General features: G+C 67.9%; 111 protein-coding genes and 1 pseudogene (2 of these 112 only partly in view). 58 read left to right on the plus strand and 54 right to left on the minus strand.

The genetic code is table 11. From position 1 onward, the window contains the following. On the minus strand, positions 1-346 hold the beginning of the coding sequence (locus tag ACWEQQ_RS07475; protein ID WP_452347616.1) for a TY-Chap domain-containing protein. It extends 659 nt beyond the left edge of the window; only the first 346 of its 1,005 coding nucleotides appear in the window; the start codon lies at positions 344-346; the stop codon falls past the left edge of the window. A gap of 124 nt (positions 347-470) precedes the next feature. Here ACWEQQ_RS07475 and ACWEQQ_RS07480 point away from each other — a divergent pair, with 124 nt between their 5' ends. Then, a complete protein-coding gene (locus tag ACWEQQ_RS07480) occupies positions 471-1,262 on the plus strand; it encodes a phosphatidylethanolamine N-methyltransferase family domain-containing protein (protein ID WP_364616770.1) in 792 nt (263 codons plus the stop codon). Here ACWEQQ_RS07480 and ACWEQQ_RS07485 read toward each other — a convergent pair. The 5 genes from ACWEQQ_RS07485 to ACWEQQ_RS07505 form a co-directional block, all read right to left on the minus strand. Beyond that, positions 1,255-2,541, minus strand: a complete 1,287-nt coding sequence (locus tag ACWEQQ_RS07485; RefSeq protein WP_452347617.1) for a diguanylate cyclase domain-containing protein — start codon at positions 2,539-2,541, stop codon at positions 1,255-1,257. The genes ACWEQQ_RS07480 and ACWEQQ_RS07485 overlap by 8 nt on opposite strands. Before the next feature lie 34 nt (positions 2,542-2,575). After that, positions 2,576-3,385 carry an SAM-dependent methyltransferase gene (locus ACWEQQ_RS07490; RefSeq protein ID WP_379428005.1) on the minus strand — a complete coding sequence of 270 codons (810 nt, stop codon included), beginning with the start codon at positions 3,383-3,385 and terminating at the stop codon, positions 2,576-2,578. Between the two features lie 171 nt (positions 3,386-3,556). Beyond that, on the minus strand, positions 3,557-4,336 hold the full coding sequence (locus tag ACWEQQ_RS07495; RefSeq protein ID WP_354846495.1) for a M50 family metallopeptidase: 780 nt from the start codon (positions 4,334-4,336) through the stop codon (positions 3,557-3,559). 356 nt (positions 4,337-4,692) lie between these two features. After that, positions 4,693-5,190 carry a response regulator transcription factor gene (locus tag ACWEQQ_RS07500; protein ID WP_452347618.1) on the minus strand — a complete coding sequence of 166 codons (498 nt, stop codon included), beginning with the start codon at positions 5,188-5,190 and terminating at the stop codon, positions 4,693-4,695. After that, complete coding sequence (locus ACWEQQ_RS07505; protein WP_452347619.1) at positions 5,187-5,999, minus strand: SDR family NAD(P)-dependent oxidoreductase; 813 nt, start codon at positions 5,997-5,999, stop codon at positions 5,187-5,189. The genes ACWEQQ_RS07500 and ACWEQQ_RS07505 overlap by 4 nt, the downstream gene beginning before the upstream one ends. A 104-nt stretch (positions 6,000-6,103) precedes the next feature. Between ACWEQQ_RS07505 and ACWEQQ_RS07510 the strand changes: the two genes are divergently transcribed. Further along, a complete protein-coding gene (locus tag ACWEQQ_RS07510; RefSeq protein ID WP_452347696.1) occupies positions 6,104-7,006 on the plus strand; it encodes a LysR family transcriptional regulator in 903 nt (300 codons plus the stop codon). 86 nt (positions 7,007-7,092) lie between these two features. Here the strand turns inward: ACWEQQ_RS07510 and ACWEQQ_RS07515 are convergent, their stop codons facing one another. Then, the gene (locus ACWEQQ_RS07515; protein WP_452347620.1) at positions 7,093-7,701 is read right to left on the minus strand and encodes an Rv1733c family protein; all 609 of its coding nucleotides are present in this window, start codon (positions 7,699-7,701) and stop codon (positions 7,093-7,095) included. A 358-nt stretch (positions 7,702-8,059) separates the two neighbouring features. Here ACWEQQ_RS07515 and ACWEQQ_RS07520 point away from each other — a divergent pair, with 358 nt between their 5' ends. The 3 genes from ACWEQQ_RS07520 (at position 8,060) to ACWEQQ_RS07530 (ending at position 9,324) form a co-directional block, all read left to right on the plus strand. Further along, positions 8,060-8,464 (plus strand): STAS domain-containing protein, encoded by a 405-nt coding sequence (locus tag ACWEQQ_RS07520; protein ID WP_452347621.1) that lies wholly within the window; start codon positions 8,060-8,062, stop codon positions 8,462-8,464. A 152-nt stretch (positions 8,465-8,616) separates the two neighbouring features. Then, entirely contained in the window at positions 8,617-9,144 is a 528-nt protein-coding gene (locus tag ACWEQQ_RS07525) for an ATP-binding protein (RefSeq protein WP_452347622.1), read from the plus strand. A 30-nt stretch (positions 9,145-9,174) separates the two neighbouring features. Further along, on the plus strand, positions 9,175-9,324 hold the full coding sequence (locus ACWEQQ_RS07530; protein WP_452347623.1) for a hypothetical protein: 150 nt from the start codon (positions 9,175-9,177) through the stop codon (positions 9,322-9,324). Positions 9,325-9,333: 9 nt separating this feature from the next. On the opposite strand, the gene ACWEQQ_RS07535 is transcribed toward ACWEQQ_RS07530, so the two are convergent. The 4 genes from ACWEQQ_RS07535 to ACWEQQ_RS07550 all read right to left on the minus strand — a co-directional run bounded on the left by ACWEQQ_RS07535 (position 9,334) and on the right by ACWEQQ_RS07550 (position 12,334). Further along, positions 9,334-10,083 carry a metallophosphoesterase family protein gene (locus ACWEQQ_RS07535; RefSeq protein WP_452338879.1) on the minus strand — a complete coding sequence of 250 codons (750 nt, stop codon included), beginning with the start codon at positions 10,081-10,083 and terminating at the stop codon, positions 9,334-9,336. Positions 10,084-10,104: 21 nt separating this feature from the next. Next, complete coding sequence (locus ACWEQQ_RS07540) at positions 10,105-10,359, minus strand: BON domain-containing protein (protein ID WP_452347624.1); 255 nt, start codon at positions 10,357-10,359, stop codon at positions 10,105-10,107. Further along, positions 10,356-10,913, minus strand: a complete 558-nt coding sequence (locus tag ACWEQQ_RS07545) for a hypothetical protein (protein WP_452338877.1) — start codon at positions 10,911-10,913, stop codon at positions 10,356-10,358. The genes ACWEQQ_RS07540 and ACWEQQ_RS07545 overlap by 4 nt, the downstream gene beginning before the upstream one ends. Positions 10,914-11,206: 293 nt before the next feature. Next, a complete protein-coding gene (locus ACWEQQ_RS07550) occupies positions 11,207-12,334 on the minus strand; it encodes a glutamate--cysteine ligase 2 (RefSeq protein WP_452347625.1) in 1,128 nt (375 codons plus the stop codon). Positions 12,335-12,413: 79 nt separating this feature from the next. Here ACWEQQ_RS07550 and ACWEQQ_RS07555 point away from each other — a divergent pair, with 79 nt between their 5' ends. Then, positions 12,414-13,142 carry a PAS and ANTAR domain-containing protein gene (locus tag ACWEQQ_RS07555; RefSeq protein ID WP_452347626.1) on the plus strand — a complete coding sequence of 243 codons (729 nt, stop codon included), beginning with the start codon at positions 12,414-12,416 and terminating at the stop codon, positions 13,140-13,142. 175 nt (positions 13,143-13,317) lie between these two features. Here ACWEQQ_RS07555 and ACWEQQ_RS07560 read toward each other — a convergent pair whose 3' ends face one another. Beyond that, complete coding sequence (locus tag ACWEQQ_RS07560) at positions 13,318-13,473, minus strand: hypothetical protein (protein ID WP_452347627.1); 156 nt, start codon at positions 13,471-13,473, stop codon at positions 13,318-13,320. A 260-nt stretch (positions 13,474-13,733) separates the two neighbouring features. On the opposite strand from ACWEQQ_RS07560, the gene ACWEQQ_RS07565 reads away from it, so the two are divergent. Then, positions 13,734-14,504: an RNA polymerase sigma factor SigF gene (locus ACWEQQ_RS07565; RefSeq protein WP_452347628.1), complete on the plus strand. Its 771-nt coding sequence runs from the start codon at positions 13,734-13,736 to the stop codon at positions 14,502-14,504. 68 nt (positions 14,505-14,572) lie between these two features. Here ACWEQQ_RS07565 and ACWEQQ_RS07570 read toward each other — a convergent pair whose 3' ends face one another. From ACWEQQ_RS07570 to ACWEQQ_RS07585, 4 genes are all read right to left on the minus strand, one after another. After that, on the minus strand, positions 14,573-15,004 hold the full coding sequence (locus ACWEQQ_RS07570; protein WP_452347629.1) for a hypothetical protein: 432 nt from the start codon (positions 15,002-15,004) through the stop codon (positions 14,573-14,575). 14 nt (positions 15,005-15,018) lie between these two features. Continuing rightward, positions 15,019-15,978, minus strand: coding sequence for a DoxX family membrane protein (locus ACWEQQ_RS07575; RefSeq protein ID WP_452347630.1), 960 nt, complete (start codon positions 15,976-15,978; stop codon positions 15,019-15,021). A gap of 80 nt (positions 15,979-16,058) precedes the next feature. After that, a complete protein-coding gene (locus tag ACWEQQ_RS07580) occupies positions 16,059-18,008 on the minus strand; it encodes an aconitate hydratase (protein ID WP_452347631.1) in 1,950 nt (649 codons plus the stop codon). Positions 18,009-18,022: 14 nt separating this feature from the next. Further along, complete coding sequence (locus ACWEQQ_RS07585) at positions 18,023-18,313, minus strand: hypothetical protein (protein WP_452338869.1); 291 nt, start codon at positions 18,311-18,313, stop codon at positions 18,023-18,025. Between the two features lie 135 nt (positions 18,314-18,448). Here ACWEQQ_RS07585 and ACWEQQ_RS07590 point away from each other — a divergent pair, with 135 nt between their 5' ends. The 3 genes from ACWEQQ_RS07590 to ACWEQQ_RS07600 all read left to right on the plus strand — a co-directional run bounded on the left by ACWEQQ_RS07590 (position 18,449) and on the right by ACWEQQ_RS07600 (position 22,464). After that, positions 18,449-19,219 (plus strand): beta-phosphoglucomutase family hydrolase, encoded by a 771-nt coding sequence (locus tag ACWEQQ_RS07590; protein ID WP_452338868.1) that lies wholly within the window; start codon positions 18,449-18,451, stop codon positions 19,217-19,219. Further along, the gene (locus ACWEQQ_RS07595) at positions 19,216-21,522 is read left to right on the plus strand and encodes a glycoside hydrolase family 65 protein (protein ID WP_452347632.1); all 2,307 of its coding nucleotides are present in this window, start codon (positions 19,216-19,218) and stop codon (positions 21,520-21,522) included. Before ACWEQQ_RS07590 ends, ACWEQQ_RS07595 begins: the two co-directional genes overlap by 4 nt. A gap of 435 nt (positions 21,523-21,957) precedes the next feature. Further along, positions 21,958-22,464, plus strand: coding sequence for a nitroreductase family protein (locus tag ACWEQQ_RS07600; protein ID WP_452347633.1), 507 nt, complete (start codon positions 21,958-21,960; stop codon positions 22,462-22,464). Positions 22,465-22,525: 61 nt separating this feature from the next. On the opposite strand, the gene ACWEQQ_RS07605 is transcribed toward ACWEQQ_RS07600, so the two are convergent. After that, positions 22,526-23,827, minus strand: coding sequence for an MFS transporter (locus ACWEQQ_RS07605; protein ID WP_452347634.1), 1,302 nt, complete (start codon positions 23,825-23,827; stop codon positions 22,526-22,528). A 224-nt stretch (positions 23,828-24,051) separates the two neighbouring features. On the opposite strand from ACWEQQ_RS07605, the gene ACWEQQ_RS07610 reads away from it, so the two are divergent. The 4 genes from ACWEQQ_RS07610 to ACWEQQ_RS07625 all read left to right on the plus strand — a co-directional run bounded on the left by ACWEQQ_RS07610 (position 24,052) and on the right by ACWEQQ_RS07625 (position 27,867). Further along, positions 24,052-24,462: a DUF6153 family protein gene (locus tag ACWEQQ_RS07610; RefSeq protein WP_452347635.1), complete on the plus strand. Its 411-nt coding sequence runs from the start codon at positions 24,052-24,054 to the stop codon at positions 24,460-24,462. 99 nt (positions 24,463-24,561) lie between these two features. Next, the gene (locus tag ACWEQQ_RS07615; protein WP_452347636.1) at positions 24,562-26,121 is read left to right on the plus strand and encodes a multicopper oxidase family protein; all 1,560 of its coding nucleotides are present in this window, start codon (positions 24,562-24,564) and stop codon (positions 26,119-26,121) included. Between the two features lie 33 nt (positions 26,122-26,154). Then, positions 26,155-26,811, plus strand: a complete 657-nt coding sequence (locus tag ACWEQQ_RS07620; protein WP_452338862.1) for a TetR/AcrR family transcriptional regulator — start codon at positions 26,155-26,157, stop codon at positions 26,809-26,811. 105 nt (positions 26,812-26,916) lie between these two features. After that, positions 26,917-27,867 (plus strand): alpha/beta hydrolase, encoded by a 951-nt coding sequence (locus ACWEQQ_RS07625; RefSeq protein WP_452338861.1) that lies wholly within the window; start codon positions 26,917-26,919, stop codon positions 27,865-27,867. Positions 27,868-28,002: 135 nt separating this feature from the next. Here ACWEQQ_RS07625 and ACWEQQ_RS07630 read toward each other — a convergent pair whose 3' ends face one another. Further along, positions 28,003-29,013: a sigma-70 family RNA polymerase sigma factor gene (locus ACWEQQ_RS07630; protein WP_452347697.1), complete on the minus strand. Its 1,011-nt coding sequence runs from the start codon at positions 29,011-29,013 to the stop codon at positions 28,003-28,005. A 152-nt stretch (positions 29,014-29,165) separates the two neighbouring features. On the opposite strand from ACWEQQ_RS07630, the gene ACWEQQ_RS07635 reads away from it, so the two are divergent. Next, a complete protein-coding gene (locus ACWEQQ_RS07635) occupies positions 29,166-29,768 on the plus strand; it encodes a dihydrofolate reductase family protein (RefSeq protein ID WP_452338860.1) in 603 nt (200 codons plus the stop codon). Between the two features lie 462 nt (positions 29,769-30,230). Further along, on the plus strand, positions 30,231-30,824 hold the full coding sequence (locus ACWEQQ_RS07640; protein WP_354850670.1) for an Rv1733c family protein: 594 nt from the start codon (positions 30,231-30,233) through the stop codon (positions 30,822-30,824). Positions 30,825-30,848: 24 nt separating this feature from the next. Here the strand turns inward: ACWEQQ_RS07640 and ACWEQQ_RS07645 are convergent, their stop codons facing one another. From ACWEQQ_RS07645 to qcrB, 4 genes are read right to left on the minus strand one after another with little or no spacing between them, the layout of a single operon-like run. After that, a complete protein-coding gene (locus ACWEQQ_RS07645; protein WP_452338858.1) occupies positions 30,849-31,766 on the minus strand; it encodes a 2-hydroxyacid dehydrogenase in 918 nt (305 codons plus the stop codon). Between the two features lie 52 nt (positions 31,767-31,818). Continuing rightward, positions 31,819-31,971 (minus strand): hypothetical protein, encoded by a 153-nt coding sequence (locus tag ACWEQQ_RS07650; protein WP_354850676.1) that lies wholly within the window; start codon positions 31,969-31,971, stop codon positions 31,819-31,821. A 26-nt stretch (positions 31,972-31,997) separates the two neighbouring features. Further along, complete coding sequence (locus ACWEQQ_RS07655; RefSeq protein ID WP_452338857.1) at positions 31,998-32,468, minus strand: hypothetical protein; 471 nt, start codon at positions 32,466-32,468, stop codon at positions 31,998-32,000. A 28-nt stretch (positions 32,469-32,496) separates the two neighbouring features. After that, the gene (qcrB, locus tag ACWEQQ_RS07660; RefSeq protein ID WP_452338856.1) at positions 32,497-34,209 is read right to left on the minus strand and encodes a cytochrome bc1 complex cytochrome b subunit; all 1,713 of its coding nucleotides are present in this window, start codon (positions 34,207-34,209) and stop codon (positions 32,497-32,499) included. A 219-nt stretch (positions 34,210-34,428) separates the two neighbouring features. On the opposite strand from qcrB, the gene ACWEQQ_RS07665 reads away from it, so the two are divergent. Continuing rightward, positions 34,429-35,127 carry a response regulator transcription factor gene (locus ACWEQQ_RS07665; protein WP_452338855.1) on the plus strand — a complete coding sequence of 233 codons (699 nt, stop codon included), beginning with the start codon at positions 34,429-34,431 and terminating at the stop codon, positions 35,125-35,127. A gap of 105 nt (positions 35,128-35,232) precedes the next feature. Here the strand turns inward: ACWEQQ_RS07665 and ACWEQQ_RS07670 are convergent, their stop codons facing one another. Together ACWEQQ_RS07670 and ACWEQQ_RS07675 are read right to left on the minus strand one after the other, a co-directional pair. Beyond that, the gene (locus tag ACWEQQ_RS07670) at positions 35,233-35,898 is read right to left on the minus strand and encodes a peroxiredoxin-like family protein (RefSeq protein WP_452338854.1); all 666 of its coding nucleotides are present in this window, start codon (positions 35,896-35,898) and stop codon (positions 35,233-35,235) included. Between the two features lie 91 nt (positions 35,899-35,989). Then, complete coding sequence (locus tag ACWEQQ_RS07675) at positions 35,990-36,658, minus strand: TetR/AcrR family transcriptional regulator (protein WP_452338853.1); 669 nt, start codon at positions 36,656-36,658, stop codon at positions 35,990-35,992. Between the two features lie 98 nt (positions 36,659-36,756). On the opposite strand from ACWEQQ_RS07675, the gene ligD reads away from it, so the two are divergent. Beyond that, complete coding sequence (gene ligD, locus ACWEQQ_RS07680; protein WP_452347637.1) at positions 36,757-37,980, plus strand: non-homologous end-joining DNA ligase; 1,224 nt, start codon at positions 36,757-36,759, stop codon at positions 37,978-37,980. 178 nt (positions 37,981-38,158) lie between these two features. On the opposite strand, the gene ACWEQQ_RS07685 is transcribed toward ligD, so the two are convergent. Then, complete coding sequence (locus ACWEQQ_RS07685; RefSeq protein WP_452347638.1) at positions 38,159-38,812, minus strand: hypothetical protein; 654 nt, start codon at positions 38,810-38,812, stop codon at positions 38,159-38,161. A gap of 27 nt (positions 38,813-38,839) precedes the next feature. Here ACWEQQ_RS07685 and ACWEQQ_RS07690 point away from each other — a divergent pair, with 27 nt between their 5' ends. Beyond that, on the plus strand, positions 38,840-39,391 hold the full coding sequence (locus ACWEQQ_RS07690; protein WP_452347639.1) for a PadR family transcriptional regulator: 552 nt from the start codon (positions 38,840-38,842) through the stop codon (positions 39,389-39,391). 132 nt (positions 39,392-39,523) lie between these two features. Here ACWEQQ_RS07690 and ACWEQQ_RS07695 read toward each other — a convergent pair whose 3' ends face one another. Genes ACWEQQ_RS07695 through ACWEQQ_RS07710 form a run of 4 tightly spaced genes read right to left on the minus strand, consistent with a single transcriptional unit; the run spans position 39,524 to position 44,094 of the window. Beyond that, positions 39,524-40,969 carry a hypothetical protein gene (locus ACWEQQ_RS07695; protein WP_452347640.1) on the minus strand — a complete coding sequence of 482 codons (1,446 nt, stop codon included), beginning with the start codon at positions 40,967-40,969 and terminating at the stop codon, positions 39,524-39,526. A 1-nt stretch (position 40,970) separates the two neighbouring features. Next, a complete protein-coding gene (locus ACWEQQ_RS07700) occupies positions 40,971-42,059 on the minus strand; it encodes a phosphotransferase family protein (RefSeq protein ID WP_452338848.1) in 1,089 nt (362 codons plus the stop codon). Next, positions 42,056-42,805: an SDR family oxidoreductase gene (locus tag ACWEQQ_RS07705; protein ID WP_452347641.1), complete on the minus strand. Its 750-nt coding sequence runs from the start codon at positions 42,803-42,805 to the stop codon at positions 42,056-42,058. Before ACWEQQ_RS07705 ends, ACWEQQ_RS07700 begins: the two co-directional genes overlap by 4 nt. Positions 42,806-42,834: 29 nt before the next feature. Continuing rightward, positions 42,835-44,094, minus strand: a complete 1,260-nt coding sequence (locus tag ACWEQQ_RS07710; RefSeq protein ID WP_452347642.1) for an acyl-CoA dehydrogenase family protein — start codon at positions 44,092-44,094, stop codon at positions 42,835-42,837. Positions 44,095-44,221: 127 nt separating this feature from the next. Between ACWEQQ_RS07710 and ACWEQQ_RS07715 the strand changes: the two genes are divergently transcribed. Next, positions 44,222-45,406, plus strand: coding sequence for a PucR family transcriptional regulator (locus ACWEQQ_RS07715; protein WP_452347643.1), 1,185 nt, complete (start codon positions 44,222-44,224; stop codon positions 45,404-45,406). Between the two features lie 12 nt (positions 45,407-45,418). Here ACWEQQ_RS07715 and ACWEQQ_RS07720 read toward each other — a convergent pair whose 3' ends face one another. Then, positions 45,419-46,117, minus strand: a complete 699-nt coding sequence (locus ACWEQQ_RS07720) for a TetR family transcriptional regulator (RefSeq protein WP_452338844.1) — start codon at positions 46,115-46,117, stop codon at positions 45,419-45,421. Between the two features lie 119 nt (positions 46,118-46,236). On the opposite strand from ACWEQQ_RS07720, the gene ACWEQQ_RS07725 reads away from it, so the two are divergent. Next, entirely contained in the window at positions 46,237-47,154 is a 918-nt protein-coding gene (locus ACWEQQ_RS07725; protein ID WP_452347644.1) for an SDR family NAD(P)-dependent oxidoreductase, read from the plus strand. A gap of 195 nt (positions 47,155-47,349) precedes the next feature. Continuing rightward, entirely contained in the window at positions 47,350-47,943 is a 594-nt protein-coding gene (locus tag ACWEQQ_RS07730; RefSeq protein ID WP_452338842.1) for a TetR/AcrR family transcriptional regulator, read from the plus strand. Between the two features lie 54 nt (positions 47,944-47,997). Here the strand turns inward: ACWEQQ_RS07730 and ACWEQQ_RS07735 are convergent, their stop codons facing one another. The 5 genes and pseudogenes from ACWEQQ_RS07735 to ACWEQQ_RS07755 form a co-directional block, all read right to left on the minus strand. Beyond that, a complete protein-coding gene (locus ACWEQQ_RS07735; protein ID WP_452347645.1) occupies positions 47,998-48,990 on the minus strand; it encodes an NAD(P)H-quinone oxidoreductase in 993 nt (330 codons plus the stop codon). A 241-nt stretch (positions 48,991-49,231) separates the two neighbouring features. Further along, a pseudogene (locus tag ACWEQQ_RS07740) lies at positions 49,232-50,359 on the minus strand (succinic semialdehyde dehydrogenase); the annotation flags it as partial. Between the two features lie 36 nt (positions 50,360-50,395). Continuing rightward, on the minus strand, positions 50,396-51,349 hold the full coding sequence (locus ACWEQQ_RS07745; protein ID WP_452347646.1) for an alpha/beta hydrolase: 954 nt from the start codon (positions 51,347-51,349) through the stop codon (positions 50,396-50,398). Between the two features lie 58 nt (positions 51,350-51,407). Then, positions 51,408-52,325 carry an acetoacetate decarboxylase family protein gene (locus ACWEQQ_RS07750; RefSeq protein WP_452347647.1) on the minus strand — a complete coding sequence of 306 codons (918 nt, stop codon included), beginning with the start codon at positions 52,323-52,325 and terminating at the stop codon, positions 51,408-51,410. A gap of 216 nt (positions 52,326-52,541) precedes the next feature. Further along, entirely contained in the window at positions 52,542-53,258 is a 717-nt protein-coding gene (locus ACWEQQ_RS07755; protein ID WP_452347648.1) for a type 1 glutamine amidotransferase domain-containing protein, read from the minus strand. A 620-nt stretch (positions 53,259-53,878) separates the two neighbouring features. Here ACWEQQ_RS07755 and ACWEQQ_RS07760 point away from each other — a divergent pair. Beyond that, positions 53,879-55,228 (plus strand): hypothetical protein, encoded by a 1,350-nt coding sequence (locus ACWEQQ_RS07760; protein ID WP_452347649.1) that lies wholly within the window; start codon positions 53,879-53,881, stop codon positions 55,226-55,228. 2 nt (positions 55,229-55,230) lie between these two features. Here ACWEQQ_RS07760 and ACWEQQ_RS07765 read toward each other — a convergent pair whose 3' ends face one another. Beyond that, entirely contained in the window at positions 55,231-55,998 is a 768-nt protein-coding gene (locus ACWEQQ_RS07765) for a hypothetical protein (protein ID WP_452338837.1), read from the minus strand. A 409-nt stretch (positions 55,999-56,407) separates the two neighbouring features. Between ACWEQQ_RS07765 and ACWEQQ_RS07770 the strand changes: the two genes are divergently transcribed. The 4 genes from ACWEQQ_RS07770 to ACWEQQ_RS07785 all read left to right on the plus strand — a co-directional run bounded on the left by ACWEQQ_RS07770 (position 56,408) and on the right by ACWEQQ_RS07785 (position 61,578). Further along, positions 56,408-56,821: a pyridoxamine 5'-phosphate oxidase family protein gene (locus ACWEQQ_RS07770; protein WP_354849802.1), complete on the plus strand. Its 414-nt coding sequence runs from the start codon at positions 56,408-56,410 to the stop codon at positions 56,819-56,821. A gap of 162 nt (positions 56,822-56,983) precedes the next feature. Continuing rightward, positions 56,984-58,387: an amino acid permease gene (locus tag ACWEQQ_RS07775; RefSeq protein ID WP_452347650.1), complete on the plus strand. Its 1,404-nt coding sequence runs from the start codon at positions 56,984-56,986 to the stop codon at positions 58,385-58,387. A 207-nt stretch (positions 58,388-58,594) separates the two neighbouring features. Next, entirely contained in the window at positions 58,595-60,127 is a 1,533-nt protein-coding gene (locus ACWEQQ_RS07780) for an LCP family protein (protein WP_452347651.1), read from the plus strand. A 71-nt stretch (positions 60,128-60,198) separates the two neighbouring features. Then, a complete protein-coding gene (locus ACWEQQ_RS07785; RefSeq protein ID WP_452347652.1) occupies positions 60,199-61,578 on the plus strand; it encodes a hydroxysqualene dehydroxylase in 1,380 nt (459 codons plus the stop codon). On the opposite strand, the gene ACWEQQ_RS07790 is transcribed toward ACWEQQ_RS07785, so the two are convergent. Continuing rightward, the gene (locus ACWEQQ_RS07790) at positions 61,579-62,205 is read right to left on the minus strand and encodes a TetR/AcrR family transcriptional regulator (RefSeq protein ID WP_452347653.1); all 627 of its coding nucleotides are present in this window, start codon (positions 62,203-62,205) and stop codon (positions 61,579-61,581) included. It abuts the gene before it with no gap. A gap of 98 nt (positions 62,206-62,303) precedes the next feature. Between ACWEQQ_RS07790 and ACWEQQ_RS07795 the strand changes: the two genes are divergently transcribed. Both ACWEQQ_RS07795 and ACWEQQ_RS07800 read left to right on the plus strand, forming a co-directional pair. After that, entirely contained in the window at positions 62,304-63,344 is a 1,041-nt protein-coding gene (locus tag ACWEQQ_RS07795) for an oxygenase MpaB family protein (protein WP_452347654.1), read from the plus strand. Positions 63,345-63,348: 4 nt separating this feature from the next. Beyond that, positions 63,349-64,689 carry an oxygenase MpaB family protein gene (locus ACWEQQ_RS07800; protein WP_452347655.1) on the plus strand — a complete coding sequence of 447 codons (1,341 nt, stop codon included), beginning with the start codon at positions 63,349-63,351 and terminating at the stop codon, positions 64,687-64,689. 4 nt (positions 64,690-64,693) lie between these two features. Here ACWEQQ_RS07800 and ACWEQQ_RS07805 read toward each other — a convergent pair whose 3' ends face one another. From ACWEQQ_RS07805 to ACWEQQ_RS07815, 3 genes are all read right to left on the minus strand, one after another. After that, positions 64,694-65,044: a hypothetical protein gene (locus ACWEQQ_RS07805; RefSeq protein ID WP_452338830.1), complete on the minus strand. Its 351-nt coding sequence runs from the start codon at positions 65,042-65,044 to the stop codon at positions 64,694-64,696. A gap of 410 nt (positions 65,045-65,454) precedes the next feature. Beyond that, positions 65,455-66,096, minus strand: a complete 642-nt coding sequence (locus ACWEQQ_RS07810) for a LysE family translocator (RefSeq protein ID WP_452347656.1) — start codon at positions 66,094-66,096, stop codon at positions 65,455-65,457. 276 nt (positions 66,097-66,372) lie between these two features. Continuing rightward, entirely contained in the window at positions 66,373-67,149 is a 777-nt protein-coding gene (locus ACWEQQ_RS07815; RefSeq protein ID WP_452347657.1) for an SDR family oxidoreductase, read from the minus strand. Between the two features lie 59 nt (positions 67,150-67,208). Here ACWEQQ_RS07815 and ACWEQQ_RS07820 point away from each other — a divergent pair, with 59 nt between their 5' ends. Continuing rightward, positions 67,209-67,568 carry a winged helix-turn-helix transcriptional regulator gene (locus ACWEQQ_RS07820; RefSeq protein ID WP_452347658.1) on the plus strand — a complete coding sequence of 120 codons (360 nt, stop codon included), beginning with the start codon at positions 67,209-67,211 and terminating at the stop codon, positions 67,566-67,568. Positions 67,569-67,575: 7 nt separating this feature from the next. After that, complete coding sequence (locus ACWEQQ_RS07825) at positions 67,576-68,280, plus strand: polysaccharide deacetylase family protein (protein ID WP_452347659.1); 705 nt, start codon at positions 67,576-67,578, stop codon at positions 68,278-68,280. 3 nt (positions 68,281-68,283) lie between these two features. Here ACWEQQ_RS07825 and ACWEQQ_RS07830 read toward each other — a convergent pair whose 3' ends face one another. Further along, complete coding sequence (locus ACWEQQ_RS07830; RefSeq protein WP_452338825.1) at positions 68,284-70,290, minus strand: APC family permease; 2,007 nt, start codon at positions 70,288-70,290, stop codon at positions 68,284-68,286. A gap of 174 nt (positions 70,291-70,464) precedes the next feature. Between ACWEQQ_RS07830 and ACWEQQ_RS07835 the strand changes: the two genes are divergently transcribed. Next, complete coding sequence (locus tag ACWEQQ_RS07835) at positions 70,465-71,241, plus strand: GntR family transcriptional regulator (RefSeq protein ID WP_452347660.1); 777 nt, start codon at positions 70,465-70,467, stop codon at positions 71,239-71,241. Positions 71,242-71,320: 79 nt separating this feature from the next. On the opposite strand, the gene ACWEQQ_RS07840 is transcribed toward ACWEQQ_RS07835, so the two are convergent. Beyond that, positions 71,321-71,614: a hypothetical protein gene (locus ACWEQQ_RS07840; protein WP_379384865.1), complete on the minus strand. Its 294-nt coding sequence runs from the start codon at positions 71,612-71,614 to the stop codon at positions 71,321-71,323. A gap of 135 nt (positions 71,615-71,749) precedes the next feature. Beyond that, positions 71,750-71,941, minus strand: a complete 192-nt coding sequence (locus tag ACWEQQ_RS07845; RefSeq protein WP_452338823.1) for a hypothetical protein — start codon at positions 71,939-71,941, stop codon at positions 71,750-71,752. Between the two features lie 495 nt (positions 71,942-72,436). Here ACWEQQ_RS07845 and ACWEQQ_RS07850 point away from each other — a divergent pair, with 495 nt between their 5' ends. Further along, positions 72,437-72,667, plus strand: coding sequence for a DUF397 domain-containing protein (locus ACWEQQ_RS07850; RefSeq protein ID WP_357002634.1), 231 nt, complete (start codon positions 72,437-72,439; stop codon positions 72,665-72,667). Between the two features lie 86 nt (positions 72,668-72,753). Next, positions 72,754-73,641, plus strand: coding sequence for a helix-turn-helix domain-containing protein (locus ACWEQQ_RS07855; protein ID WP_452338822.1), 888 nt, complete (start codon positions 72,754-72,756; stop codon positions 73,639-73,641). Between the two features lie 123 nt (positions 73,642-73,764). On the opposite strand, the gene ACWEQQ_RS07860 is transcribed toward ACWEQQ_RS07855, so the two are convergent. The 3 genes from ACWEQQ_RS07860 to ACWEQQ_RS07870 form a co-directional block, all read right to left on the minus strand. Then, a complete protein-coding gene (locus ACWEQQ_RS07860) occupies positions 73,765-74,013 on the minus strand; it encodes a hypothetical protein (protein ID WP_354849849.1) in 249 nt (82 codons plus the stop codon). Positions 74,014-74,346: 333 nt separating this feature from the next. Further along, on the minus strand, positions 74,347-74,592 hold the full coding sequence (locus ACWEQQ_RS07865; RefSeq protein WP_452338821.1) for a hypothetical protein: 246 nt from the start codon (positions 74,590-74,592) through the stop codon (positions 74,347-74,349). A gap of 70 nt (positions 74,593-74,662) precedes the next feature. Beyond that, positions 74,663-75,250: a hypothetical protein gene (locus ACWEQQ_RS07870; protein WP_452347661.1), complete on the minus strand. Its 588-nt coding sequence runs from the start codon at positions 75,248-75,250 to the stop codon at positions 74,663-74,665. Positions 75,251-75,395: 145 nt separating this feature from the next. Here ACWEQQ_RS07870 and ACWEQQ_RS07875 point away from each other — a divergent pair, with 145 nt between their 5' ends. Continuing rightward, the gene (locus tag ACWEQQ_RS07875) at positions 75,396-76,229 is read left to right on the plus strand and encodes an acyl-CoA thioesterase domain-containing protein (RefSeq protein ID WP_452347662.1); all 834 of its coding nucleotides are present in this window, start codon (positions 75,396-75,398) and stop codon (positions 76,227-76,229) included. A gap of 182 nt (positions 76,230-76,411) precedes the next feature. Next, the gene (locus tag ACWEQQ_RS07880; RefSeq protein WP_452339031.1) at positions 76,412-77,791 is read left to right on the plus strand and encodes a lipase family protein; all 1,380 of its coding nucleotides are present in this window, start codon (positions 76,412-76,414) and stop codon (positions 77,789-77,791) included. A gap of 16 nt (positions 77,792-77,807) precedes the next feature. On the opposite strand, the gene ACWEQQ_RS07885 is transcribed toward ACWEQQ_RS07880, so the two are convergent. Continuing rightward, positions 77,808-79,358: an acyl-CoA carboxylase subunit beta gene (locus tag ACWEQQ_RS07885; RefSeq protein WP_452338819.1), complete on the minus strand. Its 1,551-nt coding sequence runs from the start codon at positions 79,356-79,358 to the stop codon at positions 77,808-77,810. A gap of 182 nt (positions 79,359-79,540) precedes the next feature. Between ACWEQQ_RS07885 and ACWEQQ_RS07890 the strand changes: the two genes are divergently transcribed. The 4 genes from ACWEQQ_RS07890 to ACWEQQ_RS07905 all read left to right on the plus strand — a co-directional run bounded on the left by ACWEQQ_RS07890 (position 79,541) and on the right by ACWEQQ_RS07905 (position 82,808). Continuing rightward, positions 79,541-80,908 carry an ABC1 kinase family protein gene (locus ACWEQQ_RS07890; RefSeq protein WP_452347698.1) on the plus strand — a complete coding sequence of 456 codons (1,368 nt, stop codon included), beginning with the start codon at positions 79,541-79,543 and terminating at the stop codon, positions 80,906-80,908. Between the two features lie 114 nt (positions 80,909-81,022). After that, positions 81,023-81,280: a hypothetical protein gene (locus ACWEQQ_RS07895; protein WP_452347663.1), complete on the plus strand. Its 258-nt coding sequence runs from the start codon at positions 81,023-81,025 to the stop codon at positions 81,278-81,280. A gap of 91 nt (positions 81,281-81,371) precedes the next feature. Beyond that, a complete protein-coding gene (locus ACWEQQ_RS07900; RefSeq protein ID WP_379384847.1) occupies positions 81,372-81,722 on the plus strand; it encodes a hypothetical protein in 351 nt (116 codons plus the stop codon). A 654-nt stretch (positions 81,723-82,376) separates the two neighbouring features. Further along, on the plus strand, positions 82,377-82,808 hold the full coding sequence (locus ACWEQQ_RS07905) for a hypothetical protein (RefSeq protein WP_452347664.1): 432 nt from the start codon (positions 82,377-82,379) through the stop codon (positions 82,806-82,808). Positions 82,809-82,862: 54 nt separating this feature from the next. Here ACWEQQ_RS07905 and ACWEQQ_RS07910 read toward each other — a convergent pair whose 3' ends face one another. The 5 genes from ACWEQQ_RS07910 to ACWEQQ_RS07930 all read right to left on the minus strand — a co-directional run bounded on the left by ACWEQQ_RS07910 (position 82,863) and on the right by ACWEQQ_RS07930 (position 92,512). Then, positions 82,863-85,874: an alpha-mannosidase gene (locus ACWEQQ_RS07910; RefSeq protein WP_452347665.1), complete on the minus strand. Its 3,012-nt coding sequence runs from the start codon at positions 85,872-85,874 to the stop codon at positions 82,863-82,865. Between the two features lie 109 nt (positions 85,875-85,983). Beyond that, on the minus strand, positions 85,984-86,865 hold the full coding sequence (locus tag ACWEQQ_RS07915) for a DUF4231 domain-containing protein (protein ID WP_452347666.1): 882 nt from the start codon (positions 86,863-86,865) through the stop codon (positions 85,984-85,986). Then, the gene (locus ACWEQQ_RS07920; RefSeq protein ID WP_452347667.1) at positions 86,862-91,151 is read right to left on the minus strand and encodes an nSTAND1 domain-containing NTPase; all 4,290 of its coding nucleotides are present in this window, start codon (positions 91,149-91,151) and stop codon (positions 86,862-86,864) included. The genes ACWEQQ_RS07915 and ACWEQQ_RS07920 overlap by 4 nt, the downstream gene beginning before the upstream one ends. 103 nt (positions 91,152-91,254) lie before the next feature. Continuing rightward, a complete protein-coding gene (locus ACWEQQ_RS07925) occupies positions 91,255-91,920 on the minus strand; it encodes a respiratory nitrate reductase subunit gamma (protein WP_452338813.1) in 666 nt (221 codons plus the stop codon). Between the two features lie 112 nt (positions 91,921-92,032). Next, a complete protein-coding gene (locus tag ACWEQQ_RS07930; RefSeq protein WP_452347668.1) occupies positions 92,033-92,512 on the minus strand; it encodes a pyridoxamine 5'-phosphate oxidase family protein in 480 nt (159 codons plus the stop codon). 124 nt (positions 92,513-92,636) lie between these two features. On the opposite strand from ACWEQQ_RS07930, the gene ACWEQQ_RS07935 reads away from it, so the two are divergent. Then, positions 92,637-94,586, plus strand: a complete 1,950-nt coding sequence (locus ACWEQQ_RS07935) for a GMC family oxidoreductase N-terminal domain-containing protein (protein WP_452347669.1) — start codon at positions 92,637-92,639, stop codon at positions 94,584-94,586. Positions 94,587-94,632: 46 nt separating this feature from the next. Here ACWEQQ_RS07935 and ACWEQQ_RS07940 read toward each other — a convergent pair whose 3' ends face one another. Further along, positions 94,633-95,241, minus strand: a complete 609-nt coding sequence (locus ACWEQQ_RS07940) for a TetR family transcriptional regulator (protein ID WP_452338810.1) — start codon at positions 95,239-95,241, stop codon at positions 94,633-94,635. Positions 95,242-95,349: 108 nt separating this feature from the next. Between ACWEQQ_RS07940 and ACWEQQ_RS07945 the strand changes: the two genes are divergently transcribed. From ACWEQQ_RS07945 to ACWEQQ_RS08025, 17 genes are all read left to right on the plus strand, one after another. Further along, positions 95,350-96,588, plus strand: a complete 1,239-nt coding sequence (locus ACWEQQ_RS07945; protein WP_452338809.1) for an alkane 1-monooxygenase — start codon at positions 95,350-95,352, stop codon at positions 96,586-96,588. After that, on the plus strand, positions 96,588-96,773 hold the full coding sequence (locus ACWEQQ_RS07950) for a rubredoxin (RefSeq protein ID WP_452347670.1): 186 nt from the start codon (positions 96,588-96,590) through the stop codon (positions 96,771-96,773). The genes ACWEQQ_RS07945 and ACWEQQ_RS07950 overlap by 1 nt, the downstream gene beginning before the upstream one ends. Continuing rightward, complete coding sequence (locus tag ACWEQQ_RS07955) at positions 96,770-96,952, plus strand: rubredoxin (RefSeq protein WP_452347671.1); 183 nt, start codon at positions 96,770-96,772, stop codon at positions 96,950-96,952. The genes ACWEQQ_RS07950 and ACWEQQ_RS07955 overlap by 4 nt, the downstream gene beginning before the upstream one ends. Then, entirely contained in the window at positions 96,949-98,238 is a 1,290-nt protein-coding gene (locus ACWEQQ_RS07960) for an NAD(P)/FAD-dependent oxidoreductase (protein WP_452338806.1), read from the plus strand. The genes ACWEQQ_RS07955 and ACWEQQ_RS07960 overlap by 4 nt, the downstream gene beginning before the upstream one ends. Positions 98,239-98,537: 299 nt before the next feature. Continuing rightward, complete coding sequence (locus tag ACWEQQ_RS07965; RefSeq protein WP_452338805.1) at positions 98,538-99,368, plus strand: MlaE family ABC transporter permease; 831 nt, start codon at positions 98,538-98,540, stop codon at positions 99,366-99,368. Beyond that, positions 99,368-100,237 (plus strand): MlaE family ABC transporter permease, encoded by an 870-nt coding sequence (locus ACWEQQ_RS07970; RefSeq protein ID WP_379384822.1) that lies wholly within the window; start codon positions 99,368-99,370, stop codon positions 100,235-100,237. The genes ACWEQQ_RS07965 and ACWEQQ_RS07970 overlap by 1 nt, the downstream gene beginning before the upstream one ends. Positions 100,238-100,240: 3 nt before the next feature. Then, a complete protein-coding gene (locus tag ACWEQQ_RS07975) occupies positions 100,241-101,269 on the plus strand; it encodes an MlaD family protein (RefSeq protein ID WP_452347672.1) in 1,029 nt (342 codons plus the stop codon). Beyond that, positions 101,266-102,273: an MCE family protein gene (locus ACWEQQ_RS07980; RefSeq protein ID WP_452347673.1), complete on the plus strand. Its 1,008-nt coding sequence runs from the start codon at positions 101,266-101,268 to the stop codon at positions 102,271-102,273. Before ACWEQQ_RS07975 ends, ACWEQQ_RS07980 begins: the two co-directional genes overlap by 4 nt. Next, entirely contained in the window at positions 102,273-103,286 is a 1,014-nt protein-coding gene (locus tag ACWEQQ_RS07985; protein WP_452347674.1) for an MlaD family protein, read from the plus strand. Before ACWEQQ_RS07980 ends, ACWEQQ_RS07985 begins: the two co-directional genes overlap by 1 nt. Further along, on the plus strand, positions 103,287-104,216 hold the full coding sequence (locus ACWEQQ_RS07990; protein ID WP_452347675.1) for an MCE family protein: 930 nt from the start codon (positions 103,287-103,289) through the stop codon (positions 104,214-104,216). Beyond that, positions 104,213-105,238, plus strand: coding sequence for an MlaD family protein (locus ACWEQQ_RS07995; protein ID WP_452338800.1), 1,026 nt, complete (start codon positions 104,213-104,215; stop codon positions 105,236-105,238). Before ACWEQQ_RS07990 ends, ACWEQQ_RS07995 begins: the two co-directional genes overlap by 4 nt. Continuing rightward, a complete protein-coding gene (locus ACWEQQ_RS08000) occupies positions 105,239-106,189 on the plus strand; it encodes an MlaD family protein (RefSeq protein ID WP_452347676.1) in 951 nt (316 codons plus the stop codon). A 14-nt stretch (positions 106,190-106,203) separates the two neighbouring features. Then, entirely contained in the window at positions 106,204-106,893 is a 690-nt protein-coding gene (locus tag ACWEQQ_RS08005; RefSeq protein ID WP_452347677.1) for a hypothetical protein, read from the plus strand. Positions 106,894-106,955: 62 nt separating this feature from the next. After that, complete coding sequence (locus tag ACWEQQ_RS08010) at positions 106,956-107,537, plus strand: TetR/AcrR family transcriptional regulator (protein ID WP_452347699.1); 582 nt, start codon at positions 106,956-106,958, stop codon at positions 107,535-107,537. Then, on the plus strand, positions 107,534-108,172 hold the full coding sequence (locus ACWEQQ_RS08015) for a TetR/AcrR family transcriptional regulator (RefSeq protein WP_452338797.1): 639 nt from the start codon (positions 107,534-107,536) through the stop codon (positions 108,170-108,172). The genes ACWEQQ_RS08010 and ACWEQQ_RS08015 overlap by 4 nt, the downstream gene beginning before the upstream one ends. A 118-nt stretch (positions 108,173-108,290) precedes the next feature. Continuing rightward, a complete protein-coding gene (locus ACWEQQ_RS08020) occupies positions 108,291-108,905 on the plus strand; it encodes a class I SAM-dependent methyltransferase (protein WP_452347678.1) in 615 nt (204 codons plus the stop codon). Between the two features lie 110 nt (positions 108,906-109,015). Continuing rightward, a complete protein-coding gene (locus tag ACWEQQ_RS08025) occupies positions 109,016-109,768 on the plus strand; it encodes an SDR family NAD(P)-dependent oxidoreductase (protein ID WP_452347679.1) in 753 nt (250 codons plus the stop codon). 102 nt (positions 109,769-109,870) lie between these two features. On the opposite strand, the gene ACWEQQ_RS08030 is transcribed toward ACWEQQ_RS08025, so the two are convergent. Then, positions 109,871-111,017, minus strand: partial view of an ArnT family glycosyltransferase gene (locus tag ACWEQQ_RS08030; protein ID WP_452347680.1) — the 3' portion only. It continues 440 nt past the right edge of the window; only the last 1,147 of its 1,587 coding nucleotides appear in the window; its start codon lies beyond the right edge, outside the window; its stop codon occupies positions 109,871-109,873.

The raw sequence follows: 111,017 nt of genomic DNA on the forward strand, positions 1-111,017 counted from the left end.
CGCGCGCCAGCCGCGGCTGCTGGTGCACCCGCTGCATGGCCCGCCACTGCGGATCCGGTGCGGTGGCATCGGATTCCGAGGGCAGCGGCACCGGATCCCAGGTGCCGTCGGGTTGCGCGCGCAGCACGGTGAGCAGCGCTTCGGCCTCGGCGGTGTCGTCGGGGACGGCGATCAGCACCTCGATCTCGGTGCCCTGCTGCGCGAAATGCACACGGCGGCCGGTGAGTTCGTCACGAACCTGAACGAAGCGCGGGTTCCATCCGAGTCCGGACTCGTCGGCGTCCTCGTCCTCCTCGAGAAAAAAAGGCATACATTCGATCAGCACATCCCATCCCTGCGAACCCACCTTGCCTCCCTCCGGGTTCTCGCCAAACTACCCCCCGGCCACCTTTCGCGCCCCCCGGTGGGTACCGGCCAGGCTGTGCACTGTGGTAGAACCTGTTCTAGTTTTTCCACCTGAAGGACCGCGAATGAACTGGTACACCGGCAATACCGTCTACGACACCGTGCTCACGATCGCTTTCGCGTTCGCAGCTTTCGTGCTGATCGGCGGCCTCTTCGGGCAGAGTCCCTACGGCCGCTTCGCCACCGCCAAACTCGGACTCAATCTCAATCCGAAGCTCGGCTGGTGGTTGATGGAGATTCCGGCCACCGTGGTCTTCGCTGTCGCGTACCTCAGCGGTCCGCGCCGCTTCGAGCCGACTTCCCTGGTGCTGGCGGCCATCTGGATTCTGCACTACGGCAACCGCGGCTGGTTCTTCCCCCTCTCCATTCGCCAAGTGCCCGGCAAGACCAGCAGTTTCAATGTTTCCGTGCTCGGCATGGGCATGTTCGTGACCGCGCTGCACGGCTATCTCAATGGTGCGCTCTTCAGCCACGATTATCTCGGGCAGTACGGTACGGATTGGCTGACCGACCCGCGCTTCATCATCGGGCTGATCGTCTACCTCTGCGGTTTCGCGCTGCTGGTGAGCTCGGAGGGGATCGTCCGGAATCTTCGCGACAAGAACAACCCGGGGGCAACGGAATACAAGATCCCGTACGGTCTGGGATTCCGATTCGTCACCAGCCCCACCTATCTCGGCGAACTGGTCGCCTGGGCCGGATTCGCCATTCTCACCTGGGCGCTGCCCGGCGTGGTCATCTTCCTGATCACCTTCGGCAATCTGGTGCCGCGCGCCTTCGCCACCCACACCTGGTACCGGGAGAAGTTCGAGGACTACCCGGCGGAGCGAAAAGCGCTGGTGCCGTTCGTCATCTAGGGTCGCCGAGCGCGCCGTGGCGCAGCGCCTTGTCGCGGTACATGGCGACGTCCACGGCGTGCATGAGCTCGTCGATGGCGGTGGAATCGGTGTCCACCAGCGCGGTGCCGATGCTCGCGCCCACCTGCACCAGCAGCCCCGCCACGTCGAACGGATCGCGCAGCGCGGCCAGCAGGCCGTCCGCGACGGTGTCCAATTCGTCCTGACCTGAGCAGTTCTCGACCAGGACGATGAACTCGTCACCGCCCAGCCGCGCCGCCACCCCGTTCGGCGGCAGGGCCCGGCGCAGCCGCTGGCCCACCTCGCACAGCACCCGGTCGCCGGCGGTGTGGCCGCGGCGGTCGTTGATCTCCTTGAAGCCGTCCAGATCCAGGTAGCAGACCCCGACCTGGCCCGTGGCCGCGGCGAGACGGTCGAAGAACAGCAGTCGGTTGGGCAGGCCGGTGAGCGAATCGTGGTGGGCGTCGTACCAGAGCTGATCGGCCAGCTGCTTGCGGTCGGTGACATCGACGGTGACGCCGATCAGGAAGCGCGGCTTACCCTCACTGTCGCGGACCACCGTCATGGACAGGTCGATGATGGTGTGCGTGCCGTCCGGCTTGGTGTGCCGGGTCTCGAAGCGGAAGCGGTCGATCTCACCGGAGAGCAGGCGCTGGAACAGGGAGAACGCTTCACCGATGTTCTCGGGGCCGAGAATGTCGGCCACGGTACGGCCGGGCATGGACTCGGCGGCGACGCCCAGGGTCTCGGCGAAGGCGTTGTTGACGTCGACCACCTTGCCGGTGGCGGCGTCGACGGTGCCGATGCCCACCGACGCCCCTTCGAAGATGGCCTGGAACCGCGCCTCCGACAGCTGGCGGCGCGCCTCGGCCTCCTGGACCGCGGTGAGGGCGGCGCCGAGCGTCGTCTCCTGTTCGGCCAGCGCCACATTGCGCAGCCCGGCGGTGAACTCGGCGGCGAATTCCGCGGCCAGTTCGATGGCGCGATCGCGGACCGGCCCGTAGTCCGCGCAGCCGGGGTCGGGGCAGGCGTCGGTCACCAGGTCCTTGCACAGCACCAGCACCGAGCGGTGCACGGCCAGCGGGTCACGGTAGTTGGCGGCCACCAGGGCGACCGCGGCCTCCCGCGCCACCGACATGTCCCCGGTGCCGCGCACGGCCGCGATCAGGCGGTCACCGAAACCGTCGAGCAGATCCTCCACCTGGGCCCGGGTGAGCGTCGGCGCGACCGCGCCATCGAGAGCGTCGGCCCATCGGACCGCCAACTCGTGTGCTGCCACCGGTGACCCCCTGCCCCTGACTCGTCCGAACCACTCAGGCCTTGCGGCCCACACCCGCCAGTCCCAGCGAACGGCCCGGCGCCTCATGCTGGTCACGGTCGGATTCCGGCCGCCACAGCGGCAATTCCACCACACCGGGCTCGATCGGCTCCCACTTGCCGAACAGCGCGGCGATCTCGTCGCGGCTGCGGAACTGCAGTCCTATCTTGCTGACATTGTGCGAGTTCTCCACCAGCTTCGCCGCGTCGTCGGGGCGCGTGGCCGAGGTGAGATGCGAAATCGCGACGTAGCTGCCGACGGGCACTGCGTCGTGGAGTGCGTTGACCTTGTCGATGGGGGCGTAGTCGTCGCTCATCAGGTGCAGGACCGCAATGAGAAGGATGCCGACAGGTTGGTCGAAGTCGATGATGCCGGTGCCCCGCGCCTGCTCCAGCAGCGCCGCGGGCTCGCGTAGGTCGGCCTCGATGGCGGCCGCCCGGTCATTGCCCCGCAGGATGGCGCGGGAGTGGGCCACGGCCACCGGATCGATATCGACGTAGAGCACCCGGCACTCCGGATCGATGGCATGCGCCACCTCGTGCACATTGCCCGCGGTCGGAATGCCGGAACCGATGTCGAGGAACTGCCGCACACCCGAATCCACCAGGAAGCGCACCGCGCGCCGCAGGAAGGCCCGATTGCTCAGCGCCAGCCGCGGCAGGTCGGGGACCAGCGACTTGCCCGCCGCGGCGGCCTGCCGGTCGACCTCGAAGTTGTGCGAGCCGCCCAGTAGCGCGTCGTACATGCGCGCGGGGCTGGGCCGGGTCATGTCCACGCCCTCCGGGGCCCATGCCGGTCGTTCCATCCCGAATCCCTCCTTGCCGCAACGATGGAGTGCCCGCCTGCGGTGCGGGCGGGCCAAAGATCCGGGCAAATCCGGTGTTCGGGATCACCCGGACGGTGTAGGGCGAATGTTAGTCCCCGTTCACCAGAAACCTTGCAGCGATACCACTCTCGCCCTGAGGTGGGAGAATGCTCACCCGGCGGTTGACGCCGCGCAGGTGCTGTGCGTGAGCGGGGGCACGCAGACCCCGGTCACATCCGCGAGCAGCAGCCGCGCGCCGAAGGCCAGTGAGCACAGCGCAATCGCGCCGAAGGCCAGCACCCACAGCAGGCCCGGGATCCGGGTCAGGTGGGCCAGCTGGTCGGCGTCGGAGTTCGGCTCGTGTGCGCGATTGCGCTGCAGCTCGATCACCGGCCGCACCGCCGCCAGCAGCAGGAACCAGGCCGCCAGATACGCCAGCGCCGCCTGGGTGGTGTCGCTGCCGAACCAGGACACCGCGAACACCACGCCGCCGGTCACCAGGATCGACAGCAGGCCGTACCAGTTGCGCACCTTCACCAGCAGCACCAGCAGCAGCGCGATGGTCAGCCACAGCATGAGCGTGAGGCGATGCGCGCCCAGCAGCGCCGCGTAGGCCAGTCCCAGCAGCGCGGGCGCGGGGTAGCCGGCCGCGGTGGTCAGGATCATGCCGAGTCCATAGGGTTTCCCGCTCGACACCGTGAGTCCGGAAGTGTCCGAATGCAATCGGATGCCGTTGAGCCGCCGCCCGGTGAGCAGCGCCGTGAACGCGTGCCCGCCCTCGTGGGCGATGGTCACCGCATTGCGCAGAATCCGCCACGTCGGCCGGAACGCCACCAGCAGCAGCGCCACCACACCGGTCCCGACCACCAGTTGCCACGGCGGCGGTGACTGTGTGGTGGACAGCCGATCCACGACCGTGCTACCCCGCTGAACGAATTCCGCTGTATTCACCGCCGCACCCTATCGACTCCGGCCGAGAGCGACCACAGCTCGCGGCCCGGCGGCCGGCCGGCCCGGCGGCGCACCGGTGCGGATCCGCCGGGTCGCGGCGGAGCGGAGCGGAAGGGGCACAGGCGGATTCAGTTCACGAAGATGTCAGGTCCCGGACGGCGGATATCAACGCGCACAGCCGTTTTGGGGACTACTCTGCAGATCGGCAGTGACACCGGGTGCCCGTCCGGTACTGCCCGGGTGGGTCTCGTCGGTATCCCGAGGCATGGTCCCCGAATAGTTGATGCCGCCGGAATCCCATCCCCTGCTCCGGCGGCATCGCCGGGCAGGGGTCTGTCGGTTTCGGCGGCCGCGGTTCAGGCCGCGGCGTAGGGCCTCGGATCCGGCGTGGTTTCGTGCTTGGCGTCGGCGCTCGCGCCCGGCGCCCGGTGGGCGCGCAGCCGGAAGGCGATGCATTCCAGCAGTTCGCGGGTGTGCACCGGCAGGAGCAGGCATTCCGAAGCACCCGCGGTCAGGATCGTTTCCAGGGATTCGGGATTGTGGTCGGTGCTGAGCGCGATGATGGGCGCGGTGGTCCGCGCGCGCAGCTCGCGGCACAGCTCGGCCGCCGCGACATCGGGCACCGCCCGGTCCAGCAGGATGACATCGGGTTTCAGGCGGTCCTGGGTGCGCAGGGCCTGCCGTCCGCTGGCGGTCTGGAAGGTGTGGTAGCCCGCCGCGGCGAGCACCAGCACCGTGATCTCGGCGACGGCCGGATTGCTCTCGACCACCAGGATCTTCGCCGGCGCGGTGGCCCGCTCACCCTGTGGTGAACGTGCGTATGCCGTTGTTGTCGATTTCTGGACTCTGTTCATGATTGCGGTCCTCCGCTCGGCGGGATCCCCCGACCCATGCCGTCAACCGTCGAGCGAAACATCACCCACGTGGGCAATTCGTTCCGACTTTGCCCTTGGTGCAATCGACGGAACCCGACGCTATCTCGTTGCCCGTCCGTTATGCCAGGAAAATGCAGGAATTTGCCGAATGATCGCTGAAGTCTTCTCGGCTCGGCCACTGGTCGTTCACCTACCGTACACTTCGAATTCACTGCCTGGTTGGCTTTGGACCAGGTGCAATGGTGAAGGCCCGAAGCGGATCGCCCGCTCGGGACCGCTATCGGCGGGATTATCCGCTCTCGCCGGGCGACCACGGCACGACGCTGCCATAGCGGATCAATTGCCCGTAGTGCTGCGGCCCGGCCGGATTCAACACGAGCTCGAGTAGCTGCGCGGCGGCCTGCGCCGGAGTGGGTGCGCGGGTGACGTCCCACCACGGTGCCGAAGTTGTTGACCTCCGCGTAGTCGGCGACGATCCGGCGCGGGTCGTCGTCGGGTCCGACCCGCATGACGGCATTGCCGAACACGATGTCGATGCCGCCGTGGCGGTTTCGCAGTTCGGCGGCGAGGCGGTCGGCCGCGTGCGGGTCGGCCACGTCGAGGAGTTCGCCCCGGACCTGGGCGCCGCCGGCGGGCAGGCTCTCCACGGCGTGCATCACCCGGTCCGGGTTCCGGCCCGTGAGATAGACGGTGTCCGCCGGGCTGAGCCGCTCAGCGAGCCCTTCGGTCAGCGCCAGCCCGAGGCCCTGGGTGGCGCCCGTGACGAGAGCGATTGCGGGGCTTGTCATTCGGATCCTCCGATCGTGCGTATCCGGCTCATGCCAACCAACGCTGGAAAGGGCCAGGGCATGTGGCCAACGAGAATCTCTCAGAAGTGGTATGCGTGAATGTCATGGTCTTCGGTGATGCGTCCCTGACCGCGCTGCGTGTCTTCCGGGAGGTGGCCGAACGTGGAACGCTCACCGCCGCGGCGACCGCGCTCGGGTACACCCAGTCGGCGGTGTCGCGGCAGATCGCCGCGCTGGAGCGGGCGGCGGGCACCGCGCTGCTGCAGCGGCGCCACGACGGGGTGCGGCTGACGGCCGCCGGGCAGGTGGTGGCGCGGCGCGCGGCCGCGGTGATCGACCAGATGGATGCCACCGCAAGGGAATTGGCCGGACTGCCGGAGGATCGGGCCAGCGTGCGGTTGGGCTGGTTCCCGACGGCCGGGGCCTGGCTGGTGCCGCACGCGCTGGCCGAGTTGCGGCGTACTCATCCGGGGATCACCGTGATCACCCGCGAGGGCCGCACGCCCGCGCTGGTCCGGGCGCTGCGCGCGGGCACGACCGATCTCGCGCTGGTGTCCTCGGCGCCGCCGTTCCGCCCGCTGGACGGCGAGACTCCCGCCCTGCTGACGCAGGTCCTCGCGGAACGCCCACTGCTGGTGGCGGTTCCGGCGGACCACCCGCTCGCGCGGGGCGACTACATCGACGTGCGCGACCTGCACGGCCGGCACTGGATCGCGGGCTCGCACGGTGAGCACGCCATGGGCGTCTGGCCCGGGCTCGGCGAACGCCCCGAGATCGTCCACACCGCCCACGACTGGCTCGCCAAACTCCAGCTCGTCGCCTCCGGCGCCGGGATCACCACCATCCCCGCCTCCGCACGCCCGGCCCTGCCCGCCGGCGTCCGGGCCCTCCCGGTCCGGGGCGGCCCCACCGAAACCCGCCGACTCCTGCTGGCCCGCCTGCCCACACCCATGCCCGACCCCGCTGCCCGCCTTGCAAGCGCACTCCGCACTGCCGCTCTGGGCTGACTGTGATGCCCGGAGCTGTGATGCCCGGAGCACGGGCACTGGTGCGGGGGCTTCATTTCCGTGTCGGCTCGCGGGGAGTGCCGGAGTCAGGACGGTTTGTTGTGTCCGATCCCCGGGGCGAAGTCTCGCCATTCGCGCGCCCAGGCGGCGTGGTGGCGGTGCAGGAGGATGCGGTCGGCACAGCAGACCAGAACGGTTGCGCCGCAGCAGGTTGCGATCACTGTCAGGATGGCGGTGTCGATGCCCTGGACCACCGCGTCGGACGTGGGCCGCGGCGCGGTGGTGGCCCGCCCCGAGGAGTCCAGCCACTGGGTCACGGTGCTGCCCCGCTTCGCCGAGTTCGGGACGACGACCACGGCGATATCGTTGCGGCCGTGGACATTCCACGCCACGGTGGCCTGCGGCGGTCCGGACGCCACCACCCCCTGGCCGACCGGAACCGCGATGCCGAGGGGATCGGAGACGACCGTGGCCGTCACAGCGGTCTTGGCGGCGTTCTCGGCGCGGATGTGCGCGCCGGTGGTGGTGGCGGCCGAGATTGCCATGACGACCGCCAGCGGAACGGATGCCACGGCCACGAGCACCGCGACCATCCGCCAGGCCGCCTGCAGACGGTCCGAGGAACGCATCAGCCGATTGCGGCTCCACGGAGCGGTCCGGTGGATCCGAATGGGTAGCGCCGCCGAGCGCGGCATCGGCGTTCGCCTCCTGCCTCGATGGATCAGTCGCGGCCGAGAGCATGCGCGAGCTGAGCCTTGGACATGCTGGAGCGGCCCTTGATATTACGCTGCTCGGCCTCGTTGTAGAGCTGGTCCCGGGTGAGGCCCCGGGGACCCCGGTGTCCATTCGATGCCGCGATACCCGGACAGGGCATGGTGAAACGGGCCGGGAGTAGCCACCCCGGTGGTCCGGTGGCAGACTGAATCCAGGTTGAGACTCCAGCCGATCCCGATCCCGCATGCCTTCTCACCGTTCGAGCGTGTCGTCGATACGACCCGCGCCCGAACGCTCTGTCGTCGAGCGGATCGGCCACTCCCTGCTGGGAGGTATGTCATGTCAACGGTGTCCCTCGCACATAGCCTTGTTGCGAATGAGATAACCGGCCGCCGCTCGCGCCGCACGCCCAATGGGAACGGACGGCCGACCGCTGGGACCGGAATCACCGATTGCCTCATCATCGCGGTCACGGGCGAGCTCGACATGAACGGGTTGCCCGCGTTCCGGACCGCGCTGTCCGTCGCCGTCGATGCCGCGCCGCCCGTGGTGATCGTGGATCTGCGTCGTACGCGATTCCTGAGCGTGCGCAATGCGGTCGTGCTGCTCGATGCCGTTCAGCGTGCCACCCGGTGTGGTGTCGGCATTCTCGTACCGAACGCGCCGCGCGCGGTCGAACGAGTACTCGACGTGACCGGGGTCAGGACCCTGGTCCATCGCGAGCAGGACCTGTCGAGCAACTGATCGGCAGATCCGGCCCGGGCCCGCTGTCGACCGTGCACGAGCAATAACCGATCGATGAGTTCCGCCGGTTTCCCGACCGCTTCGCGGGGTACGCGATGAACGAAAACGGGGACCGATCGCAAAACGGGATTGATTCGATGGGGTGGTGACCGATGAGTGAATCGCCACAGGGTGACAGGATCGGCGACGGCCGAGCGCCGAGCCCGCTATTCACCGACCGGCAGAACAACGGTAAGGCGCACCGGTTCACCGACTCCGCAGCGCTGGAGTCGCCCGCTCTGACCGGTCGGGTGGCACTGCGCATCCCGGCGGTCGCCGGGCAACTGGCGATGCTGCGCGCGCTCGCCGAAACCATCATGCTCACAGCCGATTTCACGATCGACGTGGTGACCGATGTGCGGGTCGCACTGGACGAGGTGGCGACGACATTGATCGCGGCTGCTGTGCCGAACGCCTCGATCGAGTGTGATTTCCGGTTCGACGAACAGCGGGTCCGGGTGCGCGTGGGCGCGGTGACCGGGAGCGATGCCGGATTGATCGAGCACAGTTTCGGCTGGCATTTCGTGGAAACGCTGACCGATTCGATCGCGGTGAGCAGTGCGGAATTCGACGTGGTGCAGTGCGGGTACCCGGTCGTCGTGGAGCTCACCCGGCTGCGTGGGGAAACTCGCCCGGGATGACAAGGGCAGGAATCGTCCGTCCGGCGCCCGGTGGCCGTCCTGGCGGCGCTCGGAATCCTCGGCGCGGCACTGTTCTTCGGCGACAGCATGATCGACCCCTATGTCTCGGCCGACGTCGCCGACTACTTCCGGCTGCCCCGCCACCGCACGGTGGTTCTGGGCGAGCGGATCGAGGTGTGACGCCGCGGGTCAGCTGGACGCGCGGGAACGGGTGGCGGGCACGGGCGGGGCCGGGTGGAGCTCGTAGACCGCGTATGCGGTGCCGAGCACGGGCTGGGCCACATTGCGGACCGGTATCCCACCGGGCGTCTCGCCGTGCTCGGTGCCCGCATGGGCGTGGCCGTGCAGGGCGAGGTCGGCGCCGGCCGTGTCCATGGCCTCACCGAGCAGGTAGGAACCGAGGAAGGGATAGATCTCGCGGGGCTCGCCGGCGAGGGTGGCCTCGATGGGCGAGTAGTGGGTCAGGGCGATACGGATATCGGTGTCGAGCGCACTCAGCGCCGTGTGCAGTGCGTTGGCGAGATCAACGGTGTGCGAGGCGAATTCCCGCATCAGGGGTTCGCCGAAGACGCTCGCGCACCGGCCCGCGAAGCCGCCGCCGAAGCCTTTCGTGCCGGCGATGCCGAGCATCGTCCCGTCGATGCTGAAAGCGACGCCCGTGCCCTCGAGCACCACGATTCCAGCATCCGCGAGGACGGCGGCGACCTCCTCCGCCGCATCCCCGTGATAGTCGTGGTTGCCGAGTACCGCCGCAACCGGGATGCCGAGCCCGGAGAACTCACGCGCGGCGACCTGGGCCTCGGCCACGGTGCCGCACTTCGTCAGATCCCCGGCGAGGAGCAGGACGTCCGCGTGCCGGTGCAGGTCCTCGAGCGCGGGACGGTACAGGCCCTGGGAATCGGTGCCCACGTGTACATCGCCAACGGCCGCTATCCGCATGTGCCACTGTCCTTTCCCGGGTCACGTCCCGAGCGTTTCGATGGTCCCGGGTGTCCTCGGCGGGGTCACGCGGACCTCGTTGCGGATTCTGGATTCGGGAAGTTGTTCGCGTACAACGAGTTCCACCTGCCGCCGGCGCTCCTCGGTGGTCACCGCGCCGGTCAGCACCACGACGCCGGCCCGCAGCCGCACCTGGACGCCGAGTTCGGAGGTCCGGGGATCCTCGGCCAGCGCTCGATGGACGTGCGCCGTGTCGTATTGCGGGAATTCGCTCATGACGGCACTCCGATCACCTCGAGGTCGGCCAGCAGGCCGAGGAACGCGCGGGCGTAGGGCGAGTGCCGGGTCTGTGCGCGCACCTCGGTCCAGTCGACCTGCTCACGCAGGTCCCGGGCGATTCGGAGCAGCGGCGCCAGGTCCAGTCGGTGCGCGTCGAACACCAGCATCTTGTCGATCATCAGATCGGTTCCGCTGATGACCGGCGCCACCGCGGACCCGATGCGCATGACCTCGGCGCGATCCAGCATCTCGTCGGTGACCTCGCGATCGCTGGGGCGGTAGATCAGGTCGATCAGGACGTCCCCGTCGTATGCCTTGGTGAGCCAGTCCTCCGGGGCGTCGGCGATGCGCAAACCGCCCGCGACCAGGGCGCTGCGGGCCCGGGAGACATCGGCGGGCTTGATGAACAGGTCCACATCGTGTTCGGATGCCGGACCGCCGCGGGCGTACACCGCGCACCCACCGGCCACCGCGAATCGGATATCGGTCTGCGCGAGCGTGTTCACCGCCCTGGTCAGCGCGTGCAGCAGTTTGTCGACGGAGGTCGCCATAGTGGCGCGATACCCACTTCGGCCTCGATGAATCACTCGGGCGTGGCCGCATCCCGCGCGGTCGGTCGGACCGAAGCCGTTGCACCGTTCGCCGTAGAGGCCTTCGGTGATCAGGTGCGGCTACCGGCCGCGCACGAGTGCGCCGAGAAACAGGCCGTGCATCCGGGCGCGTCGGCAGAGCAGCAACGCCCAGCCCGCCGCGTCTCGCGGAATCCGGACCGAAATCCCCTGGCCTGCAACCGAACAGGCCGGGGACTTCGTGGTGACAGCGACCTCCGGCGATGTGATCGTTCTCAGGTAGGCAGGTTGACGGGGTGCCGGTGGCAGCCCTCCAGGGTGGCATGCGCCAGCTCGGTGATGACATCGCCGACGTCTCGACGTATCCGGAAGGCCCCGAGTTGGCGACGCGCGCCATTGCCGCGGGCGAGTACGGTCCGGAGGGTGCTGGTGACGAAGTCGCGGTCACCCAACTCCTCGAGTGCCGGCCCGACGTGATCGACGAGTTCGGCGAGTAGCGCGCGAACCGGCATGACACTGCCGTTCATGGGGTAGACACCGTTGCCGTCGATGCCCGTACGAGCAGCCTTCCAATACGCCGCGCGCAGCAATTCATGCTGGACCGCAGGTGCGATGATCCCTTGCTCCAATGAATTTCGCGCGGTCATTACCGTGGCTCGCACCAGGGTGGCGAGCAGGGCGGTCTCCTCGACCGTGGCGGGGATGTCGCTGACCCGGATCTCGACGGTCGGATAGTTCAAGGACGGTCGGACGTCCCAATACACCATCGTCTCGTCGAGAATGGAACCGCTCGAAATCATCATGGCGACCAGGGCGTCGTAATCCTCGGTCGACGTGAAATAGGGTGGAGGTCCGGCGCTGGGCCAGCGTTGCCACAGAATGTTTCGCCAACTGGCGAACCCGCTGTCGACGCTGCGGTAGATCGCGGAATTCGCCGTCAGTGCCAGGAACAGCGGCAACCAGGGGCGCACGAAATTGCTGACCTGGAGGGCTGTTTCTCGATCCGGAACCGCGACGTGGACATGGCAACCGCAGAGCCCCTGCTCATGGGCGAGCAGGCCGAAATGTTGCTCGATGCGCCGGTAGCGCGGTGTGTCGGTGAACGGGAACTGGTGCGGAACGGTCGGCGGAATGGCCACCGCGAGCAGACGAGCGCCGTTCTGCTCGGCGCAGGATGTCACACCGAGGCGTAACTTGCGCAATTCCTGAATCAACTCGGCAGTGCTGGAGTGCACGCGGGTATTGGTCTCCACCTGGCATCGGGTGAGTTCCAGCTTCAGGTCGATCCCGCTCTCGGCGGCGGTCCGGGCCACCGCTGCGTTGTTCGCGGCGGGCGCACCCGTCACAGGGTCCGCAAGCAGGAATTCTTCCTCAACGCCGACGGTCGACTGTGCCGGGTCCATTGCCATGAGGTTACTCGCGAGTCCCGTCTCGCTCGTCCGGAACACCATGGAAAGGCCCTGTTGGGCCTGTTTCCCGGGAATGACCGGGTGGGCGGATAATCGCGGTGTGACAGAGGGTGGCGATATCTCACCCGAGGGCACCCGGGCGTTCGAATCGGTGATGGGTGTGGAAGGCCCGTGCCTCGTCGGTGGCTTCCGCTTCTGGTTCGATGATCAGCGGTGGGAGTGGTCCGCCGAGGTGGCGAAGATGCACGGCTATGCACCCGGAAGCGTGCAGCCGACCACGGAACTGCTTCTCGCGCACAAGCATTCGGAAGACCGTGAACAGGTCGCCGGCACCATCGCCCGTTCGGTCGAGAACGCGGAGCCGTTCTGCAGTCGTCACCGCATCGTCGACACTGCCGGAGAAGTGCACGACGTACTGGTCGTGGGTGATCAAATGCTCGACGAAGCAGGCCAGGTGGTCGGAACTGCCGGGTGCTACATGGACATGACCGAGACGCTCGCCGAGCACAGCCGGGAGACTCTCGACGACCGGCTGCCGGAGTTGTACGCCGCGCGAGCGGTGGTCGAGCAGGCCAAGGGCGCGCTCATGCTCGTCTACGGCGTCAGCCCGGATCAGGCGTTTCGCATTCTGATCTGGCGGTCTCAGGAAACCAATATGAAATTGCGCCTGCTCGCGACCCAGCTGGTCGCGGACCTGCCTTCGATCGCCGATTCGAGTGCCGGACTGCGGACGAGGTTCGACCATCTGCTGCTGACGCTCCACGAACGTGCTCGATCCACGCCATGCGTCGAAGGCTGTTGATTCCACGGTGTTTGGTGTCTTCTGCCTCGCAGAACGGGTGTGCGGGGTAGCAGTATCCCCTGGCCTGCAATCGAAATCGATGAGGTCAGGGGATGTCGGGTGTTGCGCTGATGTGTGCGATCGCCGGCTGCATGTGTTCGTCCGGTTTACGAAATGTTCTGCGGCGAACGGTGCGTCACCAATAATGGGAGCGACCGCCGATCGGGCGGCCGGCCATACCGAGCAGCCAGGCGGCTGCGCCGACGAGCATCAGGATAACGCCGACGGTCGTCAGGATCGAGAGGCCGAAAACAATTCCCACGATCAGCAGAATTAGGCCCAGGATGATCATGATTATTCCTTTCTACGCGATTGAGGCATCCTGGCTGTTCCCGGTGTACGAGGGCTCAAACTTGGATTACCAACATTTTGCTGAACAGCGAAATACCTGCTGTCGCAGCGCTTTGATCAACTGATGCGGGAGTTGCGCGTGATGCCGACGGGTATACGCCTGACCTGGTAATTTGCAGCCAATTGCAAAGAAGGCGTTCAATGGTGCGAGAACTGGGTACCCCATCTTCATGCAGTTCAGCCGAATACGGGGTGATTCCGATGACGGGTGACAGCTACGACGATATCGAGCCGCTGCTCAAACAACTGGCTGTAGCCGTCGAAACCGATGCTCCCGAGCGAAGCGCCTTGCGAGAGGAAGCGATAGATCGCTGCCTGCCGCTGGCCGATCACATCGCACGCAAGTTTTCCGGTCGCGGCGAAGCATTCGAAGACCTGCTCCAGGTCGCACGGCTCGGGCTGATCCAATCCATCGACCGTTTCGATGTGTATCACGGCTCCCGCTTCCTGTCCTTCGCGGTCCCGACCATCATGGGTGAGGTCCGCCGCTACTTCCGGGACAGCACCTGGGCCGTGCGGGTGCCGCGGCGAATCAAGGAGACCCAGGTCCGGCTGGGCACCGCCATCGAGACCTTGGCCCAGCGCCTGGGCCGGATGCCGAAGGCCCGCGAACTGGCCGCCGAGCTGGAGGTCGATCCGGAAGAGCTGACCCAGGCGATGCTGGCGTCCAACGCCTACCAGAGCGCCTCATTGGAAGCGGCCTGCCCGGATGACGGGGAGAACACTCCGCTGGCGATGCTGGACGCGCTGGGGGACGAAGAGGCCGGCTACGAACACGTGGACCAGCTGCTCGCGGTCCGGCCGCTCATCGCCCAGCTGCCGGATCGGGAGCGCCGGGTCCTGGTGATGCGATTCTTCGAGTCGATGACCCAGAATCAGATAGCCGCACGCCTCGGCGTCTCGCAGATGCAGGTATCGCGCATTCTGGCCAAGACCCTCGGGCAGCTCCGCGCCGAATCCCTCGCGAATTGAGCGGGTGACCGATCTCGCCGGGGCGGTGACCAATCTCGCCGGGGCGGCACGGCTCGCCCCGGCGGATGTCAGAAGCCGACCAATCCCGAAGCCAGGTCCGGGAATTGGATCGCCTGCACGGCCGCGTCGCGGACGTCCGGGCAGGTGGCCGTGGTGGTCTGGTCGATGACCGAGCGATTGCGCATCACCGCGAAATTCACGCCGTTGTTGCGCAACGCCCAATCCTGAACGGTGGCATTGAATTTCAGTCGTGCCTCAGTGGGGCCGTCGGCGCGCCACTTGTCGACCTCGGACCGGATCATGTCGCAAAGCTGCTGCGCGGCATCCGCGGTGATGGTGGGCCCGCCGGACGACTGCCCGGAGGGCTGCGGCGCACCGGTTCCCGGAACGCCCGGCGCGGTGCTGTTCGCGCAGCCGGCGGCGACGGCGACCGCCGTCGCCGCCGCGCACAACCACAAACCCGTTCGGGCCGTTCGGGATACGACGTGCTGAGACGTCATGGTGTCGGCTCCCGTCATCGTGTCCGGCCGGCGGCGTCGCGAGCCGCGTCCGCCGCCCGCTCACCGCGTTCCCGCGCGGCCCGTGCGAGCCGGCCGCCGCGCTCGCGCGCGGTGGTGGCCAGCTGTGCGCCCTGCTCCCGCGCGGTTCCGGCGAGCTGTGCCCCGTGCTCCCGTACGGTGTCCGCGAGCGGCCCGCCGTGTTCCCGTGCGCTCTCGGCGAGGTGGCCGCCGTGCTCGCGCGCCGCATCGAGGAGATGGCCGCCGCGTTCGGAGGCGGTCCTGCCCCACTGGGCGCCGACATCACGGGTGGTCTCCGCGAGCTGTTCGCCGCGGAGCTGTGCGGCCTCGGCGAGGCGTTCACCCCGATCACGCACTGCCGCAACGAGTTCGGGACCATGCTCGCGGGCGGACTCGGCGAGGCGTTCGCCCTGCTCCCGTATCGTCGCGGCCAGTTCCGGTCCGTGTTCCTTCGCGGCATCGGCGAGCTGGGCGACGCGATCGTGAGCCGGGCCGGTTTCCGAGTGGAGCTTGTCGAGGGCGCGACGGCCGCGCCAGCCGAGCGAGGGCTTGCCCTGCCGATCGGTGGAGGCGATCAGCAGGCCGCCCAGCAGGCTCATATCCTTCAGCAGCGCAGTGCGTTTCGCCGCGCGCCGCTCCGGGTCCCCCTCGGTCCAGTATCCCGGTTCGGACAGCGCCGCGGGGACCACGGTCGCGGCGAGCACCGCGGTGGACAGCCGCGGCAGCTTTCCGAGCGCCAGCAGCACACCGCCGCCGATGCGGACCGCCGCATTGATCCGGACCACGCGCCCCGGATCGTCGGGCAGGTACTTCGCCAGCTGCGGTGGGAGCTTCTGCTCGCCCTTCTGCACTGCGGAGGTCGCGGTCTTGACCCGGGGATCCGGATTGGTGAGAGTGTCGATTCCGTCGACGACGAAGACGGTCGCGAGCATGGGGTGGGCAATTCGCCGCAGCATGGTGGGCTCCTTTCCGGAAGACTTGCCTTACGTGGGCTCGACGTTGTCGCTGTTCCCGGCACACCTCTCTTCCATGTTGGTTACGCGCGTTGCGCCAGGCGGGGTATCAGGCCGCCGGCCAGGACGTCCTGTACCTGTCGTGGCGAAAGACGATGCCGGACGGTGAAAGTCGTTTCCTTGCTCATGTTGAGCACCTGCAATGTCGTCCGGTGCGCGATCTCGCCCGGATCGTCGATGCGCAGGAAGTCGTCACGGTCGATGCCGTCGTAGTCGGCGGGATCGGCGAATTCGAGTGCCAGGACACCGAAGTTGGCCAGGTTCTGCCAGTGGATGCGGGCGAAGGATTTGGCGATGACCGCTCGCAGCCCGAGGTAGCGGGGGGTGATCGCGGCGTGCTCGCGGGAGGAGCCCTGACCGTAGTTCTCGCCGCCGACGATCAGATGGCCGGATTCGGAAACCCGTTGTGCCCGTTCCGGATAGGTCTCGTCGATCTGGGTGAAGGTGAACATTGCCAGCTTGGGGATGTTGGACCGGAAGGGCAGGGCCCGTGCTCCGGCGGGAGAGATCTCGTCCGTCGAGATATTGTCGCCGACCTTCAGCAGCACCGGCCCCTCGATCCGTTCGGGCAGCGGGGCCAGGGGCGGCAGGCTGGAGATATTGGGCCCTTTCACCGGCCGCACCTGCCGGGCCTGTTCCGGATCCAGGGGGGCGACCAGCATCATGGTGTTGATCGCGGCGCGTGCGGGCAGATCGAGCTTCGGGTAGTCCATGCGCACGGTGCGCGCCCACTCCCGCGGATCGGTGATCACGCCGGTGAGCGCCGACGCCGCGGCGGTTTCCGGCGAGCACAGCCAGACCGAGTCCTCCTTCGTGCCCGAGCGGCCGGGGAAGTTGCGCGGCATGGTGCGCAGTGAGTTGCGACCCACGGCCGGCGCCTGGCCCATGCCGATGCAGCCCAGGCATCCGGCCTGATGGATGCGAGCCCCGGCGGCCACCAGGTCGGTGACGGCCCCCATCGCGGTCAGATCGGTGAGGATCTCCCGCGAGGTGGGGTTCACGTCGAAACTGACCTGTGGCACGGTCTGACGCCCGGCCACCATGGCCGCCGCGATCGCGAAATCGCGCAGGCCGGGATTGGCGCTGGAGCCGATCACCGCCTGCGCGATATCGATGCCCGCGACCTCGCGTACCGGCACCACGTTGCCGGGTGAGGACGGCTTCGCGATGAGTGGCTCGACGGTGGACAGGTCGATCGAGTCCTCGAGGTCGTAACCGGCGTCGGCATCCGCGGCCAGCTCGACCCAATCGTTCTCGCGTCCCTCCTCACGGAGGAAGGCCTGTACGGCCGCGTCGCTCGGGAATACCGTTGTGGTGGCCCCGAGTTCGGCGCCCATGTTCGCGATCACATGGCGATCCATCGCCGACAGACTCGACAGGCCCGGGCCGTGATACTCGATGATGCGGTTGATCCCGCCGCTCACGCCGTGGCGGCGCAGCATCTCGAGAATGACATCCTTGGCCGAACACCACTGCGGCAGTTCGCCTTCCAGCCGGACACCCCACACCTCGGGCATCCTCAGGTGCAGCGGCCGACCCGAAATCGCCAGCGCCACTTCCAATCCGCCCACTCCGATGGCCAGCATGCCCAGCGCACCGGCCGCCGGAGTGTGCGAATCCGAACCCGCGAGAGTCTTGCCCGGTATCCCGAACCGCTGCATGTGCGTCGGGTGCGATACACCGTTGCCCGCCTTGGAGAACCACAGGCCGAAGTGCTGGGCGGCCGTGCGGAGATATTCGTGGTCCTCGGCGTTCTTCTCATCGGTCTGCAGCAGATTGTGGTCGACGTACTGAACGCTGACCTCGGTGCGCGCCCGCTCGAGGTTCAAGGCCTCGAGTTCCTGCATCACCAAGGTGCCGGTGGCGTCCTGGGTCAGTGTCTGGTCGATCCTGATCGCGATCTCCGCACCCGGCGTCATCGCACCGGACACCAGGTGCGACTCGATCAGTTTCCGAGCCAGATTCGCCGACATGGTCGCGGGCGGGTCTAGGAGGTGGCGGCCTGCGGTCCGACCACGAAGGTGGCATTACCCTTCGCGTCGAGGCCGGCGTCGAGAATCTTGTCGTCGAAGAATTCGGCGGCCTTGCGGTCCATGAAGACGCGGGCTCCCTCGGCGGTCAGCACCTCGTCGTCCTGCGACGGCTCGGCGGCGACGGCCAGGTGGAAGCTCTGGGCGTCATCGGGGGTGGAGATCCGCAGTCCGGCGTCCTGCGGCGCGCCTTCTCCGGAGGTGATATCGCGAACTGCCTCGACGGCAGTGGGGGTGAGCATCAGCATGTTTTTCGCCTTTCCGCTGTCGTGAGCGCCGGCCGGACTGCCGGCAGTCGGTCGAGTAACCGGGAGAATCACCGCGAAACATCTCGCGCCAGGGGAATCGTGTTTGTTCGAGGTTGCCGCGGGTACGGCACCGGTATGGACCACGACGACCGGGACACCGGGACCCGCCTGGGGCTGCCGGGTGCGATCAGCGCGGTGTTGTTCGACATGGACGGCGTGCTGACCGACTCCGCCGGGGTGCACGAGCAGGCGTGGAAGAGCGCTTTCGACGACTTTCTGCACCAGCGCTGCGGCGCTGGATTCCAGCCCTTCTCGGAGCGGGACTACGAACTGTACGTGGATGGGAGACCTCGGTTGGACGGAGTGCGCGAATTCCTGAAGTCTCGGGACATCGAGCTGCCCGAGGGCTCCGACGAAGACGGTCCCGACGCGCAGACCGTGCATGGCATCGGTGAGAAGAAGAACGAGCTCGTGCACACGCTGATCGAGCGAGAAGGCGTGCGCGCCTTCCCCGGGTCGGTGCACTATCTTACCGCTGTGCAGCGGGCCGGTCTGCGGATCGGCATCGTATCCTCGTCGGCGAACGCCGCGGCGGTGCTGGCCGCCACCGGTCTGGATCGCTACGCCGAGATCCGCATCGACGGGAACACGTTCGAGGAGCGTGGGCTGCCCGGCAAGCCCGCACCCGATGGGTTCCTGGCGGGCGCGGACGCCCTGGGCGTCGATCCCCGGGCCGCGGCGGTGTTCGAAGACGCGGTCGCCGGAGTGGAGGCCGGCCGCGCGGGCGCGTTCGGATTCGTCGTCGGCGTCGACCGCACCGGCGACCCGGACCATACCGATCAGCTGTACCGGGCCGGAGCCGACGTCGTCGTCCACGACCTGGCCGACTTGCAGGAATCCTCATGAGTGATGCGAGATTCGAAGTAGCGCCCTGGGAGTTGCGTTGGCGCGGGCTCGATCTCGATGCGCTGCAGCGCACCGAATCGATCTTCGCGCTGTCCAACGGGCACATCGGCCTGCGCGGCACCCTCGACGAGGGCGAACCGGTCGGCAAACCGGGCACCTATCTCAACGGCTTATACGAATCCCGGAAGATGCCGTACGCCGAAGCCGGATACGGCTATCCGGCGGAGGGCCAGACGGTCGTCAATGTGACCGACGGCAAGATCATCCGATTGCTCGTCGAGGACGAGCCGATGGATCTGCGCTACGGCAATACGGTCGAGCACGACCGCGTCCTGGATTTCCGGTCCGGCACCCTGCGCCGCTCCACCGTGTGGACCTCGCCGACCGGCCGCCGCGTGCGGATTCGTTCGGAGCGCCTGGTGTCGTTCACCGAGCGGGCGCTGGCGGCGATCCGCTACGAGGTCGAGCCGCTCGATGGCGATCTCGAGGTGGTCGTGCAGTCGGATCTGCTCGCCAATGAACCGGATCCGGTGAAACCGGACGATCCCCGCTTGGCCGCGGCGCTCGATCACCCGCTCGTGGGGGAGTGCGCCGTGGCGCGCGACCTCTTCGCGGTGCTGGTCCATCACACCCGGCGGTCGCAGCTGCGCATGGCGGCCGCGATGGACCACGAGTTCGATGTCAGGGTGGCCACCCGCTGCGATGTGCGCGCCGAGGACGACCTCGCCCGGATGACGATCGCCGCGGGCGTACCCGCGGGGGATCGCCTGTGCCTCACCAAGTTTCTGGCTTACGGGTGGTCGGCGCGGCGCTCGGCGTCCGCGCTGCGGGCCCAGGTGGAGGCCGCGCTCGCGGCCGGGCTGGAGATCGGCTGGCAACAACTGCTCGACCGTCAGCGCGCCTATCTCGACGACTTCTGGGCGCAGGCCGACATCGAACTGGACGGCCCTCCCGAGCTGCAGCAGGCGGTGCGATTCGCGCTGTTCCATGTGCTGCAGGCGGGCGCGCGCGGTGAGGCGCGGGCGATTCCCGCGAAGGGCCTCACCGGTCCCGGATACGACGGCCACGCATTCTGGGACACCGAAACCTATGTGTTGCCGGTGCTCACGTACACCATGCCGATGGCGGCGGGTGACGCGCTGCGCTGGCGGCACTCGACCCTCGGGCAGGCGCGGCAGCGGGCCCGGGAGTTGGGGCAGGCCGGGGCGATGTTCCCGTGGCGGTCGATCAACGGTGAGGAGGCGTCCGGGTACTGGCCGACCGCCACCGCGGCCGTCCACGTGAATGCCGATATCGCCGACGCGACCGCCCGCTACCTGGACGCGACCGGCGACGAGCAGTTCGAGACCGACTGCGGTGTCGAGCTGCTGGTCGAGACGGCGCGGCTGTGGGTGAGCCTGGGCCACGACGACTCGGCCGGGCACTTCCGCATCGACGGCGTGACCGGTCCCGACGAGTACTCCGCCCTGGCCGACAACAACATCTACACCAATCTGATGGCGGCTCGGAACCTGCGCGAGGCCGCCGAATCCTGTACGCGGCGGCCCGATCTGGCCGAACGGCTCGGTGTGGAGCTTGCGGAACTCACCCGCTGGCGTCACTGTGCCGACTCCATGTATCTGCCCTACAACGACGAACTCGGGGTACACGAGCAGTCCGAAGGGTTCACCCGGTACGCCCCATGGGATTTCGCCGCCACCCCGCCGGAGAACTATCCACTGCTGCTGCACTACCCGTATTTCGATCTGTATCGCCAGCAGGTGGTCAAACAGGCCGACCTCGTGCTGGCAATGTACCTGTGCCCCAACGCCTTCGGTCGCGATCAGAAGATCCGCAACTTCGAGTACTACGACCCGCTGACCGTCCGCGATTCCTCACTGTCGGCGTGCACCCAGGCCGTCCTCGCCGCCGAGATCGGTCACCTCGCGCTCGCCTACGACTATTTCCGTGAGGCCGCGTTCACCGACCTGCACGACCTGCACCACGATGTCGCCGCAGGCATCCACATCGCCTCGGTCGCAGGTACCTGGATCACCTGCGTCGGCGGCTTCGGCGGCATGCGCGACCACGACGGCGACCTCGGCTTCGCCCCGCGCCTCCCGGAGCAGCTGAATCGGCTGTGCTTCCGAATCCTGTGGCACGGCAGCCGGATATCCGTCCACATCACCGCTGAGTCGACCACCTACCGGCTCGAATCCGGCGACAGCGTCACCCTGACCCACCACGGCCGCCGCATCACCCTGACCGACAGCCCGGTGGAGCTACCCAACCCGACGGCAGCCGCGGGCGCAGCTGCGGAATAGGTTCCGATGGCCCGGGCTCCGGAAGCGGATCCGGCGGCGCCGGAATCGGTGGTCCGGGTGCGGGGAAGGGCACGGGCGGCGCGGGTTCCGGAATGGGCTGCCCCGGCTCCACCGGCGGGATCGGTTCCGACGGCCGGATCGGCGGAACCGGAACAGCGTACGGTCCGGCACGGAGATCGAGATGTACAAGTTCCATACCGCCCGCTTACCCGGCACGGGCGAGGGTAAGCGGCAAGCGGGGAGAAGAAACGAACATTCGGCGGAAGGGAACCACTTCCGCCGCGCCCGGACCGAGAGCCGCATGAGCGGCGCACCGCCGGTTCACCGGCTATCGGGCATGATGCGTCCCCTTCGGTGCAGGTGCCGATGTTCGGCGGGTACCCGGACATCGGGTCGGCAATCTCCGCGCACCGCTCGAGCCGATAGGGTTGCCGAGTGGATGAAGCGATCCGGGGACTGCGGGCGGTGCGACATTTCCGGGCGGATCCCGTATCGATCCCCGTGGTCGAGCGCATCATCGACACGGCCCGCTGGACCGGCTCCGCGCGCAATCGGCAGCCCTGGCGCTTCGTCGCCGTCACCGATTCGGCGGCGCGGGGGGAGCTGGCCCGGCTCGGCGGCTATGCCGTCCATCTGGCCGCCGCGCCCCTGGTGCTGGTCCTGGCCTCGCAGGACAACGGCTTCGCCGACACCGAGTTCGACATGGGCCGGCTGACCCAGTCGCTGTGTCTGGCCGCCGCCGGACAGGGGCTCGGCAGTTGCCCGACCACGTTGTATCCCGCCGAGAATGTTTCTCGCGCAGCCGAATTGCTCGAGCTCGCGTCGGGATGGCTGCCGCGGCATGCCATCGCCCTCGGGTACCCGGATCCGCTGCCGGCGGGTGCGCCGAATGCGATTCCGAACGGCAGGCTCTCGGTCGGTGAGCTGCTGACCTGGAAGTAGCGGTCGATGGATGCACGCCGCCGCGCCGCCCGGAAGCTGGGCGGCGCGGCGATCGGGATGGTCAGGCTGCGGTGGCGAGTTCGGGTCGCTGGTCCGCGGTGGCCTGCGGGCGAGGCTCGATGTGCGGGGGAATTACCTGCTCCGGGTCGTGGCGAGGCCACATCCGGTGGGCGACCGCGATTCCCACGGTGGCGAACACCGCCAGCGTCACCCAGGTGGTGGTGAATCCGGTTGTGGTGGTGAGCCATCCGGTGACCGGGTAGGTGAGTAGCCAGGCCAGGTGCGAGAGCGAGAACTGGGCGGCGAAGACGGCGGGGCGGTCGGCGGGTTGCGAGGAGCTGCGCAGCACCTGGCCGGTCGGGGTCAGGATCGCGGCAGTGCCCGCGCCGACGGTCGCCCACACCGCGATGGCCGCGCCCCACCGCCAGTCACCCGAGCCGGCGAGCGACAGTGCGATGGCCGCGCCGAGACCGGCCAGCAGGATGGCCGCGCCCGTGAGCATGACCGGTCGAGCGCCGATGCGATCGAGCACCCGGGGGAGCGACAGGGCCACGAGCATGGTGCCGAATCCATTGGCCGCCAGCAGCATTACCACTCCGGTCTGAGTGCCGCCGAGGGTGTCGCGGACGTAGTTGACCGTGTTGACCATGATGATCGAGTCCGCGGCGGCCACCACCAGGTTCAGGCCGAGCAGCCCGCGCAGGCGCGGCGTCGCGGCGAAGATCCGCAGGCCCACCGTGATCCGCTCCCGGAACGAGTCTCCGCTGGTGGCGGTCGCGTTCGGGATCCTGGTCGCGATGACCAGTGCGGTCGAGACGGCGAATCCGATGGCGGTGCCGGCGAACAGCCAGTGGAAGCTCATGATCGTCAGCGCGGCGGCCGCGAGCATCGGGCTGAGCAGGGTCTCCATGGTGGCGGCCAGCTGCGCGGCCGAAAGCGCCCGGGTGTATTCCCGCTCAGCGGGCAGGATGTCGGGGATGACTGCCTGATAGGTCGGTGTGTATGCGGCGGAAGCGGTTTGGAGGACCGCGATGAGCACGTAGATCTGCCAGATCTGGTCGATGAACGGCAGCGCCAGGACGACGGCGGCGCGCGTGAGGTGCAGGGCCGTCAGGAAGGCCCGGCGGGGAAAGCGATCGGCGTACGCGGCCACGATCGGCGCGACCGTGACGTAGACGAGCATCTTGATGGTGAGCGCGGTGCCGAGGACCGCGGCGGCACCACCGCCGGCGAGGTCGTAGGCGAGCAATCCCAGTGCGACGGTGGTCAATCCGGTACCGAAGAGCCCGGAGACCTGGGCGGTGAACAGTCGCAGGTAGTCGCGGTTGCGGAGGAGCGAGGTGAGCATGGGCGCGGAACGCATCGGAATCACTTCCTGGAGACGGGCTGGGGCGGGTCGCGGGGGCGGGGACAGTCGCATTCGCACATCTCGTGGCTCCTCAGTGGGTGGATGGTTCGACATGGGAGAAGTTAATACCCCACTGGGGTATGTTCAAGTCTGTGTGCTGTGATGCGGGCGACCGTGCGTCAGGCTCCTTGCCGATACCCCCGGGGGGTGGCATGTCAAGTCGGGCTATGCTGGCTGACGTGGCTGATCAGCGCGTTGCGCCGCGAGTGACCGGATACGTCCGGCTGCTCGGAGTGCTGGCGCTCCTGGTCGGGATCGCCGCCATGCACGCGGGTGTGTTCTCGGCGCACCACAGCACGCCGGGTTCCGAGATGTCCTCGGCGACGATGGCGATGCCCCCCGTCCCGCAGCCGGGACCCGACGCGGGAATGCACGGCGACAAGCCCGGCGGGCACGGGCTCACCCACGCCTGCGAATTCTTCGTCCTCTCCGCCGTGACGGTCGCGATCGGCCTCGTACTGCTGCACTGGGCCGGAGACCGGCCCCGTGACGCCCGCCCACCGAACTTCCCGGCCCGGCGAATCCATCGAGCCCGTCCACCGCCGTGGACGGTCCCCACCCTGGCCGAACTGTCGATTCTGCGGATCTGACAGGTCCGCCGCGCCCACCGGTCGCGGCCGACTTCTTGATCCCGGCCGCCGCCGACCACCGCGTGGCGTGCCCCACATTCGACCAACCAGGGAGAAGCCATGTCCTCCAATCGATTTCCACTCGCGTCGCCACTGAGTCGGCGCGGATTCCTAGCGCTCGGAGCGGGTGCCGCGGCCGCCGCGACGCTGGCCGCGTGCACGAAGAACACGACAGCCGCGCCCAGCCTCGTGCAGCCCGATTCCGAGGCTGTCCGGGCCGCCGAGGCCGCGCGTCGCGCGGCCGGCGCCACCGTCCGCGACGTGACATTGCGTGCCGAGCCGACCACCGTCGACCTCGGTGGCGTCCAGGTGCCGACCTGGGCCTTCGGAGGCACGGTGCCCGGCCCGGAAATCCGCATCGCCAAAGGTGAGGTGGTGCGCGCCAACGTCATCAACGCGCTTCCGGCGCCGACCACGGTGCACTGGCACGGCATCGCCCTGCGCAACGATATGGACGGCGTCCCCGATGTCACCCAGGCGCCGATCGCGGCCGGAGGCAGTTTCGGTTACGAGTTCACCGCGCCGGACTCCGGCACGTACTTCTTCCACCCGCACGTCGGGGTGCAACTCGATCGAGGCATGTACGCGCCGCTCATCATCGAGGATCCGGCCGACGGCCGCGACTACGACACCGAAGCCGTTGTGGTGCTCGACGATTGGCTCGACGGCGTGAACGGGCGTGACCCGGACAAGGAGTTGCAGGCGCTGCGGGACAAGGGCATGGCGGGCATGGCCATGGGCGCGATGCCGGGCATGAACCACGACGGCATGACCATGGGCTCGGGCGGAATGTCCATGCCCGCCGACCCGAACGCGCCGCTCGGCTCCGACGCCGGCGACGTCACCTACCCGTACTTCCTGATCAACGGCCGCCTGAGCAGCGACCCCGCCGTCGTCACCGCGCGACCGGGGCAGCGCATCCGGCTGCGGATCATCAATGCCGCCGCGGACACGGCGTTCCGGGTCGCCGTCGGCGGACATCAGCTGCGGGTCACCCACACCGACGGTTTCCCGGTGCAGCCGATCACCACCTCCAGCCTGCTCATCAGCATGGGCGAACGCTTCGACGTCATCGTCGAACTGGCGGACGGCGTCTTCCCGCTGGTCGCCGCGGCGGAAGGCAAGACGGGCCGCGGATTCGCGCTGATCCGCACCGGCGGCGGCACCCCACCCCCGGCCGACGTGCAATCGGCCGAACTCGCGGTGGCGCCGCTGACGGCCGATCGCCTCACCGCCGCGGAACCGGTTCGCCTGCAGGCGAAGCAGCCCGACCAGACCCTCGACGTCACCCTCGGCTCCGACACGAAGAAATATATCTGGACCATCAACGGCAAGGCCTACCCCGACCACACCGCCCTGAATGTCTCCCAGGGGCAACGGATCCGCCTGCGCTTCCGCAACCAGACCATGATGTACCACCCCATGCACCTGCACGGCCACACCTTCCAGTTCGTCAACCGGGCCGGATCCGGGCCGCGCAAGGACACCTCCATCGTGCTGCCCATGCAGACGGTCGAAGTCGACCTCGACGCCGACAACCCCGGTCAATGGATGCTGCACTGCCACAACGCCTACCACGGAGAAGCGGGCATGATGAGCATCCTGTCCTACGTGCGCTGAGCTCGCCGCCCCGCCGCGGGTAGGTTCATCCGCATGGCCCGTACGACACCGTCCCAGTCCGAGGAAGCGGACACCGAGCCCGGCACTCCGGGGCCCGCGGGCTACCGGCGATCCACGGGTTCGGCCCGCGGTACCGCCCGGCGCGACGACCTGCTCGACCGGGTCACCGACGATCTCGCGGCCAACGGCCTGGTGGATTTCTCGCTGCGGCGGGCGGCGCGGGCGGCCGGCACCACCCACAAGGTGCTGCTCTACCACTTCGACGGCGTCGACGATCTGCTCGCGCAGGCGATCGTGCGGTTGCGGGACCGGCGGATCGGCGCCGCCTTCGCGATACTCGACCGGCAGCAACCGACGCTGTCGGCGCGGGTGCGGGCGCTGTGGCCGGTGCTGGTCGACGCGGAAACCGGGCTGCGAGTTCTCGATCAGGCCATCGGACTGGCGATGTACGACCCGCAGCGGCATGCCGCACTGGGCCGGGAGGCCTCGAAGCAGTATCTGCCGCTGTTGCTTTCGCTGTGTCCCGTGGCTTGGCCGGAGCGCCGGAAGCGGGAGGTGGCCGAGCTGATCCTGGCGGCCCTGCGTGGCTTCCTGATCGACTGGCTGACCAGCGGGGATACCGCCGGAGCCGAGACCGGGCTCGAGGCGCTGTCCCGCGCCCTGGACCGGGAAGAGGCTGCCGTCGAATAGCTCTGTCCCGCACGGTATTACAGCGGGAGTCCTCGCCGTTGACATGAAGTGAACCAGGTGGTTCACTTCTTGGTATCCAGGACCCACCGAAAGGCCGGTGTGCGAATGTCCATCGAACGTGAGAAGCGTCGCTTCACCAGTGGCAGTGACGAATGCGTGGCCTGGCATTATCCAGGAACCAACGGCGCCTGCGTGATCATGGCCGGAGCCATCGCGGTCACCAAGGAGCCAGGCGCCGACCGTTTCGCCGAACGGTTCCATCAGGCCGGATTCACCGTTCTCGCCTTCGACTATCGGCACCTCGGCGACAGCGGCGGCATGCCCCGCCAGCTCGTCCGCATCCGCGAGCAACTCGACGACTGGCGGGCTGCCATCGAATTCGCCTCGGCCCTACCGGAAGTCGACCCGGCCAAGCTAGCCCTGTGGGGCCACTCGCTGTCGGGCGGCCACGTCCTGAACATCGCAGCGCATCACCCGGGCGTGGCGGCCGCGATCGCCCAATCGCCTCACGCCGATGGACCCGCGATCTCCCGCAACGCCTCTCGCCACCAGAGACCCCTCGCCCTGCTGCGCTTCACCGCCCGCGCCCTCCTCGACATCGCCGCCGGTCTGGCCGGCAGGTCACCCCTGCTGATTCCCCTGGTCGGCGCCCCGGGAACCGTCGCGGCCCTCACGACACCGGACGCCCCGGACATGCCGCATGCCCTCGACCCGCACGGCAGATACCCGGCCTGGCAACAATCCGTAGCCGCCCGCTCGGCCCTCCGCACCGCCCTCTACCGGCCCGGCCGCCACGCCTCCCACATCCACTGCCCCCTCCTGGTCATCGCCTGCAACCAGGACCGATCCGCCCTCACCGCCCCCGCACTCCGCGTCGCCGCCCGAGCCCCACGCTCAGAGCTCGTTCGCGTACCCGGCGGACACTACGCAACCTATCTCGAAGCCCACGAAGAGACTGTCGAAGCAGAACTGTCCTTCCTGCACCGACATCTCCTCACCCCGCACCCGACCAGCGACGTCACGGCCGGCCAGCCCGGAGCCGGTACCCACCCTTGACCCGTATCGAATTTCACTGTCACCAAACCGATTTCACACAACAACCCGCTCCGAACGCTGCTCCCGGCCAACCATGATCATCACGCCGCGGCTCGAGCGGACTCAAATCAGCGTCCAACTCTCAGCGAAGGCGGTCTACTGCGCACTCGGGAGGTATTGCGGCAGTCCGAATGTGGGGAGGACAGTGCTTTCGAAGCGGGTCATGGCGCCGATTCGGTCGCCGGCCAGGGTGAGGACAAAGAGGCCGGATCCGTGGATGCCGATGGAGGGGTGTCGGTAGACCCCGAAGGCCGGCTGACCGTTGGCTCGCGTCGGCACCAGTTCGAATCTCTGTGCCGAGCCGAAAATGAGTGCGAAGAAGCGGGCCACGAGGTCTCGGCCCTGGTATTCCAGCGGCATCGGTGGCATCGACATGAAGACGTCGTCGGTCAACAGAGCCACCAACGCGTCGATGTCGGCAGCTTCGTAGGCGCTGACGAACTTCGCCACGATCGCGTGCTCGGCAGGTGAGTCGCCAGCGGGCGGCTGCTCGCGGGCAGTGGTCACCGGCAGTCGGCGCTGCATTCCCGCACGCGCGCGTTTGAGGGCGCTTTTGACCGATTCGACGGTCGTGTCCAGCATGTCGGCTACCTCGTTCGCGTGGAATCCGAGGACGTCGCGCAGGATGAGGACGGCGAGCTGGCGAGGCGGCAAGATCTGCAGGGCGGTTACAAAGGCCAGGGAAATGGATTCGGTCTGCTCGTAGCGCGCCTCCGGACCGAGCGGCACACCGATCGCACTGTCCAGCAGGTCGTCGGGATAGGGCTCGAGCCAGTGGATTTCGCCGAGTCCAGTGGGTTCCGGTAGTTCGATTCCCGGGATGTCCCACTGCTTCGCGGGACGTCGGCGAGCAGAGCGCAGCGCGTCGAGGCACCGGTTGGTGGCGATGCGGTAGAGCCAGGTGCGAAGTGAGGCGCGCCCGTCGAATCGTTCGAGACCTCGCCAAGCGGCGAGCATCGTGTCCTGGAGAGCGTCCTCGGCATCCTGAAACGATCCGAGCATTCGGTAGCAGTGCACCTGTAGCTCGCGACGGTGTGGCTCGGTCAGCGCTCGGAATGCCTCGCCGTCGCCGGCCTGCGCCCTCGACATCAGGTCCGTTCTCGCCAACTCCACTCTCGCCACCTCATTCCTTGTGTGCAGTTCCACGCCGTATGGACGCCGGCCGAGGCGCGAACGGGGCGGTCGCGGAGCGCCTCCTTTTCCGATGCTGCGGCGTCTGGACCAGTGATAGCCGACAACATTGTCAAAGGAGCACGGAAATGGGCAAGATCGTCATCAGCACCAACGCCACACTCGATGGAGTGGTCCAGGACCCGGACGGCCAGGAAGGCTTCGAGCTGGGCGGCTGGTTCCACCAGTTCGTCGGGGGCAAGGACCTCGAAGACTGGGCCGCCAACGAGACGGAGGAACTGCTGGGTGCCGAGGCGCTACTGCTGGGCAGGCGGAGCAGTGCGTGGTTCGAGTCCCGGATGCGCGATGGCGCGGAGGTCCGCGTAAGCCGCGAGTGGGCGGACAGAATGAACAGCATCCCCAAGTACGTCGTGTCGTCGACTCTCGAACATTCTCAGTGGAGCAACACCACGGTCCTCAATGGCGATGCGGTAAAGGAGATTTCGGAGCTGAAACGGAACGTGGACGGGGAAATCCTGGTCTACGGCAGCTATCAGCTCGTGCGCACATTGATCGCACAGAACCTGGCCGATGAACTGCGGCTGGTAATTTTCCCGGCCGTGCTGGGAACCGGCCTGCGTCTCTTCGACGAGACCAGCGACAAGAAGCCGCTGCACCTGGTCGACACACGAAAGATCGGTGACGGCCTGGTGCTCGACACCTACGAATTCGTGCCAGGCCACCGGCTGTAAACAGCGACGAAGTCGCGTTCGTCGCCTCTCGTCGGCTTCGCTGCCATCGAACTCGATGTCGAACGCCGGAGAGCGGCCGGTGAACGGGCCGAGGTCCGTGTTCCGAACCGTGAATCACTGTGCGTCATCGACGAATACACCGAGCAGGCCAGGTGCCGTGGCATCGACGCGTTCACCGTGCGGCGAAGCGCGGAAATGGCGCACGCCGTCGACCCGCAGGCGCGCCGGGAGCTGCTCGCGCGGGAACGCCCGAGCAACTTCCGGCCGCCGCTGGACCGGGTCGTCGACCAGTGGAGGTGCGCTTCGGCCGCCGATGTGTGTGTGACGTGGGATTTGGCTGGTCCGTGGCGGAGTCACGACGCGCTGACCTTGACGTTCGGCCGGTTGGTGGCGTATCGAATGGGGTAGAGCTACCTATGTAAGCGGTACGACGGCGCGTGGAGAGAGGCGGTCCAGGTGTCGATGCGTCCTTCGTTGCCGACTCGGCTCTGGCGGGTGCGGCCGTGGAACCGGAATCCGCTGCTGCGTGTCTCGGATCGGGCCGAGGTGGTGCTGCGGGCGGTGGCCGTGGTGGTCGTGGCCGCGGCGGTGCCGGTGGCGGGGGCGGTGGGGAGCGTGAGCTATACCGGCGCGCAGGATCGGATCGCGGCGCAGGATGCGGGGAAGGTCAGGGTGACGGCCACCGAGACCGCGGATGCCGTGCGGCTGCCGGATTCGGATCATTACGCGGGCAATCAGGCGCGGTATCAGGCGCCCGTGCAGTGGAACAGCGACGGCAAGACCGAGACCGCCACCGTGGACGTGCCCGGGCCGCAGGTCGCCGGGGCCACGGTGACGGTCTGGATCAAGAACGGGCAGCCGACGCAGGCGCCCGCACGGCCGGGAGCCGCGGCCGCCGAGGGGATCGGGACCGGGCTCGCGGTACTGGTCGAGACGTGGTGTGCGGCCGCCGCGACCGTGTGGTTCACGGGCACGGTGTTCGACGCCAGACGCTATGCGCGCTGGGAGCGTGAGTGGCGTGGCATCAATCGGCCGATCGGGAAGGACACCCTGTAGCGGGGTGGGATCGGCTGCGCCGGTTCAGTATTCGCCGTTGATGAGGTTCTGTGGCGGCTCGCCCGCCAGGTAGCGTGCGATCTCCGCGGTGGCGATGGCCCAGCCGCGCTGCAGGTTTCCGCTGCTGCTGCCGCCGACGTGCGGGGTGAGCAGCAGGCCCGGTGCGTCCCACAGCGGGTGGCCGGCGGGCAGCGGTTCCGGATCGGTGACGTCGAGGATGGCGCGCAGCCGGCCGGATTGCAGTTCGGCCAGCAGGTCGTCGCTCCGCACCACGGGGCCGCGGGCGGCATTGACGAGAATCGCGCGGTCGGGCATGCGGGCCAGGAACGCCGCGTCGACCATGCCGATGGTGGCCGTGGTGACCGGAACCATGAGCACGACCGCATCGAAATGCGGGAGCAGGTCGGGGATTTCGCCGACGCCGTGCACGCCCTCCCGGGCCTGCGTCCCGACCAGTTCGACTGTGGTGTCGAACGGCAGCAGCATGCGGCGCAATTCCGTCGCCAGATCACCCGCACCGATGATCAGGATTCGCTTGCCGTGCAAGGTGTCCGTGCGGTGCTGAATCCAGCGGTGCTCGCGCTGGGCCACGGCGAATTCGGTGAATTCCCGGTAGACCGTGAGCAATCCGGTGATCGTCCACTCGGCGGTGCTCGCCCCGTGCGCACCCCGGGCCGTCGAGATCATCACCTGATCCGGCAGCTCGCCCACCCAGGCCTCGGCGCCCGCGGTCAGCAGCTGCACCAGCCGCAGCTTCGGCAGCGACCGCGCCAGCGCCAGGCTCTTCGGCCGGCCGGCCAGGAAGGCGGGCACCAGCACCTCCGCCGCGTCCGCCCCGGCGGGCAGCGGCGCGCCGAGGGTGTAGCGCACCGGCCGCGCCCCCTCGAGCCGGGAGATCGTCGCGAAACCATGGTCGTCGGGAACCAGCACCGTCACCGTCATGTCAGCGACGCTAGCCGACCGGGCGAATCCCGGTCGGTGCAGTCGGTTCCGATCAGTATCGGGGATGGGCGAGGTAGCGGGCGGGTGCGCCCAGCAGCCAGCGGATCAGCGCCACGGTCAGCACGATGATGCCGAGGGCGGTGAGGGCCGGGGTGGCGATGAGCCAGCCCGCGTCGAGCAACGCGAGGCCGAGCACGGCGAGCATTCGATTGTCCTCTGCGGACCGGAGTCCTATTTGGCGGCGGATTCGGTTTTCGCGGGTGTCCCCGGACGGTTGAGGAAGCGGTTGACCGACCAATTCGGCTTCGCGAATACACGTTTCGGCGTCGTCTCGGCCATGGGAACCGCCTGCTTTCGGGGCTGCTTCACGTTACGCGCCGCCGTGGCCGCCGGTGCCGGTTTCGCGAGTTCCTTTCGCGCCGCTGCCATCTCGCGCCGCGACCGGCGCAGCTCGCGCCGCGCGACCGTGCCGCGCCGCGACGTGGTCCAGATTCCGGCCAGCGTGAGGATGAATCCCGCCGTGCCGATCGCGCCGATCAGGATTCCGTAGGCGAACAGCAGCCCGGCGGATCCGTGATAGGTGTGGTCGAAAACGGCGAAGCCATTGGGAAGCGCATGTGCGCCACCGCTGTTGGCCTGGATCCCGGCCACGCCCACGGTCACAGCACCCAGCAGAGCGATGAGCCCGATGATTGTGAACATAGTGGGGCAATGCCCGTTCATCCGCTGGTCAAACCCCGGACCGGTGGGTTGTCCGGCGAGTCCCGTCCGCGGAGTCTGTCGGCACACGGCCATCCGGTGTCCCGTCCGTGGACTGTTCCTGTGCCGTGATGCGCTGCTGGTAGGTCCGTAGGACTGTCAGCTGGGCCGATTCGGCGGCGTGGTCGGCCTGGCGGAGGGCCGCGACTTGGTCGGGTGGGTCGGCGACGAAGAAGCTGCCGCTGCCGGGTCTGCCGGCGATCCCGAGTCGGTTCATCTTCTTCGGCACCGGTGCGCCCTGGTAGTCCAATGGGATTGGGTGGCCGTGGTCGTCGACGGGGCCGAGTGCTTGGTGCAGCTCGATGTATTCGCCATGGGGGAGGCGACGAATAACGCCGGTTTCGATGCCGTGCTCGAGTACGGTCCGGTCGGCTCGCTGCAATCCGACGCAGATCCGGTAGGCGATGAAGTAGGCCAGCGGCGGCAGCAGCAGGATGCCGATGCGTCCCGCCCAGGTGGTTGCGTTGAGGGAGATGTGGAACTTGTAGGCGATGATGTCGTTGGCGCCCATCAAGGTCAGGATCACATAGGTGGTGATGGACATGGCACCGATGCCGGTGCGCACCGGCACATCCCGGGGACGTTGCAGCAGGTTGTGGCGGGCGGTGTCGCCGGTGAGGCGCTTCTCGATCCACGGATAGACGATCAGCACCGCGAAGATCAGGCCCATGATGAGGGCGACCCAGAATGCGGCGGGGATGGTGTAGCGGCCCAGATACAGTTCCCACGGTGGCATGGTGCGGGCCAGACCCTCGGTCCACATCATGTAGAAGTCCGGTTGCGATCCCGCCGACACCTGGGAGGGGTTGTAGGGGCCGAGGTTCCAGATCGGATTGATCTGCAGCAGGCCGCCCATGAGTGCCAGCGCGGCCAGCGTGAACGCGAAGAACGCGCCCTGGTCCAGGGAGAAGACCGGCACGATCCGAGTGCCGATCACGTTGCGTTCGGTTCGTGCCGGACCGGGGTATTGCGTGTGCTTCTGATACCAGACCAGGGCGATGTGAGCGGCGATCAGGGCGAGCATGATGCCGGGGATCAGCAGCACGTGGGTGATGAACATGCGGGGCACGATGATGTCGCCGGGGAAGTCGCCGCCGAAGAGCATCCAGTGCAGCCAGGTGCCGATGACGGGCAGGCCCATCGTGATGCCGCCGAAGGCCAGCCGCAGCCCGGTGCCCGAGAGCAGATCGTCGGGCAGCGAATAGCCGAAGAAGCCCTCGAACATGGCCAGGATCAACAGGATGGCGCCGATCACCCAGTTGGCCTCGCGTGGTTTGCGGAACCCGCCGGTGAAGAAGACGCGGAACAGGTGCACGATCATCGAGGCGACGAACAGCAGTGCGGCCCAGTGGTGGACCTGACGGATGAACAGGCCGCCACGGACTTCGAAGGAGATGTTCAGGGTGGATTCGTAGGCCCGGGACATCGTGACTCCGCGCAGCGGCTGATACGGCCCGTTGTAGACCACGTCGGTCATCGACGGATCGAAGTACAGCGTCAGATAGACGCCGGTCAGCACCAGGATGATGAAGCTGTACAGGGCGATCTCACCGAGCAGGAACGACCAGTGCGTGGGGAAGACCTTGTTGATCGACCGTTTGATGAACGCCGCGAGACGATAGCGCTCGTCGGCCGCGTTCGCCTGGACGGCGAGGGCGGATGTGTGGCGTCGGATCCGTGCCATGACCGGTCTCCTTGGGCATGCCGGGCGGCGTCCGCCCGGCAGATCGTGACATCACGCCTTGTCGATCTTGGTCTACGCCGCGAAGATGAAGCATTCATGAAGATCAACTCGCTGCGTTCCGGAGGCGCGGTGTGGGCGTGGTCATGAACGGGATGGACTTTCGTGCCGGGGTTGCCCGGCGTTGCCGATGCCGAGAGTGCGGGCGGGAGGTTGATCCATATGCGGGTGCTGGTGGTCGAGGACGACCCGAAGATGGCGCGGCTGCTGCGGCGTGGGCTGACCGAGGAGGGGTACGCCGTCGATGTCGCGGCGGATGGACCCGATGGTTACGGTGCGGCCGCCAGCCGCGCCTACGACGCGGTCGTGCTGGATGCGATGCTGCCCGGATTCTCGGGGTTCGAGGTGTGCCGGCGATTGCGGAACGAGGGCATCTGGGTGCCGGTGCTGATGCTGACCAAGCGCGGCGCCGTGCGCGACCGGGTCACGGGCCTCGACGACGGTGCCGACGACTTCCTCACCAAACCGTTTCATCTCGACGAGCTGTTCGTCCGGTTGCGGGCCCTGATCCGCCGCGGTCCGGTCCCGCGACCGGCGGTGCTGCGGGTCGGCGATCTTCGCATCGATACCGCGGCACGACGATGCTGGCGCGGTGACGCTGAAATCGTGCTCACCGCAAAGGAATACGCACTGCTGGAGATGTTCGCGCGGCAGCCCGGCGCGGTGCTGACCCGGGAACTGCTCACCGAGCACTGCTGGGATTTCGCCTACGAATCGCGCTCCAACGTCGTGGACGTCCATATCCGCGGGCTACGGGAAAAGATCGACCGTCCGTTCGGCGTGATATCGCTGGAGACCGTGCGCGGCGCGGGATATCGGCTGCGTAGCGACGGCGGCCGGATAGGAAGTCCCACAGCATGATTCGCCGCCGGCCTATCCGCATCAAGCGCACCGTCGCGTTCCCCCGGTCATGGCGGCGGTGGGGTACGCCTGCAGACCGATCCCGCGCAGGATCGGTGCGGGCAGTCAGTCGAGAATGTCGAGTGCGGTGAGGATGTCGGTGGTTTCGGTGCGGGTGGCGTAGTTGGGGTGGACGTCGATCCAGCGAATTGTTCTGTCGCCGTCGATGACCAGCACCGTCGGCATCGGCAGGCCGTATCCGTTGTCGGCGTTGAATGTCGGCAGATCCAGGCCGAGGCTTCGCTGGGCTTCGCGGACCCGGTCGGTGGGTGCGGTGAGGACGCCGAGTGCTCGGGCGATCTGGTTCCCGGGATCGGAGAGCACGGTGAAGGTCAGGTCGTTCTTCTCCGCCATGGTCAGCGAGCCGTCGGGCTTCTGCGGACTGAGTGCGATCAAACCGATGCCGCGCTCGGTCAGGGTCGGCGCCAGTTGCTCTTCGTATGCCCGTAGAGCCAGGTTGCAGTAGGGGCACCAGGCACCGCGGTAGATGACGAGGACCGCCGGCTTCCCGGCGAGGGCCGCGTACAGGCTGGTGGGGTTGCCGTGCACGTCGAGGAGGTCGGCGTCCGGCATCGCGGTTCCCGCCTGTGCGACGCCCCCGGGGACCCCGTCACTGGCGAGGCCGGCCTGCTCGGCGCCGAAGGCGGCCAAGGCGCTCTCGGGGATCTGGCCGGCCATGGACTGGTGCATGAGCTCGACGCGCTGGGCGATGGTGGTGTTCGTGCTGGTCACATCCGTCCCTTTCCAGGCAGTGGAAGCGAGGAGGCAAGCACCCGGCTTATTCGGCCCGGTGCTCGGCGAAAATGGATTCGCTGCTCCAGTCCTACCTAGAAGAGATTGGAATATCAATGCCACTTTTCTGCGCGCCGTCCGAGGCGGGCCGGGTGCGCGACGCGATGTGGTCGATCATCGTGTCCAGGGCGATTTCCAGTGGCGCGGTGTCGCGTTGCAGCTGGGTCAGCAGCAGCGCGCCCTGCAGCGCGGCCAGGGTGGTGGTGGCAAGTTTGTCCGGGTCGGCGGCGGGATCCAGGCGACCGGCCTCGGCCATGGACCGCAGCCCGGACCGAACCCCGGATTCCCAGCGACGGAACGCGGTGGCGACATCGGCGCGGGCAGTGGAATTGATCTCGGCCAGTTCACTACCCAGGGAACCCAGGGGGCAGCCGCCCCGGCAATGCATCCGCCGCTGGTGCGCGACGAGGAAGTCGCGCCAGGCCCGGAAACCGTCGATGGTGTCCAAGCGGGCGAACATGGGTTCCTGCCCGCCGACGACGGTGTCGCTCTGGTAGGCGATCACCGCGCGGATCAGTGCGTTCTTGTCGGTGAAGTAGTGGTAGACCTGCGAGTTGCTCACCCCGGCGGCATCGCGTACGTCCTCGACGGTGGTCGCGGCGACACCGTGCTCGAACATCAACTGCGCCGCCGCCACCACGATCCGTTGCCGCGTCTGCTCGCCCTTCGGTGTCAGGCGCCGTGGCTTCGTGCTGCTCATGACCTTCACGATATCGCACTTTCTGGAATTGACATTCCATTTTTGTCAGCACTCGATTGGCCTGATAGAGCCAAATTCTTCCATCGAGGGAGATCGTCATGAAGAACCTGCAGGCGCGGTACGGGCCCTATGCCGCGTCGCGCGCAGGCGATCTTGTTCGGACAGCTGATCGGCCGCGTCAGCGCCAGCCACTGACAACCCACATTGGCCTCGCGACACACGATTTCGTGGGTGCGAGGTCGGCTGCTTCGAGGGCTGGGCGAGTGCCTTCGTCGCTGAGAGCACTTGAAAAAGCCTGCCGGTCGGTATTATTCGAGCAGCTGTCAAGACGCAACGTTCGAGTTCGCGAGAGGACCGGCGATGGCAGTGAGACGGAGGTGACCGGGCTGCCGCGGTACGCGCCGATGCTGGCCACGGCCGGCGTGGTTCCCCACGATGACGCGAGATGGAACTACGAAGTCAAGTTCGACGGCATTCGCGCCATCTGCTACGTCAGCGATGGTCTGCGGCTGATGTCCCGCAACGACAAGGACATCACCGCGGCCTGGCCGGAACTCGCCGCGCTCGGGCCCTCGAGCCCCGCCTTCGTCGTGGACGGCGAAATCGTTGCGCTCGCCGAGGACGGACGATCCTCCTTCGAAGCGCTTCAGCCGCGGATGCATCAGCGCAACCCGGCCATGATTCGATCCCTGGCCACTACGACCCCGGCCACCTACATGATCTTCGACCTGCTCCACGTCGGTGATCGCTCGCTGATCGACCTGCCCTACCGGCAGCGGCGGGAATTACTCGAACAACTCGACCTACGCGGACCGCACTGGCAGACACCACCCCGCCTGCAGGGTCCCGGTGCGGCGGTGCTCGACGAATCACGACGCCTGCGGCTGGAAGGCATCGTGTGCAAACGCCTCGACGGTCCCTATCTGCCCGGGCGGCGCAGCCCGCTCTGGATCAAGGTCAAGAATGTCCGTGATCAGGAAGTCGTCATCGTCGGCTGGCGCCCGGGCGCCGGGCAGCGGGCCGGTCACATCGGCTCACTACTGATGGCAGTTCACGACGACACGGGCGAACTCACCTACATCGGTAACGTCGGCACCGGCTTCACTCAGGCAACACTCGACGACCTGAGTGCGAAACTCCAACCGCTGCAACGCAACACGCCTTCCGTCGCGGCTCGCGTGCCCGACGCGGTTTGGGTCGAACCCGAACTGGTCGGCGAGGTGACCTTCACCGGCTGGACCAGCGACGCCCGACTCAGGCATCCATCGTGGCGTGGATTGCGGTTCGACAAGAACCCACTCGAAGTCCGCCGAGAGCCGTAGCGCCGCATGGGCTGTCGGGTTGGAGGCCGCGCGCCGGGGCGAGCCGGTTCTGGTCGCCGATGCCGAGCCGATGACGGTGTTCGGCGTCAGCGTGCAGACCGCCGAGGCCGCGCGGCTGTGGCGCGTGCACCCGGGTGGTGTACCGCCCGGGTGCATGAGCGAAGGGATTGCCGGCGGGCTAGGCGGCGGATGGGTTGGCGCGCTGGGCCGCGGCCTGCGCATGCGCGCTGTAGCGGATGGTGAACACGGCTGGGATCGCGAAGGCCGCGACCTGGACTGCGGTCCGCGGGCCATCGGTGTGTGCCAGCACTGCGAGGGCGATGCACCCGATGGTGAAACTGACGGTCCACGCGGTGGTGATGACGTAATTGACGCGGATGAACTCTGGGTTCGACCACAGTTCCGGCGGCGTCGACTGCTTGGCGATCGGCAGGGTGAACGGCGTGCCGACGAGCATCGAAATACCCGCGACGAGCATCAGGACACCACTGGAAATCGCAGGTGAGTACGGGTGCAGTGGAGTGTTGGGGTCGGTGAACGCGAGGATCGTCAGCGCGATGAAGAACACCGCTGTGCCGATGTCGATGACCATCGCGGTGACATCCCGCCCGGCCCGCAACAGCCGCGCGATCTCGATCAGCGACAGGCACGCGGCGATCAGGGCGGCCCACTGCCAATGGTGTGCCGGCACGACCGCATAGACGATCCAGGGGGCGAAAGTACGCAGGTAGGACATGACTGGCTGGCTCCTCGGAGATGTCACTTCGATATGTTGGATGCGGATAGTCCGGTACCGGAATGTCAGCCAATAGTGATATTCCGGTGCCGACATGTCAAGGCCGCAATATAGACTGGCGGCATGAGCCTCAGACATGCCCTGCTGGGCCTGCTGGCGGACCGACCGGCCAGTGGCTACGACCTGCTGCAGCGGTTCGCCGGATCGCTGGACAGCGTGTGGTCCGCATCGCAGACCCAGGTGTATACGGAGCTGACGAAGCTCGCCGGCGAAGGCTTGATCACGGCCTCCGAAGAGGGTCCACGCCGGCGCAAGGAATACGCGCTCACCCCCGCCGGGGACGCCGAACTCGAGAACTGGCTCGTCGCATCCGAATCGAAGACGCCCGCGCGGAACGAGATGCTGCTGCGGGTGTTCTTCCTGGGCTTCCTCTCCCGGCGCCAGGCTCTGGACCATCTCGCCGGCATCGAGGAGCGATCCCGTGCAGGACAAGACGAATTGGCGGCGATGGAGCGCGCGACCGAATGGACCGGCGACGATTTCTCCGCCAACGGGCGACTGGCCTTGGAGTGGGGGCAGCGCTTCTGGACGATGAACCGAGAATGGGCGCAGTGGGCACAGGAGCAGATCGCCGCACGGCAACCACAGGAGTCCGGGGAAACTCCCATGCAATGACCGTTCGTGTGAACCTGGGCCGTCACGACAGAGCGCCTCATCACGCACAGCCGTCCACGAAACCGTCAGCGCCACAACGTCACAGGTCCAGTGGTCGCCGCTGACACCGATCTCGCGAGACAGCGCAGAGGGTCAGCGTTGTGGCCCCGGGCGCAGGGCTCCCAGCAAGGCGGCGAAGCCGAGTGCGGATCTGGGTTCGTAGGCGGCACGCCACAATCCGCCGTGCAGTGCCTGGTCGCTGAACAGCGCTTCCGGGTGCGGCCGCGGTGTCGGCGGCCGGTGCAGGTCGTGGACCAGCAGGGCGGCCATCAGTACGCGGCAGGTGTCGGGTTCGAACACCTCGACCCGGAAGTGGTGCGCGCCCCCGTAGGCGGCAGCCAGTGCGCGATTCTTGGTGACCGAACGGGTCCACGACGCGGGCGCGACATTGAACGAGACGAGCTGACCGTCGCGTTCCGCGGTGATGCCGCGCCAGCGCTGGAGGCGTTTGGCCAGCGCATAGCTGGGTCCCTGCTGGGGCACGAGAACATCGGCGAGCCCGGTCCCGTCCTCGTGTGTCGTGGCATACGGCGGCCGGAAGAGCGTGCCTCGCGATACCGAGCGGGCCACGCTGTCCAGGTATTTCGGCCACCCGCGTCCACGCCATGCGCTCACCCCGGCGTCCACGACCTCGCGAGGGACGACGAAGGCGTCGGTGGGGGTGGCGAGGTAGGCGAGCGCGGTCCGCGCATCGAGCCCGGACAGATAGGTGGCCAGGAGGTCGGCGGCCATTGTGATACGGACGTGCGCGCCGCGATCGGCGTAGGCGTACATGCCGAGAACCAGTGGCAGCTCATGGCTTTCGGCGGTCAGCCAGGTACTCAGCTCGGGCAGCTCGGTGGCCAGGTCCAAGCCCGGAGTGCCGTCGGGGCGCAGCGGCCACCGGACCGTGCCCGCGCCGCTGCGGGCGGTTTCGCCGATCCGCTGCCACAGATCACGGCCCGCCACATCGACGGCGAGGATGTCGGCACCCCACGCGGACAGCGTGGTCAGCGGGCTGAGCTCGGCCCCGGCGCCCAGCAGCACGATGCTGCGGCCGGGCACCGACAGCCACTGCGGATTGGCCACCACCCGGCCGATGGCCGCGCGGAACGAGGGTTCGGCGACACCCTCGGCAACCCAGCTGTCGAGTTGCCCGAGCAGATCGGCGCCGCTCAGCTGTCGGCCGCGGTAGGGAATCCGTAGCTGCGTCACCGGGCGGTTGCGGCCGGTGACGGTGGCCGTATCGGCTTGCCAGACCGCACCGGTCGCGAGATCCAGGTCGGACAGCGGAATATCCACCGTGCCCTTGCGCCAGACCATGTTTCGTCGGGCCGATGTGAGTCCCCGTGCCGCGACCGCATGCGCGACCTCTGAACTTCCGGCCGAGGCGCTGGTCAGTTCCGCGAGCAACGCGGCGTAGTCGGTGCGCCACGCCCGGTTTCGACGAATCCGCGGCACCAGCTGAGGCGCGGCGGGGTGCGCGGCATCGGCCAGGATCCGGGTCAGGGTCGGGGTGGTGGGGCGTGCGCCGGACGCCTCGGGAAAGTCGACGGTCATGTCACCTGTTCCTGTGAATGATCTTGCGGCAGCGGCGTTCCAGCAGGACGGCAGCGAGCCCGAAGAACCGGAATGCCGGATTGGTGGTCTGCCTGTGGTGGTACCGGAAGTAGATCTGCTGGCAGATGACCGCCAGCCGGAACAGGCCGAAGACCTCGTAGAAGGCCCATTCGCGATCGGTGAGACCGATTCCTGTTCGCCGGCAGTAGTATTCGACGACCTCTCGGCGCGTCAGCATGCCGGGGGTGTGGGTGGGCTGGCGACGGAAGAACTTGAACGCCCGGCCGTCGTCCTGCTGGACCCAGTACGCGAGCGCGCTGCCGAGGTCCATCAGCGGATCCCCGATGGTGGCCATCTCCCAGTCGAGCAGCCCGATGGGCCGGGTCGGATCGGAGTGGTCGAGGACGATGTTGTCGAAACGAAAGTCGTTGTGGATGAGCACGGCCCCGCGATCGGGCGGCTGATCGGCGGCCAGCCATGCCATCACCGATTCGAACGAACCCACATTCCAGGTCCTGGCCCGGCGGTAGCGCTTCGACCAGCCCGCCACCTGGCGGGCGACGTAGCCGGGCCCCTTCGACATCCAGCTCAGCCCCGCCGCCTCGGGATCGATCGTGTGCAGATCGACCAGGACGTCGAGAACGTTCGTACACAGCTTGCCGACTTGCAGCGTGGTGAGCTCCAGGTCCGGGGGGAACTCCTTGCGGGGGATGATGCCGTCGAGCCGTTCCATCAGATAGAAAGGGGCCCCGAGAATTTCGGGGTCCTCGCACAGCGCGACGGTCGACGGCGCGTAGTCGAACACCGGCCCGAGCGCGGTCTGCACGCGGTACTCCCGGGCCATGTCGTGCGCCCCTTCGCCGTGCCGCCCGGCCGGGGGCCGCCGCAGAATGAGGTCGCGGCCCGGGTACTCCAGCAGGTACGTCAGATTCGAAGCGCCACCGGAGAACTGGCGCACCGCGGGGATACCGCTCAGTGTTTCGTCGGCGACCTGAGTACGTAGCCAGGCGGCCAGTGCGTCCACGTCGAAGGCGTCCTCGGACCGCACCTGTCGGGCCTCCGTCCGCGTCGGGCCGGGAGTCGACGTCATGTCAGCTTCCTCACGATCGACAGGGGCAGCACCTTCATGGCCACCGCGAGCGGAACCCACGGCCAGCTCGGGACATACGCAACGGCTCGGCGAGCCTCGATGGCGGCGACCATGGACGCGACACCGGGCACCGTGTCGACCATGAATGTGGTGCGGTCCGCGGCCGCGGCATTGATCTCGGAGCGGATGTATCCCGGCAGAATCAGCGAAATATCCACGCCGGGAATGCGTTCGGAGCGCAGTCCCTCGGCCAGCGCCGCCACCCCGGCCTTGCTGGCCGCATAGACGGTCATCGAGCGCCGCATCCCCCGCACCGCCGAGAACGACGAGATCAGCACCAGATGGCCGCGCTGCTGCGCACGGAAGATCTCCAGCGCGTGTTCGCTCTGCGACAGCGCGCCGACGAAGTTGGTCATCGCCGTGCTGCGGTTGGCTGCGGCGCCGCCGGTCCCCAGCGCCGCGCCCAGACCACTGCCGGCATTGACGATGACCCGATCGATGGTCCCGAACGCCGCGCGGAAGACTCCGAAAGTAGCCCGCACGGCGTCGTCATCGGTGACATCGAGGGCCGCGATCTCGACCCGGATGCCCGGATGGGCCTCGGCGAGTTCATCCTTCAGTGCGGTGAGACGATCGACACGCCTTGCGCACAGCCCGAGGTCGTACCCCCGCGCGGCGAACTGGCGCGCCATCTCCTCGCCCAGACCGGAACTGGCTCCGGTGATGATGATCGTGCCCTTGCTCATGGAATGTGGTCTCGCTTTCTCGGGTTCTCTCACCGGCGCTCGGCGTATTTGGCGAGTTCGACACGTCCGACGAGGTCCAGGTGCACCTCGTCGGGCCCGTCGGCCAGCCGGATCGCCCGCGCGGCCGTCCATGCCGCGGAAAGCGGGAAGTCGTCGGATATGCCTGCGCCGCCGTGGATTTGCACGGCGAAGTCGATGACGTCCTGCGCGACCGCCGGCACATGCGCCTTGATCTGGCTGATCTCACTGAGCGCACCGAACGCGCCGACCGTGTCGAGTTTCCATGCGGCATTGAGCACCAGCAGCCGTGCGGAGTCGATGGCGATGCGCGCCTTGGCGATCCGCTCGCGGTTGCCGCCGAGGTTCGCCAACGGTTTTCCGAATGCGGTGCGATCGAGAGCGCGACGGCAGGCCGCCTCGAGGGCGGACTCGGCGAGTCCGATCAGGCGCATGCAGTGGTGCACGCGGCCGGGACCCAGCCGCCCCTGCGCGATCTCGAAGGCCCGGCCGGGGCCGAGCAGGGTATGGGACGACGGCACACGAACATCGGTGAACGAGACTTCGCCGTGCCCGAAGGGCTCGTCGTATCGGCCCATCGTGGGCAGCATCCGCTCGACGCGGACACCGGGGGTGTCGCGGGGGACGATCACCATGGTGTGCCGGCGGTGCTTGCCGGCGTCCGGATCGGTCAAACCCATGAAGAGAATGACCTCGCAGTCCGGATGGCCGATACCGGTGGTCCACCATTTCCGGCCGTTGAGGACGACCTCGTCTCCGTCGAGCACCGCGGTGGCCGCCATGTTCGTCGCGTCGGAGGACGCGACGCCGGGTTCGGTCATCGCGAACGCCGAGCGAATCCTGCCGTCGAGCAGGGGCTCCAGCCAGCGATCGCGCTGAGCCTGATCCCCGTACTGCAACAGGACTTCCATGTTTCCCGAATCGGGTGCGTTGCAATTGAATACGTGCGGGGCCAGGAACGATCGCCCGGTGACCTCGGCGATCGGCGCGTAGTCGGTGTTGGTCAGGCCCGCACCACCGTCGGTGCCGAATCGTGCGGCGTACTCACCCGCGTGCGCGGCCGGCAGGAACAGATTCCACAGGCCCTCCGAACGGGCCTTGGCCCGCAACTCGGCCGGCATCGGCAATGGCTGCCACGGATCCCCACCCGCGTCGCGCACCGCGGCGAGCTCCCGGTGATACCCGGGCTCGACGGGGAGGATCTCGTCGTCCACGAAACGGCGTACGCGCTCGACAAGATCGGCAGCGCGAGCGCTGGGTGCAAAGTCCATGACTCCTCGACTTCCTGAGGCAAGATGTGCATATGCCATTCTGGTGGGGTCCGAATATCAGTTGAATGGGCATGAGAACCACATTGGGTGTGCATATGCATACGGGTGAGCTGACGAGGAACTCGCGATGGTGAACACAGACCGGCCGGCGGTTCCGCTCGGGCCGGGCCGGAGGGAAACCGCCGCCCGGATAGCGTCGATGATCTCCGCGGCCGACCCGGAACTGCGCCAGATCTCGGCGGACCTCACCCGCCTGTACCGCGACAGCATTCCCGTCTATGACCAGGTCGACCCCGACTCGATCGAGCAGAACACGCGTGCCGTGCTCGAGATCGCGGTCCGTCACCTGCGCACGGATCTGGCGGCGTCGAGTTTCGATGAGCTGGCCGCCCTGGCTCGCGTGTGGGCCGACCAGCAGATCCCGCTCGAACTCGTCGCACACAGCATCCAGATCGGGGCACGCCGGATATTCGCGATCGTCCGTGAGCGCGCGGTCGCCGCCGAGATACCGGCGGCCGAGATCGACGCCATGCAGGACCTCATGTGGGAGTGGGCAACCGCCTCGGCCACCGCGGTGCACATGGTCCTGCAGGACCGCGCCATCGACGGCGCCACCCGGCGCGCGGACTTCCTGCGCCGTCTGGTCGACGGCAGCCTGTCCCCTTCGGCGATCGCCGCCGAGGCCGGGCACCACCGGGTGGATCCGGATCACCGCTACCACGTCGCCTACGTCGCCTGGGATGAGACGAAAGCCGCCTCCGAACTCCTCGCTTACCTGCGCGCACGCGGATCGACATCGAAACTGCCGGTCGTCGACACCGTCATCGACCGCCACCTGGTCGCCCTGCTCCCGCACACACCGGACGACCCGCCCCCGGCGGGGACGGTGGCCCTGGGGCCCTCGGTGCCGCTGACCGAGGCTCCGCTGTCCTATCGCCACGCCCGCCAGGCCCTCGACCTCGCCGCCCGCAACGATCGGACCGGGCTGGTCGATCTGGCGACGCTGGGCCCGCTACCGTTGCTCGCGTATCCCGACGAGGCGGTCGACGTGCTCGCCGCGAAGCACCTCGCGCCGCTGTTGCGTCACAGCGCGGGCGCCGAGGTGGCGGCCACGGTGGAGGCGTACCTCGACTGCGACCGTCGTATCGACGAAACCGCCGCGAAGCTCTACCTCCACCGCAATACCGTCCGAAACCGGTTGCTGCGCTTCGCCGAGATCACCGGCCTGAACCTCGACCGCACCGACGATCTGATCGTGGCCTGGTGGCTGCTCACTTACCGCAGGAACCGCGAATCGGGGATCGGCGCATAACGCCCGGAGTCTTCATTTCGGTTCGCGCGGACGATATTTCGAGCCGTTCGGACGATGCAGAACACCGGTCATCAGTGTCGCCAGGGATTCTTCGAGCGCGGCGCACACATCGATGCGAAGTGCGGCCAGGCCGGGGTCGGCATCGTAGGCCGCCACCGTGCTCGGCGAGGGCCGGGCATGGGCGTACAGCCCTGCGACCATGGCCACGCCCATCAGGCAGATCGTCAACGCCTTGTCGCCGAGTTCCGGCACCACTTGACGGACACGGTCGGCAAGGATGGTGAGGTTCTCGAGGGTGGAGCGCTTGTATCGAACGACAACGTCGACCGACACATTGTGCTCGAGCACGCCCGCCTGCGCGCTCACCAGATCGGAGAACGCGGTGTGGTCCTGCAGCGAACAACTGAGGACAGCCGCGAGCCGATCGATCCGTTCCTCCACCGGCAGGTGCGGATCGATGGCGTCGGGCAATTCGTCCGCCAACTCGGCAAGCCACCGGCGGAATCCCCGATCGAGCAGTTCGAGCAGAATCTCCTCGCGAGATTCGAAGTAGCGCAACACATTCGATTTCGCCAACCCGACGCGGCGGCTGAGCGCGTTGAGGGTCAGATCGGCGACCGGCATGTCATCGAGCATGGCCGCGGCGGTATCCAGAATCGTGCTGCGGCGCACCTCCCGCTGTTCCTGGGTGCGCGCTCTCTGGAATCCCACGCACCGATGGTACCGACCACCGTTTCATTGACTAGAGACCGGCGGTCTCTTACTGTGGGTCCTAACCGGTTAAGAGACCGGTGGTCCTTAATTCGATTGATTCCCGCAGCGGAGGAACCATGGCGCACAAGTGGACCGAGAACGATGTCCCCGAACAGCAGGACCGGCTCGCGGTCGTCACCGGAGCCAATACCGGACTGGGCTTCGAGACCGCCCGCGTGCTGGCGGCGCACGGAGCGTCGGTGGTGCTGGCGGTCCGTGACGTCGAGAAGGGCAAACAGGCCGTTGCCCGGATCGCCGAAATCGTGCCCGGCGCGCGCCTGAGCGTGCTCGCCCTCGACCTGGCCTCGCTCGAATCGGTCCGCGCGGCCGCCGCGGAGCTGCGCGCCGCGCATCCGAGGATCGATCTCCTGATCAACAATGCCGGCCTGATGTACCCGCCTCGGCAGAACACAGCGGACGGATTCGAGCTGCAATTCGGTACCAACCATCTCGGGCACTTCGCCCTGACCGGGCTGGTCCTCGACCTGTTGCTGAAGACCCCGAACTCCCGGGTGGTCACGGTGGCAAGCCTCGCGCATCGCCTCCGCGGCAAGATCCATTTCGACGACCTGCAGTGGGAGCGGTCCTACGACCGGGTCGCCGCCTACGGCCAGTCCAAGCTGGCGAACCTGATGTTCACCTACGAACTGCAGCGCCGACTGACCGCGCACGGCGCCAACACTATTGCGGTCGCCGCGCATCCGGGCGGTTCGAACACGGAACTGATGCGCAACTCCCCGGCCGTCATTCGGTGGCTCGCACCGGCGGTGGCCCCGCTGGTCACACAGAGCCCGGCGAAGGGCGCGCTGCCCACACTGCGTGCCGCCACCGATCCGGGTGTGCTCGGGGGCCAGTACTACGGCCCCGATGGCCTCGGAGAGGTCCGGGGATATCCGCGAGTCGTGGCCTCCAGCAACCGATCTCACGATCTGGCCGCGCAGCGGCGGCTGTGGGCCGTCTCCGAACAGCTGACCGGCGTCACCTTCGAGGTCTGACCGGCGACATCGCGGGTGTGGCGGGCTGGTTCGCGCGCCGTGCTTTCAGGTGCCGGGTGCGGCAGCGCAGTGCGCGAGCCTGCACATCCTGATCGGCGACCAAAGCCAACGTCGGGCTGACATGGACCGCCGGGTATGCGGGCGCGAACGCCAGGATGAGATGTAAGCGCTGTCAACACTTGTTAAATTGGTTCCATGGCAACGTCGAACGCGCCGTATCACCACGGCGATCTGCCCAGCGCGCTGGTGCGCGCGGCTGTGGAACTCCTCGAGGAAGGCGGTGCGGGTGAGCTTTCGCTCCGCGCCGCCGCGCGGCGGGCAGGCGTGTCGACCGCCGCGCCGTACCGCCACTTCGCCGATCGCGATGCCCTGCTGTCCGCCGTCGCCGCCGTGGGTTATCGCGAACTGACCGCGCAACTGGTCGCCGCAGCCGCCGCGCCGGCCACTGCCGCGGACCTCGCCGAGATCGCGGTCGCCTATGTGCGGTTCGCCCTGACGCGGCCCGGGCTCTTCCGGGTGATGTTCTCCGAGCCGTGCGATCCCAGCAGCCCGGAGCGGGTGGCGGCGACCACCGCGATCCACGAGTACGTGAAATCGATTGTGCGGCAGATCTTTCCCACGGCCAGCGAGGAAGACCTGGCGACGGCGCTGTGGGCGTTGGTCCACGGCCTGGCCTTCCTGTACCTGCACGGCAAGTTCGAGGCCGATTCCGTCGAAAGCCGCGTCCGGAGCGCCGTTTTCGCGGCGCTCGACGCGACGGTCACGTCCAGCGAGCCCTCGGGCGCCTGATCCGGGCCGCGGGTGTGCCGAGGCGACCGGGCTCGCCGGCGGGGGAGGGGCGCCTCAGGGCTTGCGCACCTGCAGCAACACCTTGCCCACGGTATCGGCGGAATCCAGTAGCGGGTGCGCTTCGGAGGCATTGTGGATGGGCACCACGGCGGACACGACCGGCGCGATGGTGCCCGCGGAAATCAGCGGCCACAGCCGCCGGCGCACGTCGGAAATGATCTCGGCCTTGGATCCGAGGCCGTATTCGGGACGGCGACGCAGGTTCGTCACGTGAACCGAGGCCCGTTTGCTCAGCATCACACCGAGATTCAGCTCGGCGACCGCCCCATCCTGGAGGCCGATGATCGTGAGGTCGCCGTCGGTGGCCAGGGCGTCCACATTGCGTTGCAGGTACCCGGCGCCCATGATGTCGAGGATCACGTCGGCGCCGCCGTACTCCTCGGTCACGACGGTGACGAAATCCTGATCGCGGTAGTTGATCAGGGTGTTCGCGCCGAGTTCCCGGCAGCGATCCAGCTTGAACTGCGAACCGGCGGTCACCGCGACGCGGGCGCCCAGCGCCCGGCCCACCTGGATCGCGTGCGTGCCGATGCCGCTGCCGCCGCCGTGGACGAGCAGCGTCTGGCCGGCGCGAAGACCGGCGGTCATCACCACATTCGACCACACGGTGGCGGCCGCCTCGGGGAGCGCGGCGGCCGCGGTGAGGCTCACTCCGTCGGGCACGGGCAGCAGCTGCGTGGCGGGGACGTTGACCCGTTCGGCATAGCCGCCGCCGGACAGCAGCGCGCAGACCGCGTCGCCCGGCTTCCAGTCCTGCACGTCGGTGCCGACCTCGGCGACGATGCCGGACACCTCCAGGCCGAGAATGTCGCTGGCCCCCGGCGGCGGCGGGTAGAGGCCGTAGCGCTGCATGATGTCGGCGCGGTTCACTCCCGCGGCCACCACGTCCACTGTCACTTCCCCCGGGCCGGGGGCCGGTAGGTCGTCCACCTGCGACCACTTCATGACCTCCGGACCGCCGTAGCCGTCGAGTGTCACCGCGAACATGTCATCCCCTTTCGGTCACCGTAATGTGTACACCGCTTACATTACTCTCGAAATTAGCGCCGTCAACATTCGAGCCGTGGATCACGATCCGCGTGCGCACCAGCCGTGGCCTGTCCATCACCGCGCGGGCCCGCCCCGCCAGTGGACGATCTCCAGGCCGAACGCTTTGGCGGGTCTTCGGGGCCGAAAAGTGCTGGCCGAGATGTCGATCGACGCCTCGGCCAGCGCCCTTGCGGGGGATTCAGTGGGCTCCAACCCTTTTCAGCACCTTCAGCAGGACCGTCAGCATCGCTGCCCAGGCCCGCTCCGAGACACCGGACGGCGCTGTGAACCCGAGGAGGCGCTGGTGGGCAACCGTTTGCGGCTCCGTGTATTTCAGCAGGCCGTCGGCGCCGTGGCGGCGCCCGAGTCCGGAATCGCCCATGCCGCCCATCGGCGCGTCGACGCTACCCCAGGCGGCTGCGTAGGCGTCGTTGACATTGACGGTGCCGGTGTGGATGCGGGCCGCGACCGCCCGGCCCTTCGCGCCGTCACCACTCCAGACACTGGCATTGAGACCGTAGGCGCTGGCATTGGCCAGCGCGATCGCCTCGTCCACGTCCCGGTAGGGGTAGATCGACACGACCGGGCCGAAGGTCTCGTGGTCGTAGAGTGTCATGTCCGGGGTGACACCGGTCAGGATGGTCGGTTCGTAGAAGAGCGGCCCGAGATCGGGGCGTGCCCGGCCACCGGCGCGCACGGTCGCGCCCTTGGCGATCGCATCCTCGACATGGGCGGTGACCATGTCGAGCTGGGACCGGTTGGTCAGGCACCCGACATCGGTGCTGTAGTCGTAGGCGGCGCCGATCTTCAGCCGCTCGGTCCGGTCGACGAAGGCCGCGACGAATTCATCGTGGACGGCTTCGGCGACATACATGCGTTCGATGGAGACGCACAGCTGCCCCGTCGACGAAAAGCACGCGGCGACAGCGCCTTCCGCGGCGCGGTCGATATCGGCGTCGTCGAGGACGAGCATCGGATTCTTGCCGCCGAGTTCGAGCGAGGCGCCGATCAGTCGTTCCCCGGCGTCGCGGGCGATCTGCCGGCCACTGGCGGTGGACCCGGTGAACATCATGTAGTCGGCGTTGTCCATCAGCGGTGTGCCGATGGAACTGCCCCGGCCGACCACCATCTGCCATACCCCGCGGGGCAGTCCGGCCTCGTGCATCAGATCCAGCGCCCACAGCGCGGTGAGCGCGGTCTGGGTGTCCGGCTTCTGCACGACGGCATTGCCGGCCATGAGCGCCGGGATGGCGTCGCCGGCGCCCATGCTCAGCGGGTAGTTCCACGGTGAGATGACCGCGACGACACCTTTGGGATGCCGCAGCTCCTGGTGGCGTGGTCGATGGTCATAGCGGCTCCGGATTCAGTGCAATGCCGCGCGCAGGGTGTCCTGCGCCAGCTTGATCGCGGCGTTCGCCGCCTGGGTCGAGCGCAGCGCGTTCAGCATCACGAAGTCGTGGATGATGCCGCCGAACCGCACCTGGGTGACCGGCACACCGGCCTCGCGGAGTTTGGCCGCGTAGGCCTCACCCTCGTCGCGCAGCACATCGGCTTCGCCGGTGATCACCAACGCCGGCGGGAGGCCGCGGAGCTGTTCGATCGACGCGCGCAGCGGGGACGCGTGGATCTCGTCGCGCTGGGCGTCGTTCTCGGTGTACTGGTCCCAGAACCACTTCATGCCCTCGCGGGCGAGGAAGTAGTGCTCGGCGAACTGGTGATAGGACGCGGTGTCGAAGTTCGCGTCGGTGACCGGATAGAACAGCACCTGCTGCTGGATCCGCACGTCGCCGCGCTCCTTGGCCATCAGTGTGAGAACGGCGGTCATGTTGCCGCCCACCGAATCTCCGACGGCCGCGAATCGCGAAGCGTCGAGCCCTTTTTCGGCGCCGTGGGCGAACACCCACTGCGCGGCGGCGTAGTTCTGCTCGATCGCGGTCGGATACTTGGCTTCCGGCGACAGGTCGTACTCGGGAAACACCACGGCGGCGTCGGCGCCGACCGCGAGTTCGCGGACCAGCCGATCGTGGGTGTGCGCGTTGCCGAAAACCCAACCGGCGCCGTGGATGTAGAAGACGACCGGCAGCGTGCCGGTCGCGCCCGCGGGTTTGACGATGCGGATCTGCACCGACCCGGTCGGTCCGCCTTCGACGGTGATCCATTCCTCGTCGATCGCCGGCTTGTCGATCGCCCCGGACTGAACCTCGTCCACCGCCTTGCGGCCTTCGGCCGGCGGTAGCTGGAACAGAAACGGCGGGGTGTCGGTGGCCTTCGCGAACTCGACCGCCTCGGCTTCGAGCACCGGCTTGATTTCCGTCATCGCACTCTCCTTCTGGTCTGGTGTTCTCGGGTCCCGGATGTACCGCGTTCCGGGACAGTCAGCGCCGGGCCGGGACCGAGGTCGGGACCGGCATGTGCAGGGCGAGTTGCCCTTCGGTGATCACATCGAGTCGAACGGTCTTGATCGGTGCGAGCGATCGCAGGTCCTCGGACAGGCGGCCGCGGCCCAAGGTCAGATCGACATTGCGGGGCAGGCTCACGCTGCCGGCCGACAGCACATTGGTCTGACTCAGCGTCGAATGCCACGCGCCGGCGATCGAGGTGTACGAGGTGAGCGTCGAAACACGCTCTCCGCTGCGGTATTCGGTCTGGGTGGGCGTGGCGACCGAGAGCGACAGGTCGGTGTTGCCGCTGTCGTCGGCGACGCGTGCCGTGGTGCGGGTGGCGTCGATGTCGACGTCGATGTCGGTGACCCACTTGGGAAATCCGTAGCCGTCGTGCCCGCGGACCTGGGCGATATGGGTGTTCACCGGCAGCGACAGCACATAGGAATCGAGGTGATCGTTGTCGAGTCCGGCGAGGAGGTCGACGAATCCGAGCCGGCCGTGCCGGGCCGGCCGGACGGCGACCCCGACGGCGGCTTCGGTGTAGAAGTCGATGTCGCACACGTCGTATCGGAAGAACATGACCGAGACCAGGCCGATTCCGGGCGCGATCTCCAGCGGCGCCAGCTCCTCCGGCAGGCGGGAACGGATCGCGCGCGACGGGGCCAGCATGGTCAGCCGCGCACTCGACATGCGGTAGTAGAAGTTCGGGGTGAAGGTTTCACCGATCCGCGAGTCGACCTTGACCTTGGGTAGCTGCCGGAAGAAATCCACACTGCTCACCCGGGGATCCCGCGCCACCTCGTCCAGATCGGTGTCCATCCGGAACCGGTCGTACAGACCGCCTCCGGGCACGGTGACCAGGTGGCCACCCAGATCGACCTCGACGGTGCTGAGTTGCGTCGGTGACATCGGTGTACTTCTCTCGCTCGCTTGGTATGTGGGCGGACCGACGTTAACCGCGAATGTTAGCAGTGTCAACACTGAGATCTGGGAATTCCGGCCGATCTCGGCGCGGCCGATCGGCGCCCGTGTTCCATGACGGGACGACTCTCGGCCGTGCCACGCTCAACGGCGTGCCACGGCCGAAATCACTTCGGGGGCAACGGGTATCGGCCCGTCATGAGCTCATCTCGAGGACTGCGTCGCACCGATGTCGGCGACGAGTCGCTGTGCCAGATCGGCCGAAGACTGCGGATTCTGGCCCGTGTACAGATTCCCGTCGACCACGACGTACGGCCGCAGCGGCAGCCTCGCCTTGGCGTAGTCGACGCCCAGTTCCTTCAGTTTGTCTTCGAGCAGCCACGGGGCCTTCTGGGCGAACCGGTTGAGCAACTCCTCCCGGTTGGACAACCCGGTCATCCGGCGGCCGGCGAAGGGCGATGTTCCGTCCGGCGCGGTCGCGGCCAGGATGGCCGCGGGGGCATGGCACAGCAGCGCGAGCGGGCGGCCGGATGTCAGCCGATGACTCAGCAGCGCACCCGAGGTCTTGTCGTAGGCGAGATCCTCCATCGGGCCGTGCCCGCCCGGGTAGAACACCAGGTCGAAGTCGTCCGCATCGACGGCATCGAGGGGTTCCGGCGTGGCCAGGACATCCGCGATGCTGTCGAGGTAGCGCTCCACCTCACGGCGCTTCCATGGCATCCCGCCGGCGATTCCGATGCTGAGCCGATCGAGCGTCGGAGCCTTGCCGCCCGGCGTCGCGACGGTGATGTCCCATCCGGCCTCGCTGAAGGTCCGGTGCGGAACTGCCACCTCCTCCGCCCAGTACCCCGACGGATGTGGCGTTCCGTCGTTCAATGTCCACCGGTCAGCGGCAGTGATAACGAACAGCACCTTCGTCACGCTCGTTCCTCCTGATGCGTTGTTCTGCAGACGGATAGGGCACCGGCGGCCGCGGTGGGACGAGATCGGTAGAGCATCGATCAACTCGACGCGCACCGCGGAAGCGACGAATGCCGCCACCTAATGTATTCACCGCTTACATTAGCGGCAACGTTGCCTGCCGTCAATGGTGTTGACAGCGCTCACATGGCAGTTCAGCGCCATGTTGTCACTGAATACCTTCCTGAAACAGGGAGACGACCGTCGTCTCGGACACCGCTTGACCGGAGACCTGATGGCTTGGGCCGCAGAGCAACTCGCTACCCCGGCCTGCCACCCCATGCGGAATTGGGTATGAGGTATTCGTCGCGGAGGTGGGTCGGGCGAGCGCTGCTTCCGCACCTGTGATCGCCCCGTGCGACTGGGTACGCATGTCACTTCCCGAACTCGGAGAATTCGCATCCTAGATGCGGGGAATGCGAGTCGTCTCGATTCCGTGAACCATGGGATGGATCGCATATCTGATCGACCGCATGCGCTGACGTGATGCCGGGGCGATCGCTACCATCGCGGGAGGGCACCACATCGCCGATGCCATCGAGTGCGGGATCGACCAGCGCAGGACCGAGGCGGAAATTCTCATGGAGGCCGCTGAATCCGATCGCCCACTGGGCGAGAGCGAACGCGAGGAGCTCACGCGGTTGCGGGAACTCGCGGCGCATCGCGATGCTCCCGGTACCGGCGACCCGGCCGGTGCGCGGACCGGGCGCGAACATCGCGGCGCACTGCGCTGGACGGCCACGGTCGTGCTGCTGGCCCTCGTCGCCGTCCTGGCCATCGGCTCGGTACTCGCGCGATTCGCCCACGGCGAAGTGCTCGACACCGACCGTTACGTCCGGATCGTCACGCCGCTGGGGGCCGATCCGGCGCTGCAGAGCGAGCTGGCCGACCGGATCACCGACGCGATCATGGATCGTGTCGACGTCGAGGCCATCACAGCCCAGGCGCTGGCGGCGATCACCGAGAACAACCCTCGGGTGCCCGCCGCGTTTGTCGGGGTCGCCCCGCTGGTCGGCAAGCAGGCGCGAGACTTCGTGCGGGACACGGCGACGTCCGTCCTCGCGTCGGATGAGTTCGAAGCCCTGTGGATTCAGGCGAACCGGCAGGCGCACACGGGCATTGCCGCTGTTCTCACCGGCCATGCCCATGCGGCAGTCGGCATGAGCGAGGACGGCACCGTGAGCGTGTCGCTCGGGCCGATCATCGACAGGGTGCGGACCGTGCTGACCGAAGAAGGCTTCACCTTCGTCGAGCAGGTGCCGGCCATCGATCGGTCCTTGGTGCTGTTCCGTTCGCCGGAACTGGTCAAGGCGCAGTGGTGGGTGTCGTTCCTGGACCGGGCCGACCGGGTGGCGCCGTGGCTCACCGTGCTCCTGGCGGCCTGCGCCGTCTGGGTCGCGCCGAAAGGCGCACGCCGGCAAGCGTTTTCCTGGGTGGGGGTGGCGCTGGCGCTGGCCATGGCGGCACTGGCGGTAGCCATCGGCATCGCACGATCGGCGTACCTGGACGCGGTGCCCGCCGAGGTGATGACCCCGCCAGCGGCCGCGACGGTGATCGATGCCTTTCTCGTGCCATTGCGGACCACTGTGCGCGCGGTGTTCACGGCCGCCGTGGTGATCGCGCTCGCCGGCTTCCTCAGCGGGCCCTCGAGATCCGCGGTCGCGGTGCGAGAAGGCTACAACCGGGCCCTCGCCGCGGTGCGGTCACGGCGAGACGGCCGCGATCCACAGGCGATCGAATCCGCCGTGGGCCGGTTTCGCCGCCCGCTCCTGGGCGGCATCATCGCCGTCGCGGTGATCGCCCTCGTCTTCTGGCGGTATCCGACGGGGCTGGTCGTCATCGGGACAGTGCTCGTCACCATCGCCGCTCTGCTCGCCGTGGAACTGGTGGCCGGACCGAGGCCCGTTCGACGCGACCGAGCCCACCGCTGAGCTCACGCGCCGGTCGCCGGGGCCCGGTGCCGCAGATAATGCCCGACGGCTGTGTCGTCCGATGCGACGGCCTTGACGATCGCTGCCGCACCCACGATCACCACCGACATCACGAAAAGCCAACTGACAGAGGTGAAAGCGAGCCCCCACGGCCCGAAGTGCCGCTGGGCTTGCGCCGTTATGCGTGGCAGCACGATACGAGCGACCACGTGCACCGCGGTCAGCCCGACCGCGGTCAGCACGCCGGTCGTCCAGAGCACCCGCCCGGTCAGCGCGCCCTTGGTGAGCAGGAACGGCGCGAACGCCCACACCAGGGTCCACACCGCGACCTCACCGAGCAGCGCGAGCGGCTGCCCCGCCACCCGAATCTGGGTCAGATCACGGGTCTGCTCGACGAGCGCGGTCGACAACGCCACCGCGAGCAGCGCGGTCAACCACCGCCAGGCATCCCGCGGCCCCATCGACGGCACCCGCCACACCGCCCCGTAGACACGGCCGAGGGCCCGAGCGAACGAGGTGCCACTGAGGATGATCATCAGCAGCCCGACCACACCGAACGCGGTCAGTGACCGATCCGATGACGTGGCCGCATCCCCGGCGTGCAAGACGGCGGGGTCGAAGCCGAACTGATCGCGAATGGTGTCGGTGGTCGGTTGCCAGCCGCTGAACGCCGACGCGGCGATGATCACCGGAAGCACCGAGGTGAAGATCTGCGCTGCCAACGCCAGTGCTCGATCGACGAGCTCGATCTCGACGAGGGTTCCGGCCACGCGCCATGCTGTCCGGCCGACAGGTGTGGCGCGTAACCAGCGGATAGCGGCCCCGGCGCGCGCCGCGGATGCTCGCAGAGCCGCCGATGGCCGGGATTTCACGGAACGCGCGATGGGCCGATGGGCGACTGCCGCACGGGCGAGGTCATGAATACCTCCCTCAGCTCGACTTTCGACCGGTGATCCGAGACTCCGATCCATCAAACCAAGAACCGGTGTCCGTGCCGCCGCTCTGCGAGCAGCGAGTCCGCATCGGCGTGTGCACCGGCGAGCGCGCTTCCGCCGCCGCGCCGGCACGGTGCCGCCGGTTCGCTGGCGCGGTGCCGGGGCAGCGGCGATGCTGGGAGCGAACCATGAGATGCGGCAAGGCAATTGGCGTAATCGCAAGCGATCGACCACAATTGACGGAATGGGTGGCGTTGGGGCACGAAAGCTACGCGAGCTCTCGGCCGCCGAGTCACTGAAACGGCTGGCCGGCGCGCAATTCGGGCGAATTGTGTACTCGCGCCGTGGACTTCCGATCATCCGGCCGGTCAATCACATCGTCGAAGAGGATGTGGTGGTGGTGCGGGCACAGCTGGGCGCCAGCCTGCTGCGGGGTGACGGCCAGGTGGTGGCGTACGAGGCCGACTCGTTCGACGAGCACACCCGGCAGGGCTGGAGCGTGATCGTCACCGGGGTCGCACGGGTGGTGATGGATCCCGAGCAGGTGCAGCGCTACGAGACGCTGCTCGACCCCTGGATCAACCTGCCGATGGACCATGTCATCCGCATCGAGGCCGAGGTCGTCACCGGCCTCGAGCTGATCGACGAGGGCAGCTGACCGCAGGCCACGTGCGGCGGCGACTGTGACCTCGGATACCACTCCGGTAGCGTGACACGCCGTTGGACCGAGCCCGGCAAACCGCCGGCAGACTCGGCGCGGCCGGTGGCTCCCGATCACGAACGGCGGGTTCCGGCCGCACGCACGCGAGAGGAACCGCATTTGACAGCCTCGGAAAGGCAGCTACCGGACATCGGTACCGCACGCACGGACGACGAGGGGTATTCCCGCGGCCTGTCGCCGCGCACCATTCAGATGATCGCCATCGGCGGCGCGATCGGCACCGGCCTGTTCTACGGCGCGGGCGGCGCGATCCAGAAGGCCGGCCCGGCGCTCATCCTCTGCTATCTGGCCGCCGGCCTGGCCATCTTCGTGATCATGCGGGCCCTGGGCGAACTGCTCACCTACCGGCCCGTCACCGGCAGCTTCGCCGAATACGCCAACGAGTTCCTGGGCCGCTTCGCGGGTTTCGCCACCGGCTGGACCTACTGGGCGGTCTGGGTGGCCACCTGCATGGCCGAGATCACCGTGGCCGGCAAGTACGTGCAGTACTGGTTCGACATCCCGCAGTGGGTGACCGCGCTGGTGGTGCTGGGCATCATGTTCATCGCCAACCTGGTGTCGGTGCGGCTGTTCGGCGAGGGCGAATTCTGGTTCTCCGCCATCAAGGTGACCGCCATCGTGGCCATGATCGTGATCGGCGTCGGCGTGCTGATCTTCCACTTCGGCCACGCCACCAACCCGACCGTCACCAACCTCTGGAACGACGGCGGCGTGTTCCCCAACGGCTTCGGGCAGGCGCTGCTGGCCCTGCAGATCGTGGTATTCGCCTACGTCGGTGTCGAACTGGTGGGTGTCACCGCTGGTGAGGCGCGTGACCCCAAGCGCACGCTGCGCAAGGCGATCAACAGCCTGCCGCTGCGCATCGGCCTGTTCTACGTCGGCGCGCTCGTGGTCATCATGTCGGTGTCGAGCTGGCGCACCTTCCACGCGGGCCGCAGCCCGTTCGTGGAGGTCTTCGAGCAGATCGGTATCCCGGGCGCGGCCGGCATCATCAATTTCGTGCTGCTGACCGCGGCGCTGTCGTCCTGCAACTCCGGCATCTACTCGACCGGCCGCATGCTGCGCAGCCTGTCGCAGCGCGCGGAGGCCCCGGCCGCCCTGGGCTCGCTGAGCGGCCGGTCGGTGCCCGCGGCCGGTATCGCGGTCTCGGCGGCGGTCATGGTGATCGGCGTGGCGGTGAACTATTTCTCGCCCGACAAGGCCTTCGGCTACATCACGTCGGTGTCCACCATGGGCATCATCTTCGTGTGGGGCGTGATCCTGGTCTGCCACCTGCTCTACCGCCGCCGCGTGAAGCAGGGTGCGCTGCCGGGCAGCGACTACCGCCTGCCGGGCGCACCCGTCACCACGGTGCTCGCCCTGGCCTTCCTGGCCCTGGTCGTCGTCCTGCTGTTCTTCACCGAGGACGGCCGCAGCGCCCTCGTGGTCGGCCTGGTCTGGGGCGTCCTGGTCTGCGTCGGCTGCCCCCTGCTTTCCCGCAAGCATTCGGCGAGCGCTGTTTAACAGCTAGTCTCGATGGGCATGACGCATGCTCGAGATCGTCGGGGGAGGCAATCGGCGGCGTACGACCCCGCCACGGTGCCGCTACGCCCGACGAGACCCAGCAGGTCGACGAGACCCAGCCGGTCCAGACGCCGCCCGCCCGCCGCCCGCCGCCCTCGTGAACGCCCCGAGCGAACACGCCGGGCGCTGGCGGCCGGGCGGGTGGCAATGGCCCTGCTGGCGGTCGCGGTGCTGACCGCCACCGGCGCGGCCTGGCGCAGATACCATCAGGAATTGAGCGGGCTGACCATCGCCGGTGTCACTCCGGACGGCCCCAAATCCAGCGGCAAGACCCAGAACATCCTCGTGATGGGCCTGGACAGCCGCCTCGACGAGCACGGCAATCCACTGCCCCAGGACATGTACGACGCGCTGCACGCGGGGGACGACAGCGAGGGCGGCTTCAATGCGAATGTGCTGATCCTGGTGCACATTCCGGGCGACGGCTCCAAATCCACCGCCATCTCCATTCCCCGCGACGACTACGTCACCCTCGATCCCGCGTCCTGCGCCACCTCCCCGTGTAAGGGAAAGATCAAGCAGGCGTACGGATTCGCCTACGCGCGGGCCAAGGACAAACTCACCGCCGCCGGGGTCAAGGATCCACTGGAACTCGATCAGAAGTCCCGCGACGCGGGCCGCCTCGCCGAGAGCAACACGGTCGGCAAGTTCCTCGGCAATGTGCCCGTCGACCATTTCGTCGAGATCACCCTGGCCGCCTTCTTCCAGATCGCCGAGGCCGAACAGCCGATCACCGTCTGCCTCAACGAGGACACCTCCGACGGCTACTCGGGCGCCAACTTCAAGAAGGGCAAGCAGCAGATCGACGCGGCGCAGGCCATGGCCTTCGTGCGCCAGCGTCGCGACCCGGATCAACCGCTGTTCACCGACCTGGACCGCACCCGCCGCCAGCAGGCCTTCATCGTGTCCCTGGCCCGGCAGCTGCAGGACGGCGGCACCCTCAGCAGTCCCGGCAAGCTGCGCGCGCTGCTGGATATCGCCAAGCAGAACACCGCCATCGACAGCGGCCTGGACCCACTGTCGTTCGCGCAGCGCGCCTCCGCGCTGCTCGACGACGGGCTGTCGCTGTACACGCTGCCGGTCAAGGACTTCGGCACCGACGACGCGGGGGAGTCGATCAATATCGTGGATTCGGACGAGATCAAGGGCATCGTGCGAAACCTGCTGTCCCCGGGCGATTCCGGCAGCACCACGACCACCACGCCGGCGCCCGCCACCACCGCCATCCCGGATGCCACCGGCATCGTGCTGAACGTCGTCAACAGCTCCGGTGAGAACGGCCTCGCCGCCAAGGTCGAACAGGCCCTGGCCACACGGGGTTTCACGCAGGGCGCCGCGACCACCGGCGCGGCCCGCGACAGCACCACGCTCACCTACGGCGCGGGCGCCGAATCCGCCGCCACCGCCCTCGCGGCCCAACTCGGACTCACCGCCACCGGTTCGGCGGCGGTGGAAGCCCAGGCCGTCCAGCTCACCCTCGGTAGCGACGCCCGCAGCGGACCCCTCGCGAATGTGCCGGTCGACCAGACCGATCCGACCACCTCGGCCACCCGTACCAGGACCCCGGCCACGTCCACCACCCCGCCCGTTCCGGTCTCGGCCACCGCCCCCGGTGCCAACGCGCCCGAGGCCACCGACCTGTCGCAGATGGATACCGGCGGCATTCCCTGTGTGAGGTAACCGAATTCGCGCATGCCCCGGGCACGGCGGGCGTAGCTTTCTTGGTGCAGGCTATGGTTCGAGGGGCGAACATGAACGATCCGCGGCGCTACGTGGTCATCGGCGGGGGACTGGCAGGATTGGCGTCGGCGGTGTGGCTGGCCGAAGCCGGGAAGCAGGTCACCCTCCTGGAACGGCGCGGACGCCTCGGCGGCCGCACTCACGCGCTGGAGGTCGCGCCGCTGCGCGACATCCCCGACAACGGCCAGCACGTGATCGCCAGCGGCTACTGGCATCTGTTCCGATACCTGACCAGCGTCGGCACCCGCCAGTACGTGGCCTTCCCGCAGCAGGGCGTCCTGCGCTGGCCCGGCGGGCGCACCGCGATCATGGGCACCACCGGTTTTCCCGCACTGCGGGCCCTGTTCGGTGCGCATCCCGACGCGAGCACCGGCGACCGGCTGCGCGCGGCCACGGCCACCCTGCGGATGGGGTGGCAGTGCCTGCGTCAGCCCGGCGATCTGGCCGACCTCACCACCGACCAGTGGTTCCGGCGGCTCGGCATGCCCGCCACCGCGCGGGAGGCACTGTGGGATTGGCTGGCGCTGGGCATCGCCGCCGAACCGGTGCGGCAGGAGTCGGCCAAGGTGTTCGCCGACGTGCTGGCCACCGGAATCCGGCTGGGCGTCAGGCATTTGCGGCCCGTCAGCATCGGCTACCCCACCACCGACCTCGACACCCTGCTCGTCTCCGGCGCGCAGCGGGTGTTCGACCGGCACGGGGTACAGGTGCGACACCGGGCGGTGGCCCGGCGCATTCGCATCGAGGACGGCGCGGTGACCGGTGTGGTGCTGGCCGGCGGCGAGGTCCAGCCCGCCGACGCCGTGGTGTGCGCGGTGCCCAACTCCTACATCGGCGGCCTGCTCGACGAGCTACCCGAGCACGACCGGATCTATTCGGCCGCCGACAAACTCGGCTACACCCCGATCGTCAGCACCAACCTGTACCTGGACCGCCCACTCGGCACGCAGGCCGCCATGGAGGCGCTCATCGGCGGGGCGGGGGTCGTCGACGAGGTGTTCGACCGGCAGCGCATGCACGGGCGCGGCACCCTCGACGGCTGGCTGTACTGCCTGACCACCAGCGGTGCCTACGAGCAGATCCACAAGCCGCACCACGCGGTGGTGGACGAGCAGATGGCGCTGCTGCGGCGCTACTATCCCGGCGCCGCGGACGCGAAAGTCGTGCACGCACAGGTGGTTCCGATGCCGCGGGCCACGTTCTCGCAGGTGGTCGGGACCGATGGGCTGCGGCCGGGGCAGCGCACCTCGGTGCCGACGCTGGTGCTGGCGGGGGATTGGACCCGAACCGACTGGTCGGCAACGATGGAGAGTGCCGCCCAGAGCGCGGCGCAGGCCGTGGATCTGCCGCTGGCCCTGCCTGCCGCCCGCCCTGTCGACCAAACGGTTTGATCACTCGCGTTCTGCTCGCGCCGGCGGCTCCCGGAAGAAGTTCAGGATCAGCCGCGTGATGTCGGCCAGGAACCGCTCACGGGGAATGGGCGGAGCATCGAGCAGGTAGCGGATGGTCAGATGCTCGACCGTGCGCACCAGCATCCAGGCCGCGGCATCGGCGTCCACCTCGGCCGCAATCGGACACGGCCGCAGGGACAGCGCCACCCGGGCCAGCTCACCGATCTGCTGCTCGAACGCCACCACCGGCCCGTCCGCACCCAGCCGCGGCGTCTGCTCGACGACTGCGCGCAGCAGCTCGCGATCATTGCCCAGGGCATCCATCAGATACGAAATGGTCTCCGGCACCGACACTTCCGGCGGTCTGCCGATATTCGACAGCACCCGCGCTCGGACCCGCTCGGCCACGTCGCGGGTGTAGCGCTCGATCACCGCCGCCACCACCGCGTCCTTGTTCGGGAAGTACTGATACAGCGAGCCCGGGCTGATATTCGCCGCCGCGGCAATCCGATTGGTGGAGGCGCCGTCGTAGCCGTGGGTGATCAGCACCTGCTGCCCGGCATCGACAATGCGGGCCACCATGGCGCGTGAGCGTTCCTGCTGCGGGGTGCGGCGCGGTGGTGGCACGGGCGATTTCGGGGTGTGGCGCTTCGATGGCATGGCGTTCGGGGCGAGATTCGGAATGCGAATTGAATGCGAGTGAATAGTCGTGTCAGCGTGGAAACATGGTGTCACACAGTGCGGTGTCGGACCAGGGCAAGGAACCGGCGCATCCTCTTCGACGAGATCCGTTGCCGCTCGGGCCGGAAACGCTGACCTGGAAGACCTTCGGGTCGCTGTACTTCCTGCCCAGCGCCCTGTTCGTCGGCATGGTGCAGAACATGCATCCCGGGCTCGGGGCCGGCGTGGAATTCCACTCCGAGATCCACGACGAGTTCTATCAGCGGATCCTGCGCTCGCTGTACCCGATCTACGGGGTGGTGTTCGACGGCGACCACGCCCGCGACACGGCCCGCGAGATCGTCGGGTACCACCGCGACATCAAGGGTGTCGACGCGTGCGGGCGCCGATATCACGCCCTGGATCCCGGCACCTTCTACTGGGCGCACGCGGTGTTCTTCGTCCAGAACCTGCGTGCCGCGGACCTGTTCATGGGCGGGCTGAGCGAGGGCGAGCACGAACAACTCTGGCGCGAGCACTACCGCTGGTACGAGCTGTACGGCATGAGCATGCGGGTGGTGCCGCCGAGCTGGCCCGCGTTCCAACGTTATTGGCGCGACATGTGCCGCGACACCCTGGAACCGACCAAGGCGGCCCGGGATGTCTTCCATCTCGTGGACACCGTGCCGGTGCCGCCGTTCCCGCTGGTGCGGCGGCTGCCGAAACCGCTGTGGGAACACCTGATCCGCCCCGCCGGCGGACAGTTCTACCGGTTCGTCACCATCGGCCTGTGCGATCCGGAGATCCGCCGCACCATGGGGTTCACCTGGACCGCCCGCGACCAGCGCCGCTTCGACCGGCTGTGCCGGACACTGTCGGCCATGAACCGGGTGACCCCCGACTCGGTCAAATACTTCTTCCCCCGCATCCACGCCGCTCGCCGCCGCGTGGCCGGGAAACGTCCCGCGTGGCTGCCGCCGCCCGAAGCACCCGAAATGCTGTGGCCCGCTGCGGGACACCGCGCAGACCCCAAGCACTACTGCCCGGTCCACGCCGACCGCGGCGCCGACTCGATCACCAGATTCCGCCAGCTGACAGGGTTTTGACGCCATGACCGAGGATCTCGAAGCGACACCGACGCATCCCTGCGACTACTACTACCGCCCGGGTCTGCCGCTGCGCCCGCCACCGCCGCGCGCCGTGCCCTCGGAGCTGTGGTTCGAACCGCGAAAGGCCATGCTGGGTCCGTGGATCGACGTGCGCCCCGAGCCCGCCGACACCCCGCGCGCCCGGATGATGGCCGACCATCTGTGGCAGGGCGACGAACCGATGGACGCGCTGGTGGCGGCCTTCCGGCGGCTCGGCTCCGCGGGCGGTCGCCGCATGCTGAACCAGGCGCTCGCCCACGGCATCGACAGCGTCGAGGATCCACTGCCGGAACTCGTGAATCTGTTCGCGCTGCTGGACAATCCACCGGACTGGTACGACCCCGACCTGTGGGAGTACGGCCGCCGGCTCTGGATCAATGTGTCGCTCGCCGGGAAGATGGCGATGGGTGTGCAGGATTTCATGGGCACCTTCGTGGGTGCGGAGGTCGCCTCCGCGGTCGGGCAGACGGGTCGTTTCGTCCGGGATCCCTACCGCCGCAATCTCGAATCCTCGGTCTGGTTCCGCAGCGTCACCGCACCGCGCGCGCTGGAACGCCGCAACCCGATCTTCCACGACACCGTCCGGGTCCGGCTCATGCACGCCCAGGTCCGTGCGATGCTCCGGCGAACCTGGGGCGCTGCGCATTTCGCCGAGCACGGCAATCCCATCTCGAGCGCCACCACCATGGGCGCGGCCGTCACCTTCGGCCTGTCACCCATGTGCTTCGACCATGTGCACGGCCGCCGCTGCACCACCCGCCAACTCGATGCGCTCATGCACTACTGGGCCTACATCGCATACGTCTTCGGCGTCCCCGGCGAACTCATTCCCCGCAGCGCCGCCGAAGGCATGGAACAGGCCGACTACATGGTCGCGACCGCCGGGGTGGCCCCGCAGTGGACGGCCACCATGGCAGGTGCGGCCACCCGCCGCTTCACTTCGGCCACACCGACCAGTCGCCTCCAAATAGTCGCTACCGCACCGCTTCTGGGTGCGCTCGCCTACTACAGCAGCGAACCCCTGGTCCGCACCCTACTGGCGGACACACCTCTGGAATCGGTACCCCTGCGCCCGTTCGCACAGCTGGCGGGCCTGGCCGCCACCACCGGCGTCCGCCTGCGTGCCCTCGACGACCACCTCCCCGGCGCCCGCGCCCGCATGGTCCGCCGCGCCCGCCATATCGACCCCATATGGGACCGCAACACCCGGGTGGCCCGCTACCTCGCCGCCCGCGTCGGCATCCGCGGCACGCCCTTCGACCACCACGACACCTCCGCCGAAGCCACCCGCTGCCCGGTCTGATCACCTAACCTTGCGTCCCGGCAATACTCAGGTACACGACCATGATCGTGAACAGAAACCACGCCGCCCCCTGCCAGATCGGCCACGCCCGCGCCGCCCGCCACGCCCGGAACGCGATCACGAGCGCCCCGATCCCCCCGAACAGCAAAACCCCACCCGGTCCCAGCCCCACCACCACCCGCGAGGTGCCATCACACAGGCTCGACCCGGCATTCAGGCACGCAGGCCGCGCCGCCGCCCAAACCAGCGCGACGACCGCGACAACCGCCGTCCCGCCGAGCACGGCCAGCACATAGGTGGTCGCATGCCGCAACATCGACGGATCATTCCACCGCTTCTCCACGTCGTTCACCATGACCACACCACCTCCGCTCAGCGCCCGATCCGCACCCGCCGATACCCCCCCATGGTCGTCCTGCCCGCCACCCTCTGCCACGCCGAGCACCACCGCGTCGTGCCCCCTGACTTCCACCGGATACCGCACTTGTGCGCACAAGCCTTATCGAATACCGCGCACCCCATTTCCGACCACTCGTTTCGACACGCCCTCGAACACCGAACAGGGAATGCAGCGCTCCGCTCGGCGAGCACTCGATGACGACCCGAAAAGGATCGGCGAGCACGGCAGCCGGGATGCGTTCGACGATGCGGCGGGATTCGTATCGGTGCCGCTGGATTGATTCCACCGCCTGCTGCGTCGGGCTCTTCGTGGCGCCACGAGGTCGTGCCCGAAGCGCCTGCGTCGGAAGGATGCGGAGTCCGTGTTCAGCGGGCGTCGGCGGCGAGGCTCAAGCCCAGGCCGACGAGGATGGCGGCGAGGGTGCGTTCGATGCGGCGGCGGATTCCGGTGCGGCGCAGCCAGGTTCCGGCTCGGTCGGCGGCGAGGACGACGCCGATGCACCAGGTGGTGTCGATGGCCAGCTGGATGACGGCCAGGATCAGGACCGTGGGGAGGACCGCGCCGCTCGCGGGTAGGAATTGGGGGAGGATCGTCAGGCCGAAGACCGCGGCCTTCGGGTTGGCGGCAATGGAGATCAGCGATGCCCGGAAGGCGGAGCCCGGGGTGCGGCCGCCGGGCAGGGCCGAGGTCAGCGCGGCGCCGAAGGCGTCGTCGCCCCGCGATCCGCGCCAGGCCTGGATGCCGAGCCACACCAGCACGACCGCCCCGAGCAGATGGATGCCCACATTGAGCACTCGGTTGGCCACCAGCAGCGCCGACAACCCCGCGCCGCCCGCCAGTGTCCAGCCGAAGATGCCGATCTCATTGCCCGCCACCGCCGCCAGCCCGGCGGCCCGGCCGTCCCGCACCGACCGCTGCAGGAACAGCGCGGTCGCCGGACCCGGCAGCGCAGCCAGAATCAAACAGGCGAGCGTGAAGGCAGGAAGTACTTCGACCCAATGCGGCATCCGTCGATGCTGTCACCGCCGCCCCGGCCCGGCCAGCGAATTGCGCCGCACGAGCCGACTTCGCACCCCAACCGGCGAGTCTCGCCGCGGCACGCCATCATTCGCCCAGTCGGACCCGACCCTCGCCTGCCGCCTGCCGCCTGCCGCCTGCCGCCTGCCGCCTGCCGCCTGCCGCCTGCCATGCTCCAGCGCCCGCCACCTCGTCCCTCCGAACATCCGGCCTGCTGTGCCGCCTCGGGCGCGGGCGGATCGCCACGTCGAGGCGCGGACGAAGAATCAGCCTTGCGCGGTGGCCGGTGCGGTGACCGCCGCGGGGAGGAAGTCCTGGCCGCCGACGTACACCGTGTGGCCGGGTGGGGTGTCGAGGGTGGTGGCGTCGGCGACGGCGGTGGCGAAGTCCTCGACGGTCGGCAGGTCGCCCTGGTCCCGCCGCGCGGTGACAGCATCGGGGTCCCGGCGTTCGAGCAGGCGCACGATGATGGTGCCGTCGATCATGTCTCCCGACACCACGGTGAAATCGATACCGCGGCTGGTGAATTCGCCGGTCATGGCCCGCAGGGCGTCCTCGCCGGCGCGCTTGCTCGCGGCGATGGGCTCGTAGCCGGGCGGGACCTCGCGGGTGGGGGAGAAGTGGGCCTGGTGGCTGGTGACGAAGACGATGCGACCGCCTTCGGGCAGGTGCGGCAGCGCGAGCCGGGTCAGGCGAGTCTGCGCGTCGCGGTTGAGCTGCATGGCGTAGCCGGGGGCGGCGTCGCGTTCCAATCCGCCGGAGGCGTTGAGCACCAGCACATCCAGCCGGCCGAACTCGGCGATCACCACGTCGATGAGGGACCGCGCGCTGTCCGGGTCGGCGATGTCCGCCCCCGCGACCGACGCGCTGCCGCCCGCGGCGGCGATCTCGGCGGCCAGGGTCTCCGCGCGTTTGCGCTTCTCCCGGTAGTTGATCACCACGTGGTCACCGCGGGCGGCCAGCACCCGCGCGGTTTCCGCGCCGATGCCGCGGGAGGACCCGGTGATCAGGACGATGCGCCGCCCGGTACCCATTGTCGCCATCTGCGACCTCCATCCACTGAGTTGCTTCTAATCCAGAAGCATTAGATTGGTACTTCGAAATGAGAAGCGCAAGTCAGCCACACCCCGCCAACAGCCGCGCCGACGCCTCCGCGACCCCGCTACTGGCCGCCATGGACCTGCTCGGCCAGCGCTGGATGCTGCGCGTGATCTGGGAACTCGAGCCCGGCCCGCTCGGCTTCCTGGAACTGCGCCGGCGCATGGGCAACTGCTCGTCGAGCATGCTGTCGGTGCGACTGCAGCGGCTGGTGGAAGCCGGTGTGGTGGACAAGAAGCCCGACAAGTCCTACGAATTGACCACGGCCGGAGTGGAATTGGGCGACGCCCTGGAACGGGTTTGGCGGTGGTCGGAGCGCTGGGCAGGTAGCCTCGAGCGCGCAGGGGGCGAGGACGAGGCGTAGGAACGGGATGAAACGCAGGCTGCTCATCGGCGGCGCGCTCACGCTGGTGCTGCTGGCCCTGATCTCCGTCGGGTTGTACACCGTGATGAACTCACGCACCTACCAGGTGGTCGGCCGCATCGTGCCGCGCGTCGACACCACCGACAAGATCGTCGCCCTCACCCTCGACGACGGCCCCAGCGAGCGCACCCCCGAAATCCTGAAAGTCCTTGCCGACGCGGGCATTCCGGCCACCTTCTACCTCATCGGCGGCGAACTGGCCGCCCATCCCGACCAGGGCCGGGCCATCGCCGCCTCCGGCAACGAGATCGGTAATCACACCTACCACCACCAGCGCATGGTCTTCGTGACCCCCGGCTTCGTCCGTGACGAGGTGGAGCGCACCGACGCCGAGATCGCGAAAACCGGCTACCGGGGCCCGATCACGTTCCGGCCGCCCAACGGCAAGAAGCTCTTCGCCCTGCCCTGGTACCTGTCCCGCCACGATCGCACCACGGTCACCTGGGACGTCGAGCCCGACTCCGGCAAGGCGCCGACCACCGATCAGATCGTGACGGAGACCCTGTCGACGGTGCGCCCGGGCTCGATCATCCTGCTGCACACCATGTATGCGACCGGCGGGCCGTCGCTCGCCGCCATTCCCCGCATCGCCCGGGCGCTGCAGGATCAGGGCTACCGCTTCGTCACGGTCTCCCAGCTGCTCGCGCGCTAGCGTTCAGGCCGCGTCGCCGGATCCGGTGATACCGCGCCGGATCTCACCGGGCGTGTGCTCTTCCCGTGGCATGGCCCGCGCGTGCGAGGAACGCAGCTGCCACGGCACACTGGTCACCATCACCCCCGGCTCGAACAGCAACCGCGCCTTGAGCCGCAGCGAACTCTGGTTGTGCAGCAGGTTCTCCCACCAGCGCCCGACCACGTACTCGGGGATGAACACGCTCACCACGTCGCGTGGCCGTGACTTCCGCTGGCGTTTGATCTCTTCCAGCACCGGCCGGGTGATTTCGCGATACGGCGATTCGATGACCTTCAGCGGAATCCCGACCTGGTAGATCTCCCAGTCCCGGGCGAGGTGGCGGGTGTCGGCGTCGTCCACGTTCACGGTCACCGCGGTCAGGGTGTCGGGCCTGGTGGCGCGCGCGAACTGCACCGCGCGCTGGGTCGCCTTGTGCCAGCCCGACACCAGCACCAGCGCGTGCACCCGCCCCGGCAGCGTCTCCAGATCGTCCCGGTCGATCTCCAGTTCGGCCCGCACCGACGAGTAGTGCCGGTGGATCAGCCACATGATCGCCACCAGCACCGGCATGGCGATGACCACCAGGTAGGCGCCGTGGGTGAATTTGGTGATCATGACGACCACCAGCACCACCCCGGTGAAGCAGGCGCCGAAGGCATTGATGAAGCGCGCCCGGTGGATTCGCAGGCGCTCGGCCCGGCTGTCGACGTTGCGCAGCTCCTTGTTCCAATGCCTGACCATGCCCGTCTGGCACAGTGTGAACGACGTGAACACGCCCATGATGTAGAGCTGGATGAGCCGGGTGGTGGACCCGTCGAAGGCGTAGATGAGCCCACCGGCCACCACCGCCAGCAGAATGATGCCGTTGGAGAAGGCCAGCCGGTCCCCGCGGGTGTGCAGCTGCCGCGGCATGTAGCGCCGCTGCGCCAGGATCGAATTCAGCAGCGGGAAGCCGTTGTAGGCGGTGTTGGCGGCCAGGATCAGGATCAGCGCCGTGGTCACCATCAAGTAATAGAAGGCGATGCTGTGCCCGCCGAACACCGCGGCCGAGATCTGCGCGATGACGGTCTTCTGCGCGTCGGTCCGGCAGTCGCCCTCGAATCCGATGAGATCGCAGGTATTTTCGACCACCCGGGTCTTGGTGATCATGGCCAGCGCCGTGACGCCGGAGAACATGGCGATGGCGATGACGCCCATGGCGGTCATGGTGCGGGCGGCGTTGAGCGCCTTGGGCTTCCGGAACGCGGGCACCCCGTTCGAGATGGCCTCGGCGCCGGTCAGCGCGGTACATCCGGAGGAAAACGCCCGCAGCAGCAGGAACGCTATGCCCGCGGTCGAGAGCCCGACCTGCTCGGCGTGAATCTGATAGTGCGCACTCTCCGCCACCGGCGTGTGCCCGAGCAGTGTCTGGCCCAGCCCCACCACGATGAGCGCGAACACGCCGAGCACGAATCCGTAGGTGGGAAACGCGAAAGCCCGCCCGGATTCCCGGACGCCGCGCAGATTCATCGCGGTCAGGAAAACGATGAATGCGAGATTGACGGCCACCCGGTACGGATTCAGATCCGGAATGGCGGAAATGATGTTGTCCACTCCGGCGGCCACCGATACCGCGACGGTCATGACATAGTCGACCAGCAGCGCCGCCGCCACGACCAGGCCGGGCAGCGCCCCCAGGTTCTCGGCCACCACCTCGTAGGAGCCGCCGCCGGACGGATACGCCTGCACCACCTGCCGATACGACAGCGCCACCACCGCCAGCAGCACCACCACGCCCGCGGCTACCACCGGGGTGAAATGGAGGTAGGCCAGCCCGCCCAGGGTCAGAATGAGCAGGATCTCCTGCGTGGCGTAGGCGACCGACGACAGTGGGTCACTGGCGAAAATGGGCAGCGCGAGCCGTTTGGGCAGCAGGGTCTCCCCGAGCCGATCGCTGCGAAACGGGCGTCCGAGCACGAGTCGTTTGGCTACGTCGATCGGTGAAACCACGCTCGGAGCCTAGGGCGGAAAACCGCATGAATCGGAACCCCATGCCGTATGGATTTCGTAAAGATACTGAACGGTCCGGTGCTTTCTCTTGCGAGTCTCGAGACTTGTGCAGTTGATCGAACAACCACCTAGACTGTCTGGGACGTAGTCCAGGATTTATGGAGAGGTGACACGATGGGAGACCGGACGGTCGTCGCCGACGTTGCCGACGAGTTGGCACGCCGCGTGGCATCCGGGGAGTACGAGCCCGGTGGTCTGATGCCGTCCGTCCGCCAGGTCGCCGACGAATTCGACCTGAATCGTGCGACGGCGCAATTGATTCTGGGCCGCCTCGAATCCTACGGATTCGTGGACGCGTACCGCGGCAAGGGGTTCGTCATCCGGGATGTGCGCGCCGAGGGCGGCGTCGACGTGTACCGCCGGCTGTTCCGGCTGTCCATGCCGGATCCGGAGATCGTGGCCGACATGTTCGGCAATATCGTCGACGAGGAACGCGGCATCGCGCTCGAGGTGCTGCTCGCCTACACCGGCGGCGAGCGCGCCCTCGATCCGGCGGTCCTCAAGGACGAGATCGACGAACTGGAAACCCTTGCGCGCGGCGCGGACCCGGATCCGCACCGCATGCTGAGCATCGAGCTCGGGCTGCTGCGCCGGCTGCTCACCGCGCTCGGGCACACGGTGCAGCGCGCGGTGCTCAACTCCATCGGCGAGATGGTGCTGGAGGTGCCGGAGGCGGTCGAGGCCTACTTCGCGGTCTCGCCGGATCTGCACGTGCTGGTGTGGCGGGCGCTGGTCGCCGTGTGGGAGTCCGACAGCGGGCCGAGTCAGGCGCAGCTGGCGCTGTTCGAGGATCTGTTCGGCATGTACCACCGGAAGGTGGTGGCGCGCTTCGAGGAACTGGTCGGCGCGGCCGGGGCCGAGTCGGCCGGCGAGGTGGCCGCGACGGCCTGAAGGGGCTGGACCGACCCGATCGTGCCCTTTTCAAATCCGACGGGTCGGTTTCGTCTCAGACAACCCCGCTTGGCAGAAATTATTGCCCGATCACGGCGTTCATGATGGTGCCCGCGCTCGTCGCGACAATGCCGCCGATGAGCGCGCCCGCGACCTGCTTGGGCGCCTGCACCCCGCCGCCGCTCCACTTCTCCCAGGCGAAGCGGCCACCCGCGTAGGTGATGGCCAGCACCCCGGAGAGCAGCACGAACCAGGTGAAATACCGGACCAGGCGCAGCAGCTTGTCGGCCACCGGCGGCGTCTCGGGAGTCGGATCGAAGATCTGCGCGTGCTGAAGCTGCGTCAGCAACTCGTGGGCGGCAGTAAGAAACATCGCGGCGCTCTTCCACGTGATGGCATGTCCATCTCCGGGGTACTCGCCGGAGACGGTGCCGCGCAAGGGAAGTCGCGCTCTGATCGGTCATCGGGCATAGACGCGCGAATGCAATAGTGCGCGCGCCCGGCGCACTCAGTCCACGTCGTTGTCCGCGGACAGATACGCTATGGCCGCCAGATACTGCCGGCACGCGAAGTGCTGATCGTGCGCGCGCAGAATAGTGCGGGCCTGACGATAGGTGAGGGTGCGTGGTTCGACCGCACAATCACCGGGACTCTCGTTGCGAGCTGCGACCTCGGTGGAACGGGCGAGCATCTGCGTCATGGGATGCCTCTGGCCGATTAGGGGGTTGATCCACCGAGTTTAGGAGCACGGATCGTGCAGATGCAAGCACATCTGCACGCTCGAATCCGGTGTCTCCCTGGGTGCGACCCGGTTTCCCGCGGATGCGACCCGGTATCTCTGCGGGTGCGAGCCGATGTCGCCACGGGTCTCGAATCCGCTGCCCCCGCAGGATAATCCACTGCCCTCGCAGAATGTCCGCGTCACGTGACTTTTCGGACCCATGGTTCCCGGAGTAATCGGACGAACGGGACCAACTAGCCGGGATTGTCTGAAATCCTTCGCAACTTCGCTTGGCTTTTCGGTAAACCAAGATCAAACCTGTTGTGTTGCAAAGGATGTGCCGCTCCGAGGCATCGATAGCGAGCAATCTGCGTGCTATCGTCGTGCTTGCGGTTGCAACTGTAAGTACACCTGACCGAACATTTGCAAGTACTGGGACCACCGTCTGCGGGCGGTACTGGCAAGGAGTCTGAAATGACGGACATCTCGGCAACCCCGATCGATCGCTCGAACCTGTTGTGGCGCAAGAGCACCTTCAGCAATCCCAGTGGAAACTGCGTGGAGATGGCTCCGATGGCCGATGGGCAAGTGGCCGTGCGCAACTCCCGAGACCCCGAGGGCTCGCTGATCGTGTACACGCGGCCCGAGATCGACGCGTTCCTGCGCGGCGCGAAGAGTGGAGAATTCGACGACCTCGCGCGCTGAGCGGTAGCATTGGCAATCGGCGCGGTGGTTCGCGACAAGCGGTTGTGAGTCCACTGCCGGCAAACCCGAGCATCGGAGTGGACCCCATGATCGCAGAACCCGTTGCCCACGATCGAGCGGATTCCGCTGTCGCCGAACGTGGCCCGACTGCACTGCGTATCGCGGTCGGCAGCCAGCTACGGAAGCTGAGGGAACTCAGCGGTATTACGCGCGAGGCTGCGGGTGACCATATCCGCGGTTCACACGCGAAGATCAGTCGTCTGGAACTGGGGCGGACCGGATTCAAGGAGCGCGATATCCGAGATCTGTTGGCGCTGTACGGCGTTGACGATCCCGGTGAGCGCGAGCAGTTCCTCGAGCTGGTTCGCAAGGCCAATCAGCCGGGATGGTGGCATCGCTACAGCGACCTGCTTCCGCCCTGGTTCGAAACCTATCTCGGCCTCGAGCACGCGGCGAAATCCATTCGTACCTATGAGGGTCAGCTGGTCCCGGGTCTGCTGCAGACCCCGGACTACGCTCGCTCGATCGTCGCCCTCGGACACGATGCGGATGGAGAGCGCCGCGTCTCGCTGCGCCGGCGCCGCCAGGAGCTACTCACCCGCGACGGCGCGCCGAGTTTCTGGGCCGTGCTGGACGAGGCGGTGCTGCACCGCCCGGTCGGCGGTCCCGGCGTGCTGCGCGGCCAGATCGAGCACCTCATCGAGATGTCCCAATTGCCCAATGTGACCATCCAGGTGCTGCCCTACGCGGCGGGTGGCCATGCGGCTGCCGGAAGTTCGTTCACCATGCTCCGCTTCGCCGAGACCGAACTCCCCGACATCGTCTATCTCGAGCAGTTGACCAGCGCGCTGTACCTGGATCGCCGCCAGGATCTGGAGCTCTACCGTCAGGTCATGGATCAGCTCAGCGTGCAGGCGGAGCCGCCGGAGCGCTCCCGCAAAGAGCTGGCGCGGATTGCTGCGGAGCTCGACTGAGCTCCGGGCTGGTCCCCAGCCGCGGACGGAAGGTCCGTACACATGGATAAGGGGCCCCTCGCGGGGCCCCTATCAGCGTGCCGTGGACCTGACGAGTCGGCCTGCGGCACGGCCGGATTCGGATTACTGCCTGATGAAACTGGAGGCGATGCGCCAGAACGCCTCCGGTTGCATGCAGTGCAGATCCCAATCGTTCACCATGGCGTGCGCCGTGGTGACGATCCGCTCGATGTCGAAATCATACCGAGTGGCCGCTCCAGTGGATTCGACCTGGCGGATGACGAAAGCGGTTGCCGTCTCACGTGAATAGGTTTGCTCCGGCTGACTTCTGTCGGCAAACCCGAGTCGGCTGAGGTTGATTGGCTGATTCATTCGAACGCCCCTGACGCCAGGCCGACGGCTAACGGTGGGCGAAGAATCGCCGGTGATTCACCGCTCGGCTCTCTGGTTGTCCCCTTATTGGTGCCTTGCACGATGAGTCTATGACCGTGCATTGCGCAGATGCAAGTACATCTGCAACATCGAATTCGCAGCGCCAGAGTAGTTTTCGGTGTGCTATGAGTTTGCGAAACGAGGGTTGGCAAAAGGTTGCAATCGGCCCCGAGCAGGGCTTTTCCAGTACTTCCGATCGAAAGTTCCGGCGAGAATGGACTGTTCCGATTTATCCAGGAATTAGCGGAAGATCAAACTCGGCCCTCGAGGTGCTCAAACTCTTCCCGGACGGGCGGAGTCTCGCCGCATCGCGGCTTTGAGCCGGCGATGTTCGATGATCATCAGGCCGATTCCGAAACGCAGACACACCGCGCCGGCGAGCCCGCACAGCGCGCTCCAGGTGAGTGCGCCGTAGCCGGCGGTCGTCAAAGTCAAAGCGATCGCGACGATTCCGGCCGCGGCCAGAATCGGTCCCGGGAGATTATGGGTGTCGTCGTAGGCGGGCGGAGTGACAGGCATCAACACTGTCCTTTCTCCGGGGGTATTGCAGAACCGATAACAACCGGATACCCGAGCAGGCTCGGGCGAATCACACCGCTGTAGACCCGTGTTCACACCGGCCGTCGGTGATGCCCAGATCGTCCAGCAGGCCGAGGAACGCGCGCGCATAGGGCGAGGCCGCGGTTTCGGCCCGCACCCGCCCCCAATCGACCTGGGCGCGCAATTCCCGCGCGATGTGCAGCAGCCGGGTGAAATCCAGCCGCTGTGGATCGGACACGGTGAGCTCGTCCACCAGGAAGTCCGCGACGGTCACCACGGGCACGGCGATCGGCCCGATGGGCAGCTGCTCCGCCCGGGCCAGCAGTTCATCGGTGACGGGACGGTAGTTGGGGCGGAACACCAGATCGACGCGAATATCGCGGTCGTACAGCGTGGTCCGCTCGGCGTCGGGGGCCGGCAGCGGCGGCCGCAGTCCCGCGGCGGCCAGCAGACGCTGCCCGCGGGCCACGTCCGCGGGCAGCAGCAGCACATCGACCTCGGAGTGCGGGCCGGTGACCGGCCCGCCGCGCGCGTAGACCGCGCAGTCGCCGGTGAGCGCACAGGGAATGTCGTTGTCCTGCAGGACCTGCATGGTGAGCGTCAGGGTGCCGAGCAGCCGGTCGATGGTGCGGACCATAGCGATGGCGTACCCGTGGTCCGGCGGGCTAATCCGGAACCGCCGCCGGCCCGGCCAGCGGGCCCTGAATTGATACGGGTTTCACACGTGTGTTAGGTCTGAAAAGAAGTGGATCGATCAACCTGAGTGGACGGGAGCCGGTGCCGTGGTGGATGTGCCCGCGTATTTCGACGAGGTGGACGGCGGTTTCTTCCCGACGCCGTTCGCGGCCAGCCAGTGGTCCTCGGCGCAGGTGGTCGGCCCGGCCCTCACCGGCTTGCTGGCCCGCGAGCTCGAACGCGCGCACGCCACCGACGGGTTCGTGCCGGTGCGGCTGACCGTGGACCTGTTCAGCGCGGCGCGCTTCGAGCACACCACCACCCCGACCGTGCGGGTGCGCGACGGCCGCCGGATCCGGGTCGCGGATGTGAGCGTGGTGCAGGGCGGCACGGTGGCCGCGCGCGCCACCGCGGTGCTGCTGCAGCCCGCCGAGCAGCCGCCGGGGGAGTTGTGGCACCGGGAGCGGGAGCCGCAGCCGCCGTCACTGGAGATCGCGCCGCCCTCGCCGCTGCCGCAGACCCCGCTGTTCAACAGCGGGGAGGACTCGCCGGTGTGGAGCTCGATGCCCACCGAGCACGAGAACAACCTCCGGAAACGCACCTGGCAGAACCCGATCCGGGTGGTGACCGGCGAGGCGCTGACCCCGTTCGTGCGGGTCGGGTTGGTGGCCGAGGCCACCAGCATGATGACCAACTGGGGCGACAAGGGCATCGGGTTCATCAATACCGATATGACGCTGGGCCTTTCCCGCCAGCCCGAGGGCACCGAGATCGGCGTGCAGGCCGACAGCCATTTCAGCGAGCGCGGCCTGGCGGTCGGCGTCGCGACGCTGTTCGACCGGATCGGCTCCTTCGGCAGCTGCATGGTCACCTCGGTGTCCAATGCCGGTCGCCAGATCAGCAATGCGCAGCTGGACATGGTGATGCGCCGGAGGATGTGAAACACGACCCTCCGGGCACGGGCCGGTCTCGATGTGGCGTCGAACCGACAAGTCCGGAGTGCGGATCAGAGTGTCCCCGTAGGCTCGGGCGCGCGAGAGACCCGGGGCCGACCCGTTCGAAGACAGTTCTGATCCGTGGGGGTGTTGTGCTGCGTCGCCTGCGAAATATCGCCGGTGCCTTGATGATCGGATGGTGCACGATCGTCGCTTACGGTGCCGCACCGGGATTCGCGCAAACACCCGACACCGGAGCACCCGCGATCCCACCCGCTCCGCCCGGAATCCCCCTGCCCGCACTGCCCGACATCCAGCACTGGATCGACGAGGTGATCCCCGCGCCGCCCCTGGCACCGGCCCCGGCGGACTCGCCGCTGGTCGACACCGCCCAGCTGCCACCGGATTTGGCGGCGTTGCGGGCCGCGGCCATGCCCGCCGCCATCGGTGACTCCTTCGTCGACGACTGGCCCGACGGGCTCGACGGCGCCGACCCGGGCGGCATCGTCGCGGTCCGCGACGTAACCGCCACGGCCGCACCCACACTGATCGTGCCCGTGCGGCAGGTGCTGCAGCTGAAGTACCGCACCAACGACTCTCACGACGAGCCCTCCTACGGCATCGCCAGTCTGGTGCTGCCGGTGGGCGATTGGACCGGGCCGGGAGAGCGGCCGGTGGTGGTCAACAACCTGCCCATCGACGCGCTGGGCCGCGACTGCAACCCCAGTTACACGCTCGCACACGGCTTCTCCCGGGCCTCCAACTTCACCGGGTACATCCTGCCCACCACCCAGCTGGCGCTGTTGCGCGGCTACGCGGTGCTGATCACCGACCACGAGGGCCCGCGCATGGCCTACGCCGAGCCCATCGTGGCCGGGCATGCCATCCTCGACGCCATTCGCGCGGTCCGCAATCAGCTGCCGGATGAGCTGGGCGACAGCAGGTTCGGCATGATCGGCTACTCCGGCGGGGCCATCGCCACCAATGGCGCGGTGAAGCTCATGTCCGAGTACGCGCCCGAGCTGGCCGACGTGGTGGTCGGCGCGGCCCTGGGCGGAGTGCCCGCGGACTTCAGCCTGCTGGCCCACTCCATGAACGCCAATCTGGCCTCGGGGGTGTTCCTGAGCGCGGTCTTCGGGATCGGCCGCGAGCGGCCCGAAATCCTGGCCCGCATGAACCATCTGGGGCAGTGGGCGGCGGTGTCGGCGCTCAACAGCCAGTGCAGTGAGGTCTTCGCGGTGCCGGGCGTGCTGCAGCTGCCCATCGACGTCGCGGCGAACATCCCGGACCCGCTGGACAGCGATCTGGCGCACGAGATCTACAGCATCACTCGCATGGACGGTAGGAAATCCCCTGTGCCGCTGTTCATCTACAACGGCGAGCAGGAGTTCTGGGTACCCGCCGTGGGCGCGAAGAACCTCTACCAGGAACAGTGCGCACTCGGCGTGCCGGCGGTCTACCGCAGCGTTTTCGGCGAACACTTCATCGCCGCGGCCACCGGCTATCCGGAATCGCTGAACTGGCTGGACCAGCGCCTGCAGGGTGTGCCCGCGCCCAACGAATGTTGACCGCGGGCAACGGTTCTCAGATCGGGAACAGGTTGTGCTTGCGCGGGTTGTGCTTGCGGACGGTGTCCTTCTCGCGCAGCAGGCGCAGCGCCTTGCGGATCTCGAGGCGGGTGGCCGACGGCTCGATGACCGCGTCGATGTAACCGCGCTCGGCCGCCACCCACGGGTTGTCGATGAGCGCGTTGTAGAAGTCCACCATCTGCCGGCGCACGGTCTCGCGCTGCTCGGGCGGGGTGGCGGCGAGGGTCTTCTTACCGGTGACGGTGACCATGCCGTCCGCGCCGATGACCGCGATGCGGGCGGTCGGCCACGCCAGGTTGATGTCGACGCCGAGCTGCTTGCAGCCCATGACCGCGTACCCGCCGCCGTACGCCTTGCGGGTCACGATGGTGACGATCGGCACCGTGGCCTCGATGAGCGCGCGGAACATACGGCCGCCACGCTTGATGACGCCGTTGCGCTCCTCCTCGAGACCCGGCAGCACGCCGGGGGTGTCGACCACGTAGACCAGCGGGATGTTGAAGGCATCGCACAGCCGGATGAAGTACGCGCCCTTGTCCGAGCATGCCGCGTCCAGTGCACCGCCCAGCACCATCGGCTGATTGGCGATGACACCGACCGGCCGCCCGTCCACGCGGGCGAATCCGGTGATGAGGTTCTGCGCGGCGGCCTCGCCGATCTCGAGGAACCCGCCGTCGTCGAAGATGCGCAGCAGCACCTCGTGCATGTCGTAGCCCTGGCGATCCGAATCCGGGATGATCCGGTCCAGTTCGCGATCGGAGTCGGTGAGCTCGGGCTCCAGGCCGGGGTTGATGATCGGCGGCTGCTCGAGGCAGCTGCTCGGCAGGTAGCTCAGGTATTCGCGCGCCCACTGCAGGGCGTCGGCCTCGGTCTTCGCCACGTGGTGCAGCAGTCCGTTGCGGGCCTGGACGGCCGCGCCGCCCAGCTCCTCGGCGGAGATCTCCTCGCCGGTGATGCCCTTGATGACCTCGGGCCCGGTCACGAACATGTACGAGTCGTCGGTGGCGACCAGCACGTCCATGTTCACCGGCCCGTAGACCGAACCGGCCGCGCACTTGCCGAACATGACCGCGACCATCGGCACATAGCCGGACAGGTCCTCCTGCAGCCGGCACATGGTGGCGTACCAGGCGAGTGCGGTGACGCCCTCCTGGATGCGCGCGCCGCCGGAGTCGTTGATCACGACCACCGGGCAGGCGTTGTTGTACGCGAATTCCATGGCGAGCCGGACGCGGCGGCCGAAGGTCTCGCCGACCGAGCCGCCCTGTACTCCGGAGTCGTGGGAGATCACCACGACCGGGCGGCCGTCGACGGTGCCGCGCCCGGTGACCACGCCGTCGCCGTAGAGGGCATTGGGCTGGCCGGGCGAGCGCATGAGCGCGCCCATCTCGACGAAGCTGCCCGGGTCCAGCAGCATCGTGACGCGTTCTCGGGCGCTGGCGACGCCTTTGGCAAGACGCTTCTGGATGCCCTTTTCACCGGTGGGTTCTTCGGCGATCTCCAGGAGCTTGCGCAGTTCTGCCAGCTTTTCCGCTGTACCCGTCATTACCTCTGTCTTGCCTTTCCGCCAACAGTCAGAGTGGGCCCGATCGCGCCCGTGTCGAGCCGGATCGCGACTCGACCGACTACGGTACCGTGCGGTGTGGACCCGAAACTACTGAACGTGTCGGTAACGTGTGCCGCGGTGTTAGCAATGTCAGCGATACACTGCGGCGCGTGAGTTCACCTATGACTGTGCGAGCCGGGACGCCCGAGGTGATCCGGCCCGACCTCGACACCTTCGGGTTCTCGGAATGGCGGCGAACAGCCGTGGTCGGTGTGGTACTGGGCGGCTCGGTCGTGGGCAGCGTGCTGCGCGGCGGCCTGCGTCCCGCCAAGCGCAAGCGCGCCGCGGCCGAGGGCCTGGTGAACGGTTTCGAGACGCTCGGCCCGATGTTCGTGAAGCTGGGCCAGCTCATCGCGTCCTCTCCGGGCGCGTTCCCGCGCGAGCTGGCCGATGCCTGCCTGCGCTGCCTCGACGACGTCCCGCCCTTTCCGGCTGCGGACGCCCGCGCCATCATCGAGGCCGATCTGGGCAAGCCGATCTCGGAGCTGTTCCGCGAGTTCGACGACGAGCCGCTGTCGGCGGCCTCCATCGCACAGGTGCACGCGTGCGTGCTGGCCGATGGCCGGCCCGCCGTGGTGAAGGTGCAGCGGCCCGAGATCGCCCGGCGCATGATCGTGGATCTGCGCGCGGCCATGCGGCTGGCCCGCAGCCTGGAGAAGCGGTCGGAGAACGCCCGCGTCGCCAATGCGCAGGCGGTGGTGCGGGATCTGTACGAGGCCACCGTCGCCGAGCTGAACTTCCTCATCGAGGCCGACAACCAGACCCGCGCCCGCGACCATCTGACGGCCTTCGGCGACAACACCAATGTGGCCGTGCCCGAGGTGTATTGGGAGTACTGCGCACCCCGGGTGCTGTGCATGGAACGCATGCGCGGCATGCCCCTGGACCGCTTCGACGATATCCGCGCGGCGCACCCGGAGCCGGAGCTGCTGATCCGCCGCCTGGTGAAGGCCTGGATGGAATCGGTCGCGGTGCACGGTCTCTTCCATGGTGACGTGCACGCCGGCAACCTGTGGCTGCTCGACGACGGCCGGGTCGCCATGCTCGATTTCGGCATCGTCGGCCGGATGGAGTCCGAGTGGCGCGAGTTCGTGCGCGCCCTGTTCTACGCCAGCTCCATCGACAACGACTTCCGTCCGGTCGCCCGCGCCCTGCGCGCGCTGGATCTGGTCGCCGACGACAGCGGTGACGACGCCACCATCGGCCGCCAGCTCGCCGTGGCCCTGGGCCCGGTGCTCTCGGGCAGCCTCGACAAGCTCGACCTCGGCGTGGTCTCGGCCCGCCTGCTGGAATTCGGCAAGCGCCGCGGCACGTCGGGCCCGCAGCAGCTGGTCATGATGGGCAAGCAGCTCGGCTACTTCGAGCGCTACGCGGTGGCCCTGGCCCCGGGCTGGAAGCTCGGCCGCGACCTGTACCTGTTCCGCAATATCTTCCCCGCGGAGGTGGCCGCCAAGGCCGCCGAGGACGGCGTCACCCTCCCCGCCGACTGACAGCGGCCCCGCCGGCGTGGTCAGCGCGCTGTCGGTGGCTCGTCAGCGGCGGGCGTCATTGTTCTTCTCGTAGCCGGAAACACCAGCTCCGGCACCGGAACAAGGAGAACAACGATGTCGAACAACAACGTCCTCGCCGAGATGATCGCGGGCCGGCTGGACGAGGCCCGGACCCGGGCCGAGCAGAGCGTGCGGGCCGCGTCGGTGGCCCGGGCACGCGCCGGGCAGCAGCCGTTCCCGCGGCTCAGCAGGGCCGAGGTGAAAGAGGTGCGCGCGGAGGCGCGGGTGCAGGCGAAGCGCATGGTCGCGGAGCTGACCGGAAAGGCGTGCGAGCCGGCCGCGACGGCGTACGGCCGCGGTGTGAAAGCCTGAGAGAAGAGCCAGGAAACGCTCAGGCTACGACCAGTATCGCCCGGCACTGTGGATGACGGAAACAGTGTCGGGCGAGCGCGTGAGGTGCGGAATGGTCGAAATCGAGGTCACCGGAACCACTGTGACGGTGCGGGTCACCGGCGCTCACCGGCTGCTCGCGCTGCGTGATCACGTGAGCTTCGACCTGTCGCAGGTCACCGCCCTCGCGCCCGCGCCGGTGGATCTGCGCCCGCCGTGGGTGCGGGCGCCGGGCACGTTCTTCCCGGGCGTGATCGCCGCCGGCATCTTCCGGGGCAAGGGCCGGAAAGAGTTCTGGGATACGCGTTTCGACGGTCAGGGTGTGCTGATCGATCTGGCGGGGTCGGAGATCACCCGCCTGGTCGTGGATGTCGCTGATCCGCAGCTCGCATTGCGGCAGCTCTCCTCGGCGATTGCGGCCTGATCGGGCGAGTGCGGCCGGATTCGATCTCGGCGGCTGCATTCCCGGGGCCGATGCCGCTCGTGCCGAAAGCCTTTCTCGCGTGGCGGAAGCCTTGCGCGTGGCTACGGCACGAGGCGAGCGGGAGTGGACGGGTGGACGGACGCGGGAATGTGTCAGGCAGTCGGGCAGAGGAATCCACCGGCGGGTGGCGGGACCGGAACGATCCTTTCCGGAGCGGCCGGTGCCGCCGGGACATTGCCGGCGGGAACCGACGAGTGGGGAGCCCCTACCCCTGCTCCGGGATCGGGCGTCCCGATGTCACCCGAACCCCACGCCGCGGAGGGGTTCATGGTGAATACGGCTGCACAAACGAATGCACTGACGAGCAGGCCGATGGCTTTCTTTCGTGTCATGGAATGCGACGGTACAACCAGCTCAATGCAATTCGTGGGAGGCTACGTCGCCTCGGAATGTCGCCGACCTGCTGATCATGTGTTCAAGATTGTGAATTCGGCTGCGGCGCAAAAAGACTGATCGGTCGGAATAGATCGCTTTCAGACTTATGGTTTATCGGGACGTACCAGCGCACGTTTCGATGACGAACTGGCGTGTCTGCGGGAGATTTGCCCGATTCTATTGTTGACTACCCGGGTTGTCCGACCGGGAGGAAGCCGAATGACCGCTGGGCCGGGTTCGAGGATTGCCATCGCAGGGCCGCTCACGCTGGCCCTTTCCGCCGCGCTGACCGCCACCGCGCCCCCCGGCGTCGCCGCGGGAGCGTGCGGGGCGAGCCTCGGGGACTATCGCGGTGAGTTCACCGCGGCGGAGGACTCGACGAATGTACTGAGTTTCGACGGCACGGGCGGCATTGCTCTCCGCAGTGCCCGGCTCGGGAACGGTGCGGGCATCTACACGGTCATTCCGTCCGGTGGATTCACGGCCACTCTGCGTTTGACCGACAGTGGCGAGGATGTCGCGCGGCCGGGCAATCGGACGGCGATGGTGAAGAGTACTGCCTTCATCTGCCCGGGGCCCGGGACCATGGTCGGGAATTTCAGTTCGCTCGATCAGAGCGGTCGGCGATTCAACTATGTGCGGTCGACCTGAATAAGTCATGCTCGCTGTGGGACACGGGTTTTCGGAGTTCGGAACGAAATGGCGTCACCGGCGGCCGAATCGGAGGGTCACCAACTGAAAAGGCCGCAGTCGCAATCGAATTCCCCGGCCCTCCGGCGTCGCGGTCGTCTCGCCGGGCAGCGGTCGCTCCAGCAGGTCGCAGCAGTGGCAGCCGGTGGTCGCGAACTCGGGGGTCAGCAGCGCCGAGGCGCGGCCGCCGCCCGCCTCGTAGACGCGCACGATCACATCACCGGATCCGTCGTCGGCGAGTTTGACGGCGCTGGTCACCACATCGTCGTTGTCGATGGTGACCAGCGGCGCGACCGGCTCGGCGACGCCGGGTGTGAAGGGCGGCAGGTTGATTCGGTATCCCGCCCGGACCGCATCGCTGATCGAGGCGCCCGGGACCAGGGCGTGCCGGAAATGGTGGGCGCCCTGGTCGGTATGGGGGTCGGGGAATCGCGGCGCACGCAACAGGGAGGCGCGCACGGTGACGGTGGCGCCCCCGTCCGGCCGGACCGTGCGGGTGAGGTCGTGGCCGTAGGTGGAGTCGTTGACCAGGGCCACGCCCCAGCCGGGTTCCGCCAGGTGGATGAAGCGGTGATTGCAGGCCTCGAACTTGGCGTACTCCCAGCTGGTATTGGTGTGGGTGGGTCGGAAGAGGTGACCGAACTGGGTTTCCGACGCGTAGCGGTCGGCGTGAATGTCCAGGGGGAATGCGAGTTTGAGGAATTTCTCCGTCTCGTGCCAGTCGACGGAGGTGGCGATCTCCAGGGCCGGGTCGTTCGATCGCAGGGTGAGGGTCTGCTCGACGGTCGAGGACCCGAAGGACCGCCCGAGGCGAACCACGACCGCTGCCGGTGAATCCGTCTCCGCCGTAAGGAAGTCGATGCCGGCCAGGTCGGTGACGTTGTTGCGGTAGAAGCGATCGACATCCCAGGCGTCCCACGAGTTGGGGTAGTCCTGGTGCAGCTGTAGCAGATTCGCCATCGCACCGGGCGGCAGGGTCTCGCGGTCGTGCTCGATGTCGTACAGCGACACCAGCAGACCGCGCGCGTCCACCTCGGCCCGCACCAGGCCGTTCGCCAGCACGAACCCGCCGCCGGTCCGCTCGGCCACGGTGCAGTCCCGGCCCGGCTCCTCGGGCGCCGCGCCACCGGCGGGAATCCCGCGCCAGGCGTGCGGCGCCGGATTGAAGACGTTCGGCCCCGACCGTTCACCGCCCAGGGCCCACTGTGCGCGTTCGATGATCGCCGACAGCTCGGCGGCGACCTCGGTGTAGGTGCGCTCGGCCTCGCGATGCACCCACGCGATCGAGGAGCCCGGCAGAATGTCGTGGAACTGGTGCAGCAGCACGGTCTTCCAGAGCCGGTCCAGCTCGGCGGCGGGGTACTCGAATCCGGTCCGCACGGCCGCGGTGGCGGCCCACAGTTCGGCCTCGCGCAGCAGATGCTCACTGCGCCGATTGCCCTGCTTGGTCCTGGCCTGGCTGGTCAGGGTCGCGCGATGCAGCTCCAGGTACAGCTCGCCCACCCACACCGCCGGGTTCGGGTATTCGGCCTCGGCCGCGGCGAAGAAGTCGGCGGGCCGGTCCCACCGGACCGTGGGCGCGCCCTCGAGATCGCGCATCCGGGCGGCCTTGGCGACCATCTCGCGGGTGGTTCCGCCGCCGCCGTCACCCCACCCGGTCGGTGCGAGCGACCGGGTCGCCCGCCCCTTCTCCTTGAAATTCCGTGCCGCATGGGCGATTTCGCGGCCCTGCATCGAGCAGTTGTAGGTGTCGACGGGCGGGAAGTGGGTGAAGATGCGGGTCCCGTCGATGCCCTCCCACAGGAAGGTGTGGTGCGGGAACCGGTTGGTCTGGCTCCACGAGATCTTCTGTGTCAGTAACCATCTGGAGCCCGCCGCCTTGATGATCTGCGGCAGCCCGGCCGCGAAGCCGAAGGTGTCGGGCAGCCAGGCCTCCTCGTTCTCGATGCCGAACTCCGCGAGGAAGAACCGTTTGCCGTGCACGAACTGCCGCGCCATGGCCTCGGAGCCCGGCATGTTGGTATCCGACTCCACCCACATGCCGCCGGCCGGCACGAACCGCCCCTCGGCCACCGCCGCCTTGACTCGCGCGTAGATCTCGGGCCGGTGCTGTTTGAGGAAGTCGTATTGCGCCGCTTGGGACATCGTGAAGATGAAGTCGGGGTCGTCGTCGAGCAGAGCGGTCATGGAGGCGGCGGTCCGCGCGACCTTGCGCACCGTCTCGCGCAACGGCCACAACCATGCCGTGTCGATGTGCGCGTGCCCGACCGCGGAGATGCGGTGTGCCGAGGGGATGGCGGGCTGGGCCAGCGCCTCGGCCAGGCAGGCGCGGGCGGCGCTCGCGCCCGCGTTCACGTGCTGGAGGTCGATGGCGTCGAGTGCGCGCTCGATGGCCCGCACGATGTCGTAGCGCCGCGCGGGATCCTCCGGCATCTCGTGCATGAGTTCCCCGAGCACCTCGAGGTCCTGCACCAGCTGCCAGACCTCCTCGTCGAACACCGCGAGATCCAGGCGGCCCAAACGGTATTGGGGTTCGGTCCCGGCGGTCTCCCGATCGCCGAGCGCGGTCGGCCCGAAGAACGGGATTACCGGGTTGGACGCCGCCTCCACATGCAGCAGCACCTGCTCGCCCCCGGCCGCGGGCGCCGCCACGCGCACCCACCGATTCCGCGGATGCAGCCCCTTCACCGGCGTCCCGTCGGCGCGATACACCAGGCCCTCGCATTGAAATCCGGTCATGCCCTGGTCGAATCCGAGATCGATGATCGCCTCGACGGTCCGGCCGGCCCAGCTCGGCGGCACCGTCCCTTCGACGGTGAGCCAGCTGGTGCCCCACGGCGCACCCCAGCGGGCGCCCGGCCCGGTCGGCGTGCGGGGCGCGGTCAGCCCCTCGGCGACCGGCACCGGTTCGCCCGGCGCCGCCCAGATCGAGGCCCGCAGCGGCACCGACTCCGGATAGACGGCGGGGACGATGCGGTCGAGCACTCGCCCGAGCCTGTCTTCGATCAACCGGCGGTCATCGTGCATGTCGGTGGCTCCCTCGGGCGTGGGTCGGGACCGGCAACCGTGTCGAGCCCGACTCTAGCGGCCCGGGTCCGCGGGCCGGGACGATCGCACCGTTGGCGCGGGCCGATTCTCAACGGGCGCTGTCCTGTTCGGACCACTTGGCCATCCAGGCGGTGTTTTCGGTGGCGATGACGGATTCGCAGGCGGCGACGAAGGCGGGCCAGTCGGTGCTCACACTTGTGGCGCGGTCGTCGGCGAGGCTCTGGAGGTGATGGGCGGCGGCCAGGTAGGTCATGGCCAGGTAGTCGTAGCGCTGGCCGGTCAGGTAGGCGGCGATATTGGCGGTGGCCGTAGTGAGGACCGCGACCCAGGGCGCCAGGGCGGTGGGTCCGCTGCCCGGGGTGATGGCGGCGGCCGCCGCCATCAGCGCGGTCGCCATGCCCAGGGCTATCGTCACCCGGCGCCAGCGTGCCGTGCGCCGTGTGTACCGGCGGGCCATCGGCCGGTAGTAGTCGTCGATCTGGCCCCGGATCCGTTGCCGGACATATGTTTCCGGCGTCATGGCTGCCGGCGGCGGGGTCCCCGGCGTCGCATCGGAGTCGACGTAGGGCAGCAGATCCGTCGCGGCGGTGACGATTTCGGCAGCCTTGTGACGCAGGGCGTCGATGCCGATCACGGCGCCGGCGCGGAATTCGTAGATCAGCCGCTTGATGCCCTCCGAGGTCGCGCGCGCCCGCGTCCATGCCCGGACGGTATCGGGGGTGAGGAACTGGATGCCGACGAATGCGGCGAGGGCCAGGCACACCGCGCCGAGGGCCGCGGCCCAGGTTCGTGCCGGGCCGCCCGAATGCAGCACGGTCGCGGTGGTGGTCGTGCACAACGCTCCGAGGGTGCCGGCCGCGAACGCGGTGATCCGCGCCCGATCGAGACGGTGTTTCAGCCGCCCGGCGGTCTGTGACCAGCGCAGCCGTTCGGCCCACAGTTCGGCGACGACCTCGTCGTCCGTGCTCATGTGCCCGCGTCCGGTGCGACCGGCAGGTTCTGGCAGGCCTTGCGGTAAGGGATGCTCGGTGACACCCATTCGTTCCACTCCTTGTGGCTCATATTCGCGCTGAGCTTGTCGCACAACCGGTCCGGCCAGACGGCGGGACCGGGCCACACGTTGATGGTTCCGTTCTTGTCGCTGCCGGTCACCAGTTGGCGGCCGCCGGGGGCGACGGCCAGTGCGGTGACGGTGTCGGAAGGGCCGGCGATCGGCTGTCCGATGGGCAAGCCGGAGGCGGCATCCCAGATCCGAATCGTCTTGCCCGTGGCCGCGATCAGATATCGGCCGTCCGAACTGAATGAGATGGCCTCGATCGCCCGGGCGGGATCTTGCATCGGGCCGCCGATCGCCTGTCGGGAATCGACATCGAACAGGCGAATGGAGTCGGAGGTCGCTGCAGCGAGTCGGCGGCTGTCGGGGCTGAACGCGAGCAGCCTCGGCGAATCGGTGTCGAAAAATGGCTCGCCGACCTGACGGTGGGAGTTCACATCCCACATCCGGAGTTGGGCGAGTCCGCCATTGGTGACCAGGTGTCGGCCGTCGCGGCTGAACGCGACGGCGTTGACCGCCGAATGTTCGTCGATCGGAGCGCCGATGCGGTGTCCGGTGCTCGGATCCCACAGGTCGACACTGAAATCCAGCCCGAGCGACGGCGATGTGGGGTCGTACGCCCGGGCACCCTCGGTGAGGAAGTTCTTCGGCATCACGCCGCCGACCGTGGCGAGTGCAGTTCCGTCTGGGCTCAGCACCGCCGTGCTGGCCGACTTCTGCGCGTCGATCTCCCATTTGTACAGTGGTGCGCCGGTGTTGGCGTCGAAGGTCGCGAGCGCGTAGACGAAGTCCAGGTCATCGATGCTCGTGACGACGCGATCCGACGGGGCTTTGAATCCGATTTCGTAGGCGATGATCCGGTTGCCGTCCGGGTTGAAGAACGCGTTGTAGGGAATCATCGGGTCTGTGGGAATGCTCGTTCGGAGGGTCCCGGTGCCGACGTCCCACAGGCGAATGATGCCGGGAACACTCGTATCCCGATCGTTCCGAGAGCCGGCCGACACGAGGCGAGTGCCGTCCGCGCTGTAGTGGATGGACGTCACCGAGTCGTCGTTCGTGGCCAAGGTCGTGCCGATGGTGGCGACGGCATCGGCGTTCCATGCCCGGACGGTTTCATCGCCGCCCGACAGCACCTCGTGCCCATCGGCGCTGAAACCAACGCCGCGGACACTTCTGTGATGCCCGATCAGAGGATGGCCGATCGGCTGCCGGGACGCGGCATCCCACACGCGGATCGCTCCGTCGAGGCTGCCGGACACCACACGGCGTCCGTCCGCACTGAATGCGACGGCTCCCACGCTGTCACCCTGACCGCTGAGGGCCGACCCGACCGGCTGCAGGGTTGTCGCGTCCCAGAAGTGAACGAGTCGGTCGGTGCTGCCGGACACGATCAAGCTGCCGCTCGGATCGACCGCGACGGCGAGGGCGGCGTCGTACTGCTGATCGGGTGTTCGCGCGACCGCGCTGCCCGTTTCCACGTTCCAGAGTTGCAAACCGGAATCCTCGGTGGCGGCAAGGTGGGTTCCGTCGGGCAGGAAGGCCATCTGCAAGGGCGCTCCAGTCGCCTCGACAACGCGGAGCTGTTGTCCGGCAACGACATCCCATATCTGAATCGTGCCGGGGTATATGCCTGCGGCGAGCCGAAGCCCATCGCGACTCAATGCGACCGACAGGACCGCGTATTTTCCAATCCGAAATGGACCGGCGAGATGTGAGCCGTTCCGGGCGTCCCACACCTGCACTGTTCCGTCGCTGCCCGCCGAGGCTAGGCGGGTTCCATCCGCGCTGAACGCCAGGCTGTTCACCGCACTGTTGTTGTGCGCGGTGAATGCTGCCCCCGTGGCCTGGCCGGTGCTGCCATCGCGCAGCTGCACGGTTCCCGCACTCGCTGACGCCGCATGCTGCCCGTCGGGGCTGACGGCGAATGCCGTGACGGAATTCTGTGCGGGCGTGTCGAATATCTTCACCTCGTCGGCCGTGACTGACAGCGCGTCGAGGACCGCGCCGTCGTCGGGCTGCGAGCCGATCTGGCGTGCCGCGAGGATCTCCTCGATGGCTCGGGTGTCGCCGCCGGGCCGCGCCCCGGCGAGCATGGCCTGCCCCTCGGAGACCAGGCGCAGCGCGGTCGCTTCGTGGAGCCGCTGATCCGCCTCGTTCTGCGCCAATGTGGCTCGGACGCCGAAGAATACGGCGACCAGGGCCGCGATGACGGTGAGCGCCAGCACCGCCCGCAGGATGTGTGACCGCCGGCGTAGTCCGGCGGCGTAGGCGCGCGCGTCGTTCAGTTCCTTTTCGTGGCGGCGCTGTTCGGCTGCGGTCTCGGCGTCCTGCCGCTGCCGGGAGGCGGTGAGGAACTCGCGCGCGGAGGCCAGTCGATCGGCGAAATTCGGTGTCGCGGAGACTTTTTCGGCCTCGTGGAGCCGGGCGCCCGACATCAGCCAGGCGTCGTCGCGTCCGCTGCTCTCCCATTCGGCGGCGGCGCGGTCGAGGCCGTCGGCGGTGCGCAGATCGGTGGCCTCCTCGCGCAGCCATTGGGCGAGCGCGGGCCACTCGCTGAGCAGGCTTTCCAGCGCCACCTCGACGGTGGTCTCGCCGCCGCGTTCGTCCTGGACCACCAGCCGATGGTCGACGAACGCGGCGATGAGCGGGCGGCTGGTGGCGGGCAGGTCGCTCAGGCGGGCGATGCGGCGCAGCGGCTGGTCGTGGTCCGGGGCGATGGTGGCCAGCCAGGGTACGAAGGCGGCGCGCAACTCGGCCAGTTGCCGCGGCCGCATCGAGTCGTCCCGGGTGAGAATCGAATCGATCTCCGATTCGACCACGTGCGCCATCCCGCCCATCGCCTGGTAGTCGGCGACGGTCAGTTCTCCGGCGGCGGCGTAGTCGAGGTACAGCCGCCACAGTGTCAGGGACAGCAGCGGCAGGGGATTCGCGCTGTCCGCGCAGTCGGCGAGCAGCCGTTCCACGAGATCCTCGCGCACCACGAGCGGATTGCCGGCCGCGGTCGCGCGCTCCGCCGGACCTTGCACGACCTCGGCGAACCGCGCGGGCTGCAGGGGCCGTAATTCGTCGAACACCACGCTCTTCACGGCCGCCAGCGCAGGCGAGGTCTGCAGCGGCTCGTAGCGGTCGGCCCGAATGGTCAGTGCGGCAATGAGATCCAGGCCGTCGGCCACGAGCCGGGCGAGAATCGACTGGAACACCCCGGCCTCGGGTCCGGCCTCACCGCCGAACAGTTCCTCGGCCTGATCCACCGGGAGCACGAGGGTCGGCGGCGCGGTGTCGTTCGACTCGGGCAGGCCGTCCGTCGCGGCCGCCTGCGCCTCCCTCAGCCAGGCGGTGACCCGCCCCGGATCGGACGCGCATGCCGCCTTGATCGCACCGAGGGTGGGGCGGGTGAGCCCCAGCCGCTGCCGCACCTCGAACAGTGCTGCGGCCAGGCCGATCGGACCCGTCACCGCGGCACGTTCGGGCCGGACGATGTCGAGCACCAGGAAATGCCGGTCGTCGCGGCGCAACCGCGGGAGTAGTCCGGCCCGCAGGAACGACGACTTGCCGGCGCCTGACGGGCCGAGGATGACGAACAGATTCTCGACGCGGGCGGCCCGCATGCCGCGCAGCATGTCCAGGCCGCGCACGATCTGGGCGTCCCGGCCGAAGTACACGGCCGCGTCGATCGCTTCGAACGGCTCCCATCCGCGATAGGGCGCGCGCCCGGGATCATTCGGCGGCGGCCACTCGAAGTATTCGGCCCCGATACCTGCTTCGCGCAATCCGCGCCGCAGCCGCCGCAGGCCCTCGCTCGCGAATTCGACGGGCGGACCCCCGGGTACCGGGATCGCTGTCATGGGGCCGGGGCCGAACAGATCGCTCTGCTGCCACTCCCGAGTGGATTCGCGGCTTACGAACGGTTCCAGACGCACGGCGAAAATTCGTTTGTTGAGGTTCTCCGCCGTCCGGACCTCGGTGCGGCATTCCGCCGACGAATCCCAGGTCTCCGAGATCAGGCAGATCACGGCCTCGCACCGGGAAGTGGCCCGGACCAGCGCATCCTTCCAGCGGACCCCGGGCGCGATACCCGTGTCGGGATCCAGGTCGAGGAAGATCTCGCCGACCAGAGCCGGGTCCTGCTCGACGAGCCAGGCCTTCAGCGCGATAGCCTGCCGGTTGTCCCGGCTGGAATGGCTGAGGAAAATGCGCGCCATTGCCCGAGTGTTGCCAACCCCGGCGGCCGCGTCCTGAGTACCGCATTACTCGAATTACTCAGGGGATGGGAGCAACCTCCCGGAAATCGCGGTCCCGGGAGGATCAGACCGACGGCGCGGACCGGTAAGGGGCGGCGGCGACCTGGCGGACGACGCGCACCACGGGGACGGTGAGGATGCCGGCCAGGCGGGTGTAGGGCCAGACCGCGATGATCAGCACCACGATGAGTCCGCGCGCCTGGTACAGGATCGGGGCGTGGTCCATGACCGCAGGTTCCGGATGCAGGGCGATCAGCGAGCGCGCCCAGGTGAAAAGCGTTTCGGCGGTGCGGTATCGGCCGTCGGTGGACCCGCCGTCGAACGTCACCAGCACGGCCGACATGAGCGCCGCCGCCAGCAGCGGCAGCGTGATGCGGTCCACCGGGGTCACCCGCTGCCGGACATCGGCATCGATCAGCGGCGGAATCAGGATGAGCGCCACCCCCGCGATGGTCACCGGCACGGCCACGATCTGAATGGCCGCCAGCACCAGCTGGATACCGTGGCCGGGTCGCGAATGCGGTCCGGACGCAAGCATTTCCACTACCCGCACCAGGAACACGATCGGGAAGCCGACGCGCACCGCTGCGATCCCGGCCCGCTGCGCTCGATCGATGTGCGGCCCATACAGATACCCGCGGAACCCATCGCGCCGATACCGCCAGACATGCCCGATCGCGCACGACAGCATGGCGGCATAAGGCAGCGCCACCCACAACGCGATCATCATGCCCTCACCTCACGGAGTCGGTATCCGCACTACTCGCCGAGCAACTTTCGCACGCCCGACGCCTGCAGAGAAGTGTCGAATCGTGCCAACCCGGCGAACCGGCTCGGCCCCACTACTGCCAGAGATGAGACATCATGTGCGGGTACCGAACCGGTCGATAGTCGGTGAAGGTGAGATCCCGAACATGGCTGAAATCCGACCACAGCAGTCGGCCGCCCTTGAGGCGCACGGGAATTCGCACCCGATTCCGTACCTGCCGCAGTTCCTCGTCGGTGGCGAGGCGCTTCGCGCCTACCGTGCCGTAGAGGCGGACCCCGGGCGGGGCCGCGAAGCGCGCCGTCAGCAGGGACCGGAACCAGAACAGCGGACTGCTGTCCACGGCCAGCACGCACACCCGGGAATCGGCGTCCAGGTTGCGGGCCAGCGCCTCGGTGTACTGGTCGAAATAGAACCCGGTTCCGGTGTCGCCCAGGAAGACCGTGCCGATCGGCGTGACATGCGGCGAACCGTCCGCATTCACCGAGGCGATCGCGCAGTGTCCGGCGCGGGATACGGTGTCGCGGATGCGATCCCAGTTCTGGTCGAGTGTCACGCGTGGTCCTGACCGGTTCGGACGGATGGGGCGATTCGAGGGTAGCCGGATTCCGGCGAGACAAGTGAGGGCGGTGTGCCGCATTTGCAGGGACAGCGGCGGGGGTGTGGCGCATGATGGCGGCATGGCTTCAGACGCGGCGCGGCGTGCCGTACTCGGAATGGTGTGTGACAGCTTCGCGCCGGGGGACGGGGGTGATCTGCCGGCGGCCACCGAGCTGGGGGTGGTCGACACCGTCACCGAACTACTCGGGCGCAATCCGCGGGAGGCGGAACGCCGGCAGTTCGAACTGCTGATGCGCGTATGGGATTCACGGCTGTTCGGGTTGCTCAACGGCGCGGGCTGGCGGAAGTTCTCGCGGCTGAGCGCCGAGGACCGGGAGCGGTGGCTGCTGGGGATGGCCAATTCGCGGCTCGAGCAGAAGCGGTCGCTGTTCCAGGCATTGAAGGGGGCGGCGGTCACCTCCTACTACTTGACGCCCGGGCCCACCGGGATCAATCCGGTGTGGGATCGGATCGGCATTCCGCCCGCCTTCGGGCCGGTCGAGGGCGCGCAGCGCGGGCTCAGCCCGCAGCGTCCGGATGCCGACACCACCGTCGTGTGCGATGTGGTCGTCATCGGGTCGGGTGCGGGCGGCGGCACGGCCGCGGCGGTGCTGGCCCGGGCCGGGCTCGACGTGGTGGTGCTGGAACGCGGTGAGTACTACGACGATCCGGATTTCGGCATCGGCGAGAAGGAAGGCTTCCTGAAGCTGTACGCCCCCGGCCCGGCCGCCACCGCCGAAGGTCAGCTCGGGCTGGTCGCGGGGACCGCGCTGGGCGGCGGCACGGTGGTCAACTGGACCACCTCCTTCCGCACCCCGGACGATGTCCGCGCGGAATGGGCCCGGCTGGGCGCACGGCAGTTCGCCGAGCAGGAGTACACCGACGCCCTCGAGGCCGTGGTGTCGCGCCTCGGGGTGAACCTCGATCACTCACCCGCCTCACACCGCGACGAGATTCTCGAGCGCGGCCTGCGCAAGCTGGACTGGCACGTCGAGCCGCTGCCGCGCAATGTGACCCACTGCGATGCCGGAATCGAATGCGGGCGTTGCGGTTTCGGCTGCCGGATCGGCGCGAAGCAGTCGGTGGTCAAGACCTGGCTGGCGGATGCGGCCGCGGCGGGCGCACGCCTGTTCGTGGGCACCGATGTGCGGCGCATCGTGGTTGCCAATGGCAGCGCCACCGGCGTGGAAGCCGTGACGGCCGAGGGTCGTTCGGTCTGGGTGCGGGCCCGCGCGGTGGTGGTCGCCGCCGGGGCCATCCAGACCCCCGCCCTGTTGCGCCGTTCCGGCCTGGGCAACCGCAATATCGGCGACTTCCTCCGATTGCACCCGGCCACAGCGGTTTTCGGGGTCTTCGACGAGGATATCCGCCCCTGGGAGGGCGGCATGCAGACCCGCTACTCCAAGCAGGACGGCGACCTCGACGGGAACGGATACGGCGTCATCTACGAGACCGGCCCCATGACCCCGGGCATGTCGGTCGGCTTCCAGGCCTGGACCGGCGCGGTCGCCCATCGCGACCGCATGCTGAAGCTCGCCAATACCGTGGCCGTCGGCGTGATCACCCGCGACCGCGACCACGGCTCGGTCGAGACCGACCGCCGGGGTGAGGCGGTGGTGCGCTACCGCATCTCCGCCCGCGATGCCGCCCACATGCACACCGGAATCGTCAATGCCGCACGCATTCTGGAGGCGGCCGGGGCGGAGCGGATCTACTCCGGCCATCAGGCCGGAGTCGGCTACGCGCCCGGCGCGAGCGGTTCGCACGAGGAGTTCGCCGCGCAGGCCGCCGCGGCCGGGTACGCGCCGGGCCGGTGCTCGATGGGCGCGCTGCACATCATGGGCTCGGCCCGCATGGGCGGCTCACCCGCGGATTCGGCCACCAATCCCGACGGTGTCACCTGGGACGTCCCGAATATCGTGGTGGCCGACGGCTCCTGCTTCCCGACCGCCTCCGGCGTGAACCCGATGGTCAGCATCGAGGCCATCGCCCACATGAACGCCACCAGGCTCGCCGCGCGCCTGACCTGATTTCGTCCCGACCTGGCGAGACGGCCCGATCCGCCTGCGCGGCAGGCTATTCCAGCGCCGCGCCGAAGGCGCCGACGATCACCCGATGGATCTGGCCGACGGCCCGGTCGATCGGGCCCGTCGGCTGGAACAGATGGCTCAGCGCGAGCCGGACCAAGACCTCCGACATCGAGGTCAGCTCGGCATCGCTCATATCCTCGAGCCCGTACTGCGTGCGAAGCGCGCCCGAGACCGCGGTGATCGCGCGGCCCAGAACCGGCTCGGTCTCGGTCATCAGCACCGGCAGCAGGGCGGTGTCGGTCTCCGACCGTCCGGCCAGTACCGCCTTGAGCAGGGTGTTGTCGGCGCCGGTCCGCAGCGTGTAGTCGACCGCCTGGGTCATGCCGGCCGCCACGTCCGCGGGATGCGCGGCCAGGCTCTCGGCGATGCCGACCAGGAAGACGTCGACCTCCTGCTGGATCACCACTTCGGCCAGCTCGTGCTTGTTGGCGAATTCCTTGTAGAGCACCGGCCGGCTCACGCCGACCTCCTTGGCCAGCCGCGACATGTTCACCGCGCCCCAGCCCTCGGTGATGACTATCCGCCGGCCCGCGTCGATGATCCGCTCGCGCAGCAACTGCCGCATCTCTGTCTGGAAGTTCGGCGCTTCAACCACGTCCTGATGGTACATGAGCTCAACTTTCGTCCCGTCGTTGACAGACTGGATCACAGTGTATCTAATGAATACAGTTCTTCGGAAAGTGTAAATGCAAGGAGTACGGCAATGACGACGTCTCGTTCTCGAGTTGGACGCAGCCGGCAGTCGGAGGCTTCGGCCCGCCCTCAGTGGCGTGACCGCAAGCGATATCTGTGGTTGTTCGGGCTCGTACCCCCGACCGCCCTGTTCGTGGCGATGGTGCTGGTGTGGGCATTCAACGAGCTCGGCTGGTCGGTCGTCGCCCCGGTCTGGTGGTGGATCGGCCCGCTGCTGGTGTACGGGCTGTTGCCGGTGCTGGACCGCTTCTTCGGCCCGGACGGCCAGAACCCGCCCGACGAGGTGATGGAGTACCTGGAGAACGACAAGTACTACCGGTACTGCGTCTACACCTACATTCCCTTCCAGCTGCTGAGCCTGACCGTCGCCTGCTACCTGTGGACCGCGAGCGACCTGTCCTGGCTGGGCATCGACGGCGGCCTCGGCGTGGTCTCCAAGATCGGCCTGGCGCTGAGCATGGGTGTCATGGGCGGCGTCGGCATCAACACCGCGCACGAACTCGGCCACAAGAAGGACGAATTGGAGCGCTGGCTGTCGAAGATCACGCTCGCCCAGACCTGCTACGGCCACTTCTACATCGAGCACAACCGCGGCCATCACGTGCGGGTGGCCACGCCCGAGGATCCGGCCAGCGCCCGCTTCGCCGAGACTTTCTGGTCCTTCCTGCCGCGCAGCGTGTGGGGCAGCCTGCGCTCGTCGTGGGAGCTGGAGGCCAAGCGACTGGAGCGACTGGGCAAGCGCCCGTGGACGATTCGCAACGACGTGCTCAACGCCTGGCTGATGTCGGTGGTGCTGTGGGGCGTGCTGGCCGCGGTCTTCGGCCCGGCGGTGCTGCCCTGGCTGGTGATCCAGGCGATCTACGGTTTCACCCTGCTCGAGACCGTCAACTACCTCGAGCACTACGGCCTCATGCGTCAGAAGACCGCCAGCGGTCGCTACGAGCGGTGCACCCCGGAGCACAGCTGGAACTCCGACCACATCGTCACGAATATCTTCCTGTACCACCTGCAGCGGCACAGCGATCATCACGCGAACCCCACCCGCCGCTATCAGACGCTGCGCAGTATGGACGGCGCGCCGAACCTGCCCAGCGGCTACGCCAGCATGATCTCGCTGGCTTACTTCCCGCCACTGTGGCGGCGGGTGATGGATCACCGGGTGCTCGAGCACTATTCGGGCGACATCACCAAGGTGAACATCCAGCCCCGCAAGCGGGCGCGCGTGCTGGCGAAGTACGGGGTGGCGTGATGTCCTCCTACCGTTGCCCGGTCTGCGATTACGTCTACGACGAGGTGAAAGGCGCGCCGCGGGAAGGCTTCCCGGCCGGCACCCTCTGGTCCGCCGTCCCCGACGACTGGTGCTGCCCCGACTGCGGGGTGCGCGAAAAGATCGATTTCGAACCCACTTCCACCTCGACGGGACACCACTCATGACCGACTACAAACTCTTCCGCTGCCTGCAGTGCGGCTTCGAATACGACGAGGCCCTGGGCTGGCCCGAGGACGGCATCGCCGCCGGCACCCGCTGGGACGACATCCCCGACGACTGGTCCTGCCCGGATTGCGGCGCCGCCAAGAGCGATTTCGAGATGGTCGAGGTCAGCCGCGCGTGAGTGGCCGCATCGTCATCGTGGGTGCGGGCGTCGCGGGTGCCACCGCCGCCCGCACCCTGCGCACCGAGGGCTACACCGGTGAGATCGTGCTGCTCGGCGCGGAACCCGGCCACCCGTACCGCCGCCCCATGGTGTCGAAGGAACTCCTCGCCGGAACCGTCGAGGACCGCCGGACCCTGTTGCAGCCCACGGACTTCTGGCACACCCACCGGATCGACCTGCGCCCCGGCACCACGGTCGAATCCATCGACCCGGGCCCGGCGCTGGTGTGGCTGGCCGACGGCACGGCGATCGGCTACGACACCCTGCTACTGGCCACCGGAGCCCGGCCGCGCGCATTGTCGATGGCTGCCACGCCGGTCCGCCCCGATCTCGACCGCAGGGGTGTCGAGATCGGGGGACGGCGTCCCGGCACGGGCGAGCGGATCCACACCCTGCGCGGCCGGGCGGATGCGGAGGTCCTGCGGGAGGCGATCGCACAGGGCCGGTCGCTGCTGATCGTCGGGGCCGGGCTGATCGGGTGCGAGGTCGCGGCAACCGCACGGGGGCTGGGTGCGGAGGTCACGGTACTGGACGCGGCGGCTGTGCCGCTGGAGCGCGTCGCGCCACGGGCGATCGGCGATTATCTCCGGAAGTTGCACGCGGACAACGGGGTTGCGATCCACACCGACGTCCGGCTGACGCATCTCGCCCAGGACGGTGCGGAGGTGGTCGCCGTGGCCGCCGATGACAGCACCTGGACGGCGGCCGCGATGCTGGTCGCGATCGGATCTGTCCCGGACACTCGGCTCGCCGAGGCTGCCGGGCTCGCGGTGGGTGACGGGATTCGGGTGGACGAGCACTATCGGACATCCGCGCCCGGGGTCTATGCGGCCGGTGACGCGGTGGCCCGATTCGATCCCGTGTCGGGCGGGTATCGGCGCGAGGAGCATTGGAACAGCGCCCAGTCCCAGGGTGCGGCGGCGGCCCGATCGATGCTGGGATTGCCCGCCGCGGCTGCTGAGGTCCCCTGGGGCTGGTCGCTGCAGTATGGCCGGAACGTGCAGTTCGCGGGCGTAATCCACGCCGGTGACGAGCTGGTGGTGCGGGGCCGGGTCGAGGCCGGGGACGCGACGGTGCTCGCGCTGCGCGAGGGCCGCGCGACCGGTGCGGTGGCCATTGCCCGGCCGGCGGAGTTCCGGGCGGCAAAGGACCTGATCGGGCGGGGCGCGGTGCTGGATCCCGGTGCCTGCGTGGACGAATCCCGGCCGCTGGCCGAGGCGGTCGCACTGTCCGGACAGTCGTGAGGGCATGCGCCCGCAGTTGAGCTAACCGCCCGCAAAATCCGAAATGCCGCTGGACCAGTCGAATGGCTCAGCGGTATTTCGCATTTGCCGACTCATTGCTGAAACTTGCTGGTAGGGCATGCTGTTCGCGCGGCGCGCGTATCTTTCCCCGGCCGGCGGGCCCCTGTCAAGCCCGCGAGTATTTCCGTGAAGACTGACACGTCAGTCCGAAATCTGTATTACTGTCTCGGTCAGTTCGAACCGGTCAGCAGAGGGACCGGTCGGCATCGACCAACAGTGGGGCTGTGGGGTGGTGAACATTGGTCGACAAGGCTGTTCGGGGGCCGGAACCGTTGGTACGGCAGGCAATCGAATTCGTTCTCTCGGGGCTGCGGACATTCGGACGCACCATTCAGCTGGCGACCGCGGCCTTCCGGTTCCTGGTCGTCGACATCGTCACACTGCGCCATCCGTGGCGTGACACGCTACAGCAGGGCTGGTTCATCGTCAGCGTGACGGCGATTCCCGCTGTGCTGGTGTCGGTTCCGTTCGGCGTCATCGTGGCGGTGCAGGTGGGGAGCCTGACCCAGCAGGTGGGGGCGAGCTCGGTGTCCGGCGCGGCCGGCGGCCTGGGCGTGATCCGGCAGGGCGCGCCCATGGTGACCGCGCTGCTGCTGGGCGGCGCGGCCGGGTCGGCCATCGCCTCGGATCTGGGTGCGCGCACCATTCGCGACGAAGTGGATGCCTTGCGCGTCATGGGAATCGACCCGGTGCGCCGGCTGGTCGCGCCGCGGCTGGCCGCCATGATCGCGCTCACGCCGCTGCTGTGCATGCTGATCATCTTCATGGGCGTGTTCACCGGCTATGTGATCGCCGTCGGTTTCCAGGGCGTGACGCCCGGCTCCTACCTGTCCGCGTTCGCGGCCTTCGCCAAGCTGACCGACCTGTGGGTGGCCATCGCGAAGTCGATCGTCTTCGGGGTGATCGTGCTGGTGGTGTCCTGTCAGCGCGGACTCGAGGCCACGGCCGGCCCGCGCGGGGTGGCCAATGCCGTGAACGCCGCGGTGGTGATCGGCGTGATCGCCGCCTTCGGCGTGAATCTGGTGATCACCCAGCTGGTTTCGATGTTCATCCCGACGCAGGTGGGCTGATGACACAGGTACCAGCCAGATACGCGCCGCTCGGGACGGCGGGCCGGGTCATCGGCGCGAGCGCGCAGGCGCCCCTGTCCGTCTTCGAATCCCTGGGCCACCAGGCGACTTTCGTCTACGAGGTGCTCGCCGCCATCCCGCACACGCTGCGGATCTACCGCCGCCAGACCATGCTCATCCTGTCCGACATCACCTGGGGCTCCGGGGCGATCATCGTCGGCGGCGGCACCGTTGCGGTGCTGGCGTTCCTGGGCATCGCGGTCGGCGGCTCCATCGGGGTGGAGGGTTTCACCGCGCTGAACATGGTCGGCATGGGCCCGCTCACGGGGTTCGTCTCCGCCTACGCCAATACCCGCGAGATGGCGCCCATGGTGGCGGCCATCGGCTTTGCGGCCCAGGCGGGTTGCCGCATGACGGCCGAGATCGGAGCCATGCGCATCTCCGAGGAGATCGACGCGCTGGAGGCCATCGGCATCCGGCCCATGCCCTTCGTGGTGACCACCCGCGTGATCGCGGGCGTGATCACCATCGTGCCGTTGCACCTGCTCACGCTGATCCTGTCGTACCTCTCGTGCGCGACCGTGGTGAACGTGCTGCACGGGCAGTCCTCGGGTACCTACTACCACTATTTCGACGCCTTCCTGCAGCCCGGCGATGTGCTGGCCTCACTGGTCAAGGCGACGATCTTCGTGGTCGTCATCATTCTCATCCACGGCTACCAGGGCTTCTACGCCTCGGGCGGACCGGAGGGCGTGGGCCGGGCCTCGGGCCGGGCGATTCGCGCCAGTCTGGTGCTGGTGGTCATCCTGGACATGATCCTCACGATCGTGATCTGGGGCCTGGATGTCGGCATCCGGATCTCGGGGTGAAACATGGCCGTGTTCAAGGACTATTCCGGCCGTAGCGCCGGTCCCTGGATGCTGCGGGCGCGCGGCCTGGTGGTCGCCATCGTGCTCGTCACTGTGACGATTGTCGTGAGTTCCTATGCGCGGGGCGGTTTCTCGGACCGGTTCGAGGTCACCGTCGATGCCGCGACGCTGGGTGAGGGCCTGGCCCCGGGCGCGGAGGTGAAGTTCCGCGGCTACGCCATCGGCACCGTCGAGAAGGTCGAGACCGTCGGCTACGGGCATCAGCGCATCGGTCTCGCGATCGAGCGCCGCCAGGCCGACGCCCTCACCGACGACGTCAGCGCACGCTTCACCTCGTCGAACGTATTCGGTTCCAGCGCCATCGAATTGGTGCCGGGCACCGACGGCAGGAAGCTGCGCGAGCACACGGTGCTGCAGATCGGGGCGAACGCCACCAATGCCACCGTGGCCGGGGTTTTCCGGCGCGCCGCGCGCCTCACCCAGGTGCTGGATTCGGCGGCGGTGCACCGGCTGTTCGACCTGCTGCTCGACAATGCCCCGAGCATGGGCCCGGTACTGCAGTCGTTCTTCGCGACCGCGAAGCTGCTGGCCGACGGTCAGCAGAACACCCTGGCCCACTACCTGCGCATCGGCGGGGACATGACCGGGGCGTTCCGGGACCTGACCCCCTCGGCCGGGCACGCCATCCTGGCCGTGCTCGAGCAGAGCGCCTACTTCGGCGATCCGGAGAACCAGGCGCGCACCAACAAGTCCACCAATGGCGTGAACGACGCGGTGCTGGTGGGGCTTTCGAATCTGCTGCAGCAGAACAACCCGGATCTGCAGAAGATCCTCGACAGCATTCTGGACCTGGCGGTGCCGATCAGTGTGTCGGTGGGGTCGGTGGCCCCGGCCTACAACCGGGTGCCGAATCTGCTGCAGGCCATGGACGGCGCCTTCCCGGTGGTGGACGGCCGGGTCCGGCTACAGCTCGAGCTGATCGCAAAAACCATGCCGTACCTGGCCGATTCGCTGGCGGGAGGGGCGAAATGAGCGACATCACCAAATCGGCCCTCAAGCTGACCGTCTTCCTGGTGGTCGTGGCCGCCTGCACCACCTTCATCGTGACGGCGCTGCGCACCCCGATTCCCGGTGACAAGGTCACCTACGATGCCGTGTTCACCGATGTCTCCGGGCTTTTCGCCGGTGACTCGGTGCGCATGTCCGGCGTCGCGGTCGGCAAGGTGGAGTCGGTGTCGCTGGACGGTACTCGGGCGCGGGTGCATTTCACGGTGGATCGGACGCGGCCGGTATACGACAACACCAAGGCCGCGGTCCGCTATCAGAACCTCATCGGACAGCGGTACGTCGAGCTGCTCACCGAGGGGCAGGGTGGAGCGAAACTGGCTGCCGGAGGCACGATTCCGGTGGAGCGGACGATACCGAGCTTCGATGTGTCCAAGCTGTTCAACGGCTTCGAGCCGATGTTCGACACCTTGGATCCGGCGCAGCTCAACCAATTCGGCACCAACCTGCTGCGGGTCATCCAGGGCGACGGCTCGGGTATCGGGCCGGTGCTGGCGGATCTGGACACACTCACCAAGCACGCCCGCAACAGCGAGGCCGTGATCGTGCTGCTCATCCGGAATCTTGGGATGGTCGCCGATTCCCTCGGCGGCAAGTCCAAGGCGGTGGGCGATCTGGTGCAGCAGCTCTCGGGCATCCTGCACCAGTTCACGGCCAAGACCCGGACCATGCTGAGCGCGGTCGACACCGCGAAAGGCGTGCTGGGGCCGATGGTTCCGATCCTGGAGGAGGGTCGCGACGCCTTCGACACCGGCTACGGACCGGTCGACGGGCTGTTGCGGCGGCTGGTGCCGCAGACCGATCAGCTCACCCAGATCCTCGCCCTCACGCCGCAATTGGTGACCGGACTGAACCAATCGGTGCCGGGTCAGGGCTACCAGCCGCGCATCACGTGCTCGCACGGTGAGGCCGCGCTCCCGGCCGTGGTCGGCGTCATCCTGTCCAACCAGAAACTGGTGGTGTGCAACTGATGAGAGCACTGATCGCCTATGCCGGCGAGCTGATTCGGGACGTACTCACCGGGCGCGGGGACCAGAACACCCAATTACGCTGGGGGATGGCCGGTGTCATGGTGTGCGTGATCGCGCTGGCCATCGCCGGGGCGCTGTATGTGATCCCGTTCGGGCAGCGCACCTACGTCGCCGACTTCAAGATCTCCGGTGGTGCGCGCTCGGGGGACGAGGTGCGGGTGGCCGGCATCAATGTCGGCAAGATCCGCGCCGTGGACCTGGTCGGCGACCACGTCGAGGTCAGCTTCACGGTGAATCACGAGGTGCGCGTGGGGGATCGGTCCGCGGTCGAGGTCAAGATGCTGACCCCGATCGGCGGCCACTACCTGGCGCTGTCCCCGGCCGGGGACAAGGAGCTCGCCGCGAAGCACATTCCGCCGGAGCGAACCGCCACCCCGTTCGAGCTGAGCGACATTCTCGACAAGGGCACCCCGATCTTCGGCAAGGTCGACGCCGCCACCATGCGCGGCACCATCGGGCAGCTGAATTCGGCGCTGGCGCAACAGCCCGACGCGCTGCGCGGGGTCATCGGCAATGCCAACGAGCTGACCGGGCTGCTCGCCGAGCGCACCGACCAGCTCAACAGCGCGCTCGAGGTGTCCGACGAGTACATCGCCGCCATTGCCGACGACAAGGCGCTGCTCGCGGATTTCGTGAAACAGCTGGGCGCCGTGGCCGACCAGCTGGGCAATCGCAAGGACGACATCGTGAGCATGTTCAACCTGCTCAAAAGGCTGCTGGTCATCCTGCACCGGCCGATCATGGCCTACGGCGACAGCATCGAGCCGTCGGTGACGCAATTCGAGCAGCTGGTCTCCAAGGTGACCGCGGACCCGGATCGGATCGACACCGTCATCAACGGGATGCGCGATGTCATCAACCGGCTCAACGGGATGCTGGGTACTCAGTTGAAAGTGGATCAGCCGGCCGCCGGAGTCCAGTTGTGCATTCCCTACGAAGGCAAGGCGTGCTGAATGAAATGGGGCAGGGCAGCACTCGCCGCCGGGGTCGCCGTCGCGGTGGTGGCCGCCGGGGTGACCGGGGTGTCGTGGGCGAATTCGAAACGCGATCCGAAACAGCGCGTGTGCGCGGAATTCACCGATACCGTCGGCCTCTACCAGGGCAATAGCGTGACCATGCTCGGCGTCGAGGTCGGCACCGTCGCCAAGATCGAGGCCATGGGCGACCGCATGCGGGTCACCATGAGCGTCGATGATTCGGTGCAACTCCCGGCCGATATCCAGGCCGTCACCATGTCGAGTTCCATTGTGACGGACCGGCATGTGGAACTCACCAAGCCGTACACCGGCGGCACCCGATTCGACACCTCGCGATGCATTCCGCTGGAGCGGACCAGAACGCCGATCGGCATCAGCGAGGCGCTCGACGCCATGGGAAAGCTCGCCGGTGACCTGACCGGGGGCGGCGGTACCGGCGGCAAACCCGACACCTTGCTCGACGACACCCTCACCGCGGCGAACAATGCCATCGACGGCACCGGGCAGCAATGGAATCAATTGCTGCAGCGGCTGTCCGCGGTGATCGGCGATCCCACCCAGAAGGATGCCGTCTTCCGGCGGCTGGTCGACAATCTGGACCAGCTCACCACCATGTTCGTGACCAACTGGCCGGATATGGCGGAGGTGCTGAACAATCTGCGCGCCGGGCTCCAGCTGATCGGACAGTTCTCCGCCGAATTCTCCGGTGCGGTGGATATCGCGGTGGAGTTCCTCCCGGTGATCGCCCGCAATGTGGGCAAATACGATCAGCAGATCTTCGGCCTGCTGGATGCGGTACTGCCGCAGGCGCACACCTTCGTCCAGCAGCACGAGGGCGATATCACTTCGCTGCTGGCCGCCCTCCCGCCACTGGCCGCGCAACTCCCGCAAGTGGGTGCGAAATGAGGCGCGCACCGGTCCTGAGACGCACCGCGATCCGGCTGGCGCCGCTCATCACGGCGGCCACGCTGGTGCTGACCGGCTGCGGGGTGAAGGCCACCGACATCCCGATTCCGGGCACCTATCCCTCCGGCGACACCTACACCGTGCGAATCGAATTCGGCTCGGTGCTGAACCTGCCGGACCGCGCCAAGGTGATCGCCGACGGCGTCGAGGTCGGCATGCTCGATCACATCGATCTGATCGGCACCACCGCGGTGGCGACGGTGAAACTGCACACCGACGCCAAACTGCCGAAGAACACGACCGCGGAATTGCGGCAGTCCACGATTCTGGGCGATATCCACATCGCGCTGGAAGCGCCCCAGCACGCGGACACCTCGTTCCTCGCCAACGGTGATGTGATCCCGATGTCGCAGACCGTTCCCGCCACGAATGTGGAGGACATTCTGCGGGCACTGTCCAACATCATCACCGGTGGACGCTGGTCCGATATCCAGAAGCTGGTCACCGACGTGAACGCGGCGTTCCCGTCGGATCCGGCCGAGCTGGACCGGATCAATGCGGCGGGCCGTGCGGCGCTGCACGACATGGCCTCGCACACCGACGATCTGAATCGCATTCTCACCTCGGCCCAGCAGATCACCGCCAAACTGGAATCCGGCCGCGGGGCGGTGGACCAGATCCTCACGCTCGGGCCCGACCGGGCCGCCGGATTGTCGGATGTGCTGCTGGCGGTGGTCAACCTGATCATCAGCGGCGGCCCGCTGGCCAAGAACGCCGGCGACCTGCTGCTGCCGCACGTCGGCGACTTCCGCTCGATCGTGTCGATTCTCGCGCCGACCGCGGTCACGGCCGGATACGCCGACCTGACCCTGGCGGCCGACCTCGACACCTTCCACACCCTGCTGAAGGAGAAGATCATCCCCTTCCTCAGCGCCCCGGATGTGAAGGTGCAGCGGGTGTCCGCCGAGGTGCAGGCCGACCAGCTGATCACCACACTGCGCTCGATCGGGATGGTGCCCTAGATGAAACTCTCACTCTCCGGGCCGGTTTCGCTGGTCATGCTACTGGTGCTCACCCTGGTCTGCGGCAGCTACCTGGCCGTCGGCGTGCTGAATCTGGACCCGCGCCGCCGGCACAACACCGTCACCGTGCTGCTGGACAGCTCCGGCGGCCTGATGAAGACCTCCGAGGTGACGCTGCGCGGCCTGCCCATCGGCAAGGTCCGCGATATCGGCGCCACCGGCCGCGGATTGGCCGTCACCCTCGAATACGACTCGAAATATCGGATTCCCGTGGACAGCGTGGTGCAGATCGCCAACCTGTCGGCGGCGGGCGAGCAATTCCTCGACTTCCGGCCGAGCGGCACCCAGGGGCCGTTCCTGCACGACGGCAGTGTGGTGCCGAACCGGCAGGTCAAGATCGCGACCACGGTCGGTGACGCGCTCGCCGAGCTGGACGCGCTGACCGCGCAACTGGATCCGGCCAAGCTGCAGAACCTGGCCACCACGGTCGCCGCCGGCTTCGAGGGCCGCGACGCCGATGTCGCCAACCTGAGCAGGGCGCTGGTCGGCACCGCGAACCTGGTGCGGGACAAGCGCGATGCCATCGCGCGGCTGTACGCGAACGTGCAGAACCTCGGCGACAAGTTCGACGGGCGCGCCCCCACTCTGAGTGCGGCCGCCGCGGACATCGACACCGCGCTGCCGGAGCTGCTGCACATCATCGCCGCGTTCCAGAACTACTCCTATATCGGCGAAAAGATCTACGACGATCCGATCGGGCCGCTGGTCACCAAGATCAATGACTATCTGCAGCTGATCGGGCCCGACCTGAGCCATATCGCCACCGTCCTGAAACCCGCGACCAGCGCGATCAAACCGCTGCGCGTCGACGCCGGCTCGATCGTGGACCTGCTGTCCACGGTGTTCCCGGGCGACGGCGCCGCCCGTGTGGCCATCGACATTCCTCGCTAGAGAGAAGGCAATTCGTGAGTGAGAACGAGAACACCGCGCACAACGACGAGACCGAGCAGACCGGCCCAACCGAGCAGACGGGAGCGACCGAGCAGACCGGCGCCGCCGAGCCGACCGGCGCGGCGGAACCGATCTCTATTCCGGTCCCAGCGCCCTCGAAAGCCGTGCCCGTCAAGAGTTTCGGCGAACGCGCCTACCCGGTGGTGACCGTCGCCGCTGCCGTGCTCGCGGTGGTGGCCGTGGTCCTCGGCGTGCTCTGGCACAACGCCTCCGGCGACTATCACGCGCTGAAGAACGGCCGGGCCGACCGCGACCGCGCCGCGCAGGTGGCCAAGGAATACACCCTGCGCTCGCTCACCTACGACTACCGCAACCTGCCCGCCTTCTTCGACGGCGTGGAGCGCGGCACCTCGGATGCGTTGCGCGACAGGTACACCCAGGTGCACGACACCCTGGCCAAGATCATGACCGACGCCCAGGTGGTGGCGACCGGCGATGTGGTCGGCAGCTCGGTGGAGGCCAAGGGCAACGACCAGTACACCGTCACCGTCTACGCCACCCAGAAAACCCAGAACGTGCAGCAGACCGACCCGGCGACCGTGCCGAACCTGCTGGTGCTGACCGTGGCCAAGAGCGGCGGCGACTGGCTGGTCACCGATTACGGCCCCAAGGACCTCGGCCAGAAGGGCGGGGCCGCGAAATAGCCTCGCGACGCATCGGGCGGCCGCCGCAGCCCGAACTCCCGTCGCGGCGTCGGCGGCAGATCATCGAGGCCGCCTTCGAGGTCTTCACCGCCAACGGCTACGAGGCCACCGCCATCTCCGAGGTGGCCGCCCGGGCGGGGATCGGACAGGGCACCGTCTACCGCTACTTCGGCAGCAAGCGCGAAATCCTCGACCACGTCATCGATCTCGGCATCGAGAAGGTGACCGACGCCATGGAACTCGACACCGTCCTCGGCGCCGCGGGCGAGGTCGGCGAGCTGGTCACGGCGGTGCGAGCGGCCCTCGACCGGCTCTGGGGCCTGCTCGAACGGGAGCCGCAGGTGCTGCGGCTGCTGGTGGTGGAGGCCGGGGCCATCGATCCGGAGCTGGCGCACCGGCTGCTCGGGCTGGAGGCGCTGATCGCCTCGCTCATTGCGGGGGAACTGACACGCGGCACGGAGGAAGGATGGATTCGTCCCGATATCGACCCGGACGTGCTGGGGCACACCATCCTCACCATGGTCGGGCCGTGGATCATGCGGGAACTGCTGGGCGCGGGCAATCCGGGCATCCGGGAGCGCAGCATGACCGTGATGATCGACGTCCTCGTCAAGACCCTGCGCCCCCGGAGCGCCCCGCCGTGACAGCCGGCCGGGCAGAGCGCGGCCGTCACCCGCGCGCCGCACAGCGCCGGGCCGAATTGGTCGGCGCCGCCTACGAATTGGTGATCACGCGTGGCTTCCGCGGCATCGGCGTGGACGACATCGCCACGGCCGCCGGGGTCAGCCACGGCACCTTCTACAACTACTTCGCCAACAAGCGCGACATTCTCGACGCCGTCATCGACCACTGCTTCACCCTCATTCGCACCCGCCTGCTGGGGCCCGAGGGGGACGACATCCCCGCTACCCTCGACGCCTTCTGCGCGCGTTACGCCCGTGTCGTCGACCGCTGCTATGACCTGGTCGAGACCGAACGCGGGCTGGTGAATTTCTTTCTGCTGGAGGCTTCTTCGATCGACGATCGAGTCCTGGACCGCTGCCTGCACCATGCCCGCGCCTATGGGGCGCAATCGGTGGACGTCGTGCGGCGCGGGATCGCCCACGGGTACCTGGATCCGTCGCTCGATCCCGAGATCGCGGGGGAGGTCCTACTCTCGATCCTGGTCTCGGCGCTGCTGGCGGCCCTACGCGCCGGATCCGACGGCCTCACCCAGGACCGTGTTCGCAACCAACTGGTCTCCTTCCTCCGGATTGCACTCGCCGGCGACCCGGAATGACCTCACTCGCGCGGCTGCCCAGGGCCGTCCGCGGACGGTGCTATGTTCGCCGGGTGGGGAGGAGATCAACTGTGGGCGTCGAGGTGACCGGGCTGCTCCACGATCCGGAGCGGGTGGCGTGAAGGCCCGGCTCGAGCGGGCGGCCGGCGAGCGGGCGGCGCGCATCGCCGAGCGGATCGCACCGTATCTGCCCGGGGCCGGGCGGGTGCTCGATGTCGGCTCCGGGACCGGCCACAATGCGGACCTGCTGCGCAAGATCACCGGGCTCGACGTGATCGAAACCGATGTCGTGGACATGCATGTCGTGGGGCACGGGCCGGTGCTGTGCGCGGACGGCGTGCTGCCGTTTCCCCGTGACGCCTTCGAGACAGCGCTGGTCCTGCACGTCCTGCAGTTCCCCGCCGATCCCGCGGCCGTGCTCGGTGAGACGGCCCGGGTGGCGTCGCGCGTGATCGTGCTCCAGTCCACCAGCGACGGCCGGCTGGGCCGCGCGTCGCTGGTGGTGCGCGGATTCTTCTTCGGGCGCTTGGCCTTTCAGTTCTCCCGGTTGGTCGGCTGCGTGGATTCCGGCATGGCGGCCGGTATCGCCCTCCAGGAACGGCGCGTGCTGTCCCGCGACGATGTCCGAGCCGCAGCGCGGGCGGCCGGGTTACGGGAGATCGTCTTCGACCCGGACCGCTGGCCGGCGCCCTTCGGCGGGCGCGACCTGTTCGTCTTCGACCGGGCACGATGAGGCTGTCGGTCCTCGCTCCCGGCTGAGCTACTGCTGCCGGCTGAGCTACTTTGGAGGCCGCTCGAGCGGGTGGCGGTCTCGTCGCTGCCCGGGGATGGAATGGAGACGGTATGGCGGGCAATGGTGCCGGGCGGTTCGAGGGCCGGGTCGCGGTGGTGACCGGGGCATCCTCCGGGTTGGGGCGGGCCGTGGCGCAATCGCTGCGTGACGGCGGGGCTCGGGTGTTCGGGGTGGGGCGCGACGAGGCACGGTTGCAGGCGGCACTCGAAGGGGGCGAAACAGGCTGGCTGGCAGCGGATCTCACTGATCCGGGCGCGTCCGCGGCGGTGGTGCAGGCGTGTACGGAGCGATTCGGCGGGATCGACATTCTGGTCAATGCGGCAGGGGCGCACACCATGCGGCACACTGCCGAGATCAGTGACGAGGAGTGGCAGTACGACCTGGCCGTCAACCTCAGTGCGCCGTTCTTCCTCTCCCGCGCCGCGCTCCCGCAGCTGCTCGAGCGCGGCGGCTGCATCGTCAACGTCGCCTCGATCGCCGGCCTCGAGGGCCAGGCCTACTCGGCTGGCTACTGCGCCGCCAAACATGGCCTCATCGGGCTCACCCGGGCCATGGCCCTCGAATTCGACAGCAGCGCAATCCGGATCAATGCCGTCTGCCCGGGCGGCATGACCACGCCCCTCCTGGAGAACTTCACCTTCCCCACGGACCCCGACTACACCCTCATCATGAAAACCGCGTCCGCCCGCGGTCTCATGGACCCGGCCCAGGTGTCCAACGTCATCACCTTCCTCTGCTCCGAGGAAGCCTCCGCGGTCCACGGCGCCATCTACACCGTGGACAACGGCAAGATGTCCCTCTGACCCCACCCCGCGACCGCGGAATCAGCCGCCGCAAGCCGTCCGGCGGCGAAACGAGTACGGCCGCGGCGGGTGACGCCGCGGCCGCACACCGGCTCGGGTAGCTCAGATTCCGCTGGGGAAGGTGAGGGTCATCAGGCCCGGCCAGACCCCGGACCAGGGTTGCAGGGGATCATGGCAGACGTAGACGGTGACCAGGCGTTCCAGGCCGGGGAGGCCGTTGGGGTCGTCGAGGCGGGTGACCTGGGTGGTGGAGGCGAACTTGGCGAGGAATTCTTTGTCGCCCACGCCGTCCACGGAGAGGTAGACGATGGTGCGGGCCGAGTCCGGCGGCGGGCCGAAGTAGCCGAAGCCGCGGTTGGGGCTGTAGACCGGCGGCATGTTGTAGGCGCGGCCGAATTCCTCCAGGGCGCTGGCCTGCACGTACGCGGTCGCGACCACCGCGGTGTCGCGGCGCTCGGATTCGGGCAGGCCGGCGACCGCGTCGGCGACCGCCTTGGTGAAGGTTTCGTAGCCGGCCGGGCCGGTCAGCGACTCGCGCTGCCAGTACTGGGCCTGGTCGGTGATCGGGCGATCGATCCCGGTGAAGTCCCGGGCCCACGCCCAGCTGTACGGCACCGGGATCGCACACATCCACGCCGTGAACAGGACGGCCGACAGCACCGCCACGGCGTTCACCGCCTTGCGCACCTGACGCCGCGCCTCGACCGTGCTCAGCGCGAACGCGCCCGCGCCGATCAGGGCCGGCCAGAAGCCCGCGACGTAGTACGAGCGGCCGTTCTCGACGAGGACGATCACCAGCAGCCCCACGCCCGCGATCAGGGCGAAACGGTAGGGCCGCAACGACTCCAGCCGCACCAGGCCCCACAGGCCCAGGATGCTCAGCAGGCCGCCGAGCAGGCCGCACTGGACGGCGATCTCCACCGCGCAGACCAGCGGTCCGGTGTGGGCGGCGTACTGCTCCTGGGCGATGATCGCGGTCATCTTGGATTCCACCCAGTCGTGATCCATCTGCCACAGGATGCCGGGAATCATCGAGACCGTGAGGATCAGCGTGCCGACGTACAGCGCCGGGCGGCGCAGCAACTCGCGCGGTCCGGCGATCAGCACGCCCAGACCCAGCAGCGCCCACACACCCGGCATCATCCACTTCGCCTGGAACGCCACCGCCGCTACCAGGCCGGCGACGATCAGCAGCCAGTCCTGCCGGGTCCGCACCCAGCGAATCAGCAGCCAGACGATGGCCGCCTGC

The organism is Nocardia sp. NPDC004123 (assembly GCF_053603795.1).

Excerpts from the sequence above, each read along its gene's own strand:
- ACWEQQ_RS07480 (WP_364616770.1), top strand. The coding sequence starts at position 471 with ATGAACTGGTACACCGGCAATACCGTCTACGACACCGTGCTCACGATC.
- ACWEQQ_RS07490 (WP_379428005.1), bottom strand. The coding sequence starts at position 3,385 with ATGGAACGACCGGCATGGGCCCCGGAGGGCGTGGACATGACCCGGCCC.
- ACWEQQ_RS07500 (WP_452347618.1), bottom strand. The coding sequence starts at position 5,190 with ATGAACAGAGTCCAGAAATCGACAACAACGGCATACGCACGTTCACCA.
- ACWEQQ_RS07505 (WP_452347619.1), bottom strand. The coding sequence starts at position 5,999 with ATGACAAGCCCCGCAATCGCTCTCGTCACGGGCGCCACCCAGGGCCTC.
- ACWEQQ_RS07510 (WP_452347696.1), top strand. The coding sequence starts at position 6,104 with ATGGTCTTCGGTGATGCGTCCCTGACCGCGCTGCGTGTCTTCCGGGAG.
- ACWEQQ_RS07515 (WP_452347620.1), bottom strand. The coding sequence starts at position 7,701 with ATGCCGCGCTCGGCGGCGCTACCCATTCGGATCCACCGGACCGCTCCG.
- ACWEQQ_RS07520 (WP_452347621.1), top strand. The coding sequence starts at position 8,060 with ATGTCAACGGTGTCCCTCGCACATAGCCTTGTTGCGAATGAGATAACC.
- ACWEQQ_RS07525 (WP_452347622.1), top strand. The coding sequence starts at position 8,617 with ATGAGTGAATCGCCACAGGGTGACAGGATCGGCGACGGCCGAGCGCCG.
- ACWEQQ_RS07535 (WP_452338879.1), bottom strand. The coding sequence starts at position 10,083 with ATGCGGATAGCGGCCGTTGGCGATGTACACGTGGGCACCGATTCCCAG.
- ACWEQQ_RS07540 (WP_452347624.1), bottom strand. The coding sequence starts at position 10,359 with ATGAGCGAATTCCCGCAATACGACACGGCGCACGTCCATCGAGCGCTG.
- ACWEQQ_RS07545 (WP_452338877.1), bottom strand. The coding sequence starts at position 10,913 with ATGGCGACCTCCGTCGACAAACTGCTGCACGCGCTGACCAGGGCGGTG.
- ACWEQQ_RS07550 (WP_452347625.1), bottom strand. The coding sequence starts at position 12,334 with ATGGACCCGGCACAGTCGACCGTCGGCGTTGAGGAAGAATTCCTGCTT.
- ACWEQQ_RS07555 (WP_452347626.1), top strand. The coding sequence starts at position 12,414 with ATGACCGGGTGGGCGGATAATCGCGGTGTGACAGAGGGTGGCGATATC.
- ACWEQQ_RS07560 (WP_452347627.1), bottom strand. The coding sequence starts at position 13,473 with ATGATCATCCTGGGCCTAATTCTGCTGATCGTGGGAATTGTTTTCGGC.
- ACWEQQ_RS07565 (WP_452347628.1), top strand. The coding sequence starts at position 13,734 with ATGACGGGTGACAGCTACGACGATATCGAGCCGCTGCTCAAACAACTG.
- ACWEQQ_RS07570 (WP_452347629.1), bottom strand. The coding sequence starts at position 15,004 with ATGACGTCTCAGCACGTCGTATCCCGAACGGCCCGAACGGGTTTGTGG.
- ACWEQQ_RS07575 (WP_452347630.1), bottom strand. The coding sequence starts at position 15,978 with ATGCTGCGGCGAATTGCCCACCCCATGCTCGCGACCGTCTTCGTCGTC.
- ACWEQQ_RS07580 (WP_452347631.1), bottom strand. The coding sequence starts at position 18,008 with ATGTCGGCGAATCTGGCTCGGAAACTGATCGAGTCGCACCTGGTGTCC.
- ACWEQQ_RS07585 (WP_452338869.1), bottom strand. The coding sequence starts at position 18,313 with ATGCTGATGCTCACCCCCACTGCCGTCGAGGCAGTTCGCGATATCACC.
- ACWEQQ_RS07590 (WP_452338868.1), top strand. The coding sequence starts at position 18,449 with ATGGACCACGACGACCGGGACACCGGGACCCGCCTGGGGCTGCCGGGT.
- ACWEQQ_RS07595 (WP_452347632.1), top strand. The coding sequence starts at position 19,216 with ATGAGTGATGCGAGATTCGAAGTAGCGCCCTGGGAGTTGCGTTGGCGC.
- ACWEQQ_RS07605 (WP_452347634.1), bottom strand. The coding sequence starts at position 23,827 with ATGCGTTCCGCGCCCATGCTCACCTCGCTCCTCCGCAACCGCGACTAC.
- ACWEQQ_RS07615 (WP_452347636.1), top strand. The coding sequence starts at position 24,562 with ATGTCCTCCAATCGATTTCCACTCGCGTCGCCACTGAGTCGGCGCGGA.
- ACWEQQ_RS07620 (WP_452338862.1), top strand. The coding sequence starts at position 26,155 with ATGGCCCGTACGACACCGTCCCAGTCCGAGGAAGCGGACACCGAGCCC.
- ACWEQQ_RS07625 (WP_452338861.1), top strand. The coding sequence starts at position 26,917 with ATGTCCATCGAACGTGAGAAGCGTCGCTTCACCAGTGGCAGTGACGAA.
- ACWEQQ_RS07635 (WP_452338860.1), top strand. The coding sequence starts at position 29,166 with ATGGGCAAGATCGTCATCAGCACCAACGCCACACTCGATGGAGTGGTC.
- ACWEQQ_RS07640 (WP_354850670.1), top strand. The coding sequence starts at position 30,231 with ATGCGTCCTTCGTTGCCGACTCGGCTCTGGCGGGTGCGGCCGTGGAAC.
- ACWEQQ_RS07645 (WP_452338858.1), bottom strand. The coding sequence starts at position 31,766 with ATGACGGTGACGGTGCTGGTTCCCGACGACCATGGTTTCGCGACGATC.
- ACWEQQ_RS07650 (WP_354850676.1), bottom strand. The coding sequence starts at position 31,971 with ATGCTCGCCGTGCTCGGCCTCGCGTTGCTCGACGCGGGCTGGCTCATC.
- ACWEQQ_RS07655 (WP_452338857.1), bottom strand. The coding sequence starts at position 32,468 with ATGTTCACAATCATCGGGCTCATCGCTCTGCTGGGTGCTGTGACCGTG.
- qcrB (WP_452338856.1), bottom strand. The coding sequence starts at position 34,209 with ATGGCACGGATCCGACGCCACACATCCGCCCTCGCCGTCCAGGCGAAC.
- ACWEQQ_RS07665 (WP_452338855.1), top strand. The coding sequence starts at position 34,429 with ATGCGGGTGCTGGTGGTCGAGGACGACCCGAAGATGGCGCGGCTGCTG.
- ACWEQQ_RS07675 (WP_452338853.1), bottom strand. The coding sequence starts at position 36,658 with ATGAGCAGCACGAAGCCACGGCGCCTGACACCGAAGGGCGAGCAGACG.
- ligD (WP_452347637.1), top strand. The coding sequence starts at position 36,757 with ATGAAGAACCTGCAGGCGCGGTACGGGCCCTATGCCGCGTCGCGCGCA.
- ACWEQQ_RS07685 (WP_452347638.1), bottom strand. The coding sequence starts at position 38,812 with ATGTCGGCACCGGAATATCACTATTGGCTGACATTCCGGTACCGGACT.
- ACWEQQ_RS07690 (WP_452347639.1), top strand. The coding sequence starts at position 38,840 with ATGAGCCTCAGACATGCCCTGCTGGGCCTGCTGGCGGACCGACCGGCC.
- ACWEQQ_RS07695 (WP_452347640.1), bottom strand. The coding sequence starts at position 40,969 with ATGACCGTCGACTTTCCCGAGGCGTCCGGCGCACGCCCCACCACCCCG.
- ACWEQQ_RS07700 (WP_452338848.1), bottom strand. The coding sequence starts at position 42,059 with ATGACGTCGACTCCCGGCCCGACGCGGACGGAGGCCCGACAGGTGCGG.
- ACWEQQ_RS07705 (WP_452347641.1), bottom strand. The coding sequence starts at position 42,805 with ATGAGCAAGGGCACGATCATCATCACCGGAGCCAGTTCCGGTCTGGGC.
- ACWEQQ_RS07710 (WP_452347642.1), bottom strand. The coding sequence starts at position 44,094 with ATGGACTTTGCACCCAGCGCTCGCGCTGCCGATCTTGTCGAGCGCGTA.
- ACWEQQ_RS07715 (WP_452347643.1), top strand. The coding sequence starts at position 44,222 with ATGGTGAACACAGACCGGCCGGCGGTTCCGCTCGGGCCGGGCCGGAGG.
- ACWEQQ_RS07725 (WP_452347644.1), top strand. The coding sequence starts at position 46,237 with ATGGCGCACAAGTGGACCGAGAACGATGTCCCCGAACAGCAGGACCGG.
- ACWEQQ_RS07730 (WP_452338842.1), top strand. The coding sequence starts at position 47,350 with ATGGCAACGTCGAACGCGCCGTATCACCACGGCGATCTGCCCAGCGCG.
- ACWEQQ_RS07735 (WP_452347645.1), bottom strand. The coding sequence starts at position 48,990 with ATGTTCGCGGTGACACTCGACGGCTACGGCGGTCCGGAGGTCATGAAG.
- ACWEQQ_RS07745 (WP_452347646.1), bottom strand. The coding sequence starts at position 51,349 with ATGACGGAAATCAAGCCGGTGCTCGAAGCCGAGGCGGTCGAGTTCGCG.
- ACWEQQ_RS07750 (WP_452347647.1), bottom strand. The coding sequence starts at position 52,325 with ATGTCACCGACGCAACTCAGCACCGTCGAGGTCGATCTGGGTGGCCAC.
- ACWEQQ_RS07760 (WP_452347649.1), top strand. The coding sequence starts at position 53,879 with ATGGAGGCCGCTGAATCCGATCGCCCACTGGGCGAGAGCGAACGCGAG.
- ACWEQQ_RS07770 (WP_354849802.1), top strand. The coding sequence starts at position 56,408 with ATGGGTGGCGTTGGGGCACGAAAGCTACGCGAGCTCTCGGCCGCCGAG.
- ACWEQQ_RS07780 (WP_452347651.1), top strand. The coding sequence starts at position 58,595 with ATGGCCCTGCTGGCGGTCGCGGTGCTGACCGCCACCGGCGCGGCCTGG.
- ACWEQQ_RS07785 (WP_452347652.1), top strand. The coding sequence starts at position 60,199 with ATGAACGATCCGCGGCGCTACGTGGTCATCGGCGGGGGACTGGCAGGA.
- ACWEQQ_RS07795 (WP_452347654.1), top strand. The coding sequence starts at position 62,304 with ATGGTGTCACACAGTGCGGTGTCGGACCAGGGCAAGGAACCGGCGCAT.
- ACWEQQ_RS07800 (WP_452347655.1), top strand. The coding sequence starts at position 63,349 with ATGACCGAGGATCTCGAAGCGACACCGACGCATCCCTGCGACTACTAC.
- ACWEQQ_RS07805 (WP_452338830.1), bottom strand. The coding sequence starts at position 65,044 with ATGGTGAACGACGTGGAGAAGCGGTGGAATGATCCGTCGATGTTGCGG.
- ACWEQQ_RS07810 (WP_452347656.1), bottom strand. The coding sequence starts at position 66,096 with ATGCCGCATTGGGTCGAAGTACTTCCTGCCTTCACGCTCGCCTGTTTG.
- ACWEQQ_RS07815 (WP_452347657.1), bottom strand. The coding sequence starts at position 67,149 with ATGGCGACAATGGGTACCGGGCGGCGCATCGTCCTGATCACCGGGTCC.
- ACWEQQ_RS07820 (WP_452347658.1), top strand. The coding sequence starts at position 67,209 with ATGAGAAGCGCAAGTCAGCCACACCCCGCCAACAGCCGCGCCGACGCC.
- ACWEQQ_RS07825 (WP_452347659.1), top strand. The coding sequence starts at position 67,576 with ATGAAACGCAGGCTGCTCATCGGCGGCGCGCTCACGCTGGTGCTGCTG.
- ACWEQQ_RS07835 (WP_452347660.1), top strand. The coding sequence starts at position 70,465 with ATGGGAGACCGGACGGTCGTCGCCGACGTTGCCGACGAGTTGGCACGC.
- ACWEQQ_RS07840 (WP_379384865.1), bottom strand. The coding sequence starts at position 71,614 with ATGTTTCTTACTGCCGCCCACGAGTTGCTGACGCAGCTTCAGCACGCG.
- ACWEQQ_RS07845 (WP_452338823.1), bottom strand. The coding sequence starts at position 71,941 with ATGACGCAGATGCTCGCCCGTTCCACCGAGGTCGCAGCTCGCAACGAG.
- ACWEQQ_RS07850 (WP_357002634.1), top strand. The coding sequence starts at position 72,437 with ATGACGGACATCTCGGCAACCCCGATCGATCGCTCGAACCTGTTGTGG.
- ACWEQQ_RS07855 (WP_452338822.1), top strand. The coding sequence starts at position 72,754 with ATGATCGCAGAACCCGTTGCCCACGATCGAGCGGATTCCGCTGTCGCC.
- ACWEQQ_RS07860 (WP_354849849.1), bottom strand. The coding sequence starts at position 74,013 with ATGAATCAGCCAATCAACCTCAGCCGACTCGGGTTTGCCGACAGAAGT.
- ACWEQQ_RS07865 (WP_452338821.1), bottom strand. The coding sequence starts at position 74,592 with ATGCCTGTCACTCCGCCCGCCTACGACGACACCCATAATCTCCCGGGA.
- ACWEQQ_RS07870 (WP_452347661.1), bottom strand. The coding sequence starts at position 75,250 with ATGGTCCGCACCATCGACCGGCTGCTCGGCACCCTGACGCTCACCATG.
- ACWEQQ_RS07880 (WP_452339031.1), top strand. The coding sequence starts at position 76,412 with ATGATCGGATGGTGCACGATCGTCGCTTACGGTGCCGCACCGGGATTC.
- ACWEQQ_RS07885 (WP_452338819.1), bottom strand. The coding sequence starts at position 79,358 with ATGACGGGTACAGCGGAAAAGCTGGCAGAACTGCGCAAGCTCCTGGAG.
- ACWEQQ_RS07890 (WP_452347698.1), top strand. The coding sequence starts at position 79,541 with ATGACTGTGCGAGCCGGGACGCCCGAGGTGATCCGGCCCGACCTCGAC.
- ACWEQQ_RS07895 (WP_452347663.1), top strand. The coding sequence starts at position 81,023 with ATGTCGAACAACAACGTCCTCGCCGAGATGATCGCGGGCCGGCTGGAC.
- ACWEQQ_RS07900 (WP_379384847.1), top strand. The coding sequence starts at position 81,372 with ATGGTCGAAATCGAGGTCACCGGAACCACTGTGACGGTGCGGGTCACC.
- ACWEQQ_RS07905 (WP_452347664.1), top strand. The coding sequence starts at position 82,377 with ATGACCGCTGGGCCGGGTTCGAGGATTGCCATCGCAGGGCCGCTCACG.
- ACWEQQ_RS07910 (WP_452347665.1), bottom strand. The coding sequence starts at position 85,874 with ATGCACGATGACCGCCGGTTGATCGAAGACAGGCTCGGGCGAGTGCTC.
- ACWEQQ_RS07915 (WP_452347666.1), bottom strand. The coding sequence starts at position 86,865 with ATGAGCACGGACGACGAGGTCGTCGCCGAACTGTGGGCCGAACGGCTG.
- ACWEQQ_RS07920 (WP_452347667.1), bottom strand. The coding sequence starts at position 91,151 with ATGGCGCGCATTTTCCTCAGCCATTCCAGCCGGGACAACCGGCAGGCT.
- ACWEQQ_RS07925 (WP_452338813.1), bottom strand. The coding sequence starts at position 91,920 with ATGATGATCGCGTTGTGGGTGGCGCTGCCTTATGCCGCCATGCTGTCG.
- ACWEQQ_RS07935 (WP_452347669.1), top strand. The coding sequence starts at position 92,637 with ATGGCTTCAGACGCGGCGCGGCGTGCCGTACTCGGAATGGTGTGTGAC.
- ACWEQQ_RS07945 (WP_452338809.1), top strand. The coding sequence starts at position 95,350 with ATGACGACGTCTCGTTCTCGAGTTGGACGCAGCCGGCAGTCGGAGGCT.
- ACWEQQ_RS07950 (WP_452347670.1), top strand. The coding sequence starts at position 96,588 with ATGTCCTCCTACCGTTGCCCGGTCTGCGATTACGTCTACGACGAGGTG.
- ACWEQQ_RS07955 (WP_452347671.1), top strand. The coding sequence starts at position 96,770 with ATGACCGACTACAAACTCTTCCGCTGCCTGCAGTGCGGCTTCGAATAC.
- ACWEQQ_RS07970 (WP_379384822.1), top strand. The coding sequence starts at position 99,368 with ATGACACAGGTACCAGCCAGATACGCGCCGCTCGGGACGGCGGGCCGG.
- ACWEQQ_RS07975 (WP_452347672.1), top strand. The coding sequence starts at position 100,241 with ATGGCCGTGTTCAAGGACTATTCCGGCCGTAGCGCCGGTCCCTGGATG.
- ACWEQQ_RS07980 (WP_452347673.1), top strand. The coding sequence starts at position 101,266 with ATGAGCGACATCACCAAATCGGCCCTCAAGCTGACCGTCTTCCTGGTG.
- ACWEQQ_RS07985 (WP_452347674.1), top strand. The coding sequence starts at position 102,273 with ATGAGAGCACTGATCGCCTATGCCGGCGAGCTGATTCGGGACGTACTC.
- ACWEQQ_RS07990 (WP_452347675.1), top strand. The coding sequence starts at position 103,287 with ATGAAATGGGGCAGGGCAGCACTCGCCGCCGGGGTCGCCGTCGCGGTG.
- ACWEQQ_RS07995 (WP_452338800.1), top strand. The coding sequence starts at position 104,213 with ATGAGGCGCGCACCGGTCCTGAGACGCACCGCGATCCGGCTGGCGCCG.
- ACWEQQ_RS08000 (WP_452347676.1), top strand. The coding sequence starts at position 105,239 with ATGAAACTCTCACTCTCCGGGCCGGTTTCGCTGGTCATGCTACTGGTG.
- ACWEQQ_RS08025 (WP_452347679.1), top strand. The coding sequence starts at position 109,016 with ATGGCGGGCAATGGTGCCGGGCGGTTCGAGGGCCGGGTCGCGGTGGTG.